The organism is Caballeronia sp. LP006, assembly GCF_031450995.1.
Taxonomy (GTDB): domain Bacteria; phylum Pseudomonadota; class Gammaproteobacteria; order Burkholderiales; family Burkholderiaceae; genus Caballeronia.
In genome coordinates this window covers 229668-345010 of sequence record NZ_JARTVW010000002.1, presented here as the reverse complement: position 1 = coordinate 345010, position 115343 = coordinate 229668, and the positions used below count along the sequence as shown (strand labels likewise).

Sequence of the window (115343 nt, the reverse complement as noted above, 5' to 3'; positions counted from 1 at the left end):
AGCCGCGCGACGGTGGCCTTGCTGTGACTGGTGCCAGCGAGCACGATGCCATCCGGGCGGCGTCCGAGAATGGCTTCGACGAGCGCTTCCTCGCGCGAGATTGAATAAGCGGTCACGCCCAGCAACGTTTGATATCCCGATGCCGTCAGACGGTCCACCAGCGCCTGCACGGTGTCGGCGAAGATGGAGTTGGCAATGGTCGGCAACAGAATGGCCACGAGACGGCTTTTGCTGCTCGCCAGTCCTCCAGCGAGCAGGTTGGGCACGTAACCCGTCGCGCGAACGGCGTCGAGCACCTTCTTCTGCGTGTCGCTGCGCACGAGTTCCGGCCGGTTCAGTGCGCGCGACACGGTCATCGGCGCGACGCCCGCCACACGCGCGACATCGATAAGCGTCACGCTTTCCGCCGTCGCCTGAATGCCTTCGTCTTTCTTCGCCATATTTCCCCGACTTCGTTTTTTTCAAAGCGCCACGCATTGGATTAGACCATGAAGGCCCACCGATCAAAGACGTTCGCACTCGTGCATTAAGCGTAAACCATGATGATTGCGCAATCAATTAAGCTTGAATGATTGCGCAATCATTGTATGATCGACTCATCGCTAAAGGCTTCGAACTCGTCATTCAAGGAATCGGCACATGAACGCAACGTCTTCGCTCCTCGCAGAAACATCGAACGATTCAATAAGGTGGATTCGCGTCGCCTCCACGTTCTTGCCGCTCGCCAATCCCATCAGCGACGCCAAGGTGCTGACCGGCCGGCAGAAGCCGATGACCGAGATCGCCATTCTTTTCGTGGAGATCGAAACGGCCGATGGTCATCGCGGACTCGGCTTCAGCTATTCAAAACGCGCGGGCGGTCCGGGCCAGTTCGCGCATGCGAAGGAGATCGCGCCCGTGCTGATCGGCGAGGACCCGAGCGACATCGCGCGGCTGTGGGACAAGCTCGCGTGGGCGGGGGCCTCGGTGGGGCGCAGCGGCATGGCGGCGCAAGCCATCGGCGCGGTCGATGTCGCGCTGTGGGACTTGAAGGCAAAGCGCGCGAACCTCTCGCTTGCCAAGCTGCTGGGCGCGCAACGCGAGTCGGTACGCTGCTACAACACGTCCGGCGGTTTCCTGCATACGCCGCTCGATCAGTTGATGACCAACACCGACATATCGCGCGAAAAAGGCATAGGTGGCATCAAGCTCAAGGTGGGCCAGCCGGACTCGGCGCTCGACATTCATCGCGTGCAAACCGTGCGCAAGCATCTGGGCGATGCCTTCCCGCTCATGGTCGACGCCAACCAGCAATGGGACCGTCCGACCGCACAACGCATGTGCCGAACGTTCGAACAGTTCAATCTCGTCTGGATCGAGGAGCCGCTCGATTGCTACGACGCCGAAGGCCATGCAGCGCTCGCCACGCAATTCGATACACCGATCGCCACCGGCGAGATGCTGACGAGCGTGTCGGAACACTGGGAGTTCATCCGGTTGCGCGGGGCGGATTATCTGATGCCGGATGCACCGCGCGTCGGTGGCATCACGCCGTTTCTTAAAGTCGCGACGCTCGCGGATCACGCGGGTCTCATGCTCGCGCCGCATTTCGCCATGGAACTGCATGTGCATCTCGCGGCAAGTTATGCACGCGAGCCGTGGGTCGAACATTTCGAATGGCTCGAACCGCTCTTCAACGAACGGCTCGAAACGCGCGATGGCCGCATGCTCGTGCCGACGCGTCCCGGTCTCGGTCTCACGCTCAGCGACCGCGTTGCGGGCTGGACTGCGCAGGAAGTGGAGATCGGCGCACGCGCCTGACGTTTCAATCGGCCAGAAAGAACGCTTTTCGACAGGAGTAGCGATGAAGGATTCCGCGGTTGCAAGCCCAGGCCTCGCGTCAGCGAGTGCGCCGGAGGTCGACAGATCGAGAGTCGCGATCAAGCCGATCATTCAGGTCGTCGCCGGCAATGCGCTGGAAATCTACGACTTCATGATTTACGGCTATTACGCGAGATACATCGCGCAGACGTACTTTCCGAGCGACAACGAATACATCTCGCTGATGATGTCGCTCATGACCTTCGCGTTCGGGTTTCTCGCGCGGCCCGTGGGCGCTATCGTGCTCGGCGCTTATACGGACCGTCATGGGCGCCGCAAGGGTCTCATTCTCGCGTTGTCGTTGATGTCGCTCGGCATCATCTCCGTGGCATGCACGCCTTCCTACGCGAGTATCGGTATCGCGGCGCCGATCATCGTCTTGCTTGGACGGCTGATGCAAGGGTTCTCCGCAGGCGCCGAACTCGGCGGCGTAGTGGTCTATCTCGCGGAGATCGCGCCGGCCAGACGCCGCGCGTTTTATACGTGCTGGCAAGCCGGCAGCCAGCAAATCTCCGTGATGGTGGCGTCGCTCGTCGGACTCGTTCTGCTTTACTGGCTGACGCAAGACGAACTGCACGCATGGGGATGGCGCGTGCCGCTTCTGCTCGGCTGCATGGTCATTCCCGTCATGTTCTGGCTGCGGTCGAGTCTTCAGGAAACGTCGGTGTTCGCGGCCAGAAAGCGCGCGCCGAAGATGTCCGAGATCTGCACGAGCCTGGTCTCGGACTGGCGCACCATCGTGCTGTGCATGGGCATAGTGTCGATGGCGACTGTGACTTCGCAGACCATCACCACTTACGCGCCGACCTTCATCAAGAGCCTGAATCTGGGCGCATCCGCGGGCTTCATCATTCTCTTCTTCGGCGGTTTGTCGGTGCTCGTCTGGCTGCCGATCATGGCGCTCGTGGCCGATCGCTTCAACCGTCGCACGGTGCTGATCGTCGTAACGTTGCTGGCCGCCGTCACCGCGTATCCGCTGATGTCATGGCTCGCCACGCATGCAACCGTGCTGAGGTTCGCGGTGGTCGAACTGTGGTTCTCGTTCATCTATGCAGCCTACAGCGCCGTTCAGGTCGCGGCCATGGTCGAACTCGTGCCGCCCAATGCGCGCACATCCGGCTATGCGTTCGCGCAGGCTATCGCAGCGGCCGTGCTGGGCGGCTTCACGCCCGCCATCCTCACATGGCTCACGCACACGTTTCATAGCAGCGCGATGGTCGGCGTGTGGCTCGCGATCAACGCGGCGATCAGCCTCGCGGCGGCGCTTTGCCTGAATCACGAGAAGACGGGAGCGCGGCAAAAGGTCGAGTTACACTGAACCTCCGACCTTGCTGGAGTAGCGACCCGCCATGCACATCGAGCCATTCAAGATTGCCGTTCCCGACGAAGCGATCGACGACCTGCGCCGCCGGCTACGCGATACCCGCTGGCCACCCATGACGCCATCCGAGTCTTGGAAACAAGGTATCGATATCGCGTGGCTGCGCGAACTCGTGCAGTACTGGACCGATACGTTCGACTGGCGCGCTGCCGAACGCGAGCTCAACCGGCAACCGCAATTCATCGCGGATGTGAACGGCCAGCGCGTGCACTTCGTGCATCGGCGGGGCGTAGGTCCAAAGCCGTATCCGGTCATCATCACGCACGGCTGGCCGGGATCGTTCTTCGAGTTTCATGCGCTGACGGAGATGCTGTGCGATCCCGCATCGTTCGGAGCGGACCCGGTCGATTCCTTCGATGTCATCCTGCCGTCGCTGCCGGGCTTCGCGTTTTCCGCCGCGCCCGCGCAGCCCGGCACGTCCGCGTTTCAAGTCGCCGATATCTGGGCCGCGCTGATGCAAGGTCTAGGCTACGAGCGCTTCGGTGCGCAAGGCGGCGACCTGGGTTCGGCGGTGTCGGTTGCGCTGGCGTTACGGCATCGACGGCATGTCGATGGTATTCATCTCAACTTTCTGCCGGGCTCTTACGAACCATCCGTGGATCCGGCAAACGCGCCGATGAATGCTGCCGAACAAGACTTCGTGCGCGCGCGAAGCGAGTGGGTCGCACTAGAAGGCGCCTACGCGCACATGCACAGCACGAAGCCGCAGACGCTTGCTGCATCGCTCAACGATTCCCCCGTGGGACTCGCCGCATGGATCTGCGAGAAATTCCGCGCATGGAGCGATTGCGACGGCGATGTGGAGCGCAGTTTCTCGAAGGACGAGTTGCTGACGAATCTCTCGCTCTACTGGCACACGCAGAGCATTGGCACGGCGGTGCAGATGTACTACGAAAACCGCCTGCAACCCATGCGTTTCGCTGCGGGTCAGCGCGTGTTGCCGCCAGTGGGTTACGCGCGCTTTCCCAAAGAATTGAGCCGGCCGCCGCGCGAATGGCTCGAACGTGTCTTCGATGTCGCGCAATGGACCGAGATGCCGCGCGGCGGCCACTTCGCCGCGATGGAAGAGCCCGAACTTCTTGCGGCCGAAATGCGCACGTTCTTCAGGCGTTTTCGTTAGTCATGCCGCGGCGGGCGCCGCTTCGCACAAGGTCAGCGTGAACGCCGCGATCTTGCAGACCGACGCGGTCAAGCCAAGATCGGTCACGACGCAACATTCAGCGTGATCGACCCGAGCGCGGCGCCGAGTGAGAAGCCGATACATATGAACCATGCATTGAGGGATAACGCGAGAGGCGTACCGCGCAACCCCGCAACATGCCGAGCGCGAGCCAGCAGAGTGGCGTCAGAGACACCGGCGGGGAAGTAGCGTTCATGGCGGCGTCCGGCTTACGCGGCCCGTGCTTCGGCGCGATGGAACGGATAGTCGGTATAGCCAGCTTCGGTCCCGCCAAAGAACGTGGGACGGTCATAGGCATTGAGCGGCCACCGATTGCGAAGGCGTTCGGGCAAATCCGGATTGGCGATGAAGTCGCGTCCGAACGCCACTAGATCGGCATCGCCTGCTTGCAGGATGGCTTCGGCCGTCGGCCCCTTGAAGCCGCCCGCCGCGATGATGACGCCGTCGTAATGCTTGCGGATCAGTTGCGCGGCCACGGGTGCGGGGTCTTTGCTGTCGTCATCGACATTGCCGAGCACGCGCGGTTCGATCAAGTGCAGATACGCCAGATCGAGCTTCGACAATTCACGCGCCACGTAGGAGAAGAGCGCTTCGGGATTGCTGTCCGACATATCGCCCCACGTGCCGCTCGGCCCGAGGCGCACCGCGACGCGCTGGCTGCCCCACACGGAGATGACGGCGCGCGTGACCGCCAGCAGAAAGCGCGCGCGGTTTTCGAACGAGCCGCCGTAGATGTCGGTGCGCATGTTGCTTCCGTCTTGAAGGAACTGATCGAAGAGATAGCCGTTCGCGGCGTGCAGTTCGACACCATCGAAACCGGCTTTCTTGCCACGCTCCGCTGCCGTGCGGAAGCGCTCGACGAGTTGCGCGATTTCCGGAATGGTGAGCGCGCGGGCCGGGGTGTTGGGAATCCAGCCAGCTTCCGTATAAGCGACGCCGCCATGCAATACCGCCGACGGAGCCACCGGCGCGCCGCCATCCGGCTGCAACTGGCTATTGGACTGGCGGCCCGCGTGATAAAGCTGAAGGAAGATGCGGCCGCCTCTTTCATGCACGGCTTCCGTGACTTGCTTCCAGCCTTCGATCTGGCTGTCGTCGTAAAGGCCGGGCGCGCCGAGGTAGCCGTTGCCGTTCGGCGCGGCAATGGTCGCTTCGCTGATCAGAAAGCCGCCTTTCGACGTGCGTTGCGCATAGTACTCGGCCATCAACGGGCCGGGGATGGCGCCTTTCTCGGCACGCATGCGTGTGAGCGGCGCCAGCACGACGCGATGCGAAAACTCGTAGGGACCGACTCTCACGGCTGAATGAAGTTTGGACATGTTCTCTCTCCGGAATGCGAATGACCGTCGAATTCTTCGACGGCAGGTGTTAAGGCTTGAAGAGAGTGTATGAACCGGACGACAGAAGAAAAATGGGCTAAGGTTCCGAATATATCGGACAAGAACTTCCTTAATCGGCGGATCGCGTCGCGCGAGTCGGCCAGTTCTTCGGGTTACTCATGGACAGCCTAGGCGGCATTTTGATGTTCGTGCAGGTCGCTGAAACGCGCAGCTTCACGGAGACCGGACGGCAATTGGGCGTGTCGTCGTCGGCGGTGGGCAAGGGCATTGCACGCATGGAAGAGCGTCTCGGCGTGCGGCTTTTTCATCGCAGCACGCGCAGCATTACGCTGACCGCCGAGGGCGCGCTCTTTCTCGAACGTTGCAGGCGCATCCTCGGCGAAGTCGAAGCCGCCGAAGCCGAACTGTCCAATGCAGCGGGCAGCCCGCGCGGGCGTTTGCGAATCAGCACGCCGCAGTTGTCCGCGCTCATCATGCCCGCGCTGGACGGGTTCATGGCGCAGTATCCGGATATCGAAATCGATGTCGATCTGTCAGACCGTATGGTCGATATCATCGAGGAAGGCTTCGACACCGTGATTCGCACGGGCGCGCAGCACGATTCGCGGCTCGTTTCGCGGCGTCTCGGTTCATGCGGGCAAGTGGTCGTCGCGTCACCCGGATATCTGAAGCAGCATGGCGTGCCGCGTCATCCGGCGGAACTCGTGAATCACGCATGCCTGCTGCATAAGTTTCCCGCCACCGGCAAGCTCGAACGCTGGCCGTTTCAGCTCGGCACGGCGGAAGCGGAGCCCGAGTTGCCGCAGACGTTCGTGAGCAACACTATCGAAGTGCTGGCGTTCCTGGCGCTGCAAGATAAAGGACTTATCTTCGTGCCGACCTTTCTCGTGCGCGATGCGCTTGCGAGCGGCGCGCTGCAAATCGTGCTGGACGATTACATCGATCAGACGGTGACATTCTGGATTCTCTGGCCGGCGACGCGTTATGCATCGCCGAAGCTGCGCGTGTTCATCGACTACATCAGCGAGCATTTGCGGATTGCTTAGTCTCTATCGCGAATGACCTCCGCTTTCGAGCGTGTTCGATATCTAGTAAGCGCCACGTGAATCATGCGGATCGTATACGCTAGCTGTCATCGAACGTCTACGTCGAGGATAAGCGCATGATCAACCGCATCGAGACCGACTTGCTTGATATCGCTTATGAAGAGTCCGGGCCGACAGACGGCTGGCCCGTTGTGTTGCTGCATGGCTTTCCCTACGACATTCATTCATTCGATAAAGTCGCGCCGCTCCTCGTGGCACAAGGCGCACGCGTCATCGTTCCTTATCTGCGTGGTTACGGTCCAACGCGCTTCCTTTCCGCCGATACCCCGCGTTCCGGTCAGCAAGCGGCGTTGGGCGCTGACCTGCTCGCATTGCTCGATGCGCTCGACATCGGGCGCGCAATGCTCGGCGGCTACGACTGGGGCGGACGCGCCGCGTGCATCGTCGCGGCGCTGCATCCCGAACGCGTCAGGGCGCTCGTCACGCTCAACGGCTACAACATTCAGGACATCGCGGCATCGGGCAAGCCGTCGTCGCCGGAAAACGAGCTTCGCTACTGGTATCAGTATTACTTTCATGGCGAGCGCGGCCGTGCCGGCCTGACCGCGAACCGCCGAGAACTCTGCCGCTTGCTGTGGACGCTATGGTCACCGAGCTGGCGCTTCGAAGACGACACTTACGCCGCGACGGCCGCATCGTTCGACAACGAAGACTTCATCGATGTCGTGATCCATTCGTATCGGCATCGCTATGGGCTCGTGAATGGCGATCCGCATTACGACGCGCTCGAACAGCAACTCGCGAAGGCGCCGCCCATCTCCGTTCCCACGATCTCGTTCGACGGCGCGGACGACGGTGTCATGTCCACCGGCGGCACCGCGCATCACTCCGTGCATTTCAGCGGACCTTTTGAATATCGCGTCGTCGAAGGCGCGGGATACAACCTGCCGCAAGAAAAACCCAAGGCATTCGCCGATGCCTTACTAACGCTGCACGCGCAAACCTAACCCCTCGCCGTCGCCTCCGTTCAATCCGGTCCGCGCTCAATACACGGACCGCGCCTCCGCACGCCCGTCCCTTTTCATCTTCGAGATCGTTACTAAGGGTAATCCCTCATTTGCCGATTATTTTTGAACCCGGCATCGTAAACGTATGTTGTCAACGATGTACATTTAAGTGCCCGGTGAAAGCGAAGCAATGCTTCGAACCGACAACGCAGCGCTCAAAGGAGAAAAGCAGATGGCCAAGGAAATACTCGTAGCATTCGGCATCGACGTCGATGCGGTCGCCGGATGGCTCGGCTCATACGGCGGCGAAGACTCGCCCGACGACATCTCGCGCGGCCTCTTTGCGGGCGAAGTCGGCTCCATGCGCCTTCTCAAGCTCTTCGAGCGCGAGAAGATCAAGACCACATGGTTCATTCCCGGCCATTCGATCGAGACTTTTCCCACGCAGATGCAGGCGGTTGCGGACGCGGGCCACGAGATCGGCATCCACGGCTATAGCCACGAAAACCCCATCGCGATGACGCCGGAGCAGGAAGAAGCCGTGCTGGATCGCAGCATCGACCTGGTGACGAAACTCGCGGGCAAGCGGCCGACGGGCTACGTCGCGCCGTGGTGGGAGTTCAGTAACGTGACGAACGAGTTACTGGTGAAGAAGGGCATCAAGTACGACCACAGCCTGATGCACAACGACTACCACCCGTACTACGTGCGCGTCGGCGACAGCTGGACGAAGATCGACTACAGCAAGCATCCGGATACGTGGATGAAGCCGCTTTCGCGCGGACAGGAAACGGATCTCGTGGAGATTCCCGCGAACTGGTATCTCGACGATCTCCCGCCGATGATGTTCATCAAGAAGGCGCCCAACAGTCACGGCTTCGTCAATCCGCGCGATATCGAGGAGATGTGGCGCGATCAGTTCGACTGGGTGTACCGCGAGCACGACTATGCGGTGTTTCCCATCACCATCCATCCCGATGTATCCGGCCGCGCGCAAGTGCTGCTCATGCTCGAACGTCTGATCGCGCATTTCCGCAAGCACGAAGGCGTGCGCTTTTGCACCTGCGATGAAATCGCCGACGACTTCCTGCGCCGCCAGCCACGCAAGTCCTGACCCTACCGATACGAGCCCATCCCATGACTCCTTCCGAGCTCAGCAAGAGCGCGCCGGCGAAAGCGAACCCGCTGTCGGCATCAAGTTTCAAACTCGAACAGATAACGCCCGGCGACGTAAAACGCGCAACCGTGGTCGCTTTTTTCGCGTGGGTGTTTGCCGTGTACGACTTCATCCTGTTCGGCACGCTCTTGCCCGAGATCGGCAAGCACTACAACTGGGACGCCGCCTCGCAAGCCGAAATCGCCACGCTGGTGGCAATCGGCACGGCGGTGATCGCCTTCGCCATCGGACCATTACTGGATCGTCTCGGCCGCAAGGCAGGGCTCTTGTGGACGGTGGCTGGCGCGGCGTTGTGCTCGGGACTGACGGTCGTGGGCGGCGCAATGGGTCAGTGGCCGCTCGTGTTCATCCGCGCACTCTCGGGTCTCGGTTATGCCGAGGAAACCGTCAACGCGACTTACCTCAACGAACTGTACTCGGCCGCCAACGATCCGAAGCTCAATCGCAACAAGGGCTTCATTTATAGCCTCGTGCAAGGCGGCTGGCCTATTGGCGCGCTGATCGCATCCGGTCTCACGGCGCTCTTGTTGCCGCGTATCGGTTGGCAAGGGTGCTTCATCTTCGCGACGTTCCCGGCCATCGTCATCTTCTTCATGACGCGGCGTCTGAAGGAAAGCCCGCAATTCCTGCTACACAAGCGCATCAAACAGTTGCGCGAAGCCGGTCACGACGGCGAAGCGCGCAGTCTCGCGGGCACGCATTCGGTGGACTACGAGGAGCACAGCCGCGCAGGTCTTTCCGAAGCGTTTCGCGGCAGCGCATTGCGTGCGACGCTCGTGCTCGGCGGCGGCATTCTGCTGAACTGGTCCGCGATTCAGGTGTTCAGCGTGCTCGGCACGACGGTGCTCACTCGCGTGCATAACGTGTCGTTCGAAAGCTCGCTGCTGATTCTCGTGTTGTCGAACGTGATCGGCTATTGCGGTTATCTGAGTCACGGATGGATCGGCGACAAGATCGGCCGGCGCAACACGCTCGCCATCGGCTGGATGCTCGGCGGTCTGTCGTTCGCGGGCATGCTTTATGGTCCGAGCAGCCAGGGCGTGGTCGTCGCGCTCTATAGCCTCGGTCTCTTCTTCCTGATCGGACCGTATTCGGCGGCGCTGTTCTTCATCGGCGAAAGTTATCCGACGGCCATTCGCGGCACGGGCAGCTCGATCGTCCATGCAATGGGTCCCATCGGCGCGATCCTCGCGGGCGTCGGCGTCACCTCGATGCTCAATCACGGTAGCGACTGGCTGCACGCGGCGCTCTGGTTCGGCGCATTGCCGTGTTTCCTTTCCGGCGTGCTGATTCTGTTCGCGCGTCATGTCGATCCCACCGAAATCAAGTAACTCCACTGGAGGTCTTTCGTGAAAGCAGCATTGGTAACGGGCGCGGCGAGCGGCATTGGGCAAGCGCTGGCCGTGGCATACGCGCAGATCGGCGTGGCCGTGGTCGGCGGATACTTCCCTGGCGATCCGCATGACCCGCAAGTCACGGCAGCCGAAGTCGAGAAGGCGGGCGGTCAGTGCGTGATGCACGCGGTGGACGTGACTTCCGCCGAGGAAGTCGAAGCCTTCGCGAACGAAGCGATCACGCGCTTCGGACGCATCGACTATGCGGTGGCGAATGCGGGCTTGCTGCGCGCATCGCCGCTCACGGAGATGAGCGACGAACAATGGCATCAGATGCTCGATGTCGATCTGTCCGGTGTCATGCGCATCTTCCGTGCGGCAGCGCGGCATATGACCGATGGCGGCGCGATGGTCGCGATATCGTCCATAGCGGGTGGTGTCTATGGATGGGAGAACCACACGCATTATTCCGCCGCGAAGTCGGGCGTGCCGGGACTGTGCCGCGCAGTGGCGATGGAACTCGCGCCGCGCAACATCCGTTGTAATGCGGTCATTCCGGGCCTGATCGAAACGCCCCAATCGCTCGATGCAGTCAATTCGCTCGGCCCCGATGGCTTGCGCGAAGCCGCGAAGGGCATTCCGCTCGGACGCGTCGGCAGGCCGCAAGAAATCGCCGCGCTGATTCGCTATCTGACGAGCGACGACGCCTCCTACATCACCGGCCAGTCGATCATCGCGGATGGCGGACTCACCGTGCGCTGGCCCGGCTGATTCTCACGCACAGGAACAACAGCACATGGCATCCTTTTCACTCGAAGGTCGTCGCGCGGTCGTGACCGGTGCGGCAAGCGGTATCGGCGCGGCAATTGCGCTCGCTTATGCGGAAGCGGGCGCGCGTCTCGTGCTCGCGGACCTCAACGAAACGCGTCTGGCCACACAAGCGGACGCATGCCGCGCGCTCGGCGTCACAGTGCAAACCGTGATCGCCGATGTCGGCGAAGAGGCGGGCGCGCACGGTATCGTGGATCGTTGTATCGAGGCTTATGGCGGCATCGACATTCTCGTGAACAATGCGGGCATGCTCACGCAGGCACGCTGCACGGACCTCACCACGTCGATGTGGGACGACATGATGCGCGTGGACTTACGCAGCGTGTTTCTCTGCTCGCGTCGCGCATTGCCTTCGATGACCGCGCAGCGCTGGGGACGCATCATCAACGTGGCGTCGCAGCTCGGCATCAAGGGCGGCGCGGAACTCACACATTATGCGGCGGCCAAGGCGGGCGTGATCGGCTTCACCAAATCGCTCGCGCTGGAAGCCGCGCCCGACAACGTGCTCGTCAACGCCATTGCGCCGGGGCCGATAGAGACACCGCTCGTCGATGGAATCAGCGCATCATGGAAGGAGATGAAGGCGAAAGAACTGCCGCTGCGCCGCTTCGGCCGCGCGGAAGAAGTCTCGCCCACGGCGGTCTTGCTCGCCTCCGATCCGGGCGGCAACCTGTTCGTCGGGCAGACGCTCGGACCGAATTCCGGCGACGTCATGCCTTAAGAGGGAGGTTTCATGTGCGGCATGTGCGGATTACTTGGCGGCGGACGGCACTGGTCGAACACGGTTTCGGCGGGCGCGGGCGTGAATGCGCGCGCGCAGCGCTATGCGCAGGTCGCGCATGCGAACCGCGTGCTCGAAACGTTTCGTCTGCGTCTTGCCGACTTTCACGGCCAATCGTTCGTACTCTCTTCGCCGACCGGCGCGCAATTGATGATCGAAGACTTCATGCAGATATGGAAGGCCGCGGAAAGCATGCTCGGGCGTCCGCTCGATCCGCTGACACTTTTCGCCGATGACGAGACCGCGCCATGAGCCTTGCCTACGATGTGATTCCGGTGATCGTCGTGACGGGCTTTCTCGGCAGCGGTAAATCGACCTTGCTTGCAGATGTCCTCAAGGGCGATGCCGCGCGCGATACGGCCGTGCTCGTCAACGAATTCGGCGAAGTCGGGCTGGACCATTTGTTGATCGGCAAGGTGGAAACCCAGACCGTGCTGCTCGACAACGGTTGCGTCTGCTGCGCCATTCGCGGCGAGTTGAAGGACGCGCTTGCGCACCTGTTCTCACGACGCGCACGCGGTGAAGTGCCGCCGTTCTCGCGTGTGGTGCTGGAAACGACGGGGCTTGCCACACCCGCGCCGATCATGGCGACCTTGCTCGGCGATCGCGTGGTATCGAGTCATTATTCGATCGCGTCGGTCGTCACCGTGGTCGATGCCGTCAACGCGCGTCAGCAACGCGAGCGGCATTCCGAATGGCTCGCGCAAGTGGCGGCTGCGGACCGTCTACTCATCAGCAAGACGGACCTCGTGGATGAAGCTCACGTCGCGGCACTCGAAGCCGAACTCGAACGCGTGAATCCGGCCGCGAGCATGGCGCGCCGTACCGTTCACGACGATGCATCCGCGGTGCTCGGCCTTGCAGCGCATGTGCCGGATTTCGCGGACTTCGTGCGTCGCACGGGCATGACATCGAACGCACGACGTGACGATGGCGAGCGTCCATTGGCGCGTCTTTCGCAACACCGGGAGAACCTCTCGACGCTGACTTCCTTCTCTATCGATTTCGACCAGGCACCCGACTGGCCCGTGTTCACGTTATGGTTCACCATGCTGCTCAACCGTCACGGTGATAACATCCTGCGCGTCAAGGGACTGCTCGCCATTCGCGGCGAGTCCCAACCGGTCGTGCTGCATGCCGTGCATCATCTCGTGCATCCCGTATTGCATCTCGACGCTTGGCCCGGCGGCGCGCCGCTTTCGCGACTCGTGTTCATTACGGAAGGACTGGATCGCGACGCAGTGGCTGATTCCTACCGGCGCTTTTGCCGGCACCTCGAGACAGAAGCCATAGATTGAATCCCGTCCGCTCGAATCTCTCCGGTCCACAAGCACCTGCCGTGCATCCGTCGAAAGTCGAGTTGCGCGTGCTCGGCACATCCGTCACGCTACAGGAACATCTGCGCAAGCGCGCGGAGCAGGACCTGGGTATCAAACTGCGCTTCATCGTCGATGACGGTTCGAGTGTGCAGCGCGAAGGCGTGATGCACCCGGACCGCTACGAACTCTACGATCAATGGTTTCATAGCATCGAATGCCTGTGGCCCGCGCATGCGTTGCAGCCTATCGATGTCGCGCGCATTCGTCGTTGGGACGAGGTCAACACACTTGCGCGCACCGGACATACCGGACGCAATTCGAGCAATGGCGTGGGCTGCGTGCCCGCCGACCGCCTCTTCGTGCAGACGGACGGATCGCTTGCGCGCAAGCCGAGCAAGCGCATCAGCATGCTGCCGCTCACGCACAATGCAGACAGCTTCGTCTACCTCGAAGATGCCATGCCGCCTTCGCTTCTTGCAGGCGAGGAAAGCTGGGCATGGCTGCTTGCGCCCGAACTTGCGGGACGCGTGGCGCTGCAGGCGGATGCGGCCATCGGCGCGATCGATGCCGCGCTGGCGGTGCAAGCCTGCGGGCTGATGCGCTTCGAGGATATCGGCAACCTGAGTATCGAAGAGATCGATGCGTTGATCGCCACGCTCATCGACTTCAAACGGCGCGGTCATTTCGCGGGCTTCTGGTCGAGCTTCGCCGAAGCCGCGCAATTGATGATCGCGGGCAAGGTCGTGATTCAAAGCATCTGGTCGCCGGCGACGGTCGAACTGGAACGCGCCGGTTTGCGCTTTCGGCTCGCGCGGCCGCGTGAGGGGTATCGTGCTTGGTTCGGCGGTATCGGTATATCGCGGCTCGCGCATGGACGCATGCTCGATGCCTCCTACGAATATCTCAACTGGTGGCTCGAAGGATGGGCAGGCGCGACCATGGCGCGTCAGGGCTTTTATATCTCGAACCCGGAGCGTTCGCGCGAGCACATGAGCGACGCGGAATGGGCGTACTGGTACGATGGCAGAGAAGCGCCCAAGGACCTTCCCGGTCCGACGCGCAAGCATCTCGTGCCTGCCGGACAGATGCGCGACGGCGGCAACTACGTCTCGCGCATGAGCCGGGTCGCCGTGTGGGACTCGGTGATGGACGAGCATAACTATCTCGTACGCCGCTGGACCGAATTCATGCGGTCCTGACAGCGAAGTTCGTTCAACGATGACAAGACGCGCAAGCGCTTCCCGAACCACCGCTCCTCTCGCAGACGCAGAGGACACGGCAGACGCATCGATGGCATCGGTCGACTCTATCGAACCGGACAGCCGTCTGCGCTACCGGTTGATTCACGATCATCTCAAGACCGCGATTGCACTCGGCAATATCGCGCCGGGTCTCGTGCTGCTCGAAGGTCCCGTCGCGCGTATCTTCGGCACGAGCCGCGTGCCGGTGAGAAAGGCCTTTGAGATGCTACATGCGGGCGGCCTATTGCATACCTTCGACGGACGCGGTTATCTCGTGGCGCATCCCGATGGCGGCGTGCCGGAGCCGCTACGTGCGCCGCTTTCCGAAGATGCGCTCGGCTTCGACCGCCCGCCCGAGCCGCTCGACATTCCCTCGAATAGCGAGCGCATTTACGACGCGCTCGAAGGCGTGATTTCGCTTGGCATCATGTTCGGACATTTTCGGATCGACGAAAGCGACGCGGCCGAAGCGTTCGGCGTGAGTCGCGGCACGGTGCGTGAGGCGCTCAACCGTTTGCGCGATCGCGGGTTGGTGGAGAAGTCGGCGTATTCGCATTGGCTATGTGGGCCGCTTACCGCGCGTGCCGTGGCGGAAGACTACGAGTTGCGCGTGTTGCTCGAACCTGCTGCGCTGCTGGCAAGCGCGCCTTCGTTGTCACGCGCGCAACTGGAAGCGGCGCTGGTTGAGATCGAGCGTGCGATTGCGCTGCCCGATTCCGTCGATGCCGCAGCGCTATATCGCATCGAAACCACGCTGCACGACAGCTTGCTGAGTTTTTCGCGCAACCGCAAATTACGCGCGGCCATCGGTCATGCGCATATGCCGCTCATCGTGAATCATGCCTTCTACGATGCCTTCAATCTGCATCCGGAAGCGGGTATGTTGAGCGAGCATCGCGAGGTCGTTCGTCTTCTTCTGAAGGGCAATGCGCAGGCTGCCGCCGATGCGCTCACGCAACATCTTCGCGCCGGACAGAAGCGCACGCTGCAGCGCTTGAAAGTGCTGGCGGTCTTGCCCGATCCCGACTTGCCGGCGTATATGCAACGCATCGCCTGATAGTCACGTGACAAGCGCGCCGCTGTGCGATGATGCGACGTATAGCCCGAAGGAGCCCGAGCGTGCGTCGAATGCCTCTTGGCGGTTGCATCGTTGCTGGCGTTCTTGCGAGCGTGGCCATGCCTCGGGTCGCGTTTGCGCAGTCGGTCGCGGATCAGGTCGCGGGCGTCCGGCTCGGCTCGGGCTATGCGCAACTGCTGAATCTCGCCGCCACGCCGGATATCAATTCCGCTCACTTCGACCTCTCCAATGCGGGCATCAAGCCCACCATCGACATCTTTCGCGTGCCGTATGAGTCGAAGCTCGCGACGATCACACCCGGAAGTGATATCTTCTGGCGTGTTTCCGCGGGCTATCTTTCCAATCGCGCGACCTTGCCAGTGGATTCGCCATCGCCCGGAGCGGGCAGTATCGGAAGCAAATGGTCCGCTTTCAGCCTGGGCGGCGGCGTAGTGTTGCGCCAGAAGCTCGGCTATGGCTTCACACTCACGCCCGCCATCGATGCCGGACTCGCGCGCCTCATCAACGGCGCCAGCTACGAAGGCTCCGCGAAGCCGCTGAGTTCACTCACCGATGGCGTGCTCTTCAACTGGCATACGAATGCATGGCTCGTCACGCCGAACGCCGGCATCGAATGGATGCGTGAGCAGGACGAGCAAAGCCTCAGCGTCAAGGCACATATTGCATGGTCGTGGATCTCGACCTTCGATGAATCGCCAGGACTCGAGGGCTTTCGGGAAACCGCCGGCGTGTACTCGCTGCGTGTGGAATATGCGCGGCCGACATCGCTCAGCGTGTTCGAGCGCAAGCTCGACTGGTTCGTGCGCAGCGGCTACGGCGGCTTCTTCGGCGCGAACCGAAGTGCGCTCGGCTTTTCCACTGTTGCCGAAGTCGGCCTCGGCTTGCTGACTCCGTTGAGCGCCAAAACTCAGGGTGGAACCAGCGTGAAACTAGGCGTGAGCTATTTGTTCGGACCAAACATCCGGGGTTGGTCGGCAAGCCTGGGCCTGCAGTACTGAACAAAAAAAAGCGCACGGCGCAATGCCGTGCGCTCCGGCAGCAAAGGGCGGGGGTTGGAGGAGTCCACCCATCGATGCCTGCAAAGCGGACGAGAAACAACCTCTATCCGCAACCGTTGACGGCTCCATGACGAGAGCCATCACTCGCCACACTACAGCACGGCATTCGCCGCATAAATCGCTCTGTCTGAACACACATGACACGGCGCGCGAACAATCGCGCAGAGCCTTGTCCGGCCGAAGCTTGCGCACGTTCCGTTTTTCATATTCCGGTTGCGACTATTGAAAACGCTTGACCAATAAGATTGTATACGTAATCTAAACGCCTTTAGACGATGGTCGACATCCAAACGAGCCGGACGGGACACGTCTTCCCGAGCGGCGCTCGGCGGACGATCCCAATTCTCTTGAGGTGAACGCAGGTGGATACGAAAGCAAAACTCGATGACGAGGCAGAGGCGCGGCAAGGCCATCGTCCGCCAGCCCGGCGCCGCACCGCCACGTGGATAGCCATTGCAGCCATGCTGGCCATAGGCGGCGGATGGTTCTACATCAACCATCGCAATGCCGGAAGCACCGCAAGTGTGCAAGCCGCACCGCCTCGTCATGACGTGACCGTGAGCAAGCCAGTGGTGCGCGACCTCGATACGCGCTTAGGGTTTCTCGGTCAGTTCTCGGCTGTGGATCAGGTCGAGCTTCGCGCGCAAGTGGGCGGAACGCTCACGGGCATCCACTTCAAGGATGGCGATGTCGTCCGCAAAGGCGATCTGCTCTTTACTATCGATTCCGTGCCGTACGAGATTCGGCTCTCTCAGGCAAAGGCGCAGCAGCAGACCGCGCAAGCGCGTCTCGTGCTTGCGAAGCAGGAACTGGAGCGCGCGCAGGAGTTGCAGCGAGGCGATGCCGGCACGCGGCAAAGCGTCGAACAACGCACTTCCGAACTGCACGGCGCAGAGGCCGCGTTGGACGATGCCGCCGCGCAGATTCGCGACGCGCGCTTCGATCTCGATCACTGCAAGGTCTTCGCGCCGTTCACGGGACGCATTGGCAGGCACCTGGTGTCGGCGGGCAATCTGATCGCGGGCAGCCGCGCGGCGACGAGTCCCACCACGCTGCTCGCCACGCTCGTTTCGCTCGATCCCATCTATCTCGACTTCGACATGAGCGAGTCTGACTTCCAGTCGTTCTCACGCTATCGCGCGGATACGAAAGGGCCGCTTGCGAACAGGGTCGAGCTGGCCTCCGGCGAGGGCACGGACGCGGACTATTCGCGTCAGGGCACGCTCGACTTCCTCGATAACGTGATCGACCGCGCGAGCGGCACCATTCATGCACGCGCCACCGTGCCGAACGCCGACTTGCGGCTCACGCCCGGCGAGTTCTCGCGCGTGCGGCTTGCCGTGGCGCATCCCGCGGCGACCTTGCTGGTGCCGGATGCATCCGTGTTGCCGGATCAATCCGAGCATGTCGTGATGACCGTTGCAAACGACGGCACCGTCACGCCCAAGCGCGTGGAGATCGGCGAGATGCGCGGCGGCTTGCGCGTGATCCGTGCGGGACTGACACGCGATGATCGCGTGATCGTGGATGGTCTGCCATTCGCCGCGCCCGGCTCGAAGGTGACTACGCGCGACGGTACCGTCCGCTATGAAGCGAACGACGCGCAGACGACGCGGACCACGCAGACAGCGCAATCGAAATAGCGGAACGACACACTCATGCGTATTGCTCACTTCTTTATCGACCGTCCACGATTCGCGACGGTCGTCAGTGCCTTCCTGACGTTGATCGGACTCGGCGCCATGTACGTACTGCCGGTTGCGCAGTATCCCGAGATCGTGCCGCCGACCGTGCAGGTGACGACATCGTATCCGGGTGCGTCGGCGGAGACGATCGCGCGTACGGTAGCGACGCCGCTCGAACAGCAGATCAACGGCGTCGAAAACATGCTCTACATGGGCAGCCAGTCGACCGGCGACGGCAGGCTCACCGTAACAGTGACATTTCGCATCGGCACCGATCTGAACGTTGCGCAGATGCTCACGCAGAACCGCGTGCAGGATGCCTTGCCGCGCTTGCCTGAAGACGTGCAAAGACTCGGCGTGCAAGTGCGCAAGTCCACGCCGAGCATTCTGCTCGCGGTGCATCTCTATTCGCCCGACAAGCTGCGCGACACGTTGTATCTCTCGAATTACGCGACGCTGCATGTGAAGGACGCGCTTGCACGTATTCAGGGCGTGGGCGATGTGCAGTTCCAGGGCGCACGCGAATACGCGATGCGCATCTGGATCGACCCCGATCGTGTCGCGGCGAGCAACCTCACCGCAAGCGAAGTGCTGACGGCACTGCGTGCGCAGAACCTGCAGGTCTCCGCGGGCGTGCTGAACCAGCCGCCATCGGGCAACAGCGAGGCGTATCAAATCAACGTCGAGGCACTGGGGCGTCTCGCCACGCCGGAGCAGTTCGGCGATATCGTCGTGAAGTCGGACGGACAGGGGCGCATCACGCGTATTCGCGATATCGGCCGCGTGGAAGTGGGCGCGGCGGACTACGGTTCGACCGCCTTCATGGATCGCAGCGATGCGTCGACCTTGCTCATCTATGCCGAACCCGGCGCGAACTCGCTCGCGGTCGAGAAGGCCGTGCTCGGCGAGATGCGTGAACTCAAGCGTGACTTTCCGGCGGGTCTCGACTACAAGATCATCTATGACCCGACGATCTTCATCGGCAAGTCCGTCGATGAAGTCGTGACGACCATCTTCGTTGCGATCCTGCTCGTGGTGGCCGTGGTCTTCGTGTTCCTGCAGAACTGGCGTGCGACGATCATTCCCGTGGTGGCCATTCCCGTGTCGTTGCTCGGCTCTTTCATCGTGCTCGCTGCGTTCGGGATATCGCTCAATAACCTCTCGCTGTTCGGGCTCGTGCTTGCGGTGGGGATCGTGGTGGACGATGCCATCGTTGTCGTCGAGAACGTCGAGCGGAACATGCGCGCGGGCATGTTGCCTGTGGAAGCCGCGCATCGCACGATGGACGAAGTGGGCGGCGCGCTGCTCTCGATTGCGCTCACGTTGTGCGCGGTGTTCGTGCCATCGGCGTTTTTGAGCGGCATCTCGGGACTTTTCTTCCGGCAGTTTGCAGTGACCATCGCGGCGTCGACGGTGATCTCGTGTTTCGTTTCACTCACGCTGAGTCCGGCACTGTGCGCCGTGCTTTTCAAGCCGCATAGCGAACACGATGCCGAGCGTTCGAACTGGGCTTCGCGCATCATGCACGGCGGCTTTGCGCGCTTCAATCGCGGCTTCGAGCGCCTTTCGTTCGGGTACGGTAACGTCACGCGAAGGCTCGTGCGCGGGTTGACCGTGGTGCTTGCAGTGTATGTCGCGCTCATCGGATTGACCGCGCTGCAATTCGCGCGCACGCCGACGGGCTTCATCCCCGAGCAGGATCAAGGTTACCTGATTACCGTCGTGCAGTTGCCGCCGGGTTCGTCGCTGCAACGCACTGAGAAGGTCGTGCGTCAGGCCATCGATATCATCTTGTCGACACATGGTATCGAGCACGTAGCGCCCTTCGTCGGGCTCGATGCAACCACGCTCACGGTGGCATCGAATTCTGGCACGGTGTTTTCAGGCTTGCCTTCGCTCTATAGCCACTCGCTGCCGGGCGTGACGGCCAACACCGTACTCACCGATATGCGCAAGCGCCTCTCGGTCATCAAGGACGCTTACGTGTTGACCATTCCGCCGCCGCCGGTGCAAGGAATCGGCAATGCAGGCGGCTTCAAGATGATGCTCGAAGATCGTGCGGGCCTTGGACCGGAAGCGCTCGTGAAGGCCGCGAACGCACTCGTCGCGGCGGCCAATCGAGATCCGAATCTCGCGGGCGTGTTCACGCTCTTCAATGCGGGCTCGCCATCGGTGTTCGCGAACATCGACCGGGTCAAGGCGCAAAAGGTCGGCTTGACGCCCACGGATGTGTTCTCCACTTTGCAGGTCTACCTCGGCTCGCAATACGTGAACGACTTCAACTATCTGGGCCGCACGTATGAAGTGATCGTGCAGGCGGACGGGCGTTTCCGGCGGACAGGTGAGGACATTACGCGGTTGAAGGCGCGCAATCAGGCCGGCGATATGGTGCCGATAGGAACCGTCGCGCATCTGGAAGACCGCACGATTCCGTATCGCGTGCCGCGCTATAACCTCTATCCGGCAGCGGAAGTGCAGGGCGTTGCAGCGCCGGGCGTGGCGACGGGCACCGCGCTGCATCGCATGGAAGAGCTTGCGCATCAGGTGCTGCCGCAGGGCATCGGCTTCGAATGGACCGAGCTTGCATATCAACAGCAACAACGCGGCACGCCCACGCTCGTCGTGTTCGGCGCGGCGGCGCTCTTCGTGTTCCTCGTGCTCGTGGCGCAATACGAGAGCTGGAAGTTGCCGCTTGCCATCGTGCTGATCGTGCCGATGTGTATTCTCGCGTCAGTCACCGGGCTTTCGTTGCGTGGCATGCCGATAGATATCCTCGCGCAGATCGGCTTCGTCGTGCTCGTCGGGTTGGCAGCGAAAAACGCGATTCTGATCGTCGAGTTCGCGAAGCAGAAGGAAGACGAGGGCGTGTCCGCCGTCACCGCTGCGGTGCATGCGGCGCGTACCCGTTTGCGGCCCATTCTCATGACCTCTTTCGCGTTCATTCTCGGCGTCGCGCCGTTGGCCGTGGCAACCGGCGCGGGCGCGGAGATGCGGCAGTCGCTCGGCACCGCCGTGTTGTTCGGCATGCTGGGCGTGACAGGCTTCGGTCTGCTCTTCACGCCAGCCTTCTATGTATTCATTCGCCGGTTCGGCAAGGGGCGTGCATGATGAAGCCATCGCTCACATGGATTGCGTCATCGACGTTAATCGCGGCGCTTGCCGGTTGCGCAGTCGGCCCCGACTACGTCACGCCTGAAACGGCCCTGCAACCGCTGCAGCACGTGCCCGCACAAACCGGCAAGACCGCTCCACCGCTCGATACCTGGTGGACCGGCTTCGACGATCCCATGCTCGTCACCGTGGTCGAGCGCGCGTTGTCGCAGAACCTCGATCTCGCGGCGTCGTTCGCGCGAGTACAGCAGGCGCGGGCGGCAGCGGCATCGGCGGGCGCGCAGTTATTGCCGACGGTGGACCTCGATGCATCGGCGAGCGCGCAGCATCAAAGCCTCGTCAGCCCGCTCGGCTCGCTTGCGCGCACTTTCCCCGGCTATAGCCGCGATCAGCGCGAATACACGGTAGGCGCGGCGGCAAGCTGGGAAATCGATCTGGCAGGCGGTCTGCGTCGCGATGCGGCCGCCGCCACGCGCGAGGAAGAAGCCGCGCAGGCCGAGCAGGCCGGCACACGCGTGACAGTCGCCGCCGATGCCGCCGATGCCTATCTGCAAGTGCGCGGCTTTCAGGCGCGTCTTGCGGTGGCGCAGGACCAGATATCGACGGATGCGAGACTGCTCGACATCGTGCGTCTGCGTGTGGCCGCGGGCGCCGCCGATGAACGCGAAGTCGCGCAAGCCGATGCACTGCTCAAACAAGCGCGCACCGTGGTTCCTACGCTGCGTGTGCAACTCAACGCGCAGTTGAATCGACTGGACGTGCTGATGGGCGTGCAGCCCGGCACGTATGCGAGCGAATTGGCGACAGCGGCGGATATCCCCGGCATTCCATCCATCGATGCGTCGCCCGATGCCACCGCGCTGTTGCGTCAACGTCCCGATGTGATCGCGGCGGAGCGGCGTCTCGCGGCATCGAATGAACGTATTGGCGCTGCGATTGCCGACTATTATCCGAAGCTTTCGCTAACTGGTCTGCTCGGCTTCGATAGCGGCGGCTCGCATGAGCTGTTCACGGCGCGCGCGTTTCAACCGGCGATTACGGCGGGGCTGCGCTGGCGTCTCTTCGACTTCGGCAAGGTGGATGCGGAAGTCGCGGCGGCGCGTGGCGCGAATGCGGAGGCGCTGGCGGTTTATCGGCAGAGCGTGTTGCGTGCGGCGGAAGATGTCGAGAACGCGTTCGTCGCGTTGAGCGAAACGCAGAACCGGGGTATTGAACTCGATGCCGAGGTGGCCGCGCTCACGCGCGCACGCGACTTGTCGCAGCGCGCTTATAAGGCCGGTGCGATCACGCTCACGGACGTGCTGGATGCAGACCGTCAGTTGCTCGTGGCACGCGACGATCTCGATGCCACGCGCGCCGATGCAGCGCGTGCGGCGGTCGGCGCATTCCGCGCGCTTGGCGGCGGCTGGCGCACGCAACCCGCCGCTACCGCAGACGATGCCTCACTGAGCGAGCGCCTTTCTGGCCTCGCGAAGGATGGTGTCAGATAGCGCTGGCTCGTTGACCATGCGCGCCAGCGTCAGCGCGCCGATCATGGTGGAGAGCATGACGAGCGCCTGCTTCCTCGCGGCGGCGGGCGGCTCGTCGAGACTACCGGCGAACAGTTCGACCAGGCGCTCGATGCCCGCGGTCGCGGCAGTGCGCACTTCGTCGCTGGAACGCGCGAGTTCGCTCGACAGCGCGACGAACGGACAACCCGCGCCCGCGTTGTCGCGATGCTCCGGCGAAAGGTAATCCGCAACGGCGGCGTTGATGCCGCTCTTGCGCGTAAGCGCCGACGACATGGTCTCGCGCAACGTGTCGCTCGCCAGTTCGAGCGACTCCAGCACCACTTGTTCTTTCGATCCGAAATGCTTATAGAAGCCGCCGTGCGAGAGGCCGGCTTGCGCCATGAGATCGGCGAGCGCGGTGCCATCTATACCGTTCTCACGAAAGCGCGTGGACGCCGACTCCACTATGCGTTCGCGCGTTTCGGCTGCTTCCTGTCGGGACTTGCGCATGACGTGTCTATCTCTCTTCCAAATGGATGTAATTTAACATCCAAAAGCGTGCGTGACCAATCGCATCTTCAACGCTTTTTCAAAGGCGCGCCCACGCTGCCGATGTCGTTCAACGCTTCGAGAAAGGCCGCGACCTTCGGCAATTTTTCGCGGCCATGCGCGTAAGCTGCGAAGACTTCGAGCGGCACGAAGGAAAGTTCAGGCGCGGCATCGACGACACTGCCATCGGCCAACGCAGACCCTATCGCATACATGGGCAGGACCGCGACGCCCAGCCCCGCGCGGCAAAAGTCCGCAAGCGCGAACAAATCGCTCACGACCATCTTCGGCGTGAAGCTGATCTCGGTTCGTTTGCCCCGCCAGATGACATTCCAGCTCGTACGCGGCGCGTAGGTCTGCAGCGCGAGGCATTCGTGCGCGACGATTTGCGCAGGCTCGGTGATCGGCCCATGCATGGCCACGTACGCCGACGACGCGCACAAGCAAAGATCCGCGGAGGCAATGTGCCGCTCGCTGATTCCCGATTGCGATGTCGATGCAAGGCGCACGGCGACATCGAAATTGCCTTCGAGCAGGTCGGCATAGCGATCCGAGAGATCGACCTCGAAACGCAGCCGCGTATGACGGTTTGCAAGCCGCGTAAGACATGGAATGACGCAGGCGCGGCCGAATGCGGTCGGCATCGTGATGCGCAACAGGCCTTCGGGTTCGGCCGCGCCGCGTTGCGCTTGCGCTTCGGCGTGTCGAAGACGCAAAAGGATGTCGCGTAATTCGCTCGCGTAGGACTTGCCGGCATCGGTCAACGCGACATGTCGCGTCGTGCGTTCGATGAGGCGCACGCCAACTCTGCTCTCCAGAAGCGAAATGCGCCGGCTGATGGTGGATTGCGTGACACCCAGTTCGCGCGCCGCAGCGCCGAACCCGCCGTATTCGGCGACGAAGAGAAACGTTTCGGCTTCCAGCAAGCCTGTGCCATTCATGCGTTTCCTCGATTTCTCATATCCACGCTGGCGATGTTAATCGAGTTGGCGGATGGATGTACTCTGGCTTCGTTCGCTGCATCGTCGTCGCAACGCTCAAGCGCACGCACCGAAAAACCATCAAAGGAGTATCAGATGAATTCCAACGATCGAACCCGCATTCACTACGCAAGCGCAACCGAACTCGCGCGCCTTATTCGCACTCGCGAATTGTCGAGTGTCGAAGTGATCGAGGCACATTTGCATCGTATCGAGGCCGTGAATCCCAAAGTGAATGCCGTGGTGACGCTAATGGGCGAACAGGCCCTCGAAGCCGCCAGGCAGGCGCAACGAGCCGTGATGAGCGGCGCCACGCTCGGGCCGCTGCATGGCGTGCCTTTCTCCATCAAGGATGCACTCGATACCGCCGGCGTGCTCACGCAGCGCGGCTCACGGCTCTTTGCCGGCAACGTACCCGCGCAGGACGCTACGTCGGTTGCGCGCTTCAAGGCTGCAGGCGGCATCCCGCTCATGAAAACCAACTTGCCCGAGTTCTCGGCGTGGACCGAGACCGATAACCTCGTTACCGGCCGAACCAACAATCCGTGGAATCTCGAACGCACGCCGGGTGGTTCGTCGGGCGGCGAGTCGGCGGCGATCGCGGCTGGCATGTCGCCAATCGGTATCGGCAGCGATGTTGCCATTTCGGTGCGCGGGCCGGCGGCGTTCACTGGCATCGCCGCGCTCAAGGCCACGCATGGCCGCGTGCCTTATACGGGCCACTATCCGGGCGTGATCGCGCGCTGGTGGCATGTCGGGCCGATGGCTCGCACGGTCGGCGATGTCGCGCTCGGTTACTCGATTCTGAAAGGCCCCGATGGCTTCGATGGTTACGCCGTGCATGCCCGCAACGCCGACGCGGACCGTGCCGGGATCGCAGGTCAGCCCGTGCGGGTAGGATGGGTATCGGATGCCGCGTTCGGCCCGGTCGATCCCGAGATCACCGCCGCGGTCAAGGCTGCCGCCGCGCGTCTTGCCGATCTCGGCTGCGATGTCGAAGAGGTACGCCTGCCGTTTCTCGGCGAGCCGCTCAGTGCGCTGATGACGCTTGTCTTCGGCGAACTCGTGCCGTCCGTCAAGGCCATAGTAAAAGGCCGCGAGCGCGACTTGCACGCGATAGGCAAGGGCATCGTCGAGACGCCGGACCCTGCGTTCGCCGACTTCATCGGCGCCGAAGCGAACGCGGAAGCGCTCAGGTCTGCGTTCGCCGGATTCTTCGAGCAATACGATGTGCTGCTTTGCCCCGTGAATCCGATGACCGCAACGCCGCACGGCGCGCAGGAACTCGTGGTCAATGGCGTGACGGTGCCGTGGACGCATGTGATGAGCGCAACGTCACCGTTTAACCTGACCGGCTTGCCGGCGCTTTCGGTGCCCTTCGGCTTCAGCTCGGAGAACTTGCCGATCGGCGTTCAGTTGGTCGCGAAGTGGCTCGATGAAGCCACGATCTTGCGGCTCGGCGCGCTCATCGAGCGCAAGGGCGGCCTCGGCGAGCGGCGGCCTGCTATCTGAGCGGTGCGCGGCATCGGCGAATGTGTGCGCTTGCGTACGCAGACGAATGCAAATCGCGAGGGTTCGTCGCCTATCGCCTAAGCTTTCAGAGCGCCGGGTTCGTCCCGGCTGCCTTGAGCTTGCATGACGAAAAGGGCGGGGGAGACGATGCCGGACAAACTGACAGTGATTCAGTCGCAGCAGATGAACGCGCACGGCGAGCCGGACGTGGGCACGTTCAACTGGCAGTTCCTGGCGCAAGGGGACTCGTGGTTCACGACCAATACGGTCGAGCATTGGAGTTCGTCGAATCTGCTAAAAAACCTGGAGTTCGCGCAGGCGGCGGTCGCCGTGAATTGCGCCGACCCCGGCGATACGCTCACTCACATGGTCGACCTTCGTCGAGACCCTTTGTTTTACTCGCTGCTGGCCGGTCCAAAGGAACAACCGTGGAGCGCGATTTTGCTTTCGGGCGGCGGCAACGACCTCATCGATGCCGTGCAGGTCGCGGCGATCGGCGACAACGGTGTGCCTGTCGCGCCGCACGAAAGACTGCTTCTCACGAGCGACGAATGGGGTGGGCCGCTCGCCGCCGCCGATAATCGCTACATCTCGGCGCAAGGTTGGGAGACCTTCAGGCTGCATCTGGAGCAGCAATTCAAGGCGCTGGACTTCATGCGATCGAAGAGCAAACACAACACGAATACGCCGATCTTCACGCACACCTATGACTACGCGACGCCTCGCGCGAGCGGCGCGGGTTTGGGAATTGGACCGTGGCTCTTGCCTGCGCTGACAGACTATAAAATCCCTGCGAACGACTGGAACGCCATTGCGGACGCGTTCATCGACAAACTCGCTTCGATCAGCATGAGCCTCACGTTGCAAAATTTTCATGTGATCGATACGCGAGGCATCCTCACGCGCGCCGATGCGCAAGCGTCGGGCATCAGCAATGATTGGGAAAACGAAATTCACGCGACCGAAGCCGGATACGGCAAGCTCGCGGTGCCTTTCGTCAGTCGCGTGAGCACGGTTCTGGGGTTGGCTGCGCCAGCGTCGCCGCTCGGTGTGATCGAGACGGCGCCAGCGCCCGTGGTGACACCGGCCGTTGCAGCGAAGCGTCGCGGGCGAGGCACCGGCGTCAGACCGGCGTAAAGGTACTGCGGTCTATTTTCGATGCGCGCGCTCGACGCGCGTCATCGAAGCGCGTTCGTCCGTCCGTTTGGGCGGGAGCGTGTGCGGTTCGCAAACGGTCGATATCGCGTTCTTGTAGATGGTCTGTATGCCGTTCGGCGATTGCACCGCGAGCACGTATTTATCGAACGATTCGATCAGTCCTGTCAGCTTGATCCCGCTCACGAGAAAGACCCATACGGTTTTTCGCTCGGCGATCAAGGTCTCGAGGAAAGTCGACTGAATGTCAGTATCGGCTTGAGTCATGGCGGCCGTCCCTTTCCGTGAGTACATCGCTCCCAGAATACGCGCCGCGCAAGCCCCGACGTGTGGGGTGGGCCACAGGCAAAACCGGTCTCTCTCGGAATCTCCGTGGAAATACTGTTTTTTATGTTGGTTATTTCTTAGTATGTTTAGGTGGACTGGGTTTTAAGTATTGATATAAAACGGGTGAACGCCGGAACACGTCGCCCTCGGCTGCTACTCCTTCTTGTCATCCACCTGCATGATCCAGTGGCCGCCCGCATTGAGAAACCGCGCCTCGGAAGTCTCACCGCCACCGCTGCCAAGCGTCGTGAACATGCCACGCATGGCATCGGCGGGTCCGCCCGATATGTTCATCGAATAGTCGCAGACATAACCCGGCTTGCCCGATGCCGGCGCGCAACCGAGCTTCTGAAACGAGTCGATCCGCATGGGTTCGTTACCGCGCACCGACTTGCTGCCCATGAACATGGTGGTCAGGCAGAGCATGGCATCGCCGCTCGTGAGCCTTGAACGGTCGGCCTGCTGGCAACGCTCGTTTTGCGACGAGATACCTCGCGCGATGGCCTGCGCCCGATTGTTGACCGCATCGTACATTTCCGCCGCCGTGGGTTCGCCGCCCGAATGCGATGCCCGCTCGGATGACTTCGATGTGGCGCGCGGCTGTGCATCGGCGACAGCGACCGGACGCGCCGAGTCGTTGCCGGACGATGCCTCGTAAGCATCGCCGAGCGCGCTGCGTTTGCGCAAGTCTTCTTGCTGCGCGACCATCGCTGTGGCAATCGCCACGCCGGCCGGCGCGTTGGCATCGCTATCCATCAGATAACGCGACTTGATCTGCGCGATCTCCTCGCCCGAACGAGCGTGCCTGATCTGCTGCTCGATTTCTCCTCGCGAGCTTTCGAGCGCCTGGGCGCGCCGGCTCAGAAAATATTGGTAGGTTTCCTGAACGCTCGGCACACGCTCCATGCCGTCGTAGCGCCGGCGGAAGTCCACGCTCCACGTACGCCCCTGCTGCAGGCCGGCCAAGCCAGTGCCGAGCGCATCGATGCTCTGCCGCTCGACGGATTCCTGCGCCGTGCCCAACTGATTGAGCGCGACGCCGATCTTCGCCATCTCGGCGTTGCGCGATGTCGTGAGCGCCGTGGAGAACGCTGGCCGGTTTTGCATGCGATACAACTTCGCCAGTTCCACCATGCCGGGATAACCGCGCGCGTTGTCGATGGCCTGCGCCGTCTGCGCGTCCTCGACAGGTATCGCCACGCGTTGCTCGACAACCGTCATGCGTTTCGCGAACTCATCGCGCTCGGCGCGGGGTGCTTGCGGCAGAATCTTTTGCGCCGATGCTTCGATCTCGATCAAACGCGCGTGGCCCGTTTCATCGGCTTTGAGCGACTCCGCTTCCGTCGCGAGTTCCGTGAGTCCGCCAGTCGCGGCGCGCGACTGCGCGAGCAGGCGCAGATTGCTGTTATAGCGGAAAGAAGTCATCGCGCGAGTGGCGGCGGCCTTCTGATCGGGCGGAATCGATGCGAGCGGTCCGGTCGTGCTGAAACAGTGCGGCAAGATCTTGCTGGTGTACTCCGTCAGCATCTTCGGGTCTATCTGATCGTAGGTCTTGCCGAACACGGGAGCAAAGCGCGCGTCCTGAATCAGCGCTGTCACGGCCGGGTCCGATTGCGGCGATTGCGCCGCACTCATGCCACCGCCGCCAGCGGGAAGCGGTCCGGATGTGAGCCACGCTTTTACGTCGTCGCACTGCGCCTTTGCTTCGTATTTCTCGTATTGTCCCTTCGCTGCGTTGACGAGCGGTTGCACATGAAGGTTCGCTCCGCCGCCACGCAGACTGTTCATGATCTGGCCGAAATTGAGGCCGTCGGCGAAGGCATCGGGCGCGAGCGTCGCACAACAGAAACCGGCGAGCACGACGCCGGTGCGGCGCAACGACAACGAACTTGCTACGACGCCAGCGCGCGCCGCATTCCGGGCGGTAATCATGTTCGCTCTCCCAAATGACTGATGAATTGCCCTGGTATCCGCATCTTATGAAGGATGTACAGCACGAAGACCACGCGACGATCAACCGACGCGGGCCGCTCGTAATGCATGGTCTCCTCGCGATACGATTCGTCGCGCCAGCATGAAAACGCAGGGCGGCTCACCCAGAACAGGGCGGCCATGTCGTGATCGCGCTCGGTCGTGAATGACGCGGTCGGAACGCGAGACGCTATGAATCTACGGCGGACGGGGCGGGCAGTCGTCTCCCAAATAGGATATGCGTGAGGGCTTACGGATGAGGCGAAATGCTCGCGACGCTACGGGCCACCAGTGCGGCAAGCGCGCCTTGTCTGCTGGTGCCGGTCTTGGCAAGCACTTTCTTCAGATGCGAGCGCACGGTGCCGAGTCCGACGCCGAGCGTGGCGGCAATCTGATCGAGCGATTGTCCTTCGCCGATAGCGACCGCTATCGCCGCTTCCGCGCGCGTCAGTCCGAACAGGTCCCGAAGCGTGCGCGTGGCGGAATCCCCGGAAACCTCAGGATCGCGAATGAAAATGCTTGCCGCTGGGCGTGACACATCCGCCGACGCCCAATTGGCACGCCACGGCGCCACGAGCAAGGTGAGCGGCAATCTGCCTTGCCGTGGCACGGCGAGCGCCGCGCCAGCCGCGTGAGCCGCGCCGTTCGAGGTTTGCACGGCGTCGCGTATCAGCTTTGCAAGCCGGCTGTTCAATGCGGGACTGTTCATGCACACGCGCCGTGCATGCGTGCGAATCTCGGATGACGAAGCCAGTAGATTCTCGGCAGCGCGGTTCGCATACAAGACCATGCACGATGCATCGACCACGAGCACGCTGGTCTCGATGCAATCGAGCGCATCCACTGCCGCGCGTTGTGCGAGCGCGGTGTCGCGCAACCGTTCGCGCAAGCCGAGCGCGCGGCGCACATGCGGAAACAACACGCCCAGTTCCTGACGATCGTTCTCTACGAAACGCCCTGCGGAAAGCGGCCGATGCACGCCAAGCACACCTGTCTCACCATTGCCAACGGGAAACAGCACCCCAACCATATGATAAATATCGAGCCGCCGCGTCCAGTCCTGATAGAAGCCAGTGCGCTCGAATTGCGTATCGGGCATGAGGCTTTGGCTCGTGAATACTTCGCCCGGATGAAGCCGCGCGGAGTGTTCGACCCATAGATCGTTCCGATGCCAGTAATCCGCCCAGGCCTGTTCGTTCGGCGCGACACGCAGATTGTCGGTCACGCTTGCGAGCTTTGGACCGCGAGGACCGCCGCATGTCTTGAGCACGCCGCTCGTGGCGTCGAACGCTCGTGCAATGGCCGAAGCCACGCCGGCCCATTGAGCGTCGTCGAGCGCGGCATCGTAGAGAAGACTGATTACCGGACCGAGCCGGTCTTGATGTCCGACCGGTTTATTGTCTGCGTCCATGATCTTTGCCTCGCGGTTGCTCACGAGTTCAGGACCGAAGCGTGGTCCGTAGACGAAGGCCTTCGGGTTGCAAGGCCTCGAATGGAATTGCAGATTACACCTTAGGTAACCGAACTAAAAGGGAAAGCTTTGAGTGAAGTGCACCGGCAGAGTGCGAATGTGTCCGCAATTATTTATCGTCGCAGCTCGCCAGGCCCTTTGCCCGTCCACCGCTTGAGCGCGCGGCGGAAGTTCGCCGCATCGCTGAAGCCGAGAAGCATCGCGACGTCGTCGGTGCTCATCTTCGTCGTCTTCAGATATTCGAGTGCGAGCGAACGTTTTACATCGTCCACGATAGCCACGAACGACGTCCCTTCCTCATCCAGACGACGCCGCAACGTGCGCGTGGTGAGATGCATCGATTCGGCGACCGCTTCCATGCCCGGAAAAACGCCGGGTGTGCTCATCAGGACCTGATACACCTCACCCGATACACCGCTCGATGTCTTCGCCTGACCAATCAACCGGTCGCACGTCTCCTGTAGCAGCGCTGCCGTGAGCTTGTGCGCGAGTTGCGGCTTGCGGTCGAGAATGGCGCTGTCGTAGACGAGCTCGCATTGCGGCTGATCGAAATAGCACGGGCAGCCGAGATATTTCGGATAGATATCCGCGTGCGCGGGCGCAGGATACGAAAAGCACGCCTTGACCGGCGGACAGACGCTGCCCGCAACATCCTGAAGATGCGTCACATGCTGCGTGTATTGCTGTTCGATGATGAACTCGCGCAGTTCACGCGATGGGCTCGAGATAAATGCATCCGGGAAAGTCCAGACCATTCTGTCGGGATATTCGGTCCATTCGATAGCGACTGTCGGTGTCGCGAGCCGGTGATACCGCACGCCCAGCTTGAAGTAGTCGCGCAACGAGAGACATGACATCAGCGCGTATCCATACATGCCGTAAGCCGACAGATGCAGCTTGCCGCCGACCTTGAACGGCGTGGCCGGTTCGCACGACAGCGCCACTGCATTCCGGCAAACGGTAGCGTATTGCCCGATGGAGGTCAGCACGGAAGCGTCTTGCAACTCCTCCGCGCTCACGCCTACGCCGCGCAGACTGTCCGCCGCAGCAATGCCTTGCTCCGCCAGCACCTCGACCAGCGCGGCGATCTTGTAGGGCGCGTAGATGCGCTCGTTGAGCGGCGGGCGGGTCGTCGCCATGACTCTCCTCGCAATGTCCTCGCGGGACTTCCGTGTGTCCGAAAATGACCTTTTCGACGAGATGCTATCTCACTACTATCAGTGTCACAAGAGTTCGTCCGTCGATACGGGCGGCATCGAGACCCGATGAAAACTCAATGGAGACAAGGATAGTCAGATGAGCAATCCGGCCCGCAAGGTCATCATTTCGTGCGCCGTCACGGGCGCGACCCACGTTCCGTCGATGTCGGAATATCTTCCGCTCACGCCCGCGGACATTCGCGATCAGGCAATCGAAGCAGCCGAGGCGGGTGCCGCGATCATCCATCTGCATGCGCGCGATCCCGTAGACGGAAGGCCCACGCCAAGCCTCGATATCTTCAGGCAGTTCGCGCCGGCCATCGCGGAGGCGACCGACGCTGTCATCAACATCACGACAGGCGGCAGCACGCGCATGACGCTCGAAGAACGGCTTGCTTATCCGCTGCATGCCGCGCCGGAGATGTGCTCGCTCAACATGGGCTCGATGAACTTCTCGATTCATCCACTCGCCGCGAAGATGTCGACGTGGCGTTACGACTGGGAGAAGGACTACGTCGAAGGCATGGAGGACATGATCTTTCGCAATACCTTCAGGGATATCAAGCGAATCCTCCAGCAACTCGGCGACAAGGGCACGCGCTTCGAGTTCGAATGCTACGACCTTGGGCATCTCTACAATCTCGCGCATTTCGTCGATCAGGGGCTCGTCAAGCCGCCGTTCTTCATTCAATCCGTGTTCGGCATTCTCGGCGGCATGGGCGCGGATCCGGAGAATATGACGGTCATGCGCGCAACCGCGGATCGTCTCTTCGGACGCGACAACTATCACTTCTCGGTGCTCGGCGCCGGACGTCATCAGATGCCGCTCGTCACCATGAGCGCCATTCTTGGCGGCAATGTGCGCGTGGGTCTGGAGGACAGCGTGTATATCGCGAAGGGCGTAAAGGCCGAATCGAACGCGCAGCAGGTCAGAAAGATTCGCCGCATTCTGGAAGAGCTTTCGTTCGAGATCGCAACGCCTGCCGATGCACGGCGAATGCTCGGTCTCAAGGGACGCGACGAAGTCACGCTCTGAATCCCATGCTCAACGCTGCCACATAAAAGAACAGCAGCGGACTTATCAGGAGACAACATGAACCACGGCTTGGTCAAAGACAGTATCGATGCGCTGCATCGCGTGGCGACGAAGAAGGCGATGCTGAAGCTGATCCCGCTCATGTGCGCGATCTACTTCATGTCCTTTCTCGATCGCACGAACGTCGCGCTTGCAAAGGCGCAGCTTGCCGCCGATGTCGGCATCAGCGCGGCGGCATATGGGCTCGGCTCCGGCATCTTCTTCATCGGCTATGCGTTGCTGGAAGTGCCCAGCAATCTCGCGGCGCATCGCGTGGGTCCACGGCGATGGATCGCGCGTATCGCGGTGAGCTGGGGCATTCTTTCCACCGCGATGATGTTCGTGCAAGGCGAATGGTCGTTCTATGCGCTGCGCGTGCTCTTGGGCATCGCCGAGGCCGGGCTCTTTCCGGCGCTCATGTACATGGTGACGTTGTGGTTCGCGCCCGCCGACCGGCCTATCGCGGTCGGCTGGATCTACACGGCGCCCGCGCTTGCACTCGTTCTTGGCAATCCGCTCGGCGGCGCGTTGATGCAACTGGGCGGCATGGGCGGTCTGCACGGCTGGCAATGGATGTTCATGATCGAAGGCATCCCGAGCGTGCTGGCGGGCGTGCTGCTCTACTTCAAGCTGCCGGAGCGTCCGCGCGATGCCCGCTGGCTTTCGACCGATGAAGCGCAAGTGCTGGAAGCACGCGCCGTCATCGATACGCACGGTCATTCCGAACTCACTTCGGAAGACTGGCTCGCCGCGATCAAGCGGCCGACGACCGTGCTCATCGGCCTCATCTATTTCTTGAATCAGGTGGCGTTCGTCGGGCTTTACTTCTTCACGCCTGCAATGATTCAGCAGATGCATGTGAAGACGCCGTTTATCGTCGGCTTGTTGTCGAGCAGCGTGGGTATCGGCTTTCTGCTGGGCGTGTTGATCTTGCCGCGCATTCATCGGCGCTACGGCAACGACTGCGTGTATCTCGGCATTCTGACGGCGGGACTCGTCGCGGCCGGATGCGTGTTCGTCGCGACATCTGTTCCCGCGGCGCGCATGGTGTTGCTCGCGGTCACGGCGTTCTTCGCGGGCGGCGTGTTGCCTTCGTACTGGGCTATCGCAATGAAGCGACTGCAAGGCATTCAGGCGGCGGCGGCTCTTGCTTTCATCAACACCGTCGGGTTGATCGGCGGTTTCGTCGGGCCGTATTTGTTCGGTATGACCGAGACCATCACGGGCCGCAGCGATTCGGGTTTCATGGTGATTCTCGGGGCGTCCGTGCTTGGACTGGCGCTCATTCCGGTGTTCGCAAGAGCGATTCGACGCGAAGATGTGAGTGCATCGCGTGTGACCGAAGGCGGTGCGGCGAGCGCGCATTCGTAAGCGGTCGAGCAGTTGCGGCGTGATTCTTCGCGAACGCGTGGAATGCACGATTGCCGCGTCTGCGGGAAGCGCTGGCGTCGCCAGCGGCGGCAACATCACAGGGCAGGCCATCGGTCTCGATGGCCTGCCCGATGTACGAACCTTAGCCAGGAATAACCTTCGCCGCCTTCAGCTTCTCGAACAACTCAAAGAATGAATCAGGCGTGCTTTGATAGTCGAGAAATCCGGCTTTGCGGCTCTTAGTCATATCGGTGAGCACTTCCATTGGCCGGCCAAGGTCAGCGTCGGTATGCCACCACGAAGCCAGCTTCTCCACGTTCGCTTCAATAAGACCGAAGCGCGCCGCGATCTCGGCCCACAAACGCGGCGCGTCCTGCATGCGCGATTCGAGCGGACGCGTTTCGCCATCGAACGGCGCGGCCTCGATGCCGAAGTATTCTGCGAGCTGCGACCACATCCAGTTCCAGCGGAAGACATCGCCATTGACCACGTTGAAGTCTTCGTTACGCGCATTGGGCGAAGTCGATGCCCATTCGAGATGACGCGCCAGAAGGCGTGCATCGGTCATGTCCGTGAGACTGTTCCATTGCGCGGATGAGCCGGGGAACACGAACGGTGCGCCGGTTTCCTTGCAAAGCGTCGCGTACACGGCAAGCGTGACGCCCATGTTCATGGCGTTGCCGAGCGCAAAGCCGATGATCGTATGCGGCCGATGCACGCTCCAGCCGAGGCCATATTTCTTCGCGGCTTCAAAGACCTTGTCTTCTTGCTCGTAATAGAAGTTGTCGACGTCCTGCCGCCCTTGTTCCTCGCGAAACGGCGTGAGCGGCACCTTGCCTTTACCATATGCTTCGAACGGGCCGAGATAGTGCTTGAGGCCGGTCACGAGCGCGGCATGTTCGAGCTTGCCGGTGGGTCCAAGCGCATCGAGTACATGTCGCACCATGGCGCCATTCACGCGGATGTTTTCTTTCTCGGTGGCTTGCCGCGCCCATGCCGTGAAAAACACGTGGCTGAAGTGCTGCCCGTTGAGTGCTTCGCTGACCGACTCCGCTGAAGTCAGGTCGGCGGTCACGGATTCAACGCCTTCGCGTAGGGCCGAGCGGCCGCGCGAAAGACCGGTTACGTGCCAGTCGTCGAGCGTTAGAAGATGTTCCGCGAGATTGCCGCCGACAATACCCGTCGCGCCGATGATAAGTGCTCGTTTTTGCATGGAGATGTGCCTGTGATGAGGATCGATGCGAATCTTGGTGTCGCTCGATTGTAGGCGGGATCGTGCAAACGCGTACTTTGCATACGGCGGTGCTTCATCGGACGAGCCTCACGCAAAAAGAGCGAAGCCCGCAAAGGCTTCGCTCTCGCAGTACCGCGCTGACTATCGGTCAGGAGATCAACCGCAAGCGGGCGCCGCCTTCTTGCAGGCATCGGCCAATTGCGGCGGCGGGTCTTTCTTGAACACGGTCTTGTAAGACTCGAGCACATTCGACTGCACGACCGGCAGCGACTGCACGCCGATCCACGCGGGCGGTGTCTGGCCGATCAGCGCCTTCATCATCGCCATGGCTTCGGCTGCGCCCTGATCGTACGGACGTTGCGAGCCCGTCGCCTTGAGCGGACCGCCCTTGGCGATCTCGATTGCCGATTCGAGCCCCAGGTCCACCGTCGTCACAGGCGTGTTGATACCCTGCGCGCGCATCGACGTAAGCGTGTCCAGCGCGGGCTGATCCCACACGGCGAACACGCCCTTGACGTCCGGATTCGCCGTCAGAAAGTCGCCCGCAATCTGCCCGACTTTCGACGGATCGGTGAACGCGACCTGCTTGATCTTGATGTCCGCGCGATTCTTCTTCAGCCAGTCGTTGACGGCTTTGGTCCGCTCCGTCGTGCTGAAGTAATCGACGCCGAAGTTCACGAGACCGACCGTGCCGCCTTTCGGCACGCACGACGCAAGCACCTTCGCCGCGATCTGGCCGTTGCCTTCGCTATCGGCCGAGACCATGGCCGCGTACTGCTCGGGATGCTTGAGGCCGGTTGGCACGTTGTCCATGAACACGAGCTTGATGCCCGCCTGCGAGACCTTTTTGTAGGTCGCGGCCGTTGCCGTGCCATCCACGGGAATGGAGATGATGCCGTCCGGATGGCGCTGTATCGTGTTCTCGATATCGGCGATCTGCTTGTCGACCTGATACTCGGCCGATGCCGTGCCGATCACTTCCACGCCGTACTTCTTGAGCGTATCCGTAATGCCTTGCACTTGAAGTTGCGACCAGTCGAGGTTCATCGTCTGCATCGAAATGCCGACCTTGAACTTGCCGGCCTTGACCTTGGCGGCTTCGGCATCGGTCAGCTTGACGGCATCGACGGCTGCCGCCTTCTCGCCATTCGGTCCCTGGCCGACGATGCCCGTTGGCCCGATCGACGCCACATTCAGCTTTTCGCACGATTGCGCGAACGCCTGCGCACAGCACAGAGCCATGGCAGTCGCCGCCGCGACACTCGCCAGCTTTACACCTGATCCACGACGATAGTTCATGTCTTTCCTCCATTGGTCGCGTTGTACTTCGTCTCCTGCTTTTTTGACTTGCCTTTCGTGGTCTCTCACGCGATGTCGATCTGCGCGGGAAACCAAACCTACTTGCGCGTGAACGCGACTGCCGCGACGATGATCGCGCCCTTGATGACGAGTTGCAGCGACGAACTCACGCCGAGCAGCACGAGCCCGTTATTCAGCGTGCCGATGATGAGACTGCCTAGCAGCGTGCCTAGAATGAAGCCGCGTCCGCCGAAGAGACTGCACCCGCCGAGCGTGACGGAGGCAATCACGTCGAGTTCCATGCCCTGCACGACGTCCGGGCGCGCCGCATGCGAACGCGCGGACAAGACGAGCGCGGCGAGGCCGGCAAGCGCGCCCGTCAGCACGAATGCGAGCGTCGTCACGCGGCGAATGTTGATGCCCGAGTAGAGCGCGGCCGTGGGATTGCCGCCGGCTGCATAGATTTGCCGGCCGAACACGCTGTAATGCAGAAGCAGAATGCCGCCGATCACGGCAAGCAAGGTCCAGATGATCGGCACCGGCACGCCTGCAATGTCGCCTTCGCCGAAGATCGCAATGAAATGATCGTTCGTGATGATCTCGGGCCGCGTCGTCGTAACCATCAATGCAAGTCCGCGCGCCGCGCTCAAGCTGCCGAGCGTCACGAGAAACGAGGGAATGTTCAAACGCGTCGTGACGAGACCGTTGATCGCGCCGACGATCGCGCCCGTGCCAATGCCCGCGATCGCGCCGATGACCCAGCTATCGCCGATATGCGACATCGCGAGCGCGGCGGCCATGCCGGACAGCGCGAGCGACGATCCCACCGACAAGTCGATCTGCCGCGCGATGATCACGAATGTCATGCCGATAGCGATGATCGACACGAGCGCCGTCTGGCGGCCGATGTTGAGGAAGTTGTCGATGGAGAGAAACCACGGCGACGCGAAGCTGAACACCACCAGCAGAATCGCGAACGCAAAGTACAGCATGTAGGGGCGGTCGCCCTGCAGCAGTAGCTGCGCAATGCGCCGTGCGCGCGAATGACGCTGGGCGCTTTGTTGTTCGGCGGGCATCGGCGAAACAGACTCGTTCATGTTGCGGGCTCTTCGGTAGGGCGGGCCAGTTGTATGAGATGGTGCAGTTCTTCCGCGTGACGAATCTCGGCGCGCTCGACAGTGCGTGTAATCGCGCCATTGGCGACGATGGAAATGCGGTCGCAGAGCCGCAGCAGTTCGTCCAGATCCGACGACACCACCACGACGCCCGTGCCTGCGCGCGCCGCGTCCTGTACCACGCCGTAGATTTCCTCGCGCGCGCCGACATCGACGCCGACCGTGGGTTCATCGAGCAACAACAACTTCGGGCGCGGATGATTCCACTTCGCGAATACGACCTTCTGCTGGTTGCCGCCCGAGAGAAACTTCACGTGTGTCGATGCATCGGGCGCTTTCACGGAAAGCTGCTTCATCGCGACGCGTGCTTGTTGCGCGGCGGCTTTCGCGCGCAGCCATCCGCAGCTCGAAAACCGCGGCAGGCGCGGCAAGGTCAGATTGCGTTCGATCGAATGATCGAGCACGAGCCCTTGCACATGACGGTCTTCAGGCACGAGCGCGACGCCGCGCCGGATTGCATCGGAGGGATTGCGCGCGCCGAGCGGTTCGCCGTCGAGATCGATGCTGCCGGATTCCACGGGCAGCAGACCGAAGATGGTTTGCAGAATTTCCGTGCGGCCGCTGCCGATCAGTCCGGCAATGCCATGCACTTCGCCCTTGCTCACGGACAAGTCGACGGCGCAAAGATGCGCGTTGCTTACCTTCGACAGCTTCAGCACGGGCGCATCGGCAGCGCGGTCGGCCATCGCGACTTTGGTTTGCGCCGCCGCACCCGCCGAGGTTTGCTGACGCGCCTGCATGGCCGCATGACGCGGGCCGACGATAGCCGCGACGAGCTGCTTCATGTCGGTCTCGGCGGTGGCGAAACTTCCGGCGTTTGCACCATCGCGGAACACGGTCACGCGCTGCGAGATGCGAAAGACCTCGTTCAGCCGATGCGTCACGTAGATCACGCCGACGCCGCGCGCCGTCACGGTGCGAATGGCGTCGAAGAGAATCCGTTCTTCGCCGCCTGTCAACGCGGACGTGGGTTCGTCGAGAATCAGCACGCGCACGTCGCCCATCAGCGCCTTGCAAATCTCCGTCATCTGGCGATAGGCGAACGGCAAGGAATCCACGGGCACGCGCGGATCGAGCGGAATATCGTGCTCGCGCAAAAAGGTGCTGACCTGGGCCATGAGTTCGCGTTGCCGGACGAAGCCGAGGCGCGTGCGCGGTTCGCGCCCGAGCATGAGGTTGGCGCCGACGGACAACGATTCGACCAGACTCAAGTCCTGATACACGACGGCAACGCCTGCCTCGCGCGACTTTGCGGGCGATTCGAATGCGACCCGGCTGCCCGCGATTTCGATCGATCCTTCGTCGTAGGCATGGACGCCGCTCAATATCTTGATGAGCGTGGACTTGCCCGCGCCGTTTTCGCCGAGCAGCGCGTGCACTTCGCCCGGCAGAACTTCGAGATCGACGCCGCGCAGCGCCTGGACGCCACCGAACCTTTTGGTGACGCCGGTTACACGGATCAACGGATTTGGCGGCGATGAAGCGGCCGCGACCGGCTGACTCATCCTGATGTCTCCTTCGTCAAATAGACGAATTCTTATGTTTTCGCGGTCGGGCCGCGTGTTGTGTTGTGATCTTCGCATCATGTAAATGGTGCGTCAATAACAGATAGCCCTAGTTTTCGTGTTCTGAACGAGAGAATCGCAACAATATCGACCGGTTTTGTGATGATCCTATCGTTCCGGGGACGGCGTTCTGTGACGGAGCGCTACGAGTAATTGTCCGTCAGGCGCGCAGACGCTCGACTACGTTGCCGATGCGAAGGAGCCGCCGAGTAGGGAGCGGTGCGCGGGAGTATCGTGTGCGACAAGCACGCCTTCTTTGGGAGCGCATGATGAACGACGCCCGACGACTCGCCGCCTTGCGCATCGCGCTGATTGCCGTGGGTTTAATCGCCATCTTCGCGTTATGGCCGCTCATGATCCTGTGGCCTTCCGGATGGAGTTGGCAAAGCAGCCATTCGGACTACCCGCTGATGATCGTCGGCATCTACGCGACGCTCGGCGTGTTTCTACTGATGGCATCGCGCAACCCGATGAAGCATCTGAGCCTGATCTGGTTCACGGTATGGTCGAGCGTCGTGCACGGCGCAATCATGGCTGTGCAGTCGTTCGGCGCCGAGATGGACGGCACGCGCCACGTCGGTCATTTGCTCGGCGATGTGCCTGCGTTATTTATCGTCGCGGCCGTGCTGGCTTTCCTTATGCCGCGCGAAAACAAGGCACGAGCGCTTTAATCCGCCGATGCAGTGTTCGCGGTGCGTCCCGAGTCTGTAGGACGTACCGCGACCAATACCTTATATGCGCTCAGGCTTGCGCTTGAGTTTCCTTCAACGCTTCATGCTTGTGCGAATGCGTCGCTCCGTATTTCAGCTCGAAGTGCGCGCCTTTTCCGTTTCGCGTGGGCGGAAAATGTTCGCCCTCGACGCAGGTGACTTCGAAGGTATCTTTCCCGTCCTCATAGACCACTGAGTAAATGCCCGATACTTTGACGATTTCACCGGGCTTGTACGAACTGTCGCCTGCCATTTAGCTTCTCCTTTTGGAACCACATACGGACCGACGAAAGAGCAATCGGCGTTCCGAGCGGCGTCATGCCGGTCGGTAAACGGCGCAGGGAGCCGAGTTGGTGTGAACGCGAGCGGGCGTTATTCGCTCGCTTCTCGTCGTGCGTCAGCCGAAATCGCCGATTATCAGTCGTTGCCTGCGGGAGGTCGCCAAACTGTTATTTATGGGCACGGGAGCACGGCACGGGAATAGCGATTGCGCTAGTCCAGCGGTGAAACCGTCGCCCACAACAAGAGAAAGACGATACGGTTCGAACGACAACGCGACATTAGTTTGACCAACGAAGTTTCAAGGCGGGCGGTCAAGGTCTGATCGATCCTTGTCGATGCAGGCGAGATCGTCTCCCTGAAGGACGCTTCCTGGCTTTGGACTTCATCAGGAGCAGGGCCATGATGCACGAGTTTCTCAAGAATAATCGAAGCATCTTGCTTGAACGTTGCCGCATCATGACTTTCAAGCGGAACGCTGAATCTCCGGCGATGGCGGATATAAAGATCGTCCTTCCCGAACTGCTTACGCAAATTACCGAACTTCTGCGCCAGCACCGCACCGCCGAAACTCAGAATTCGACAACGGGGCTTCCCGAACGGGGTAGATCGAACGATACCCCGATAGGCAGAACCGCACGCGAGGCAGGCAGGGTGCTATTCGGAACGGGACTCAAGATCGAAGACATCGTAGTAGGTTACGGCGATCTATGCCAGGCGATTACCGAACTGGCCGTAGAACGGGATGCGCCTTTCACGGTACAGGAGTTTCGAATACTCAATCTGTGCATCGATACGGCGGTTGCCAATGCCGTGATGGCTTATTCAGCCGCGCGAGACAACGCGCGCACGAATAGCGGCGCTCAGACGCAGACCGATGAGAACAGAATGCTCGCGCACGAGATGCGCAATCTGATCCACACTACGCTGCTTGCATTCACCGCTTTACAAAGAGGAAATCTCAGCGCGAAAGGAGCCACCGGACTACTTGCTGAGCGTAGTCTTTTGCGACTCGGCAAGCTGACTGATCGAATGCTTCGCGACTCCGCAGACCCGGCGACCGTACGTTATGACGACGTTATCTTCAGTCTTGCTCCATTAATCCTCGAAATCGAGGGAGCGGCGCGAGTGGACGCGACAGCCCGTGGAAAAAGCTTTTCCGTTACTCCGGTCGACGCGCTCATCAAGGTTCGTGGAGATCGCGACCTGTTGTATGAGGCGATAATCAACCTCTTACAGAATGCGTTCAAGTTCACCAAGGAGAAAAGCGCGGTCGCGTTGAGAATCTATGTGAATCACGACGTCTTTATTGAAATCCACGATCAGTGCGGAGGACTTCCTTGTAAGAACGGCGAGTCGATGTTCGATCCTTTCGTGCAATTCAATGCGGATCGCAGCGGACTGGGCTTAGGACTGACTATTGTGAGGCGCAACGTAGAAACTTTGAGGGGAACCGTGGAAGTGAAGGACATTCCTGGCCACGGTTGCGTCTTCATTATTCGCTTGCCGCTCGTTTCACACGCATGAAGTCGAGGTTGGTCGCATTCATGGCGCGATCCAATGACCGTGCCACTCGTTGCGTTCGAGCCAGAAGTTTGCGCGCCGGTGCATTTCGCCCGAGACGTCGAGGAAATCGATCTTACTGACGATGACGTCGATGAGGCAGAAGTGTTCGAAGCCATCCGTCTGAGTGTGCGCTGTTGTGTCGTCGGGCTTCGGGCGCGCATCGGGCGGACTGTCCACTAGTGTTCCCGGAGGCAACGGCGCGCGATAAAGCGCGAGCGATCCGGGGCGGCTCGCATTCCACACGGCGAGTCTTTCGTCGTCGTCGATGACTTGTTGCGCGCGCCCTTCGAGTCGAATCTGGATGCCGGCACTCCAGTCGCCGACAAGCGCGGAGACGTTCGGCTCCTGTTCGATCTCAGCGACCTTTTCCGATCTCACGTCCGTGTGAAAGCTCACAAGCGCGCGGTCCTGGATGGCACGCCGCATTACGACCGTGCGCAGTTTCGGCGCGCCATCGAGCCCGACGGTCGCGAACTGCATCAACGTGTAGGCGGAACGCTCGCGGCCGGGATTGGCGCCTGAAAGCAGATGGCTCCACGTCTGCGCCAGAATCGCATCCAAAGCGTTGCTCAACTGACGCCTCCGTTGCTTGATGCAGTTGAAGTAGCAGCGGCGATTAGTCAGCCTTGAAGACGATGGCGGCTGTGTCGTCGATCTGCGTGAAGCTGCGCACGAAGCGATACGACTGCTCGTCGATTTCGATTCGATTTGCACCTGACGAGGTCAGTTCCAGCATTTCATCGGCGAGCGATTTTGGAATCGAGCCTACTTGTTTCAACTCTTCCTTGGGCCCGGATGGGTCGCCGAGATAGACCGTGCAAACGTCGGCGGTATGCCGAATAAGGACGACGCTTGTCGCCTTGTCGAGCGCGCGTTCCAGATAATCGGCGAGTGGGCGTAACGATTCGAGTTTGTGATCGGAACGGTCGTCAGCGAATCCATTGATGTCTGGCACTGCGGCCTCCCTGATTTGATCGTCTGCACCGTGGTTCGATACGTCGAAGCGCACGATGGTGCAAGCGACGGAGTTTCGATTAGCGAACCGGCTCTTCGGCTTTCTTTCCCGACAGCAACGATTCGATGGCGGCGACGGATAGCGGTTTGGACAAGTGTCCATCGAAGCACGACATATCGAAATGTTCGTGGATGTCGTCGTGTGCGGTCAGCGAGAAGATGCGCCGGGAGGCATATTTCTCGGATGCGCGGAGTCGCATGCACAGAGCGTGGCCATTGATATCGGGAAGCCCGATATCCAGAAGAATGAGTTCGAACGCGCCTTCACCTGCGGCCGCTTTCAGCGCCTCGGTGCCGGTGTAGGCGCGAGTGACCGCATGACCCATGGACCCCGCGATTTCGGCGAGCATGTCGGTGGTATCGGTGTAATCGTCCACTACGAGAACTTTCATTTGAAGTGCTCCCAACAGTGAGGACCGAGGTGCGGGGGTTTTTGATGTTGAGGTTGCAGTCTACTCTAGGTTGCTGGGTTGGATGACGGCGGCTGCTGAGCACCAACTTGCGTTGCTTGGTGTCACTGAGAATCTTTGACCGAGACTTACCAACTTCCGTTATATGTCGTTTGCGGTGACTTCGTCTCACGAAATTCTTGCTGATTCTTTATGTTACTCAGAAGCAGACAGCCGATGGCGATCATCGCCTGTCTGCGGACAACCCGACGGTGGAAGGTCAGTGCTTCCGTCCCGACAGTCACCCAAGCGTCATCGTAAATTTAGAAGTCGGTCCGCACACTCAACATGACGTTACGCCTGTCGCCGAATACACTGTAGAACTGGCCGGGTGGGCGAATGTAATAGCCGCGATCGAAGATATTGTTCAACTGCAGTGTCGCTTCGAGATGCTTGTTGAAGCGATATCCGACCTGCGCATCGAAGATGGCATACGCGCCCTGTTCGACGCCGCGCGATATGCGTGTCTGCGCGAGCATGCCGCCGCCGACCGATACCCCGCGCATGACGCCCTGCGTAAACTGATACCGCGTCCACAGTTTGAAGAGATGCTTGGGGTCCGTGCCATCGGTGAGGCCGGGCGCATCGTTCTCGAAATGCTCGTTCAGGTACGTGTAGCCCGCATAGACGTTCCAGTCCGGCATCGGCTGTCCGGTGACTTCGAGTTCGACGCCCTGACTGCGTGCCTTGCCGGCGGCAAGGTAATAGAACTGATGATCGGGATCGTCGACCGCGCGGTTGTTGTCGTTGATACGGAACAGCGCCATGTTCGTATTCAGGCGTCCGCCGAGCACGCTGCTCTTCACGCCGACTTCGTATTGCTCGCCGGAACGCGGTGGAATGCCCGCGCCGGAGAATGTCGTCTGCGTCTGGGCGTCGAGGAAGCGCGCGTAATTCGCGTACGCGGTGACCGCCGGCACGATATCCCAGACGAGTCCCGCCGACGGCAGAAAACGATGGTTGATCTGCGAGTTCGTCGCCCAGTCCGAGAGGTCGGGCAGTGTCGATTGCGTGCGATCCTGTACGAACGCCTCGCGCGCGCCGAGCACGAGCGTCAGCGGATTCGCGAGCTTGATGCGCGCCTGCGCGTAGATGCCGTACTGGACGGTGCGCTCGTTCGTGCCGAAGCTGAAGGGCGTATCGACCTGCGGCACGGCGTTGGGATCGAACAGGCTGAAGGTGCCGCCGTCGAACGGGCCATCGACGGACTGGAAGCCCGAGAGCGCCGTCGACGACATCACCGAATAATTTGCGCCGACCGTCAACGTGTGCGTCTGCCCGAAGAGCCGGATGGGACCGGACACGTTGCTGTCCGCGCCGAACCAGTCGTACGTGTTGCGCTGATTCTGATCGCCGTAGAAGCTGAGGCCATCGGTGGTCGCGCCCGGTCCCGAGTACGCGTAGTACGCCCGCGTCAGCATGTGCCGGTAGAACAACGTCGTGGAGGACTTCCAGCCGCTTTCGAAGCGATGCACGAGGTTCGCGTTGGCTTCCTGAATCGACGTGTACGACGTGTTCCAGCTCGGGCTGAAGTTCTGTGCATACGAACTCGGCACGCGGCCGACGAGTGCGGTCTGATCCGCATTGAGCACGCCGCTCGCGCCGTAGTCGAGGCCGTACATCGGCAGGACTTCGTAGCCGCCCGAGAGCGAGAGCGTCGTACGCGGCGTGAAGTCGTAGTCGATCGCGCCATAGGCCATGAACTCCTTGCTGCGCGCCCGGTCGATCGATTGATGCCCGGCCTCGCCGACGATCACCGCACGCCCGCGCAGGCTGCCGTCCTTGTTGAGCGGTCCGGTGACGTCGATCATCTGCCGCACGCTGCCGAAGGAATCGACTTGTGTGTCGGTCGTCAGATGGAATTGATTTTGCGGCCGTTTGCGCACGAGATTGACGACGCCGCCGGGCTCGCCTGCGCCGTCGATCACGCCGGCCGGTCCGCGCAACACTTCCGCGCGGTCGTACATCGCGAGGTCGAATTGCGTGAGATATTGCAGGCCGCTGACGATGGGCGTGCCATCGAATTCGATGCCAAGTTGTGAGCCCCGCGCGCGGAAATAAGCCGTGCCGTCGCCGTAGCTGACCGAACTGACGCCCGTCACGTAGCGCAAGGCTTCTTCGATGGTCGTGTCGTTGCGGTCGTCCATTTGCTGGCGCGTGACGACGGAAACCGAATACGGGGTCTCCTTGATCGATTGCGCACTCTTGCCCGCGATGGTCGCGCGTTTCGCGGCGTACGAGCCGCTGTCTTCGGTCGTCGCATCGGCGCCGGTGCTGTCGGTCACCACGACGGCGGGCAACGTCACATCGCTGCCCGCCGGGTTTTGCGCGCGTGCGGGCGGCGACGTCGCGCCGAGCATCGTCAAAAGCGCGAGCGCAAGCGGCGTCATGCGCGGCGCGCGCACGTGCCATCCCGTCGTCGGCGCGGGCATCGCGCCGCGCGGGTCATTCCCTCTTTTCATGTTTTCTCATCCCATCGTTGAATAGACAAACGGCGTCGTCCCGCTGCATGCGGGCTTGAATCGGATGGGGGACATTGGTTGTATGGTGCGAGGCACGCGCGGCCCCGTTCTATCGACTTCGATGCAACCGTCATGTTTGCCGCGCACCGCGCAGCAGGATCAGCATGACGAGCCACGGACCGCCGAGCAGTGTCGCGACGAGACCGGCCGGAAGTTGCTCCGGATAAGGAATCTGCCGTCCCAGCCAGTCCGCAACGACCATCAGCAGCGCGCCGAGCATCGCTGCGAGGTAGACCTGCGGCAGCGGACGCCGCCCGCCCGAGAGCCGCGCGATATGCGGCGCGATCAGCCCGACGAAGGACAGCGGTCCGACCACGACCGTCGCCGCCGCCGTCGATACCGCCGCGAGCAGCAACAGGCCGAAGCGCGCGCGCCCGACCGGCACGCCGATGCTCGCCGCCACCTGCGGACCGGCGCCGAGCGCCGCCAGCCAGCGCGCGAACAGCGGCGCCACGGCGAGTACCGACATCGCCAGCACGGCCATGAGCAATGCCATCGCCGGCTCGATGTAGTAGGTCGACCCGACCAGCAAATCGAGCAGCACGCCCGCGCGTGGATCGCCGCTCGCCATGACCGCGCCGACGACCGCCTGGAACAGCGCGCTGATCGACAATCCGACGAGCAGCAACCGCTCTGGCGCGAACCGCGCGCGCCGCCCGAGCCAGAGCAGCAGGCCGAGCGTGGTGCACGCGCCGGCCACGCTTCCCGCGAACAGCGCGGCCGGTTCGAAGCTGCCCGCGATCAGCAGCACCGCGACGACGCCGAACATGCCGCCCGAGCCGACGCCGAGCAGGTCTGGGCTTGCCATCGGATTCGCGGTCATGCGCTGCAACAGCGCGCCCGCCGCGCCCAGCAGACTGCCCGCTGCGAGTGCGGCCAGCAGGTGCGGCACGCGCCAGAAGAGGAGCGCGTCGATGTCGGCCGGATGCGCGAACCGCCAACCGTCCGGTCCGCGCGTGACGACGAACGACAACGCGCACGTGATCGCGAAGAGCGCTGCCCATACGAGCGGCATCGTGCGCACGGCGTGCGGCGAGGTGCCGCGGTCATGCGTTTCGCGGATGTCCGGCGTGGTGCGAAGGCGCGGCAGCAGGACGACCAGGAGCGGCACGCCGATCATCGACGTGACCGTGCCGGTGGGAATCAGATGCGCCGAGAACAGCTCGCCCTGCGAGACGATGCGCACGAGTTCGTCGGTGAGAAAGAGCAGGGCGGCGCCCAAAAGCGGCGCCCACACGAGCCGGTCGCGCAGGCGGCGCGCGCCCGTGAGCCGCGCGAGGAGCGGCGCCGCCAATCCGACGAACCCGATCACGCCGACCTGCGCCACCACGCTCGCCGTGAGCACGACCGCGACCAGCAGCGCCGCGCCGCGCATCCAGCCGACGGCGGCGCCGAGATTGCGAGCGGTGGCATCGCCGGCATCGAAGAGTTGCAGCGGTCGATGCAGCAGCGCCGACGCCAGCGCGCAACCGCCCACGCTCGCCGCAACGCGCGCGGCGCTTCGCCAGCCGGTCTGATCGAGTGCGCCGCCGCCCCAGATTTGCAAGCCTTGCAGCAGATCGAAATGCATGACGCCGATCGCGAGGCTGATCGCGCCGCAGTACAAATTCACCACCATGCCCGCGAGAATCACGGCAAGCGACGACATGCGTTGCAACCATGCCAGGCCGAGCACGAGGATCATTGCCAGCGCGCCACCCGCGAGCGCGATGGTTTCGCGACCCGCTGCGAGCCAGCCCGGCAGCCACACGCTCACGACGGCGAGCCCGAGATACGCGCCGGGGAAGATGCCGAGCGTCATCGGTTCGGCAAGCGGATTGCGCAACACCTGCTGCACCAGCACGCCCGCAAGCCCGAGCGCCGTGCCGCACAGCAGCGTCATGGCGATGCGCGGCAGCACGCTCTCGTGCACCAGCACGTCGCGCATGTCGGTGAGATCGGGCGAAACGAGCGCCTTCCAGAACGATGCGCCGTCGAGCGCGCCATGCAAATGCAACGCGGCGAGGCACGCGGCGGGCAGCATCAGGCCGGCGAAAAGTGCAAGCCGCCAGTCGCGTGGCGGCGCCGACGGGCGAGTGAGCGCGACGCGGCTGCTACGCAAGCCCACCTCCGCCGTTATCGATGATGGCGCGTGCATTCGCCATCGCGGTCGCGAAGCGTTGCATCGAAATCAGGCCGCCGTACGGGGCGATCACCGGCAACACGGCCACGCGCTTCTCGCGGACCGCTGGCAGCGCGCGCCAGAGCGGGCTCGCCGTCAGCGCCGCGCGGATGTCGGGCGCGAGCGGCCGAGTCAACGCGATATCGGCGTCGGCGGCTTCGAGGAGACGGGGCAACGGCACGACGGTGGAACCCATCGCGTTCGTCGTCCAGCGCACGCGCGCAGTCGCGGCGTTCGACAGCCCGATCTTTGCGAGCACATCGTTGAAGAGACTGCCCGCGCCGTACACGCGCAGATGCCGCTCGTCGATCACGTCCGCGACGATCACCGGCCGGCCGCGCGGCACGCGCGCCGCGATGTCGCTCATGACGCGCTCGGTCGACGCGAAGAGCGCGTCGGCCCGGGCGCGGGCGTCGAAGGCATCGGCCATCACGCGGGTTTCGGCGCACAGGCTCGCGTAGGGATGCCCGTCGGTCATATACGCGCCGAGCGTAAGCGTCGGGGCGATACGCCGCAGCGGCGCGAGCAGTCCCGCATGCGCGGGCGTGACGATCAGCAGGTCTGGCGCGAGCGCGAGCAGCGCATCGAAATTGGGTTGATAGAGAAGGCCGATATCCGCGACATCGGACGGCAGCGGCGGCACCGCGATCGTGTTCGCATACCACGCGGGCAGCGGAATGCCGACCGGCGCGCGCCCGAGCGCGAGCAGCGTCTCGGTCAGCTCCCAGTTCAATACGACGATACGTCGCGGCGCCGGTCCGGCCACGACGCGCGCGGCGCGCGAGAACGCGAGCAGCGCGGCGGCGCCTCGCAGCAGCGCGCGTCTCGGTGGCGACTTCATGACGGAAAACACATGCGGCGGCCGGTGGACGCATCGGTCGTAACCGACATCGGCACGCCGTAGATGGCTTCGAGCCGCGCCGGATCGACGATGACCGCCGCGTCCTCGCGCATCAGCAGACGCCCCTCGCGCAACGCGACGATCCGGTCGCAGAAGCGCGTCGCCATGTTGATGTCGTGCATGACGATGACAGCGGTCATCGCGCGCTCGGCGCACAGCGTCCTGACGAGTTCGAGCACGGTCAGCTGATGGCCGACATCGAGCGCCGACGTCGGTTCGTCGAGCAGCATGCAGCGCCCGTTCTGCGCGACCAGCATCGCGATCCACGCGCGCTGGCGCTCGCCGCCCGACAGGCTGTCCACGGTGCGGTCGGCATAACAATGAACATCGGCGGCTTGCATCGCCCGGTCGACGTGCGCGGCGTCGCCGGCCGTGAAGCGCCCGAGCGCGCCGTGCCACGGATAGCGGCCGAGCGCGACGAGCTCGCGCACCGTCATGCCATCGGTCGATGGCGTCTGCTGCGGACGCCAGGCGACTTCACGCGCGAACTCGCGCGTGCTCCAGTCGGCGAGCGGCCGGCCCGCGCATCGGACGACGCCCGTATCCGGCGCAATCTGTCCTGCGAGCAGCTTGACGAGCGTGGATTTGCCGGAGCCGTTGTGCCCGACAAGCCCCGTCACGCGGCCCGGTTCGATATGCAGATCCAGCGGATGCAAGAGCGTGCGCCCGCCCGCCGAGCGCGACACGCCTTCGAGCGAGAAGGCGGGCGGCGTCGCGGTCGCGTACGCCGTCTGGTAGACGTGGCCGTTCATGCGAGCGCCGCCTTTTTCGTGGAACTCACCTGACCGCTGTCGAGCTTGACGATACGATCGGCGAGATCGAAATAACGGTCGTCGTGGGTGATGACGAGCACCGTCTTGGCGCGCGCCTTCAGTTGCGGCAGCAGCACGCGATAGAAGACGTCCTTGAACGCGGGGTCCTGGTCGGCGGCCCATTCGTCGAAGAGATAGAACGGGCGGTCTTCCAGAAACGCCACCAGCAAGGCAAGACGCTTCCTCTGGCCTTGCGACAGATCGAGCGTCGAAAAACGGCCGTTGTCGATGCGCACCTTGTGCTCTAGTTGCAATGCCACGAGCAGCGCGCGCGCCGTGGCCTCGCTGTGCGCGGGCAGGCCGAGCAGCGAATCGAACAAATGGAAATCGCTGAAGACGACGGAGAAAAGCTGGCGGTAAGCGGCGCGATTGCCGTCGTCTACCACCGTTTCGTCGATGACGATGCGTCCCGACTCCGGCGCATACAGCCCGACCAGCACCTTCGCGAGCGTGGTTTTGCCGCTACCGTTGCCGCCCACGAGATAGACGAGTTCGCCCGCCCGGAACGTCAGATCGATAGGTCCGAGCGTGAAAAAACCGTCCTCGGCTTCGCGCACGTAGCGATGTTCGACGCCTTCGAGCGTAATGCTCGCGAACGCGTCGGCGTCGAGCGAGGCGCTTGCGGGCTCGGGCGGCAGGGCTTGTTCGAGCTGATCGATGCGCTCGAACGCGATCCGCGCGCTGCCAATGGCGGGCAGGGCCGCCAGCAATCCTTCGACCGGCATGATGAGGTAAAGGAAGACGAGCGCGTAACCGGACATCACGTGCGCGTCGGCATCGAAGAGACGCGCGAGCACGAAGAGGGTCAGGCCGACGAAGCCGAACAGCAGCAGATTGCCCCAGCTCGCGGCCAACGCGTGCAGCATGTAGCCGCGCGTGCGCTGCGCGCGCACCGCTTCGACATGCGGGGCGAGATCACGCGCGACGAACGCTTCGGCACGCGCGCGATGCAGCTTCAGTTCCTTCGCGCCGTCGAAGAGCGAGCGAAAGCGTTGCAACAGGCCGTCTTCACGCTGCCGCGAATCGCGCAGATGGAGAAGCGCCCGCGAGCCGATCAGATGCGTGCCGAGCGATCCCGCGCCGATCGCGACGAGCGCGAACAGCAGAATCGGCAGGGACAGCATGCCGAGATAGACGAGACAACCCGCGATCACCGCGCCCTGCATGACGATCGACGGCAGACTGATGAAGAACACGACGATGGTGTCGAGGTCCTGCGTGAGCGCGTTGATGGCGCGCGACGCGCCGCATCGTTCGAGATCGCGGTACGACGCGCCCGCGATGCGGCCGATCGTCTGCAAGCGCAACCTCGCCTTGGCGTGCTGTCCAAGATACATGAACAGCATCTGCGAAACGACCCGCGTGAGAATGACCACGACGCCCAGCGCCGCGAAGCGCACGCCGAGCGTGAGTAGTTCGTCGCCGGTTGCGCGCAGCGCCTGATTGATCAGCGCGACGAGCGCCGCGTTCGCCGCGCCGCTGACGAGACTGACGACCAGCGCGACAGGCAACAACCCGCGCGCGCTGCGGATCGACGAGGCTATCAGAGACACGTGCGCACACCCTCGTTGAAAGCAGCCAAGGCAGGCGGCTGCCCGCAAAGCGCATTGGGCGGCGACAAAAATGCGAGAATGCGAACCATTAACATTTCAACCGATGGGTCGGCGCTAAGTGTTGAGTGACGACGAGTTTAGCGTTTCGTCGAAAAATCAGGCCGACACCGAATATCGAATTTCTGACAACTATTGGTGTTTTGTCGATATTTTTTTGCGACCACTTTTTCGCGACCATGAAAGAGTTCCTGCTCAAACGCTATCCGATCGAACGCGTCCCGCTGTCGCGAGACGTGATGGCGACCCTCGTCGACTATCGTCATGGCGAGCGTATAACCTGGCATCAACACAAGCACGGACAACTGGTGTTCGCCGTGCGCGGCGTCGTGCGCGTGCTCACGCCCTCGCGCACCTGGACGCTGCCGCAGTCGCGCGCAGTTTGGCTGCCATCCGATGTCGATCACGAACTGCACGCGGTCGGCGACACGCAACTATGCAGTGTGTATTTCGAGCCGCGTGTGTTTCCGTGGTCGTGGCATCAACCGGCCGTGATTGCAGTGTCGCCGTTGATGAGAGAGCTGGCCATCGTGCTGGGCGCCGCGGGCGAGCGATACGCCGAGGGAAGCCATGCCTCGCTCAGCGCGCCGCTGTTGCTGAAGGTGTTGAGAGAGACGCCCGCGCTCGCCGAGCCCGGCGTGCCATTGCCGCGCGATGCACGGCTGCTGCAGATCTGCGAGCACATGATGAACGACCCGGCGAGCGAACTGACGCTCGATTTCTGGGGCGAGCAGTTTCACACCAGCGGGCGAACATTGGCGCGCTATCTGAATGCCGAGACTGGATTGACCTTTGGCGCATGGCGTCAGCAGATACGAGTCGCGGAGGCAATCACGCTCCTTACGCTGGGACAGCCTGTGACGCAAGTTTCGAAGAAGCTTGGCTATCGCAGTGCCAGTGCTTTCATCGTCATGTTTCGTCAGGTCACGGGAGAGGCGCCACAACGTTACCTGGCTTCGCGCTCGTCGAGCAGATAAACGGAGAGCGGGGCGTCTTATGCAGACTTCGAGTTGGAAACTTAGATGTGGATCGCATCGTTGCTCGAATGACGTTCGTATAGCTGCGGTCTTCGTTCGGGCCTCGATAGCTGAATGTCGAATGGCCGTTGTAGCGTTGAAAGCCGTCGTCGTCGGTACGTGGGGGAGAAGGGCGGTTGAGGGTCGTGAAGACTCATGCGCGCCTGCGGACGTTCGATTCAGCGGTGCAAGCCGGCGAATAACCGCAGACGGACGGACTGCAGCCACACGGTTCGTAACCGGGCCGGCAGCTCGGAGCAAGTCGCGCAGATCATCTCGGTCATCGAAGGCATCGCGTTCCAGACCAACATCCTCGCATTGAATGCGGCAGTGGAAGCCGCGCGCGCAGGCGAACAAGGTCGCGGTTTCGCGGTGGTGGCGGGCGAAGTGCGCACGCTTGCACAGCGCAGCGCGACGGCCGCAAAGGAGATCAAGGATCTGATCACCGAGTCCGTGGAGCGCGTGAACAATGGTTCGGCGCTCGTGGACAACGCGGGCCGCACGATGACGGAGATCGTGCAGGCCGTGAAGCGCGTGGCCGATCTGATGGGCGAGATCAGCTCGGCATCGGGCGAGCAGCATCATGGCATCGAACAGGTCAACACCGCAGTCATGCAGATGGATGAAATGACGCAGCAGAACGCGGCGCTCGTCGAGGAAGCATCGGCGGCCGCGCAGTCCATGGCGTCGCAGTCGGCTTCGTTGCGTGATCTCGTCGCTGTATTCAAGGTGGATGCAGCGGCTGCGCGCGCGGTTCCGGTATCCACGGCGGCGAAGCCAACGAGCGCGTCTCGCGTCGCTCTCAAACCTCGCGCTCCAGCGCCGACCAAGCCTCGCGCCTCAGCGAAGACAGCGCCGAAACCTGCGCCGACGCATGCAGCGACCGCGAGCGCGGAAGGGGACTGGCAGACGTTCTGAGAGCGCGAGCGCGTACAGAGGTTGTCCGTCATATAAAAGGCGGCACAACCTCAAGTTCGCATCGTTCAAGCCGTAAACATCGCCAACGCCTGCACGGTAAACATCTAAAACTACAACTGGAACTTCCATGATGAGAAGAGCCGGACTCGCCACGCTGCTTTGCGCCGCATCGATACTGTCGGGCTGCGCAAGCGGCCCCGAAGTGCTTTCGACCGTGAATGCGCGACAGCAGCCCACAAAAGTACGCAGCTTGCTGATCGTGGTGGACAGTTCGCTGTTCGGCGATTCATGGAACGCAGGGGCCGGTAGACATTTTGCGCACACGCTCGGCGACACGTTAAGAGAAACGGCCGGTTCGATTCCTGTGACGCTGCTGCGCCTGGACTCCGAAGCCGATTCACGCGCTCTGCCGAAGATCATCATGTCGTCGCATGCGACGCAGTTGATGCAGGTCAAAGCCGTACGCGTCACGTCGCGCTCGCGTGGCGACACCGAGGCCGTATGGCAAGTCACGCTTTCTGACGTGAAAGCGTCGCTGGTTCCCACCGAGCAGGACCCTTCGCGCTTCAATACGCGTGTCGAGATGAACACGTTCTATCAGCAAAAGATCAGCGCCAGTGTCTCGGAGCACATGGACTTTCTTCTTGGTGGCATCGACAAAAGTGCAGTGGAAACGGGAAACGCTATTGGCGCTCGCTTGCGCGCAGCACATGTGATGACACCTGACCCTGCGGTCGGCGCTGCGCCGTTGGTGTCGTCGAATCCCTCTTAGTCAAAGCGTTTGGCCGCTTCAAGTGCACACCCAAGCAGCACGTCCCGCACCATTCCCGCTCCACCATGCGCCGCCATCGCGCAACGCGGCGCTAACTCGAGCACGCCACCAAACGGCCACTTGTGTCCGTCTCAGCCGCTAGCAACCGAAACGGCCACAAACCCTTCCCAACCCCGCCAACAATCGACAGCACACAGCCACCTCGCCAAACACGGCGTGGAAGTCGCTAAAGAGTCATCCGTTCACAAACCGCGCATCGCTGCGAAGCACGCGCCAAGGATGACTCCGCCATGCAAATCCGCAGAATTCCCACTACCGTCGTCACCGGCTTTCTTGGCGCGGGCAAGACCACGCTCGTCAATCACATTCTCGATGCAACGCGGCCGATGCAGATCGGCATCGTGGTCAACGAGTTCGGCGAAGTCGGCATAGACGGTCAGTTGATCGTCGCCGACGAAGAAGCCGTCATCGAGATCAATAACGGTTGCGTGTGCTGCACGGTCCGCACGGATCTCGTCGCAAGCGTGCGCGATCTGCTTACACGCTTCGGCGACCGGCTGGAACGGCTGATCATCGAAACGTCCGGGCTCGCCGATCCCGCGCCCGTGCTACAGACCTTTCTCGCAGACCCCGACGTGCGCGAACGTCTCGAACTCGAAGCCGTCGTAGCCGTTGTTGATGCAATGCACGCATCCGCCCAGCTTCACGATGACATCGCGCGCGAACAAATCGTGTTTGCGGACCGCATCATCATCAACAAGACGGATGTGGCCGTGCCCGCGAAAGTGGCCGCGCTCGTCGAAGAACTCCGGCAAATCAATCCCACCGCGCAGATCGACTTCGCGAACCATTCAGCCGTCGACGTCGATGCGTTGCTCGGCGTGCGGAGTTTCTCGCTCGATAACCTGCTCGCCGTCGAACCCGGTTTGCTCGATGAAGAAGGCCACGATCACGAACACGACGACAGCATCGCTTCTTGCGCGATCGTCGTTCCAGGCGCCATTGACGCAAACCGCTTCAATCAGTGGATCAACCAGCTTGTGCAGACGCAGGGGCAACAACTGCTGCGCATGAAAGGCGTGCTCAACGTGCACGAGGAAGCAAGGCGTCTGCATTTTCATAGCGTCCACATGCTGCTCGATGCGAGCTTCGGCCGCGCATGGAAGCGCGACGAAGCGCGTGAGAACCGCTTCGTGATGATCGGCAGAAACATCGACGCACGGCACATGCGCGATGGACTTCTTTCCTGCATGCATTGACCCATTTATTCATGTCTTATCGAGGAGCACGCGCATGAAAAAGCCCGAAGCATACACATTGAGCATTGGCGTACTGGCCGTCGCGGATACATGGCTCACCGGGACCGTATTTCCCGTACCCGTCTGGGTGACGTTCATTGCATGGGCGTCGTTCTTCGTGCTTGGCGGCGGTCGCGCGGGCTTCGTGAAGAGCGTCGCGTCGAATCTCACGGGGCTGGTCATCGCATCGCTCACGTTGCTCTGCATTGCGACGACGAGCGGTGGCGCGTTTGCGGCGGCGGTGTTCGTCGGCATCGGCAGCGCGGCGATGGTGCAGGCAGCAAAGATCAGATTACTCGATGTCTTGCCGGCCATCGTGTGGGGCTTTGCATCGACGGTCGGCACGACGGTGGCAACAGGCAAGGCGATCACGACCGCTGGCATCGGCAATCCTGCACTCGTGGCCGCAGCGGCGCTCGTGACGGGCGCGGTCTTCGGCTTCGTGTCGGAAGTGGTCGGCGAAGCGCTGTTGTTCAAACGCGAGCATCGGCTGAGCTGAACTCGTTTCTTTACGCACGGAGCACATCGTGAAACTACAGCATCATCTTGGCGGCATCGAAAATCTCGGCCCCGTCAGCACCGAACGGCGCGTGTTCGTGGAACCGTGGGAGACGCGCATCTTCGGTATTCATACCGTGATGATGGCGGAAAGCGCGCATCTCTCCAATGCGCTGCATCGCTATCCTGTCGACACGCTGCCGACGACATTCAAGAACGACTGGACGTGGGCCTCGCTGCGCACGGGCGCGGAAGACATGCAGCCGTTCGAGTATTTCAAGTATCGGTACTACGAGAAATGGCTCGGCGGCATCTCGCAGTTCTTCGTCGATCAAGGCTACATCTCGGCCGACGAACTCGCGCAAAAGACCGCGCACTACCGCGCGAACCCCGATGCCGCGCTGCCTGGGAAACCCGACGCCGCGCTCACCGCGCAGATCGACGCGTATCTGACGAACGGCGACTCCGGTTATCACGCGCTCGAAAGCGCCGCGCGTTTTGCGAAGGGCGACGCGGTACGCATAGCCGACCCCGAAGCGGTCGATCACACGCGTCTGCCCGGCTATCTGCGCAACAAGACCGGCGTCGTCGATCTCGTGTATCCGGGCGCGTTCTCGTATTTCGTATCGACGGGACCGGACGGTATAGGCGCGCCCATGCCCGTGTATCGCATTGCGTTCGATACCGCCGACATCTGGGGCGCCGACAAGAGCGAAGCGAACACCACCCTTTATGCCGACTTGTACGAAGCCTACGTACAAGCGGCCAACTGATCCGGAGCCACCGCAGCATGAGCCAACTCTTTGAATTTCCCGACGACCGCGAAGCGTCGAGCGCGGCAAAGGTGCGCGCGCTGGAAGCATTGTTGATCGAGAAGGGCGTGATCGCGAGCGATTCCGTCGATGCCGTGCTCAAGCACTTCGAAACCATGGCCGGGCCGTTCAATGGCGCGAAGATCGTGGCGCGCGCATGGACCGATCCGGAGTACAAGAAGCGCCTCGTCGACGACACACCGAAGGCCATCGCGGAGCTTGCACTGCCGCTCGGCATGACGGGTGCGGAAGGCGAGCACATGGCCGCCGTCGCCAACGACGAGAACGTGCATAACCTCATCATCTGCACGTTGTGTTCGTGCTATCCGTGGCCGGTTCTCGGCTTGCCGCCGTACTGGTACAAGGACCCCGTGTTTCGTGCACGCGGCGTGCGCGAGCCCCGTGCCGTGCTGGCGGAATTCGGCGTGAACGTGCTTGCAGACAAGGAAGTGAAAGTGTGGGACAGCAGCGCGCAAATCCGCTGGTTCGTCGTGCCCGAGCGTCCCGCCAACACGGAGCACATGAGCGAAGCGGAACTCGCCGCGCTCGTGACGCCGGAATCGATGATGGGTGTCGCCCTCATCGAAGCGCCCACGACCTGAGGCCCGTCATGTTCACTCGATTCGAGGAATACGCGGCGACGTCGATGCTCGGCGCGCCCGATTCGCCGCCGCGTCTCGACGGCAAGCTGTTCTTCACCAACCGCTGGGAGCGCGATGTGTTCGGGCTTGCGCTGTCGTTATCGAAAGCGGGCTGCTTCGAGTGGGAGGACTTCCGGCAGAGCTTGATTGCATCGATTGCACAGTGGGAAGCTATCGGTTGCGTCGACCAGCCGCGCTGGGACTACTACGAACGCTTTCTCGAAGCGCTTCTGAACGTAGTCGAAACGAGCGGCGTGTTGTCGCGCGATGAACTCCTGAAGGTCGTGACGGCGCGGCGCGTCAACGTTGACGCCTGAGTCTTGCGCATCCATCCAATCATCATCATCGATTCAAACGAGGTCTTCAATGAACGACGCTATTGCTTTTCCTACCGAACCGGTCACGCCAATCCCGTTGCGCGAGCTACTACCCTGGATCGTGTTCGGCGGTCTCTTGATGTTGCTCGCGCTGTATTTCGTCGGCGCGGAAGAGGGAGCGACCTCGATCGTGTCCGGCATGTACGTTCACGAGTTCGTGCACGATGGACGCCATCTGCTCGGCTTTCCCTGTCACTGACGCGGAGACGATCATGGTCGGCAAACTGTTGATGCGCGGCATGCTCGCGGGCGTGGTCGCGGGACTGCTTGCGTTCGGTTTCGCGAGAGTGGTGGGCGAACCGCAAGTCGAACGCGCGATTGCAATTGAAGAGCACGCGCACGCCGCTCACGGCGATGCGCCCGAGCCCGAACTCGTCAGTCGCGAGACGCAGGCGGGCATGGGCTTGCTGACGGGTGTCGTGGCCTATGGCGCGGCTTTCGGCGGGCTCTTCGCGCTTGCCTTCGCATATGCGTGGGGCAGGGTGGGCAAGCTCGGCGCACGGCCGCTTGCCGCGTGGATGGCGCTTGCGGCGTTCGTATCGCTCGTCGTGGTGCCGAGCCTCGTCTATCCGGCGAATCCGCCATCGGTCGGGGACCCGGAAACCATCGGTTATCGCACGGCGCTGTTCTTTCTGACCATCGCCATCTCGCTTGCGATCATGCTGTTGTCGCTCAACGTGCGCAGTGTCGCGGCGAGGAAGTTCGGGCAGTGGAACGGAACGCTCGTCGGTATTCTCGCGTTCGGCGTCATGCTTGCCGTGATGATCGTCGTGCTGCCCGGGATCGACGAAGTGCCGGCCGGCTTTCCCGCCACGCTGCTGTGGAAGTTCAGGATGGCGTCCATCGGCATGCAGGCGATCGTCTGGACGACCATTGGCGCGCTGTTCGGTGTGCTCGCCGAGCGTAGCGAACTCGCCGGCGCTCGCCAGCCTCGCAAGGCACCGGCTTTCGCGCCGGCGGTGCGCAATCGATGACATGCGCGACCGCGTGTTTTTGGGCGGTTAGACTAATCGTTCAGGGCGACGGTGTTCCGCCGCCGCCCGCTTTCAGACGGACACCAAAACTCCGATGAAACGCATCAAGGTCGGCATGCTCGTCTTTCCCGGGTTCCAGTTGCTCGATATCGCCGGGCCGAAGGACGCCTTTGCCGAAGTCCGCGTGTTGAGCAAGGGCGAATGCGAGTACGAAATGATGACGGTCGGCACCACGCGCGGCAGCGTGCAGTCGTCGAGCGGCCTCACGACCGTACCGGACCGCACCATCTTCGACCGCTGCCCGGAGTTCGACACCATCATCGTTCCGGGCGGGCTCGGTATCTTCGACGCCTTCGACGATCCCGCGCTCAGCGAATGGCTGCGCGCGCAGCACAAGCAGTGCCGCCGCGTATCGGCGATCTGCAATGGTCTCTTCGCGCTCGGTTCGGCGGGACTGCTCGACAACAAAGTCGTGACTACGCACTGGATGGACGTGCCGCGGCTCGCCGCGACGTTTCCGCGCGCGCGGATCGAGCCGGACCACATCTTCGTTCGTGACGGCAACATCTTCACGACGGCGGGCGTCACGGCGGGTATCGACTTGTCGCTCGCAATGATCGAAGACGACTTCGGCCGTCAGATGGCGCTGGATGTCGCCAAGTATCTGGTCGTTTATCTGCGGCGCGCGGGCGGTCAGTCGCAGTTCAGCCCGCTCCTTGAAACGCAGGCCGCGCCCGGCTCGCAGACCATGGCGCTGCAGGAGTTCATGCTCGACAACCTGCATGTCGCGCATACAGTGGCATCGCTTGCGGACCGCGCGCATATGAGCGCGCGCAATCTCTCGCGCATCTTCGCCAAGGACTGCGGCACGACGCCGATGACCTTCCTTGCCAATGCGCGCATCGACGCGGCGCGGCACTATCTCGAAGCCACGGAATTGCCGATGCGGGAAATCGCGCGCCGCTGCGGCTTCGAGGATACCGACGGCTTTCGCAGAACCTTCTTTCGGCGGCTCAGTATCAATCCGGTGGATTATCGCGACCGGTTCAGATCAAAAGCCGACACGGTTCAGGCAGCCAACGGACGCGCCTGAGGATCAGCTTCCGAGCGCGTTCGGATCGCGCCAGGCACGCTCGAACGGCAGCCGCCAGGCACGCGGCGCGACGAGCTGATGAATCGCATTCGGCCCCCACGAACCCGGCGCGTAAAACCGCACGGGCGGCGGCGATTCGAGCAGCGCCGTGGATACTTCCCACAGCCGCTCGATGCCTTCCGCAGTCGTGAACAGCGTGCGATCCCCACGCATGGCGTCGAGAATCAGGCGCTCGTAGGCTTCCAGCACTTCGCCGATCAAGCCCGTGTCGCGCATGGCGAACTGCAGGCTCAGTTTGTCGAGACGCATGCCGGGGCCGGGCCGCTTGCCGTAGAACGAGAGCGACATCTTCGAGGCATCGGCGAGATCGAAGGTCAAATGGTCCGGTCCCTGCGAACCCACGCCCGAACCTGCCGGAAACATGCTCTTCGGCGGCTCGCGAAACGCAATGGAAATGATTCGCTGGCCTTCCGCGAGCCGCTTGCCGGTGCGCAGATAGAAGGGCACACCCGCCCAGCGCCAGTTGTCGATCGAGCATTTCAGCGCAATGAAGGTCTCTGTTTCCGACTCGGCGCTCACGCCTTCCTCGGTCCGATAACCCGTGTACTGACCGCGCACGACATCGTTAGGTTGAATCGGCAACATGCTGCGAAAGACCTTGTTCTTCTCCTCGCTGATAGGCGAAGGTTCCAGCGATGTGGGCGGCTCCATTGCCATGAACGCGAGAATCTGGAACAGGTGCGTGACGACCATGTCGCGAAACGCGCCCGTCTGCTCGTAGAAGCCCGCGCGCTTGCCGAGGCCGAGCGTTTCCGGCACGTCGATCTGCACGTGATCGATGAAATTGCGATTCCATATCGGTTCGAACAAGCCGTTGGCGAAGCGGAATGCGAGGATGTTCTGCGCCGGTTCCTTGCCGAGAAAGTGATCGATGCGAAAAATCTGCGCCTCTTCGAAGACCTCGTGCAAGTGCGCGTTGAGCGACACGGAACTTGCCAGATCGGTGCCGAAAGGCTTTTCCATGATGATGCGCGAGCGTTCCACGAGTCCCGCTTCATGAAGCATGCCGACCGCCGAAAGCGCGGCGTTGGGCGGAACGCTCAGATAATGCAGGCGCCGGCATTCGCCGCCGAAGCTTTTCTCGGCGTTCAGGACCGCCGCCTTCAGCGTTGCGGCGCCGGCTGTCAGGGGCACGTAATCGAGATTGGCGGCGAACGTGTCCCACTCTTGCGGCGTCACCTTACGACTCGAAAACTCGTCGAGCGCGCCTTTCGCCGTGACGCGGAAGTCGTCCACGTGAATGTCGTCGAGCGCGACGGCAATGATCTTGCAGCCGGGGATGAACCCCGCATTCGACAGATGGAAGAGGCCAGGCAACAGCTTGCGTCGTGCGAGATCGCCCGTGGCGCCGAACAGCACGACCACTTGCGGAAACTTCGGACCTACGCCTGCGGAGATCTTGGCCATCGTGCGAATCCTCGGTGGGTTGTCACGGCTCGTCAGCAACAGCGTCGCGTCTCATGCGTTCCGACAGTGTCAGTATCGCTCAGGCGTGCGCGATTCAATAAAGCGCATTCGAAGCGCGTTCGCGCGTGGTCCACATTGCGGGATCGTGCTTCAACGCAGCTCGCGTTCCCTCGGCGGTTTGGGCTGCCATGCATCGACGAGTCGGCCGATAAAGAGCCGCACCTTCGGACTCGGATGCCGTCGCGTGGGAGACACCGCGCTAATGGGCACGCCCTCGGCGCCAAGCCGGAACGCAGCGGCGCGAGCGCGATTGCGCTCGGTTCGCTCGGTGGCGGCGCGGTCGTCGAACATCTCGGCATTGCTTCGACGATGCGCTTCAGCGCGATCCTCGCGGCGCTGAGTCCAATCGTGGTCGCGACGACGTTCGGCACGGGCCGCGCGCCGCCCAGCGAGCCTTCGAGGAACTGAAGGGTGCCGCCGATGCCGCGCATGGAGCCGGCTTTTTTGGCGGCTTGCCAAACGCGCTGATTGACTTTAGCCTGCATCGGCAATCGGCGGAACTCATCAACGCAATACCTTCCGGTATAGGACAAGAATGACGATGAAGCGTATCGGGACAGGCCGTGTTTTGTGCATCTGCGCCACGGCTGGATTGGCCGCGGGCAGCATCGGTCAGGCTGTGGCGGCGCCAACGGATGCGCTCATCGCAGCCGCGAAGCAGGAAGGGCAGTTGACCACCATCGCACTGCCGCATGACTGGTGCGGTTACGGCGCGGTCATCGCCGGGTTCCAGAAGAAGTACGGCATTCGCGTCAACGAACTCAACCCCGACGCAGGCTCGGGCGACGAGATCGAAGCGATCAAGGCCAACAAAGGCAACAAGGGACCGCAGGCACCGGACGTGATCGACGTCGGTCTTTCGTTCGGCCCGACGGCGAAGAAAGAAGGCTTGTTGCAGCCGTACAAGGTGTCGACGTGGAGCGCGATTCCCGCCGAATCCAAGGACGCCGAAGGCTACTGGTACGGCGATTATTACGGCGTGCTTTCATTCGAAGTCAACACCGACATGATCGACAAGCCGCCGGCCGACTGGAGCGACTTGCAGAAGGCCGACTATCGCAACGCGGTTTCGCTCGCGGGCGATCCACGCTCGGCCAATCAGGCCATTCAGGGCGTCTATGCCGCGGGCTTGTCGCAGACCAAGGGCGACGCAAGCAAGGCGGATCAGGCAGGCCTCAAATTTTTCGCCGATCTGAACAAGAGCGGCAACTTCGTGCCGGTGATCGGCAAGGCGGCGTCGCTGGCGCAAGGCACGACGCCGATCATCGTGCGCTGGGACTACAACGCGCTCGCCGACCGCGACACGCTCAAGGGCAACCCGAAGGTGCAGGTGATCGTGCCGAAGACGGGTGTCGTGGCGGGCGTTTATGTTCAGGCGATCAGCGCGTTTGCGCCGCATCCGAACGCCGCGAAGCTGTGGATGGAATACCTCTATTCCGACGAAGGCCAACTCGGCTGGCTTGCGGGCTATTGCCATCCAATGCGCTACAACGAACTCGTGGCGCAGAAGAAGGTGCCACAGGCGCTGCTCGACAAGCTGCCGCCCGCATCGGCGTATAAAGGCGTCGTGTTCCCGACGCTGCCGCAACAGGACGCCACCAAGGACGTCGTCACCAAGGGCTGGGATCAGATCGTCGGCGCGAACGTGAAGTAAGCGTGACGCACGAGATCCTGCAATGAGCGTCTCTCCTCCGCAAGGCGCCGGGCCGGATCTGCTGGCGCCGGCCGCGCCCGTGCCGCCGGCCGGTGCCGCGCGCGCAAGCGGCGGCGCGAGTTGGCTCACGTATATCGGCGTGCTGCCGTTCTTCGTGTTCGCGCTGCTATTCCTACTGCTGCCTACGGGCTTCTTGATGGTGGGCGCGTTCCAGGACCCGCAGGGACACTTCACGCTCGTCAATTTCCGCGAGTTGTTCCAGCCGGGCGTGCTCGATGCCTACTGGATCAGCATGAAAGTCAGCGCGGCGTCGGCCGCGGGCGGCGCGATACTCGGCTCGCTGCTCGCGTGGGCGGCGGTGAAAGGCCAGTTACCCGCATGGATTCGCCCGACGCTCATGACCTTCTCCGGCGTGGCGTCGAACTTCGCGGGCGTGCCGCTCGCGTTCGCTTTCATTTGCACGTTGGGGCGCGTGGGTCTCGTCACCGTGCTGGCGCGCAAGTACCTTGGCTTCAATCTCTATTCCACCGGCTTCAGCATTCTGAGCTTCGCCGGACTGACCATCACATACCTGTATTTCCAGATTCCGTTGATGGTGCTCATCATCACGCCCGCGCTCGACGGTCTGAAGCGCGAATGGCGCGAAGCCTGCGATTGCCTCGGCGGGACATCGGCGCAGTACTGGCGTTATGTCGGCTTGCCGGTGCTGTGGCCGAGCTTGCTGGGCGCGGCGCTGCTCTTGTTCGCCAACGCGTTCGGCGCGGTCGCCACGGCTTATGCGTTGACCGGCAGCTCGCTCAATATCGTGACCATTCTGCTGTACGCGCAGATTCGTGGCGACGTGCTGCATAACCAGAACCTGGGTTACGCGCTCGCGCTCGGCATGATCGTGGTGACGGGGCTTTCGAACGGCGGCTATATCTGGTTGCGTGCGCGCGCCGAAAGGGGACGCCGATGAAATCGCAGTCGCGCGCGGGCGCCGCCATCGCGATGATCGTCGGCTCGCTGTACTTCCTGATTCCGCTCATCGCCACGTTCGAGTTCAGTCTGCGCATGCGTCGTGGCGAATACAGCTTCGACGCATATCGCGTCGTACTCGGCGATCCGCATTTTCAGGCGTCGTTCGGCTATTCGGTGCTGATGGGCTTTCTCACCATCGTGATCGGCGTGCTGCTCGTGGTGCCGACCGCTTATTGGGTGCAACTGCGCTTGCCGAAGCTGCGCCCCGTGGTCGAGTTCATCACGTTGCTGCCGCTCGTGATTCCGGCCATCGTCATCGTGTTCGGCTATCTGCGCATCTACAACAGCAGTTCGATCCTGCCGCTCACCGGCAACGAACGCGCGACCGACCTTTTGCTCGTGTTCGGCTATGTCACGCTGTCGCTGCCGTATATGTATCGCGCGGTCGACGCCGGCATGCGCGCCGTCGATATCCGCTCGCTCACCGAAGCCGCCGAATGTCTGGGCGCGGGCCGCGCGACCATACTTTTCAAAGTGATCTTCCCGAATGTGCGCTCGGGCATTCTGTCGGGCGCGTTCCTTACTTTTGCGGTCGTCATCGGCGAGTTCACGCTCGCGAGCCTGCTGGATCGTCCGGCGTTCGGCCCGTATCTGCAGTTGATCGGTGCGAACCGTGCCTACGAGCCGTCGGCGCTCGCGATCATCGCGTTCGTCGTCACCTGGGCCTCGATGGGGCTGATCCAGGTATTCGGTTCGGCGCGCGCGCTGGCCGGCCAGAAAACTTGAGCCTGAGGTACGCGACGCATGGCATTTCTCGAAATCGACAATCTTCACAAGGCGTTCGGGCCGAACATCGCGCTGCATCAGTTCGACATGAAGATCGAGCGCGGCGAGTTCATCACGTTCCTCGGTCCTTCTGGATGCGGCAAGACGACCGTGCTGCGCATGATCGCGGGCTTCGAGACGCCCACGCGCGGCACCATTCGTCTCGATGGCCGCGACGTCACGCATCTGCGTACGCGCGAACGAGCCGTCGGCATGGTGTTTCAATCGTATGCGCTCTTTCCGAACATGACGGTGGCGCAGAACATAGGCTTCGCGCTGCGAGTGGCGAAGCGTCCGCAGAAGGAGATGGACGAGCGCGTGGCGCAAATGCTCGAACTGATCAAGCTGCCGCATCTTGCCGAGCGTTATCCGTGGCAACTGTCGGGTGGCCAGCAACAGCGCGTGGCGCTGGCGCGCGCGCTTGCGAGCAAGCCGCAAGTGTTGCTGCTCGACGAACCGCTGTCCGCGCTCGATGCGAAGATCCGCGTCTCGTTGCGCGAAGACATTCGCGCGTTACAGCGCGAACTTGGAATCACGTCGATCTTCGTCACGCACGATCAGGAAGAGGCGCTATCCATTTCGGATCGCATCGTCGTGATGAACGAGGGGCGCGTCGAACAGGTCGGGCCGCCGCTCAACATCTATAACTTTCCGCGCACGCGCTTTGTCGCCTCCTTCGTTGGCACGCTCAACATTCTTGCGGGCCGCGTGATCGATCCCGCGACCGGACGCATGGCCGTGGACGGTCAGGAACTCGTGACGTCGCGCCAGTTGCCATCGGACGATGCCGGCCGGGAGCGGCTTCTCGCCTTGCGTCCCGAAGCGATCGTGCTCGAACCGCCCGCGAGCGGCCGCAATTCGCTGGCGGCAACCGTCGAGGAAATCAGCTTCCTCGGCGCGGTGGTGCGTATCCGCGCGCGCGTGAAAGACGCGGTAGTCTCGCTCGATGTCTTCAACGACCCAAACCGGTTGCTGCCCGAACGCGGCCAGCCGGTCGCGCTCGGCTTTTCGCACGAGAATCTCCTCGTGCTCGACGAGGACGCGCGTTAGGCAACGCGCCAAACGTGCCGTTGCGCAGCGCACCAGCGTCGCGGCGCCGTTCGGCGGGCGCGAGACTCGATCCTGTCGCTGCATTGCGGCACGCGTAGCGGATATATATGCGATGCATCGATGCCATCGCCGCGCATTTCGATTCCGGCAATTCAAACACCTTGCATGGCGGATTACGCCAATGCAATTCCCTTTTTGTTAAGGCACACTAAGCGGCAGCATCCGGTTTCGAGCTTTGCATCCCGCAAACCATCAAAGCAGTGAATGGAGGCTTCGAGATGAACCGAAAAAATAATGCGGCCATCTGGATCCTGGTCGCCATGCTGTTGGGCATCGGGATCGGCTACATGATCTACTCGAGCTTTCCGGACAAGAAGACTGCTACTGAAATCGCGGGCTACATCTCGCTCATATCGGACGTGTTTCTGCGACTGATCAAAATGGTGATCGGCCCGCTCGTGTTCTCCACGCTCGTCGTGGGCATTGCGCATATGGGCGATGCAGCCTCGGTCGGGCGCGTGTTTGCCAAGGCGCTCGGCTGGTTCGTCACCGCGTCGCTCGTGTCGTTGCTGCTCGGTCTCATGATGTCGAACCTGCTCAGGCCGGGCGAGAATCTCGGGCTGCCGTTGCCGGATATCGGCGCATCGGCGAATTTGGCGACTTCCAAGTTCACGCTCAAGGACTTCGTGAGTCACATGGTGCCGAGGTCGTTTGCCGAAGCGATGACCAACAACGAAGTGCTGCAGATCGTCGTGTTCTCCATGTTCTTCGGTGTGGCGCTCGCCGCGCTGGGCGACAAGGGCAAGATTCTCGTCGCCGCCATCGACCAGCTCTCGCACGTCATGCTGAAGATCACCGGCTACGTAATGAAGCTCGCACCGCTCGCCGTGCTGGCCGCGATGGCGTCCACTGTCGCCGTCAATGGCCTGACCATTCTGCTCAAGTTCGCGGTCTTCATGGGCGACTTCTACTTGAGCCTGTTCATATTGTGGGCGTTGTTGGCGCTCGCGGGTTTCCTGTTTCTCGGACCACGCGTGCTCAAGCTGCTGGGACTGATAAGAGAAGCGTTCATGCTCTCGTTCGCGACCGCGAGTTCGGAAGCCGCGTATCCGAAGATTCTCGATGCGCTCGACCGCTTCGGCGTGAAGCGCAAGATCTCCGCGTTCGTGATGCCGATGGGCTATTCGTTCAACCTCGACGGCTCGATGATGTACTGCACCTTCGCGACGTTGTTTATCGCGCAGGCCTACAACATTCCGCTTTCCATCGGCACGCAACTGACCATGTTGCTGGTGCTCATGCTGACATCCAAGGGAATGGCCGGCGTGCCGCGCGCGTCGCTCGTCGTGATCGCGGCAACGCTCAACCAGTTCGGCATTCCCGAAGCGGGTTTGTTGTTGATTCTCGGCGTGGACACGTTCCTCGACATGGGCCGTTCCGCCACGAACGCGGTGGGCAATTCGATTGCGAGCGCGGTGGTCGCCAAGTGGGAGGGCGAACTGATGACGGAAGCGGAAGCCGACGCCAACGCGGCGCGCATCGAAACCGAGCTCGAAGCGACCATCGCCCATCCGGCAGAAGGTTAAGCGGAGCCGCGCCATGAAGATGCAGCGATTCTGCTCGATGCTCGCGCTCGCGGGGACGTTGATCGCCTGTGCCGGAGCGCGAGCGCAGGACGATCCGCAAACGTCACGCGCTATTCCCGATAGCTTCGCGCCCGTCGCGCTCACGGGAACGCTCGCGAAGGTGCGAAAGAGCGGTGTCGTCGCGATTGGTTATCGCGAGGCATCGGTGCCGTTTTCGTATCTGAACGCGCGCCATGAACCTATCGGTTATTCCATCGAGTTATGCAAGTCGCTGGTGACGGCCATCGGCGATGCGATCAACCTGACGCCGACCATCCTGTGGGTGCCGGTTACGCCTGATAATCGTATCGACGCCGTGACGAGCGGCCGTGCCGATCTCGAATGCGGCTCGACGACCAGCAATATCGAACGCCAGAAACGCGTGGCGTTTTCGCCGATCATCTTCGTCGCGAGCACGAAGGTGATGGTCAAGAGCGGTTCGCCTATCGGCTCGTTTCGCGATCTCGCGGGCAAGAAGGTCACGTTGACCGCCGGCACCACGAACGAGAAGGCGCTGCGCGATCTGGACAGCAAGTTCCGGCTCGGCATTCAGTTGCAGATCGTGCCAGACCACGCGCAAGGCTTCGCGCAAGTGGCCGACGGCCATGCCGACGCATTCGCCACCGACGACGTCTTGCTCTACGGGCTGATTGCCGAGCACGCGGGCGCGGGCGGCTCGTACCGCGTGGTCGGCGATTACCTTTCGTATGAGCCGTACGGCATCATGTTTCGCAAGGACGATCCGCAGTTGGCGCAAGTGGTGAAGGACACGTTCCAGGAACTCGCGGCGGATGGCGAAATGGACCGGCAATACAAGCGCTGGTTTTTGCGCCGCCTGCCATCGGGCACGAGCATCAATCTGCCGATGAGCGCGCAACTCGAGACTATCATTCAGACGACCGCAGGCACGGACGCGCAATGAAGATGCGCGCTATCCATAGACCTGTATGCCGCGCCAGAATTGCGGCCACGGTTGGCGCGGTGCTTCGCATACGAAGATATCGCGGCCACTTACCGTGCTGTTTGCAATCCCGAAGCGGTTCGTGAGACGCTCGGCCATACGGCACGACGCCAACTCACGCTGCACGATATCGCTCGGAAAACCCACGACGATCAGCGGCTTCGGCGGCGGGTCGCCGTATCCGCGAAACCAGTGTGAGTTGGTGCCGGAGATCGGGCTCGGCAGCTTCAAGCGCGCGCCGAATAGATCGATGGCGCCGGCCTGGCCCGTATCGGCGACGAGAATGCCGACGCTCGCACGTTGCCCCTCCGGAAGTGTGTCGCGAATGCGCGCGACGTTTTCCGCCATGTCGGGCCACCCGAGCTCTTCGTTGAAGTTGCCGCCATTGACGCGATCCGCAAAGCGCCACCATGTCGATCCGACCGGAGCAATCGGCAGTACGGGTGCCGCGCCCAGCACCGCGCCGATTGCGAGCACGACGCACACGGACCAGCGAATCGCCGCTGCGTGGCGCATGTGGAGCGATGCCATCCGTTGCTCCGCCCACACCGCGCCCGCCGCGAGCAACATCGGATAAGCAGGCGCCATATAGTAGTCGCGGCCCTTCGCCACGACGAACAACACGAGCGGCACGACGAACATCCAGCCAAGCACGCGAAACCGCTTTCCTTCCCCGACGGCGAAAAGATAGTAGAGTCCCGCGAGCCACAAGGGAACCGTGAACGGGCTTGTCGTGATCCAGAACTGACCGAGCAGGAATCCGTTGCCGCGTCCCATGCGGACGTCGCGAGCGTGAATGCTCTGCAGGAAATCCAGTGTGATGAAGTCGTGCTGAAACTGCCAGATCAAGTGAGGCAGCGCGATCACGCCGACGAGCGCGACGCCGAGCCATAGCCACGCGCTGCGGAAGTATCGACGGGCGGGTGTGAAGAGCAAGCCCGCGGCGATACCCGCTGCCAGAAACGCGATGGTGTACTTCGTCAACAAGCCGATGCCGATGGCAGCGCCAACGCCGAGACACCATCGTGCATCGTCCGTGGACAGCAGGCGCACCGCGCAGTATGCGGCCGCGACCCACCATAGATAGTCGAAACTGACGTACTGATAAAGCGCGCCCGCGCTCAACGCGACACTGCTAATAGCGGCGGCCAATGCGGCGACGATCTGCGCCCGTCTGCTTCCTCCGAGCTCGCGCGCAATCAGGCCCGTGAGCACGAAGGCGATGCCCATTGCCAGCGACGAGAAAAAGCGCAAGCCGGTCAGCGACGGCCCGAACAGCGCGAACGCGCCTCGCGCAAGAAACGGAATGAACGGCGGGACGCCGACGTAACCCCACGCGAGCGAGCGCGCGTCTTCCAACGTGGACAGTTCATCGCGATGAAAGCCGTATTCGCCATTGGTCGCGATATGCAAAATCACCAGCGCCGCAGCCCATGGAAGCAGTGGCGCGGTGTCGGCGAGTGAATGCGTTTTCAGGCTACCGGCTGGCCGCATGTCTCCTCCGTTTTGCGGGCGACTTCAGCGTGCCGAGTCTCGCATCGTCCGAGGCACGAGGCAAGTCGCGTGGCGCGCGTGATGCGAACGTTCGTGCCTGTACACAAGCGGATCAACGGCGGGCGCCGCGTTTCTTGCGCTCGCGCACGAGCTTGCCGGCATCGACGGGAATGAACGGCGCCTGAAAGCGCTCAACCAGGAAGTCGATGAACGCACGGGCGCGTGCGGTCTGGTTGCGTTGCCGCGGGTAATAGACGAAGAGATCGGCCGATGGCAGCACGGCGTTCGGCAGCACGATTTCGAGCCGTCCGCTCTGTACATACTTCGCCAGGTCCCATTCCGAGCGGATAAGAATGCCGTGTCCGTCGAGCGCCCAGCGCAGGACGATATCGCCATCGTTGCTGGATAACGCGCCGCGCACTTTCAGCGCTTCCGTGTGCTCTTCGTCGATGAATCGCCATACGCCATAGGCATCGTCGTTCTGCCGATGGATGATGCAGCGGTGCTGCAGCAAGTCTTCGATCTTTTCGGGCGTGCCGAAGCGTTCGAGATATTTCGGCGATGCGCAAAGAAAGCGCCGGTTGCTCATGATGCGTCGCGCGCTCAAGCGGCTGTCGGGCAGTTCGCCGAAGCGTATCGCCATATCGAACGCACCTTCGACCAGATCGACGGGCCGATCCGTCACTTCGAACTGAACCTCGACCTGAGGAAAGCGCTTAGCAAACTCGGACACGAGCGGCGCAATGGTCGTGCGTCCGAAGCCGAGCGTCGCGTTGATGCGCAGCAGCCCTTGCGGATCGGTGCGCGCGCCCGTGATCGCTTCTTCCATTTCGCGCACTTGTTCCACAATCTGCGTTGCATAGCGCAGATAGGTTTCGCCTTCCGGCGTGAGGCTGATGCTGCGCGTGGTGCGGTTGACGAGCTGCGCGCCCAGCCGCTTTTCCATGATGCCGAGCCGCTTGGTCGCTGCGGGCGGCGTGAGATCGAGTGCGCGCGCCGCGCCGGACATGCTCTTCAGTTTCGCGAGCAAGATGAAGAACTCGAAGTCCGATGCCGAATCAGTATTCACTTTAAGTAAAAAATGAAATGAATGTGGGTGAATCTTAACCCGGCACTTCGCGGCTAACCTAACGTCTTCAATGAGCGAGTGCCGTCAGGAGACATTCATGAAGATCGTCGAAATCCGCGAAAAGACCGTTCCGATCAGTTCGCCCATCCGTAATGCATATATCGACTTCAGCAAGATGACGCTGAGTCTCGTCGCGGTCGTGACCGACGTGATCCGCGACGGCAAGCCTGTCGTCGGTTACGGCTTCAACTCGAACGGCCGCTACGGTCAGGGCAAACTCATGCGCGAGCGCTTCATTCCGCGCATCCTCGAAGCAGACCCGGGCACGCTCCTCGACGATACCGGCAACAACATCGATCCCCACAAGGTGTGGGCGACCATGTTCATGAACGAGAAGCCGGGCGGTCACGGCGAGCGTTCGGTGGCTATCGGGACCATCGACATGGCGATCTGGGACGCGGTCGCGAAGATAGAAGGCAAGCCGCTTTTTCAGTTGCTCGCGGACCGTCATGGCAATGGCCAGCCGGACCGCAAGGTGTTCGTGTATGCGGCAGGCGGCTACTACTATCCGGGCCAGGACCACGGCAAGCTCAAGGATGAGATGCGCAGCTACATCGATCGGGGCTATACGGTCGTCAAAAAGAAGATTGGCGGCGCTTCCCTCGATGAAGACCTGCGCCGTATCGATTCGATCCTGAGCATTCTGCAAGACGGCCAGAAGCTCGCGGTGGACGCCAACGGCCGCTTCGATCTCGACACGGCCATTCAGTACGCCAAGGCGCTCTCGCAATACGATCTCTTCTGGTACGAAGAGCCGGGCGATCCGCTCGACTTCGAGTTGCAAGCCACGCTGCGCAACTACTACGACAAGCCGATGGCCACCGGCGAAAACCTCTTTTCGATGCAGGACGCGCGCAACCTGATTCGCTACGGCGGCATGCGTGCCGACCGCGACTGGCTGCAGTTCGATTGCGCACTGAGTTACGGCCTCGTCGAATATCTGCGCACGCTCGACATGCTGCATCAGCACGGCTGGTCGCCGAGCCGCTGCGTTCCGCACGGCGGGCACCAGATGTCGTTGAATATCGCGGCAGGGCTGGGGCTTGGCGGCAACGAGTCGTATCCCGATCTGTTCCAGCCCTACGGCGGTTTCCCGGATGGCGTGAAGGTCGAAAACGGCTATATCACCATGCCCGACTTGCCCGGCATCGGTTTCGAGGGCAAGGCCGACCTTTACGCCGAGATGACGAAGCTGTCGGCGTGACGCGTCACCAGATGGTGTAGCCCGCATCGGTGAGCAGGATGGTGCCGGTGATTGCGCTCGCCGCGTCCGACGCCAAAAACGCAATCGCCGATGCCACTTCCTCCGGTTCCACCATGCGGCGCATCGGCGTGTTGTCCATCCACGGTTTGAAGAAGCGCTCGTCCTTTGCCGTCACGTTCGACATGACCGTGTTGACGTAGGTCGGCGCGACGCAATTGACGCGCACGTTGCGCTCCGCCCATTCGCCCGCGAGCGACTTCGTCAGATGATGCACCGCCGCTTTCGACGCGTTGTATTGCACCTGCCGTTGCGGTTTGTTGGAGATGACGCCGGACATGGAACCCACGGTCACGATCGAGCCTTTGCCCTTGGCGAGCATATGACGCCCGAACGCGCGGCACGTCCAGAACGTGCCGTTGAGATTGGTGTCGATCACCTTGAGCCACGCTTCGTTGCTCATCTCCTCGGCGGGCGTGTCGGGCCACGCAATGCCTGCGTTGGCGACGAGTACATCGACCGCTGCGCCGCCATTCAGTTCGAGCGCGACGCGGTCGCATTGATCCGGGTCGGTGACGTCGAGCACCACGCCGTTGGCATCGACGCCGGCCGCGCGCAGCTTGTCGACGGCTTCGCTCACCGCATGATCCGTCAGGTCCGATACGGTCACCGCCGCGCCCGCTTCGCCTAACGCGATGGCGGTCTGAAAGCCAATGCCCCGGCTGCCGCCGGTGATGAACGCGTGCCGCCCTGCGAAGCTTTGCTTGTCCACTTTCATGCGAATCGTTCCACGGGTTGTGTTGGGATAGGGAAACGGGTTCGGCCTCATGCGCGTCGTTTCGATGACGCGCGAACCTCGCTGCACTATATTTCAATTTCTTCAACTCATGGATCGCGACGATGAGCGGTGGCTACCTGATCGGCCTGGACTACGGAACGGATTCGGCAAGAGGCGTGCTGGTGGATATCGAAAGCGGCGAGGTGTGCGCGACGCATGCGCATCGGTATCGGCATGGCACGCTCATAGACGCGCTTCCGGGCGGGTTGCCGCTGAAGGCAGGCTGGGCTTTGCAAAACGCGCCGGATTATCTCGAATGCGCCGAGGTCGTTCTCGCGGCGCTCGGACGTGGGAAGCGTATCGAGGCTATCGGCATCGGGTTCACGGCGAGTTCGCCATTGCCCGCGTCGGCGGACGGAACGCCGCTTTCCACGCGATTCCCCGACGATCCTCACGCTTACGTCAAGCTCTGGAAGCATCATTCGGCGCAGCCTTGGGCCGACGAGATTAGCCGTGAACGCGGCGTGCGTCTGACTAAGTCGGGAGGCAAGACTTCCGGCGAATGGTTGCCCGCGAAGGCGGCGCAGCTTGCCGCGGAAGCGCCCACACTTTGGGCGCAGACGGAGCGATTCATCGAGGCGGGCGACTGGCTCGCGTGGCAGCTCACCGGAACGGAGGCGCGAAGCTCCGATATGGCGCGCTACAAGGCCCACTATTCGGATGCGGGTTATCCACCCCTCGGCGTCGATGGACTCGCCACGCGATCGAGCGCGCCGAAGCGTATCGGATCGTCGGCGGGAACGGTGCGGCGCGAGTGGATCGAGCGCACGGGCATGCTAGGCGAACCGGCCGTGGCGGTCGCGGCTATCGATTCGCACGTGATTCTTCCCGCGCTCGGCGCGACGCAAGCGGGCACGCTCGTCGGCGCGCTGGGGACATCGGCGGTGTACATGTTGCTCGATGACACCGAGCGTCCCTTGCCCGACGGTATCGAAGGCGTGGCGAAGGATGCGGCGCTTCCCGGTCTATGGTGCTACGAAGCAGGGCAGGCCGGTTTCGGCGATGCGCTCGCGTGGTTCGTCAAAACCGCGCCGCTGGCGGAGGACTTGCCAGCGAACTTCTCGGCGTACAACGCGAGCGCGGCGCGTTTGCGGCCGGGTGGGTCGGGGCTCCTCGCGCTCGACTGGTGGAACGGCTGCCGCGTGCCGCTTTCCGACCCGCAGGTGAGCGGCATGCTGCTTGGCTTGCGCACGACCACGACACGCGCGGAGATTTATCGGGCGATGATGGAATCGCTGTGCTTCGGCGCACGCACGATCATCGAGCTGATGCAGAGCGAGGGCGCGCCGGTCACGCGGACCATCCTCGCGAGCGGCTTGAGCGAGAACAATCGCTTCCTGCTCCAGTTGATGGCGGACGTGCTCGGCAAGCCGGTCTCGGTGCCCGACATGCACAACGCAACGGCGGTCGGCGCCGCGATTCATGGCGCCGTGGCGGCGGGCGTGGTGCGGGATTTCACGGACGGTGCGGCTCGCTTCGGCGCGCGGGCGTTTCAGCATTTCGAACCGGACGCCGCGTCGGCGGATGTTTATGAAGCGTTGTTCGAGCAGTATCGGATGCTTGCCTCGCGTGCGGAATTGCGGGAGGCCATGCACGCGGTTTCGCGGCTTGCGTTACCTCGGTGATTCGATTCAATGCGTTCGGGCGCACGCTTTCAAAAGCCAAATAGCCGACGCGGCGTCTCCCACTGAATCTGCCGCCGGACCTGCGCGTCCGGGACGATCTTCTCGAAGAGCGCAAGCAGCGGCCCATAATCCATCCGCTCTGACGCGCGCAAGAACGGCCAGTCGGAGCCCCAAATGCAATGCTCCGGTCCGAATGCGCGCAACAACGCGTGAGCGTAGGGCCACACGTCCTCATACGGATAGGCTTCGTGCGCATACTTTTGCCAGCCCGACAATTTGACCGTCGCGCGCCCGGTCTCTGCGAGCCGAAGCACCGCCTGAAAGCCTTTCTGATCGATGCCATCCGCGCTATCGGGCCGGCCGGCATGATCGATCAAGACATTCACCGGTTGCCGCGCGAGCCAGGGCTCGAGCGTCGCCATCTGATCGCCAACCACCTGAATCTGCGCGAACATCTCGAGGTCCGCGAGCGACGCGAAAAGCTCGCCTGCATTCAGCACGAGTTCGACACCTTCCATCGCCGGGTTGAACGCGACGCCGACCACGCCCGCATTGCGCAGCGCAGTCAGTTCGCTTCGGCCGATGTCGTTATCCACCACCGCAATGCCGCGAAACCGCGCCGGGTAAGTCTGCAACGCGTCGACGAGACAACGGTTGTCGGTCCGGTAGCCGCTCGTCGGGCCAACCAGCAGCGCATGACGCACGCCGTAGGCATCCATTACGCGAATCAGTTGCGCGGCGGTGCCGAGTTCCTGACCTTCAGGGCGATACGGCGTGTCGTCGCGATACGGAAAGCGCGCAGGATCGAAGATATGGCAATGACAGTCGATCCTGTCTTCATCGAAAAGGCTCATGGGTTGATCCGGTTGGAAGATTGACCCGCTCAGAGCGAGCGCTGAATGGCTTGTCCGAGCAAATCGAGACCGAGGTCGATCTCTTCCTCGCGCACGGTCAGCGGCGGCGCAATGCGGAACACGCCGCCCATGCCCGGCAACTGCACGATATTCATGCTGAGGCCGAGATTCATGCACTCGCGCGTGATCTTCGCGCCGAGGCCGTCATCGGGCTCCTTGGTGCGGCGATCCTTGACGATCTCCACGCCGAGCAGAAGACCGCGTCCGCGAACATCGCCGATACAGTCGAAGCGTTCCATCAGATTTTGCAAGCCGCGCCTGAGTCTTTCGCCCATGATGTTCGCACGCGCGACGAGTCCTTCGCGCTCGACGACGTCCAGCACGCGCAGACCGACGGCGGCGGGGAGCGGATCGGACACGTGCGTCGTATAGAAGAGATAGCCGAGTTCGTGCGCGCGCTCCTCGATGGCCGCCGACGTGACGATGGCCGCGAGCGGCAGCCCCGCGCCGAGTGTCTTAGACAAGGTGAGAATGTCGGGCGTGACGCCGTCGCGCTGGCACGCGAACATGTTGCCCGTGCGGCCGATGCCCGTTTGCGCTTCGTCGAGAATCAGCAGCATGCCGCGCTCCTCGCACTTGCGCTTGAGCGCTGCCATGTAACCTTCGGGCAATTCGATGATGCCGCCCGAACTCAGGATCGGCTCCGCGATGAACGCGGCGAGATTGCCGCTCGACTGCCGGTCGATGAGCGCGAACGCGTAGTCCAGTTCCGCGAGGTGATCGTAGGCGCCGTTGCGCTCGAACTGCGGCCGGTAAGTGAACGGAGCCGGAATCGCGAACGAGCCGACCGCAGCCGGGCCCACGCCCTTGCGGCCCGCGCTGTAGGTCGCGGCGGCCGCGTGCCCGGTCATGCCGTGCCACGACTGCGCGAAGCCGACGACCTCATAACCGCCGGTGACGAGCTTCGCCATGCGGATAGCTGCTTCGTTCGACTCGGCGCCCGTGCTGAGCAACAGCGCGCGGTCGAGGCCTTCGGGCGTGATGTCGGCGAGGCGCGTCGCCAGATCGACGACAGGCCGCGAAAGCATCCCGCTGAAGAGATGGTCGAGCTTGCCGGCGTATTCGCTGATGACCGCGACGATCTCGGGATGGCTGTGGCCGAGCACCGCGCTCATCTGTCCCGAGGTGAAGTCGAGAATGGGACGATCATCCGCGTCGTAGACGAAGCTGCCCTTCGCACGTTCGATGATCATGGGTTCGAACGTGCCGCCGTAGCGGATCAGATGCTGCTTCGCGTTGCGCCAAAACGTTGCGTCGTTATTCCGGGACACCGTGCATCTCCTCGCGAATGGGAAGAACCTGCAGTCTAGACGACGCTTCGCGAATCGCCCACACCTTCCCTTCAGACGATGACAGGCGGATGCGTCACGATCGACTTCAGTTGCGGCACCGGCGCGCGCAAGGCGCTCAAGTCGGGCGTCGGGCGCTCGAGCGATTCGTCCCCGGCAAACGCGGTTTCGAGTGCTTCGGCGATATCGAGCACGCGCGCGTCGCCACGCAGCGCGCCGACCAGTTGCAGACCGAAGGGCATGCCCGCGTGATCCATTCCGCAAGGCAACGAGAGCGCGGGATTGGTCATCATCGAGATGACGTATGTGAGTCCGAGCCAGCGATAGTACGTGTCGAGCGGCCGGCCGTTGATCGCTTCCAGATGCCATTGCGACCATGGAAATGGCGTAATGGAAGTGGTCGGCGACACGATCACGTCATACCGTTGCACATGTTCCTGAAAGCGCCGGTACAAACAGGTCTGCGTGACGTGCGCGCCCACGACATCGGCGAGCGTCATCTTCACGCCCATTTCGTAGTTCGCGCGCGTGTTCGGGCCGAGCAGCGACCGATCGCGCTCATAGGCTTCGCGAAACTGCGCGACGAAGTTCTGCGCGCGGATCACGTCGAAGCAGCGGTCGCTGTCACGCATGTCGATATCGACCGGCTCGCACACCGCGACATGCCGCGCGACGGCTGCCATTTTCTTGCGAAAGGTGGCGCGCGTGGCGTCGTCGAGCGCGCAGGTGCCGAAGTCCTCCGTGAAGCCGATGCGCAACGTAGCGGCATCGATTGGACAATGCTTCGTGAAGGTATCGGCATCGACTTCGTAGGAAAGCGGATCGCGCGCATCGAAGCCCGCTTGCGCGGCGAGCAACAGACGCGTGTCGGCGACGGTACGCGCCATTGGTCCACTGACGGTGATGGGCGCCCAGCCCAGGTCCTTGCGATCGCCAGGCACGAGTCCCGGCGATGGCCGAAAGCCCACGACGCCGCAATACGCAGCCGGAATGCGCAACGAGCCGCCGGTGTCCGAGCCCGTGCACAGCGGCAACATGCCGGTGGCAAGCGCAACTGCCGACCCGCCCGACGATCCTCCCGCGTTGAGCAACGGCGCGAAGGGGTTGCCGGTTGCGCCCCACACGACGTTGCGCGTGTTCGCGCCCGCGCCCATTTCCGGCGTATTGGTCTTGGCCGTGACGATGGCGCCTGCCGCGCGAATGCGCGCGACCATGGCGTTGTCGGCCTCGGGCACGTGGTCGCGATACATCGCCGAGCCATATGTCGTGAGCACGCCCGCGGTCTCTTCGAGGTCTTTCACGCCGATGGGCAGACCATGCAGCAAGCCCGGCGCTTCGCCGCGCATGAGCGCGTGTTCCGCGTGCCGTGCCTCGATGCGTGCGCGCTCGAAGCAGATCGCGGCCATCGCATTGACCGAAGGGTTGAGGGCCTCGATACGCGCAATGCTCGCATCGAGTAATTCCACCGGCGAGATTTCGCGAGTGGCGATGAGCCTGCGTGCATCGACAGCGGAAAGAGAAGCGAGCGTGTCATCCATGATCGATCAGGCCGCCGCTTGGGCGAAAGATTGTTCGACGCACGCGGCTATGGCATTGCGCGTGTTTTCGAGGTGCGCGCGTGTCTGCTCGTGCACGGCGCGGCCATCGCGCGCGCGGTAGGCATGCAGCAAGCCCGCATGCTCGTGATTATTGCTGTCCATGATATCGCCCTTGACGTACATCGACAGCGACACATAAGGCCGTGCGACGAGCGACAACCCTTCGACCAGATCGAAGAGGCGCGTGCCTGTTTCGCTCGCCATCAGATGCTGATGGAACTCTTCGTTGAGAATGGCCCAGGTCTCGGAAGAGGTCGTCGCGCACATTGTCTGATGCACGGCTTCGGCGGCGGCAAGACTCGTTTCGCTTGCGTTGGCGCAGGCACGTTCGGCGAGCATCGGTTCGAGCACCATGCGCAGTTCGTAGATCTCGGTGACATCGGCGGCGGTGAGCTCACGCGTGACGACACCCTTGTTCGGATCGATAGCGACGAGCCCTTCGGCGCGCAAGTCGCGAAACGCCTCGCGCACAGGCGTCGTGCTGACGTTGAGCCGCTTGGCAACTTCCTCCTGGCGAAGCCGCGTGTTCGGCGGATAAATACCCTGCAAGATTTCCGCGCGCAGCGTGCCGAGAACATATTGCGCGATGGTGCGAAATGGCTGGCTCAACGTCGTCTCCTTGATTTGTGTGTTCAGTCGGGCAGCGCGCGTCGCTCGAACCCGAGCATGCCTTCGACCCATGCAGCGATGCGGAGCAGCTTCAGATCGTCGCCATATCCGCCGACGAGTTGCAAGCCGAGCGGCAAGCCCGGGTCGGCCCAACCGGACGGCACCGTGACGGCGGGCGCACCCATCAAACTCCACGGCGCGCAGAAGCGTGCGTCGCCCGTATCGCCCAGACCTTCGGGCGCCGCGCCGCTCGATGGCAAGGTCACGAGCGCGTCGTAACCTTCGAGCAATTGCTGCGAACGCACGCGCAGTTCGGCTTGCAACAGCAACGCGTCCTGATAGCGTGTGAGCGGCATGGCGGCACCCTCGGCAAGCAATGCGCGCATGTGCTCGCTGATCAGTTCGGGCTTGCGCGCGGCCGCGTCGCCAATAGCGCGATACGCTTCGATCGCGAGTATCGTCAGCGTGGCTTCGCGCATCTGTTGCAGGTCCGCGCCGTAGTCCAGTTCGACGATACGCGCGCCGCCTTCGCGCAGACGTTGCAGCGATGCCTCGAAGCTCGCGCGTTGATGCGGCGCGATCAGTTGGTCCCAGAATGGCGTGCGTACGACGCCAAGCCGGGGCGCTCCGTTGCCGCCATCGAAATAGGCGCGCCAGGAGGCTTTGTCGGCGATGGTCTCGGGCGCGGCATCGACGAAAAGCGCATGGGCTACCGCGACATCTTCCGCCGAGCGCGCGAAGAAGCCGATGTGATCGAGCGAAGCCGCAAGCGGATGCACGCCTTCGGTCGCGATCTTGCGATACGTGGGCTTGTAGCCGACCACGCCGCAGTAAGCAGCCGGACGAATGACCGAGCCGACCGTCTGCGTGCCGATGGCAAGTGGCACGATGCCCGCTGCCACCGCCGCCGCCGAGCCGCTCGACGAACCGCCCGGCGTATGCGCGCGGTTCCACGGATTGACCGTCGCGGCGGGACCGCGCCAGGCGAACTCCGTCGTCGCGGTCTTGCCGAAGACGATGCCGCCGAGCGCGCGAATGGAAGCGACGATGCGCGCGTCATGAACCGGCCGATGGCCGCTGTAAATCGCCGAACCATAGGACGTGGGCATGTCGTGCGTATCGGCGAGATCCTTCACGCCGATTGGCACGCCCGCAAGCGGGGCCGTTACGGCATCGCGCACGCTGTAGACATCCGGACGATGCACGAAGGCGCGCAGCCACGGATCGAGCAAGTCGGCGCGCGCCTGCGCCTCTTGCAAGGTGGCGCGCACCGCCGCTTCGTCGTGGCGATTGGCGAAGAGAGTCGCGAGCAATGAGCGAGGCTGATCGGTCATCGCTTACTTGGCCTTTACCGAAGCAGCCGCGAACGAGTTGTCGACGCCGCCCGCATAGGTAATCGCGCCGGGCTTGATGTTGCCGATGGATTCCTGCAACGCGAGCGCGTTCTTGAACGCCTGTTCCGATATTTCAGGCGTGGGTGCGTAGATGTTCTGATCGATCAGACGCTGTACCGCCGAATCCACGATCTTCGGGTCGAGCGACGGGAACTCCGTGCGCGCCACGGCCTTGGCCGTATCGTGCGATTGCTGAATCAGCGCTTCGGCTTCGCCTATCGACTTCACGAAGGCCTCCACCATCTTCGGCTTGTTCTTGATCGTGGACGTAAGCGTGTCGAGGGTCGAGAACGCATAGCCGCCCGGATAAGCCTTCGGAAACGCATACACGATGCGATAGCCTTGCGAGATGCCGGTTTCCGCTTGCGGCATGTACAGCGCTGCCGCTTCCGAACGTCCCGCCGTGACAGGCGCGAGTTCGGTGCCGATCTGCACGGTATTCATCTTCACGTCGGCAAGCTTTTCGTCGTTGATGAGCCGTTGCAGCAGGTATGTGCTCGTAGAAGGCGGCAAGGCCGTGGCGACGCTCTTGCCGTTCAAGTCCTTCAGATTCCTGACCGGCGAATCCTGCGGCGCGATCACCCACACCGGCACGCCGGCCACGACGTTGGCCACGTTGATGAGCGACGCGCCCTTTAGGTTTGCAAGCATCGCGGTCATCGGGTCTTGCAACGAGAAGTCCGCGTGACCGCCGATCACCGCCGCCACGCCCGCTGCACCGCTACCCGCCGTGATTTTCTGCACGGTGAGGCCGTTCTTCGTGAAGATGCCCTTGTCGATGGCGACATAGAGCGGCAAGTATTGAATCGACTGGAATGCCTGATAGACGACGACCGGTTCGGACGATTGCGCCTGTGCGCCTTGCAATCCAAAGACGGCCATGCAGGCAGCCGCGACACCCGTGAGCAGAACGTTTTTCTTCATTTTCTCTTCCATGAAATGATCTTTGCTTCAGCAAATTGAACGATCCAGCTAAGAACCGATGCCATCAAGGTCAGCACGATGATGCCGAGCCAGACGGTGTTCAGATCGAAGAGCGAGCCCGCGACGAACACGGCGTGCCCGAGCCCCGCCTGCGACGCGATGTACTCGCCGACCACGGCGCCGATCAGCGCGAAGCCGATGTTCACGCGCAGTGTCGAGAAGATCCACGGCAACGCGCTCGGCACGATGAGCTTCATGAAGATCATCGAGCGCCGCGCCTTGAACGAGCGGAAGAGGTTGAGCAAATCGCGATCGACTTCGCGCGCGGCGGCGCATGAAGAGATCATCGCGACGGCGAAAGTGGAGATCGCCGCGAGCCAGATTTTCGACGACGCGTCCGAGCCGAACCAGATGACGATGAGCGGCCCGAGCGCGATCTTCGGAATGCTGTTGAGGATGACCGAGAGGCCTTCGGCGACGCCCGAGATCGCGGGCAGGAACCACAGCAGCAAACCGAGCCCGATCCCAAGCGCACTGCCTATGGCAAGACCCGCGAGCGTCTCGTAGAGCGTGACCCAGGCATCGGATGCGAGCGTGCCTTGCGACAGCCCGAACACGGCGGCGTCGTAGATGCCGGCGGGTGAGCCGAGCAGCTTGCCGTTGATCCAGCCCGAGGCGACGGCGAATTGCCACAACGCCACCAGCAACACGACGATGCCGATCACGGCGCCAGTCGTGCCGAGCTTGCGCGGCGCGCGGCGCGTGGTCTTTCCGGGCGTGACGGTGGTGGACAGCACGGCTTCACTCATGTGCGGCTCCTTGTGGTGTACGTGAGTCGGATTGCACGGTGGCGCCGCTGCGCAAGCCGTTCCAGACGCGCGCGTGATAGGCGCGGAACTCGGGCGCTTCGCGCGCGGAGACGGCGGTGCGCGGGCCGTGCGTGCTCAGCGTGATGTCGATTTCGTCCTGCACGCGTGCGGGGCGCCCGCCGAGCAGGATCACGCGGTCGCTCATGGCAATGGCTTCCTCGATGTCGTGCGTGACGAGCACCACGCTCGTGCCGGTTTGCTCGCGCAGCGCGATGATGTCGTCTTCGAGCGCGAGGCGCGTCTCGTAGTCGAGCGCGGAGAAGGGCTCGTCGAGCAATACGAGCGTCGGCTCGACGAGCAGCGTGCGAGTGAGCGCCACGCGTTGACGCATGCCGCCCGACAGCGAATGCGGATATGCGTCGGCGACGCTTGCAAGACCGTAGCGCGCGAGCATGTCGCGAGCGCGAGTCATGTCGTCGGGCCGCACCTTGCGATACAGTTCGACGCCGAGCAGCGCGTTTTGCAGCACGGTGCGCCACGGCATCATCAGGTCTTTTTGCAGCATATAAGCGATGCGTCCGGGCGACCCGTCGGCGCGCGCGCCTATCGCTATGTGGCCGGATTGCGGCGTCAGCAGGCCCGAAACCAGGTTGAAGAGCGTGCTCTTGCCCGCGCCGCTGCGCCCGACGATAGACACGATCTCGCCTTCGCGCACGGCGAAGTCCAGGCGGTCGAAGATGGTGGTGCTCACGCCGTCGGCGGTCTGGAATGCGTGACTCAACTGGCGCACGTGCAGCCGATTCGCGTCGGGCGACGCCGCACGCGCGGGTGCTTCGGTGGGGTTCATCTTCAATCCTCGCGAGTCGTCGGTTATTGCGATGCACAACACATAATGCACAATCAAAAATGACGGTAGGGGTTTGTCAAAATTGACGAGCGTGTGAAAAGCAAGCAGGCGAACGCGCGGGAATCGGGTTGCTTCAGAAGTGCCGGGTTGGTGTCAGATGCTCGTGAAGCTCGCGTGTCAAGGTTTCGATGCGCTCGGCCAACTGGCGCGTAAGCTCGGTGAGTTCGGTGTTGCGTCGAAGGAGTTCGGCCATCTGCGACGTCTCGCGCGCAAGCTCGGTTTCACGTTGCTGGCACGCGAGCGCGATATCTTCGCGATGATGCGCGTCGGCTTCAGCGAGCGCCTTGTCGCGATCGGCCTGACGCGTTTGTGCAAGCAAGATGAGCGGCGCGGCATAAGCGGCCTGCAAGCTGAACGCGAGGTTCAGGAGAATGAACGGATACGGATCGAAGCGCGATATGCCGAGCATGTTCGCCACGATCCAGCCGCCCACGATCAGCGTCTGCGCGATGAGAAACGTGGGCGTGCCGAAGAAGCGCGCGAAGGCTTCGGCCTTCAATGCGAACCAGTCGTTGCCGAACACGCTCGACAGATGCGCGTGGGGTGCGTGAAAGCGCATAGGATGCCTTGCTTCCTCGGGCGCGGGTTCGGTTGCGTGAGCCATGTTTCCTTGCCGATGGGTTGGTGCAGGCGCTTGCCGTATCAACTGCCGTTATCCGACCAGCCGATGCTGACGATGGGGAAAATATCCGTCGGCGTACGGACGATCGCGACCGAGCCGAGAATGACAAGCAGCACGGCGAGCACGATGTAAGTGTGCGGTCTTTTCAAGGCGAGTCGGACGATCCACATGACGGTTTCCAATGGTTTCGAGTGACGCACTGGCGCGCCGGCGTGCGGTTGGGTTGAATGGAGCTTAGGGCTTTCGAAGGCGGCGGTTTCCGTAAGGCGCACGGTCGTTGCCGATTCGCACGGTGGTCGCGCGTTGGAGGTTTTTGTGAGCGGCGGTCGGCTGCTTTCCATGCGCTCGTGTTCGATCGGCCCCGATGCGCGGGCGGAAACCGTCGAGATTCGTCCAACTCAAAACATAGGCCCTTGCCGTCCTTCGAGTCTTCCTGAACCTCATGCATGCGCGGCATACATGCTATGCCGCCGCGCCCTCTGTTCATCCATGCCCGCCAACTCCATTCTCTTGCCTCGGCTTGTCGCGAAGCTAGCTTCGCGTCGAGCACCATCCACGTCATGCGGAGAATCATCATGGGTAAGCTTCAAGGCAAGATTGCGGTCATCACGGGCGGAAGTAGCGGGATTGGACTCGCAACCGCAAAGCGGTTCGTCGCGGAAGGCGCGTATGTCTTCATTACGGGGCGTCGTCAAACTGAACTCGACAAGGCGAAGACTGTCATCGGCTCGAACGTAACGGCTGTTCAGGGCGACATCTCGAGTCTTGAAGATCTCGACCGCCTCTACGAGACGGTGCGACGCGCGAAAGGCGGCCTGGACATCGTCGTCGCGAGTGCGGGGTTTGTCGAGGTGTTGCCAACAGAGTCCGTGACACCCGAACACTTCGACAAGACCTTCGGCATCAACGCACGGGGCACGTTCTTCACGGTGCAAAAGGCGCTGCCGCTGCTGCGCGATAACGGCTCCATCGTCATCGTTTCTTCCGGGATGCACATCAAGGGATTCCCGGACTTCGGCGTATATGCCGCAACGAAGGCGGCGATCCGCTCGTTCACGCGGACTTGGGCATCGGAATTTAAAGGCCGCAGCATTCGCGTCAACACGCTGAGTCCGGGAATGATCGAAACGCCGATCGTAGACGGCCTGTTCAGTTCGAAGGAAGAGGCGGACAGCGCACGAGCAATGTTCAAGCAGATCACGCCACTGGGCCGAATCGGCCGCGCTGACGAGATGGCCGCGGCGGCGCTGTTCCTCGCCTCGGACGAAAGCAGCTACAGCACAGGCATCGATCTGATCGCGGACGGAGGAATCACCCAGCTATAAACTGCATGCCATAAGCCGTGCTGATGCCTTGCGTTTCTCGTTCGTCCCGCGGCGTTTATATCGTAGGAGGAAAGTTGCAGTGGATCGAATCGATGTCATGCGGCTCTTCATCCGTGTTGCCGACACTGGCAACTTCTCGAAGGCGGCGCGTGCGGCCGGAATCAGTCAGCCAACGGCAAGCAAGACGATTGCGGGTCTCGAAGCACGGCTCGGCGCGCAACTGTTGCGCCGAAGCTCGCGAGGCCTGGGCCTGACAGAGGCTGGCCAAAGCTTCTACGAAGGTGCGGTTGCGATCGTCGAGAGCGTGGACGATGTCGAGGCTCGCGTCGGCAGTGGCGAAGCGTCGCCGTCCGGCATGGTGCGGGTGGCCCTGTCTCCAGCCTTCGGGCGTATGTGCATTGTTCCGCACCTGCCGCGCTTTTGCGCTCAGTTCCCGGACGTCCGCGTCGAGTTCACGGTTGCGCAGCGCTACATCAATCTGATTGAAGAAGGCATCGACGTCGCCATACGAATTGGTCCGCTGAGCGACTCGACTCAAATTGCGCGTCGAATTGGCAGCACCGAGTACCTTACTGTCGCTTCGCCGGCTTATACCGAACGCATGGGCGTGCCAAAGACGGTAGATGATCTCGTCAACCACGAATGCATTGCTCTGATGTCTCGCGACTCCCCGCGAGTCTGGCCGTTTGCCGGCCCCGACGGCGCGATGGAACACGTGCCGCAAGGTCCAGTAAGAAGCAACGACGCCGAATATGTTCGAGCGGCGGTAATTGCGGGCTTGGGCATTGGGCATAACGCGGGCTAGCTTTATTCGCGGGACGTCGAGGAGGGCAGGCTCGTACCGCTTCTCAAGGCATTTCGGCCCGCGCCTTTTCCGATCAACGCAGTGTGGCCCGGAAGCAGGCAGTTGCCTGGCAGGACCCGCGTTTTCATCGAATTTTTAGCGGACCTGTTCGCCGCCGATCCCCGGTTGAAGGTTCGATAACTCTCGTGTGGATAGCGCAAGCGACGCTATTCGGAGACTGAATACGTCCTATGCCAACACGCCCTCTACCGAAAGCGTCCGCGCGAGGCTATCTTTGATTTCAAGCCGCCGCGAAAGAATATACGGCGACAGGCAGATGTCGGAGTCGAGGCGTCATTCGCCGAACTCCTCCCCTTCAGGCACTTTCCGATGACTTGCTCCGGCAACGCATCACGTCTTAGTGACAAGTGCTCTTTCGAATAGCCTTCCCAGGAGTAGAAAATGGTCGATGAAAATGGTCCTCATTATTTCGTGGCGTTTCAAACGCCGGGTCCGAAGTGGATTCAAAGCGTGAAGTACAACGAGCAACCGGACTTCATGAAACACGTGGCTTATATGGCCGAGATGCAGGACAAAGGGCTGACCGTGATGAGCGGTCCGTTCATGGAGAAAGCCGGCGGTCTCTCCGGTGTTCTGGCGGACGGCGGCATGACGATCTTCAAGGCTGCTGATCTTGCGGATGCCCGAAAAATAGCAACCGATGATCCGACAGTACAGTCGGGCATGCTCAACGTCGATGTAAAAATGCTCTGGGTTCCGTTCCACAATTAGCCAACGCATTTAGCGATGCTGCCGGGCGAGCGTTGATTCGGCGTGCTTGGTGAGCAGTAACACGGTATGAGGCGGTGAATGACTGATTCGCAGCCTTTGCGAGAAGCCGGCGTTTTCGTGCAGTGTTCAGCGAACGGCTGTCAAGCAACATGCAGCCAGCTTGCCGCCACCACTCGCGGCAAGCCGTTCAATGCTGGAGAATGCTTCTCCCCCGATCAAGCGACGAATGGATCAGGCAGGAACGCCATGCCGTGCCGTCAAACGATCGAGATACGCGGCTATCGTATCTGCTTCACTAGCCGAGCAGGCGAGATATCCATCGGGCCGCACGAGCGAGATCGTGTCGGCTTGCAATGGTGGTCGGACGTTGTCGTCGAGCAGGCCCGGATAGGCGTTGATCAACTGCTTCACTGCCGCAGTCGGCGCCGCGAACAGCGCGAACACCGGCCGCACGCCTGATCCTGCTGGTGCGTGGTCGGACGTCGGCGCAACGCGTTCGCCAGGCTTCATCCCATGCACGGATGGGCCGTTGAGCGGGCTATGCGGATAGTGGACCGTCACTTCCGACATGGTTTGAGCAACGCCACGGGTGAAATGCGAGAAGCCCAAGGCAAAGTGCCCGGCAAGGTTACGCAAACGCTGTGCAATCGGGTTGCGAAGCGTGGCGACCGATGTCAGTCGTTCCGCGGCTTTCAGTACCTCGTCGCCAACCGCGCTGCGCTCCGGGCTGTAGGTGTCGAGGAGCGACTCATCCGCTTCGTTGCGCAGCACGAGTGCAAGTTTCCAGGCAAGGTTGATCGCATCCTGCATGCCAGTGTTCATGCCTTGGCCGCCAGCGGGACTGTGAATATGCGCCGCGTCGCCCGCAAGGAACGTGTGGCCGTGTCGATAGCCCGTGACCTTGCGACCGTTGATGCGAAAGCCGGACAACCATACGGGATCGTGGAGTTTGGTACCGGCCGGGCCGCGCCGGTCTACGAGCTGCTGCACTTGTGCGAGCGTTGGCGTCGGTGAAACCTTATCCGCCGTCGCCGGCAAGTCGCCGATGACGCGGTAACGGCCAGCCTGGATGGGAAAAATCAGCAAGACGCCATCCTTATGCCAGTGGACAGAAGCGTCCGTGTCAGGGCGCGGATACCCCGTCATGTGAACGTCAGCAAGGAACCAATCGCTCAGCAGCGTTTCGCCCTCGAAAGGCACGTTCAAGGCGTGTCTTACGATGCTGTGCGCGCCATCGCAACCAAGCAGCCAGTCGGCACGCACGGCCTCTTCGCGACCGTCCGGATGGCGCAACACCGCATCCGCGCCGCAGGCATCGGGCGTGATCATCGTTACTTCGACGCCGCGCTCGATAAATACGCCTTGGCTCGCCAGACGCTCCTCCAGCAAACGCTCGGTCTCGGATTGCGGCAGTGCCAGCGCATAGTTGTGCGTGCTGGGGATCATGTCCATTGCAACCCGACCGACCACCTCGTCCCGCGCCATGAAGACGACGCCGTCGATCTTGAATCCTGCGTTCACGAACGGCGCGGCGCCGCCGTCGCCCCGGTCGAGCAGTTCGAGCGTCCTGCTCCAAAGCACCATGGCTTTGGATTTATCGGTACGGTGCGGCGCCTTGTCTACGATGCGCGCGTGGACACCGTAGCGGGCGAGTTCGGAGGCGAGCGTCATGCCGACTGGACCGGCGCCAACGATCAGAACGGAAGCAGTCATATACGTCCTCTCAAAGCAAAGAATTGAGCGATTCAGTCGGAGTCTTCAGGATAGGCGCCGCGGCGCGAGTCACGAGCATGACGTCCATGTTCGCGCTTTGTCGGTCGTCCGCTATCGGTCGGGGAGCAACGGCAGGCTCCGCGCGCTAAGACCAAGAGTGCGGTGACGAAAGAGCAGTCATTGCAACGCTTACGGCAGCCTCGAGAAAAACTGAAGATGAACGAAAGTTTGACCTATAGGGAAAACGTTTTTTCCGGTCATTGTCTGCGGTAAGGGTCACGGCATTGCGGAGAAATAGCGCCGCGCAGCAGTTCAACTCATGGTGCCAGATAAAAATCCAGGGGAATAAGCTCGACGGCCCATCCGCCTTCTTCGCCCAATGTCGCGGCCGGATGCATGGACGCGATGCGCACCGCCTCGTCAGGACTATCTGCCTCGATGATGAACATGCCGCCCACGACTTCCTTCGCTTCGGTGTAAGGCCCGTCGGTAACGCGTGTCGTGCCACCAAGTGGGCGAAGCGTCTTCCAGTTTTCCAGATCGCCGAGTGAGGCGGAAACCACGACCTTGCCGGTGGCACGCATCTTCTCGTCCAATGCCGGGCATTGACTCACTAGCGCCTTGATTTCGTCCGGTGTCATCGCGGCGAACTTTTCGGGGGTGAAGTAGGCGAGGCCGAGGTATTTCATGGCAAATCCTTTTGATGAGGTTCACTGACGACGAATTTGTTGAGCGGAAATCGACAACGGCGGTGTGCCAATTGCGCTCAATCAAACCCGCTTCACCGATGAGCAAGTTCAGATGCGGTCAACAAAGCCAAGGTTCGCATCGATCGAATGACGGGGCAACCGGCCCTGGCCAGCGGGCCGATACGAATTCGGGACCCAAATTCCAAGCCGCTCTAAATCATTTGGCCGGAAGATGTGCCGCTACGGTAAGCTCAAACGACTATCACGCCCCGCGCAAATACTCCCCCAAAAATTCCACGAACGTCCTGAGCTTGACCGAAAGCTGATTGCGTTCGAGATAAATGGCGTGAATGTTCGCGTCCGGCAAAGCCCATTCATCGAGCAAGGAAACGAGCTCACCGCGCGCGAGATGTTCGTCTATCTCCCATTGCGAGCGCGTCGCGATGCCGCGACCGTCCAGCGCCCACTGCAACACCGCGCTGCCGTCGTTGCTCGATAACGAGCCATCGACCTTGACCGTCTCCGTGCGCTTGCCGCGCGAGAAATGCCACGTGCCGTAAGCCGACTCGTTTTCGCGCAACACGATGCACGCGTGACGCGCGAGATCATGCGGCGCCGATGGTCGGCCATGCCGCGCGACGTAAGCCGGCGATGCACACAAGATGCGCCGATTCGCCAGCAGCAGACGCGCGTTGATGCGCGCGTCCGGCACTTCGCCGAAGCGGATGCCGACATCGAAACCTTCTTCCTGAAGACTCACCGGACGGTCCGTCAGATGCAGGACGATCTTCATCGCCGGATAGCGCGCAATGAACTCCGACACCGCAGGCGCTATACGCGCCCGCCCGAATCCGAACGACGCGTTCACACGCAGAAGACCAGTCGGTTCGCCGCGACTTTGCGTGACGAGCTGTTCGAGTTCCGAGAGCTCATCGAGAATGCGCGAGCCGTTCGACAGGTACAACTCGCCCTCGGGCGTGAGGCTCAGACGCCGCGTCGTGCGATTCATCAGGCGCACGCCCAGACGCCGCTCCAGTTGCGCGAGCCGCTTGCTCACGGCTGGCGGCGTCACACCCAACTCGCGCGCCGCCGCAGCCAGATTGCGATGCCGCGCCACAAGCGCAAACAGGTTGAGGTCAGAAAAGCCATCCATCTCGCGTCGCTCCAAATCTGCCTGATTCGTTCCTGCCGGTTACGACCGAAATGCTTTCGAGGAAACCCAATCTCTTAAGGCATCAATTAGACTCGAATCAACGTTGGGAGACAACCATGTTCGAAGGCTTCAATGAGCTATCGATTTCCATCGATGGCATCAGGATTCACGCGATCAGGGGCGGCCAAGGCCCCGCGTTGCTGCTACTGCACGGGCATCCGCAGACGCACGCGATTTGGCACGAAGTGGCGCCGGCACTCGCCGAGCATTTCACGGTGATCGCCGCCGACTTGCGCGGCTATGGCGACAGCGACAAACCCGCAGGCGCGCCCGATCACTCGAATTATTCGAAGCGCCGCATGGCGCTCGATCAGGTCGGGCTGATGCGCGCATTGGGCCATGCGTCGTTCGCGGTCATCGGACATGACCGTGGCGGGCGTGTCGCGGCTCGCATGGCGCTGGATCATCCGGCTGTCGTGACGCGTCTGGTCACGCTCGACGTGGCGCCGACGCTCGCCATGTACGAGCAGACCTCGTTCGATTTCGCGCGTGCCTACTGGCACTGGTTCATGCTCGTGCGGCCCGCGCCGTTTCCGGAAACACTCATTCGCGCGGACCCGGACCTGTATCTCAGGCAGACCATCGGCGCGCGCAGCGCGGGTCTCGCGCCGTTCACGGCACAGGCTTACGCCGAGTATCTGCGCTGCTTGTCCGATCCCGCCACGGCGCATGGCATTTGCGAGGACTATCGCGCGAGCGTGAGCATCGACCTCGAACATGACCGCGCGACGCTGGCTTCGAACGAGCGAATTGAATGCCCATTCATGGCGCTATGGGGTTATGAGGGTGTCATCGAACAATGCTTCGATCCGCTGCGCGAATGGCGTGCTTACGCGCCGCAAGTCGAGGGCGAAGCGCTGCCTTGCGGTCACTACATTCCCGAGGAAGCGCCGGCGATCTTGCTCGAGCACGTCCTGCCCTTTCTGACGAACTAACGCCATGTCGAACCGAACCCTGTACCAGAAGCTCGTCGAATCTCACCTCGTCTCGCGTATCGACGAACAGAACGTGCTGCTCTATGTCGATCTGCATCTGATGAACGAGTACACCAGTCCGCAAGCGTTCAGCGCGCTCGATGCGCGTGGCCGCGCGGTGCGACGCCCGCATCAGCAGCTTGCGGTCGTGAGCCACATCATTCCGACGCACGCCGAGTCGCCGCGCGTGATTCGCGATGAAGCGTCGTATCTGCAGGCGCAAAACCTCGCGCGCAATTGCGAGCGCGCGGGCATCCGGCTTCTCGCGGCCAATGATCCCTTGCAGGGTATCGAACACATCGTGGCGCCGGAACTCGGGCTCATTCGTCCGGGCATGGTCGTGTTGTGCGGTGACAGTCACACCACGACATACGGCGCGCTTGGCGCGTTGGGCTTTGGAATTGGCACATCGGAAGTGGAGCATGTGCTCGCCACGCAGACGCTCGTCTATCGGCTGGCGAAAACCATGCGCATCGATATCGATGGCGCGCTGCCTTACGGCACGTCGTCCAAGGACGTGGTGATCTGGATCATCAGCCAGATCGGCGCACAAGGCGCGCGTGGCTATGCTGTCGAGTTCGGTGGTTCGACCATTGCGTCGCTGTCGGCCGAGGCGCGCATGACCTTGTGCAACATGACCGTCGAGGCGGGCGCGCGCGCCGCGCTCATCGCGCCGGATCGGACCACGTTCGACTATGTGCACGCCCATGCAAAATCACTCGATGACGCCGCCTGGCAAGCCGCACTCGCGGACTGGCGCGAACTCTACTCCGACGCAGATGCGACCTTCGATGCCGAATATCGCTTCGACGCGCATGCCATCGCACCTTTTGTCACATGGGGCACGAGTCCGGATCAGGCCGTCGCGATAGACGAGCCCATTCCCGACGAAGCCGCGCAGGCCACTCCCGAAGCGGCGGCATCGTTGCGACGTGCGCTCGATTACATGGGGCTCACGGCGAACCGTGCGTTGGCGGGAACGCCGATCGACCGTGTGTTTATCGGCTCGTGCACGAATGGGCGTATCGAAGACCTGCGCGTGGTGGCGGACATCGTGCGCGGCAAGCGCGTGGCGCCCGGCGTGCGCGCGATGATCGTGCCGGGTTCGGGCAGCGTGCGACGCGCGGCGGAGCGTGAAGGTCTGGCGAAGACGCTGATCGATGCGGGTTTCGAATGGCGCGAGCCTGGCTGCTCGATGTGCCTTGCCATGAACGACGATGTGCTGGACGCGGGCGAGCGTTGCGCATCGACCACCAACCGCAACTTCGAAGGTCGACAGGGACGTGGCGGACGCACGCATCTGATGAGCCCGGCAATGGCGGCCGCGGCCGCGATGACCGGCTGTATCACCGACGTTCGAACGCTCATGGGAGAGGCATCATGACGCGACTGACGAAGATTGCAGGCAGCGCGGCGCCGTTGTCCATCGACAACCTGGATACCGACCAGATCATGCCGAAGCAGTTTCTGCGCATTATCGACAAGGCGGGTCTAGCGGATGGTTTGCTGTACGACTTGCGTTTCGATGAAAACGGCGCGCCGCGTGGGGATTGCGTGCTCAATCGGGTGGAGTTTGCAAAGCCGCGCATTCTGATTGGCGGCGCGAATTTCGGATGTGGTTCCAGCCGGGAGCATGCGGTGTGGGGTTTGCAGCAATATGGTTTTGCTGCGGTGATTGCGCCGAGTTTCGCGGAGATTTTCTATTCGAACGCGATGAATAACCGCTTGCTGCTCGTGCAACTGGAACGCGATGTCGTCGATACGCTTGCGCGTGAAGTTACCGAGACGCCGGGTGCTGTTATTTCCATCGATCTGGAAGGGCAGACGGTGGTGTCGGCATCGGGTAAGCAATATGCGTATTCCATCGGCGCGCGTCATAAACGCATGGTGATGGAAGGAATGGATACGGTCGATTTGACGCTTCAGTCGCTGGCGCAGATCGAAGCGTTCGAGACGGCGCATTTTGAACGACGGGGATGGGCGCGGGTGATGTGAATTCATGAAGCGCGCTTTAGCAACCTCTTTCCTGAACTTTCCCCCAACTACGTATAGCATCCCCATTGCAGTGCCGAACAGCATGCACGCGGCTCGCCCAACGCCGCGAAGTTCCTCTCACACCAAGGAGCAAACGATGCCAACGATGCACGCAGTGCAAGTAGCGAAAGCCGGCGGTCCGCTCGAACTCGTGGAGCGCGGCATACCCGATCCGCCCGAAGGACACGTGCTGATCAAAGTGCAAGCCTGTGGCATCTGCCACAGCGATTCCCTCACGAAAGAAGGCCAATGGCCGGGTCTCGAGTTTCCGCGCGTACCCGGTCACGAAATTGCAGGCGTCATCGAGAAACTCGGTGCGAACGTCGAGGGATGGCAGGCCGGGCAGCGGGTCGGCGTCGGTTGGCATGGCGGGCATTGCGGGCATTGCGAAAATTGCCGTCACGGCGACTTCGTGCTTTGCAAGAACGCGCTCGTTCCCGGTATCAGCTACGACGGCGGTTACGCGGAATACATGGTGGCGCCGCAAGAAGCACTCGCGCGCATGCCCGACGATCTCTCCGATATCGACGCCGCGCCGCTTCTCTGCGCCGGCATCACGACGTTCAACGCGCTGCGCAATAGCGGCACCCGCGCGGGCGATGTCGCGGCGATCCTCGGCATCGGCGGACTCGGGCATCTCGGCGTGCAGTTCGCGCGCAAGATGGGCTTCGTCACGGTCGCCATCGCGCGCGGCAAGGACAAGGAACCGCTCGCGAAGCAACTCGGCGCGCATCACTATATCGACAGCGAATCGCAAAACGTCGGCGAAACGCTGCAAGCACTCGGCGGCGCACGCGTAATTCTCGCCACCGCCACGAGCGGCAAGGCGATGAGCGCGGCTATCGGCGGGCTCGGCATCAACGGCAAGCTGATCATGGTCGGCATCTCGCAAGAGCCCGTGGAAGTGCCCGTCGCGCAGTTCATCATGGGTCGCAACTCGGTGCAAGGCTGGCCGTCCGGCACGGCGGCGGACTCGCAGGAAACGCTCGCGTTCAGCGCTTTGTCGGGCGTGAAGCCGATGACCGAAGAGTACCCGCTCTCGCGCGCGGCCGAAGCCTACGACCGCATGATGAGCGGCAAGGCGCGTTTCAGAGTAGTGCTCATTCCTGGCAAGTGACCTCCGCCGAAGCATCGTTTCATTGACCAACGAACATAGAGTCAATGTCGCCCGAACCATTGGGCGACATGTAGCACGTCGCTATCGTAGTGTTCATGCGGTCGAATCCATCCCGGCCGCTTCAACACGATCCAGTTCCTTGGAGACACGAAAATGGCGACCCCCACCGTCGCGCCGCTGACGTTTCAGCGCGCGCCCAATCTTCCACGCAATTGCACTTTCGATCCGCACGACTGGCAAATCCTCAGCCAGTACTGGCATCCGGTCGCGTTTGCTTCGCAGGTTGCGGACAAACCGTTGAGCGTCACGCTGCTCGATGAGCCGCTCGTCGTGTTTCGTGCGAACGATGCACTCGTCGCCGCGCGCGATGTGTGTCCGCATCGCGGCGCGCCGCTGAGTCAAGGCTGGGTCGAGAACGGCCATCTCGTGTGTCCTTATCACGGCCTCGAATACGGTGCGGACGGCAAGTGCAAGCATATTCCGTCGCAGGAAGGCGGCACCATTCCCGACCGTCTGCGCCTGACCACTTACGCGGTGCAGGAAGCCTATGGCCTGATCTGGGTGTCGCTCGGCGGTGGAGAGCAAGCGCTGCCCGATTTCCCCGCATGGAACAGCGAAGGGTTCCAGCAGATCTTGCCACCTTCGATCGACATCAAGGCATCCGCGGGACGTCAGACGGAAGGCTTCATCGATGTCGCGCATTTCGCGTGGATTCATCATCGCAGCTTCGCGGACCGGCGCAATCCCGTGGTGCCGAGCTACACGGTCGAGCGGCGCGGCAACGGCATGCGCGCGGAGTATGTCAGCACCGTCAGCAACTTTCCGAAGTCGATGCAGCATCGTGCGCCCGAAGGCTTCTTGTGGCGCCGTATCTTCGAAGTGGATGTGCCGTTCTTTGCACGTCTCACTGTGCTCTTTCCCGAAGGCGGCCGGCTCTCGATTCTCAACGCCGCGAGCCCGGTATCCGCGCGTCTGACGCGTCTGTTCGTGCCGATTGCGCGCAACTTCGACAAGGATCTGCCGCTCGATGACGTCTACGAGTTCAATCGCCAGGTGTTCGAGGAAGATCGCGCGATCGTCGAATTGCAATGTCCCGAAGATCTGCCGATAGACCGCGCCGCCGAAGCGCCGATTCTCGCGGATCGTTCCTCGGGGGCATATCGCCGCGCGCTAGCCGAGATCGGTCTCGGTCAGGCTTACGTCCGCTGATCGCCATGGCGGAAACGGAGAGCATCATGAGAATCTGGGAATGCGTTATCTGCGGCTTTCGCTATGACGAAACGCTGGGCTTGCCGGAAGCGGGTCTTGCCGCGGGCACGCGCTGGGAAGACGTGCCGGACGACTGGCTCTGTCCCGATTGCGGCACGGGCAAGCAGGACTTCGAGATGCAGGAGGTGTCGGCATGAGTCACGATATGGGTCTACCGGTCGTTATCGTGGGAACGGGGCTCGCCGGTTATACGGTGGCGCGGGAGTTGCGCAAGCTCGACGCGCAAGTGCCCATCACGCTCATCAGCGAGGACGACGGCAGCTTCTATTCGAAGCCGACGCTTTCCAACGCGCTTGCCATGAACAAGGCGCCGCACGCGCTCGTCACTTTCGATGCGCGCGCCATGGGCACGCAGCTGAACGCGAGCATTTTGTCGCACAGCAAGGTGGAGCGCGTTCTCGCGGATACGCACGAACTCATCGTCGATGGACAATCTTTTCGTTACGGCAAGCTCGTGCTCGCATTGGGCGCGGATGCGCGGCGCATTCCGCTCGCGGGCGATAGCGCAGGCGACGTGCTGTCGGTGAACTCGCTCGACGACTACGTGCGCTTCAGAAAGCGGCTCGAAGGCGCGCAGTCGGTCGCGCTGCTCGGCGCGGGCCTGATCGGCTGCGAGTTCGCCAACGATCTCGCGCTCGCGAATTACAAGGTCACGCTGATCGATCCCGCGGCCACGCCGCTGTCACGGATACTGCCCGAACGCGCGGGTCATGCGTTTGCACAAGCGCTCGAACGACATGGCGTGCGGCTGCGTCTCGGGCGTTCGGTGGCAACGGTGAATCGCGCGGAACGCGGCTACGCGCTCACGCTTTCCGATGGCGAGGCAATCGATGCCGACGTCGTGTTATCGGCGATAGGTCTCGCGCCGCGCACGCAGCTCGCGGAACAAGCGGGCATCGCGATAGAAGGCGGCATACGTACGGACGCCTATTGCCGCACGAGTGCGGCCGATATTTACGCACTCGGCGATTGCGCGGCTATCGAAGGAAAAGTGCAGCCGTATGTGTTGCCGATCATGCACGCAGCACGCGCGCTTGCCCGCACGCTCGCGGGCGAGGCAACGCGCGTCGCGTTTCCGATCATGCCGGTGACGGTTAAAGCGCCCGCATCTCCAACGGTGGTCGTGCTGCCCGACGAAACCGGAACATGGCGCTATGCAAGCAACGTATCCGACGAATCGCTCGACGGTCTGCACGCGCTTTGCGAACATGCCGCCGATGGCCGGCCACTCGGATTCGCCTTGCTGGGTTCGGCCACGCAAGCCAAGGCCGCGCTTCTCAAGACGATGACATCGGGAAGTTTCGAGTCCGCTCTACAACGATAACGACGCAGCTTGCCTCTGACCGACCAGCGTCGCGCTTGCCGGTGGCTTGAAGAACCTGTCGCTTCGATGCCGCACGGTAGACGTTTCGACGCCGCAGCCAAAAAGCTTGCGGCGTCGTTTTTCATGGTGCTTATGCGCCGGGTGTGACCGCGAGCTTGCGCGCAACGTTCGTGACGAGGCGGCGAAGCCATCGCGTGGCCGCGCTGCGATGCGTTCTCTCATGCCATAACTGGTAATACGTGAGTGCGGGCGTTGCGCCGGGAATCGGCTCCATCTTCAAAGGCAAGAGGCGCGCGTAGTGGGAAGCGAGCGCGCACGTCGTCGTGAAGATAAGGTCCGAGCGCACGAGCACATAGGGCGCCATGCCGAAGTAAGGCAGCGTGGTCGTGACCGTGCGCGTAAGACCGTTGCGCGCGAGTTCCGTATCGATGGTGCCCCACGCGGTCGTGTTGTAGGTCGTGACAGCGAGATGCTCGGCTTTCTCGAATGCGTCCTTCGTGAGTTCGCCCGGCTTGACCGGATGATTCGCGCGCATCAGGCAAACCAGTTCGTCCTGACACAGCGGTTGCAGATGCAGATGCGCGGGCGGCGTGCGCCAGTTGCCGATCACGAGATCGAGCAAGCCTGTTTCGAGGCCGTTTTCGTAGCCGCCATCGACCATCATGAGATGCTTGAATTCGAGCTTCGCGGATGGCGCCGCTTGATGGAACGCGTCGATCACGGCGGGCACGAAGAACACATCGAGATAATCCGGCGAACCGATTCGAAATGTGCAGTTGCTCGACGCCGGATCGAATTCGGTGTTGGGATGAAGGATCGCGTCGATATGACTGAGCGCCTGCGCGGCAGGCTCGATCAGCGTGAGCGCATGACTCGTCGGCACCATGCGGCTACCGCTGCGCACCAGAAGCGGATCACCCGTCATTTCACGCAGCCTGCGCAACGCAATGCTCACAGTCGGCTGCGATTGCCCGAGCAGCTTGGCGGCGCCCGAGACGCTCGACTCCGTGAGGAGCGTATGCAGAACGCGGATCATATGGGAGTCGATGCTTTCCCTGGACATCATGCGGCGTCACCTTTGACATGGGGGATGCGCGGGCGATCTTGTGATTCGTTATGGCGCCCGGCTGCGCAAAATATACGGACGGATATAGCGCAGGTCAACGCTGGGGCAAACGCGTATGTCGCCGCGAAAGCCTTGTGCCGTCTGACTCATGGCACCGCGTTTATGGTGAGAATGGTCGCAGGGTTATGCAAGGCGCGCCGCTGTGTGCACAACGCGCCATCGCCATGACGTAAAGGATCAGAACGGCTTGTACGGCAGGAACTTGCCGTCGAGCGTGATCACGGCGCGTGATCCGCCTTCGGGATCTTCCACCTTCTTGATGTCGATACGAAAGTTGATCGCACTGATAATGCCGTCGCCGAATTGCTCGTGGACGAGCGCCTTCAACGTCGTGCCATACACCTGCACCATTTCATAAAAGCGGTAGATGGTCGGGTCCGTCGGCACGTTGCCCGGAATGCTGCCGCGCAGGGGAATGGTCTGGAGCAGCGCGGCGGCGGCGTCGCCGAGTTCGAGTTTGTCCGCCACGCTCTTTGCGGCTTGCTCCGGCAACGGGTGCTGGCCGAGAAGCGCGGCTGTCACGTAGGGCACGCTGAGACTCGTTCCTTCCGCGAGTTCGGCGTAGGTGAGTCCCTTGCGCGCCTTGGCATCGACGATATGTTCGGTCAGCGTGGAACGCGACAACTGCGAAATCTGCGATTGCATGACGACTCCTTTGCCCGGATGGCCGGTCGGTTGAACAAGCCGACAGTTGACCACGGCAAAAAAACTCAATCCAGCGGCGGCACGACGCCTTCGTTCAAGGTTTTGAGCAGACGCGCGCGGCGCCGTTCCAGATCGGCGATCTGACGCTCTATCGACACCAGGCGTTCGCGTTGCAATGCGGTGGTCTCCGGACACGTCACCGCGCCTTCGATCAGGCGCATGCAGTCGGGAAACGCGAGGATATCGGCGAGGCTGAAGCCGGTCGCGATCATGCGCTGTATCTGCCTCACCTGAGAGATGGCCGCGTGCGGGAACACGCGATAGCCGTTGCTCGCGCGAACCGAAGTAAGCAGGCCATGCTCGTCGTAGTGGCGAATCGAACGAACGCTCGCGCCGGTTTCGCGAGATAGCTCGCCTATAGTCAGTAGCGTGTGTTCAGCGGATCGTGTCATGCAAAAAGACTAGCACTTTTTCGCTTGACCCTGACACTAGTGTGAGGCGCGAGACTCAAGACTTTCGAATGAATGAGGAGTGTCATCGTGTCTTTTCGCATGGTTCGTTACCTTGTTTCCACGTTGATCGCGACGGGCGCGTTGAGCGCCGTATCGCCCGCTGCGTTCGCGGAAGAGAAAAGTTATACCGTCAATGCACCGGATGGCGTCGCGCTCGCCGTGCAGGAATCCGGCAACCCGGACGGCCCCGCCGTCGTGCTCATTCATGGACTGCTGGGCAGCCGCCTGAACTGGGATGCGCAGGTGAAAAGCGCGCGACTGAAGGGCTACCGTCTCATCACTTACGACATGCGCGGCCACGGTCGCTCAGGGAAGCCCACGAATGCCGATGCCTATACCGACGGCCGCCGCTGGGCCGACGATCTTGCAACAGTCATCGAAACGTCGCATGCAAGGAAGCCGGTGCTCGTTGGCTGGTCGCTCGGCGGCGCGGTCATCTCGAACTATCTCGCGGCCTATGGTGACGGCAAGATCGCGGGCGCCGTGTATGTGGATGGTGTGATCGAGCTTACGCCCGAGCAGATCGTGGCGCATCCCGATGTCTATCGAGACATGACATCGGCCGATCTCAAGACGCATCTCGACGGCGAGCGCACCTTCCTGAGCCTTTGCTTCGACACGCAGCCGGACAAGGTCACGTTCGAGCGCCTGCTCGCCAATGCCGCGATGGCTTCGTGGGACATGCAGGCTGCCGTTCAGTCGATGAGCGTAGCCGCCGCCGATGGTCTCGGTCAGGCGCATGTTCCGGTGCTGCTGATCTACGGCGCGCGCGATGCGCTCGTCAAGGCGCAACCGGCTATCGCGCGGGCGCGTCAGATCAACCCGAACCTGCGGAGCGTGCTGTATGCGAAGTCGGGCCATGCGCCTTTCATCGAGGAGCCGAAGCGATTCGATAACGATCTTGGTGCGTTCGTCGATTCCGTATCGAATAAATGAAAAGTTCCCACTCGTGAATAAAAATCTGCACTTTACGGTGCGGATTCTTGACACGAAGCACGGCGCAGTTAAACTGTTCCTCTATATGAACGAGGAGCAGCGCATGCGTCGTGAGGAAATCGAAGCCAGCAGCACGGTCAAGTCGGCGGACCGCACACTCGATCTCTTCGAGTTGCTCGCGCGCTGGGGCCGCGAGATGTCGCATGCGGAGATTGCCGAGGCGCTCGACATTCCCAAGAGCAGTCTCACCAAGCTCATCCGCAATCTGACGGATCGCGGCTATCTGCGTTTCGTGCCTGAAACGAAGGGGTATCGGCTGGGCGATGCCATTTTGAAACTCGCGCAGCAGTCAAATCAGTTGCGCAGTTTGATTGCATGCGCCGAGCCGGTCCTCGGCGATATCACGCAGCAAACGGCGGAATCGTGCGCGCTCAATCAGCTCAAGGGCGAGCAGGTCGAAGTCGTTGCAACGGTCGTGAGTCAGCAGCGCCTGCAATCGCATATGCGGCTCGGCGATCTCGCGCCCTTGTATGCGGTATCGGGCGGCAAGGCAATACTCGCCTTCCTGCCCGATGTCATGCGCGCCGAATACATGCGCTCGGTGTCGTTCGAGCGCTTCACGAAGAACACCATCGGCACCAAGAAAGCCTTGCTGAACGAGTTGGAATCCGTGCGTGCAAACGGCTTCGCTCATTCGCTCGAAGAATTCACGCCGGGCATCGTGGGTCTTGGCGTGCCCATTTTGTCGTCCACCGGGTTCCCGCTCGGTTCGCTCAATCTCGCGATACCAGCCGTGCGTTACTCGCCGGAAATAGGCGAGCGGTCGATTGCAATACTCAAGGCATCCGCAGTGCGCATCCAGCGTCAATATCTCGCGGAATAGAGTTACTGCGCTTTTGCAAGGAAGCGCTTCATTCTCGACATGATCGTGCGTGCTTGCTCATCGAATGGTTGTCCGCGCAATGCGAGCGTGGGCGCTTCGACGGCGAGCGTCAGGTCGGCGGGCAGCTTAACCAGCACATCGTGCAACGGAAGTTCGCCATCGCCGGGAAGCAAACGAGCGGTGCGTGCTTCGGTTCGCCGGTCGGCCACTGCAACCGGCGAGGCACGCGGTCCATCGCAAATTTGCATGTATTCGATAAGCGCGGGGTCGATACTATCGATGTCCTCAACCTTCGCGCCCGAGCGGAAGTACTGCAAGGCATCGATCAAAAGCCGCGCGTTCGGCTGACCGCTTGCCTGGATGGTGGCGAGCGCATCGTCCAGCGTGCCGATGGCGCAATACGTGATCAACTCCAGGCCAACCGTCATTTCGAAGCGTGCAGCCGCTTCGCACAGCGCCCGAAAATTGCGCATGAGACGCTCGCGGTCCTGATCGAAGCCAACGGTAAGCACATGCTTCGCGCCAAGCCGATGCCCCGCTTCGAGCGCGGGTAAGAGAAGGTCTATGTTCGTGCTCTCTTGCAGCCAGATGGCTTCGATATCGAGCAGGCGAACACCCGTCGCTTCCATGCGCGCGGCGAGCTCGCGGATGAGCGCCGGATTGCCCGCGACATCGACGATGCTATCCGCAGCCGTGGGCGCCACGACGCGCAAGCCGTAATAGTCGAAGCCACCGGCGTGCGCGGCATCGACGAGTTGCAGCGGATGCGCATCCAGCATGGTGAGGTGATGCAAGGACAGTTTATGCATTGTCGTATTCGTGAGTCTTTAGCGCTTTGCGGGCAGAACAAAGGGGTAAGCAAGGAGGGCCGTGCCCGGCGTGACTTCATGTCCGGCCGGGCTCATGCTGCCTTCTATCGTGTCGAGTCGCGCGATCAGGCCATCCTTCACGCCGAACACGACATCCGAATCCAGATAGCGGTCGCCTTCAAGAAACACGTGCGTGACGATGGTTTCGAAGCCCGGCGCGCTGACCTTGAAATGCACATGTGCCGGCCGGTAAGGATGCCGCCCTTGCGCATCGAGCATCTTGCCTACAGGGCCATCGTTCGGAATCGGATAGAAGGCGGGCACGATCGAACGGAACCAGAAACGTCCATTTTCATCGGCGTGAAAACGGGCGCGCATGTCGAGCGCGGTCAGGCCCGCCTCGCGTTGTACGTCGTAGAAGCCGTGATCGTCCGCGTGCCATGTCTCGATGAGCGCGCCCGCAATCGGCTCGCCATGTTGATCCGACACACTGCCTTCCACGATCATTGCCGGCCCGTCCGATGCATGCGAAATGCTCGCGCCCAACGGAAGATCGCGCGCCTCTTCGACATAGAACGGCCCGAGCACGGTGGTCTCGGTGGCGTTGCCCGTGAAGCGATGATTGAGCGCATCGACGAGCATGGACACGCCAAGCGTATCGGAGAGGAGGATGAATTCCTGGCGCGTCTCCGAACACATTTGGCCCGTGCGCGTGAGAAAGTCGATAGCGCCGGCCCATTCCGCTTCGGTCGGTTCGATCTCTTTCACGAACGCATGCAGATGCCGGACGAGTGCCTCGCTGATTTGCCGTGTCCGTTCGTTCTCGCAACCGCTCAAGCGTTCGAGCACGGCTTGCGTGATGTTGTCTTCGTTGAAATTTCGCATCGAGTGTCCTTATTCGACCAGCGCGGGCGGTAGGCCTTTCCATGCGCGTTCGAGCATGGCGCGAAGCGGTCGGCTTTCGGGCGCGCGCGGATTTGCATAGGCGTTGCGCGTGACGAGGTCGATTGCGTGATCGATGCCCGCTTCAGGCATGCCGATCGCTTCGAGCGAACGCGGCACGCCAAGCGATGCCGCGAGATCGTGGAGACCGGTCCACGCATGCTCCGCGTTCAATGCGCGGGCAATGCGCTTCATTGCGGGCGCGGCGGCATCGGCGTTGAAAGCGGCGACATGCGCGATCATGATGGCATGGGTCTGCGCGTGCGGCAGATCGAATGCGCCGCCAAGCACATGGCAGATCTTGTGATGCAGACCCATGCCGACCGAAGCCAGACACGTGCCGCACAACCACGCGCCATATTGCGCGGCGCGTCTTGCGTCGATCGATTCGGGCGCGCGCGCCACGTCGGGTAACGCCGCCGCCAGCGACGCGATACCTTCCTCCGCCATCAGCGATGTGATCGGATTGCCGTCCATGGCATAGAGCGCCTCGACCGCATGCGCGACGGCATTGAGCCCGCTTGCCGCGCTCATAGCAACGGGAAGACTCAAGGTCAGCTCGACATCGTAGATGACGATTTCGGGCAGCACCTTGAGCGTGCGCTGTGTGCGTTTCTCGCCGTCACGCGTCTCGCCGATGATCGGCGTGACTTCGGAGCCCGCATACGTGGTAGGCAGCACGATCTGCGGCAGGTCCGTCTGCAATGCAATGGCCTTGGACAGACCGACCGCCGAGCCGCCGCCTATCGCGATCACACAGTCGGCGTGTGCGCGGTCTACGGCTTGCAAGGCGCGCGCCGTGACGTCCCAGGGCGTGTGCATGGTGGCATCGGCGAAACGGTGTGTCGATGCCGGATCGAACTGCTGCGCGATGGCATCGCCCAATGCGGCCTGTTCGCGCGTCGTCACGATGAGTGGACGCGTACAGTCGAGCCGTGCGGCTTCGGCGGCCGTCTCCGAGCGCCGGCCCGCACCGAAGATCACGCGGGCGGGCAACGCGTTATAAACGAACTCTGTTGCCACGGCGTTCATCACAGCGTGCCTGTATCGAGCCACGCACGGCCACGCGCATAAAGCGCTTCGACCACGGGACCGGTTAGTCCCGGCATGTCGCGCTTGACCTTGTAGCCGATCTTCGTCTGAATGTACGCGAGATGCCGGTAACCCTCGGGAAAGAGCCCGAGTATCTCGGGATCGAGTTCGAGCCGCACACCCGTTTCGACGGGGTCCAGACGGTCTTTCTCGTAGATAGGCTGACGCAGGCGCAAGAGCCACTTGCCGTCCACTTTCTCGTAGAAGTCATAGAAGCGCCCGGTGCAGACGACATCGCAACGATGACCTTCGACCTCGCCGCGCTGCGAGATGGTCATCTTCGTCTGCGCAATGGCACGTGTGCCTTCGAGATCGATAGCCGTGCCGCCGAGGAAGTGAAGAATACTGACGCCGCGCGCCCAGCCTTCTTGTGTCACGCGGATGAATTCCGGCCCCGTGCCTTGAAACCACGTGGCCATCATCACGCCCTCGGGATGCCAGAGCGTGGCGAAGCGTTCCCAGTCGCCCGCGTCGCGCCACACGGCCCAATTTTCGATTGCCTCGCGTATTGCCAGCCGTTCCAGCAGTGTCTCGTTCATTGTGTGACCTCGTGTTCTCATATGGAAAGTGGTTTCCATGGTGAGTGAGCGCAGGCCGTGCCGTCAAGCGTTATCTGGGCTTTGTAGGGACTATCCCTAGTTTGTTCTCATACGGGAATTGTGCGTGAAAACGCGTTGACAGTTTTCGATGTGAGTTTCTAAGATGGAACGAAAATACGGATGAGAACGCACCTACATCACCAATGGAGACATCGATGTCCAACGCAGCAGACCATGAGCCGCACGGACGGCATCAGTCGAAACTGGCGGCCGCGAGCGGCTGGATCGGTTCGGCGCTCGAGTACTACGACTTCTTCATTTACGCGCAGGCCGCGGCGCTGATCTTTCCGCAGATCTTCTTTCCGAAGGGCGATCCCAAGGTGGCGATTGCCGCGTCGCTCGCGACTTACGGCATCGGCTACGTTGCGCGTCCTATCGGCGCGGTCGTGCTCGGGCATTGGGGCGATACGCACGGTCGTAAGTCGGTCCTGCTCGTCTGCATGTTTCTGATGGGCTTCTCGACGATGGCCGTCGCGTTCCTGCCCACTTACGATCAGGTCGGCTTGTGGGCGCCCGCGTTGCTCGTCGTGCTGCGGCTCGTTCAAGGCTTTGCGGTGGCGGGCGAAATCTCGGGCGCGAGTTCCATGATTCTCGAACACGCACCGTTCGGGCGGCGCGGTTATTACGGCAGCTTCGGCATGCAAGGCGTCACCGCCGGGCAATTGCTCGCGGCCGCCGTGTTCCTGCCGCTGAGTCACTTCATGCGCGAGGACGCCTTCAATTCATGGGGCTGGCGCGTGCCGTTCCTGATGAGCGCGCTCGTGTTGGTCGCCGGTTACTTCATTCGACGCAAGGTGCGCGAGACGCCCGCGTTCGCGCAGGAAGGCGAGCGTGGCGCGGTGCCGCATGCGCCCGTCAAGCTCGCGTTCAGGCATTGCTGGGACGACATGCTGCGCGTGATGTGCATGTCGATCATGAACGTCATTCCCGTGGTCACGACCATCTTCGGCGGCGCGTATGCGGTGCAGCAGGCCTATGGCATCGGCTTCAGCAAGAGCCTTTATCTGTGGATTCCGGTGCTCGGCAATGTCGCTGCCATGATCGTCATTCCTTACTGGGGACGTCTGTCGGACAGAGTGGGCAGAAGGCTGCCGATCATCGTCGGGTCGGTCGGTTCCGGGCTGCTTTCGTTTGCGTATCTCTATGCCATCAGCATTCATAGCGTGACGCTCGCCATCGTTTTGTCGATACTGATGTGGGGCCTCGTGTATCAGGGGCAAAACGCGGTGTATCCGAGCTTCTATCCCGAGCTCTTTCCAACGCGCATGCGCGTGACGTCGATGGCCATTTCGCAGAACGTAGGCGTCGCCATTTCGGCGCTGCTGCCGGCGCTGTTCACGACGGTCGCGCCGCCCGGCTCGCAAAACATTTGGCTGATCGTTGGCGGTATCACGTTCGGCATCACGGTGTTGTCCGCGTTGGCGACATACTCGGCGCGCGAGACGTATCGCATCCATATGAACGATCTTGGCCGGCGCGATGCGGTGCCGGTCCCCAAACACGAATACGAACGCCTGCGCGAAGAAGCGACACAAGAGCGCGCCAATACGGCGAAGCCGCTAAGCGGACAGGAGCGCGGCGCATGACGGCGTTCGACACACAAGAGAAGGCCATGACGACGACATCATCCGGTTTGACCGAGGAAAGGCTGAGGCTCGATGCACCCGCCGACGCGCTCACGCGCCTCTTCCATATCTTCGGCTCGCCGATTGCGCATGTGCGCGCCCCTGTCGTGTGGAGCACGTTGATGAAGCGCTACGGCATCAACGCGCTGATGCTGCCCGCCGATGTCGATAGCGCGCACTTCGATGCCGCGCTCGCCGGCACCAAGGCCATTGCGAACGTGGACGGCGTCATCTTCACCATGCCGCATAAAGTGGCCGCCATGCGTCATGCCGATACGCTCACGGAGCGCGCCGAGCGCATCGGCTCGATCAATCTGCTGCGGCGCTGCGCGGATGGCGGATGGGAAGGCGACAACGTGGATGGCGCGGGCTTCGTCGCGGGCCTGCAGGCGGATGGCGTGCGTCTGGAAGGCGCGCACGTCTATATGCATGGCTGCGGTGGAGTGGGGCGTAGTATCGGCTGGTCGGTCGGGCTGGAGAAAATCGCGAGCCTGACTATCTTCGATATCGACACCGAGCGTGCGCGCGAATTGGCTGATGCCATCGCCTCGGTCAGCGATGCGCGCATCGAAGCCGGCACGCCGGATATGCGCGGTATCGATCTTGCCATTAATGCAACGCCCGTTGGCTTGCATGCGCATGACCCATTGCCCTTCGCGCTGGATGAACTTGCACCGCACGCAGTCGTCGCCGATGTAATCATGGAACCGCGAATGACGGCTCTGTTGAAGGCGGCTCAGGCGCGCGGTCTGAAGGTTCATCACGGACGCAACATGATGAACTACGCGATGCCCATTTCCGCGTCCTTCTTTGGCTTGCCTGCATCGTTCGACTGGAACGGCAAGTCACTACAAGGATGAGCCATGAATCAAGCTGCGAATGAATGGTTCGAAGGATTTTCGAAGCTGGATGTCACGGCGGGCGATGTGCACTTCAACGGCATGATTGGCGGCTCTGGCCCACCTGTGTTGTTGTTGCACGGCTATCCGCAGACGCATTTCGTCTGGCGTTATATCGCGCCTGTGCTTGCGCGCTTCTACACGGTGATTGCGCCCGACCTGCCCGGCTATGGCGCAAGTGTCACGCTCGCGCACGAACAACGCTGGACCAAGCGGCGCGTGGCGCACGCTCTCGTCGAACTCATGAGCGCACTCGGTCATGAGCGCTTCGCTGTCGTCGGACACGATCGCGGCGCGCGCGCGGGTTATCGGCTGGCGCTGGATCATCCCGAGCGTGTGGCGGCGTATGCCTCGTTGACGGTGGTGCCGACCATCGACGCGTTCGCATCCGTGAATAAAGCCTTCGCCGTCAACGCTTGGCACTGGTTCTTTCTCGCGCAGCCGGCTGACTTGCCTGAACGCATGCTCGCCGCCGATCCCGACGCCTTCATTGAACGCGCGCTCGGCAAGATGGCAGGCGGCCTCGAACGCATGGATAGCGACGCACTCGATGCCTATCGCCGCGCCTTTCGCAACCCGGACGTGCGCCATGCAATGTGCGAGGACTATCGCGCGGCAGCCGATGAAGACTCGGCGCACGACAGCGCGGATCGTGCGGCGGGCCGCAAGCTCGTGTGTCCCGTCATGGTTCTCTGGAGCCTGGAAGAACGCAAAGGGCAGGCTCATACGCCAATCGAAATCTGGCGCGCATGGGCCGATGAAGTCAGCGGACGCGGCATCGGCGGCGGCCATTTGCAACCGGAAGAATCGCACGAGGAAGTCTTGCATGACCTCGTGCCGTTCCTGCGGCAACACACCTCATCGTGATAGATCAAAAGGTTGGATACATGGAGAAGATCGGAATAGCCGTTATCGGCGCGGGCGTGATTGGCCGGCGTCACGTTCAGGAGATCGCGCGTAACGAGTCGTGCAGGCTCGTGGCTATCGCCGATCCATCGCCCGGGTCGGCGAGTTATGCGGCGTCGTTGTCCGTGCCGCTTTATGCCGATTACCGCGAGTTGCTGAAGCACGAACGTATCGACGCGGCTATCGTGTGCACGCCCAATCACACCCATCTCGAAGTGGGACTCGCGTTTATCGAACGAAAAATTCCCGTGCTGATGGAAAAGCCCGTTGCAGACGATCTCGAATCTGCAAACGCGCTTGCGGATGCATCCAAGGAAGCGGGCGTTGCCATGCTCGTCGGGCATCATCGGCGGCACAATCCGGTGGTGCGTGCAGCGAAGGAAGCCGTGGCAAGCGGAAAGATCGGCACGCTCGTCATGGCGAACATCATGTGCCTGTTGTACAAGCCCGATGACTACTTCAACGTGCCGTGGCGCAGACAGCCAGGCGGCGGTCCTATTCTCATCAACCTGATTCACGAGATCGACTTGCTGCGGTTCATCTGCGGCGAGATCGTGTCGGTGCAGGCGGTATCGTCGAACAAGGTGCGCGGTTTCGACGTGGAAGACTCGGCGGCCTGCACGCTGCGACTCGCGAATGGCGCGCTTGCCAACATCAGTCTCTCCGACACGACCGCGACGCCTTGGGGCTGGGACACGGCAGCGGGCGAGGACCGTGAACTCTTCGCTTATCGTCCCGTGCCCACGCATTTTTTCGCGGGCACGAACGGCGCGGTCACCATGCCGGACCTGACGATGTGGTCGTATCAAGGCGCGAAGGGACGCGACCAGCCTATTCACGATCTGCGCCTTGCCGTGCCCGAGGAGAACACGTATGCAAACCAGCTCGAACATTTCGTCGATGTCGTGAGAGGTTCGGTGCGTCCCGTCATAGACGGACACGACGCCGCACGCACGCTTGCGGCAACGCTCGCCGTGGAGGAATCGGCGCGGCTGGGGCGCCTGATCGAACTGAACGTGACCTGATGCGGCACGCTCCTTGCGCCAGACCTCTATATGTCACCACGCCAAGAGGATTGCGCCATGAACGATAAAACCATCGACGATATCAATGCACAAGCCGGCCCGTCCGACGACCCGAAATCGCACCCGACATCGAATGCCGAAAAAGACCCGAGCGATTGGGTTACGGGGGACGAAAAGATGACGGGCGCGCAGGCTTCTTATCTGAAGACGCTTTCAGAGGAAGCGAAAGAAGAGTTCGACCCGTCGCTGACTAAAGCGGACGCCTCGCTCAGAATCGAAGAGTTGCAAGCGAAGACGGGGCGCGGCCAAAAGTCTTGAAGTATTCGAACGCTGCCATCTAAACAAAGCATGTTTTGTTGGTTTGCGCGTCGTGACTGCTGAGTGAGAATCGCGGAGTACGGTGCTGGTTTGAATCCAGCACCGCCTCTAACCGTGCTCTCCCAGCGGAAATCATGATGGCGTCCCTTTTGCACCGCCGGCCCCGTCGCGCCGGAAAGATTCTCGTCGCGGCTTGCGCGGCTGCCGTACTCGCTCTGCAAAGCGGCTGCAAGCCGGAAACCGAAAAAGTACAGAGCTCGTCGGCATTGGTAGACAAGTCGGCGAAGCAGGAAATCACCTACTTCAAATATCCCGACAACCCCGCGTTCGACCTCGTCTATCTCGCCGACAAGCTCGGCTACTTCGAGAACAGGAGCACGCGGCCCAAGTACGTCGGCAAAATCTCCGCACCGCAGATCATTCCGCTCGTCGGCACGGGCGAGATCGACTTCGGCACGCGCATGGTGCCGCTCGTCATCTCGGCCATTGCGAGCGGCGCGGACATCAAGGTGGTCTCGGCTGGCGGCGAGACGCTGCCCGATGCACCGCACATGAAGTATTTTTCGCGCGCCGATTCGGGTATTCGCGGACCAAAGGACTTCGAAGGCAAGACGGTGGCGTTCAACAGCTTCGGCGCATGCGCGGAGTTCGTGACGAAGAAGTATTTGTCGCAGCATGGCGTGGATGTCTCGAAGGTGAACTGGCTCGTCGTGCCCGACAATCAGTCGCAGCAGGCGCTCGTAACGAAGAACGTGGATATCGCCATCATTCACCCGCCGTTTTCTGGCGCGGCGGAAGCCGATCCGCAATTGCACAAGTTATGGAGCGATTGGGACGAAGACGGTGGCCTCGGCGGAATGGCGCCGTATAGCGTGAATGGCGCGTTTGCGCGGGCGCATCCGCAAGCGGTGAAGGACTTCGTCACGGCTATCGCGAAGGCGGGGAACTGGGTCAACGCGCACCCTGACGAAGCGCGTCAGCTTACGGCGGAGCGGTTGGGTATCGACGTGAAGCTGGTCGAGCGTTATGCCTATGTGAAGGACCTCGTCGTAACCGAGCCGCCGATCCAGTACTACATCGACATTCTCGAACAGGCTGGCAAGATTCCGAAGGGCAAGGTTGCAGTCAAGGATGTCTACACGAACGACTACAACCCGTACGCGGGCAAGTCGTCGCAAGCGAGCGCCAGCACGCACGCGCAGGGCAATCCGTCATGAGCGAGAAGATCGTCGCGCGTGGCCTCGGCCTCACATATGAAAACGAGGCGACAGGTTCGAGCCTCACGGTGCTCGATAACTTCGATCTGAGCGTGCGCGAGGGAGAGTTTCTCGCCGTGCTCGGACCGAGCGGTTGCGGCAAGTCGACGTTCCTGAGCATTCTTGCCGGCCTCGTTCCGCAAACAGCGGGCGAGATTACCGTGGATGGCGAACCTGTCAGCGCCGCGCGGCAAAAGCTTGGCGTCGTGTTTCAGGGCTACGCGCTCTTTCCGTGGCGCACGGTGCGCAAGAACGTTGAGACAGGGCTCGAGATTCGCGGCGTGAAAGCCGTGCAACGACGCAGCGAAGCCGAACGTTTTTTGCGTCTCGTCGGGCTGCTCGACTTCGCCGATCACTATCCGCATCAGCTATCGGGCGGCATGCGCCAGCGCGTGGCCATTGCGCGCGTGTTGGCTTATGGTCCCGAGATATTGTTGATGGACGAACCCTTCGGCGCGCTCGATGCGCAAACCCGCGAGTCGTTGCAGCAGGAGTTGCTTGCCATCTGGGAGCAAAGTGCAAAGACGGTCGTGTTCGTCACGCACAGCATCGACGAGGCGATTTTTCTCGCGGATCGCGTGGCCATCATGGGACGCGGGCCGGGCCGCGTGAAGGAAATTATCGATATCGACTTGCCGCGTCCGCGCGATGCCTCTTTGCGCCATTCCGCCGCTTTCATGGCGTTGCGGCAGCGTGCATGGGCAAGCCTGAGTCTGGAACTCGGCGAAGCGCTTGTTCCGTCGCGCGAGCAGCACGATGAACTGACCACGGGGGCATTCCGTGCCTGAGCAAAACACCATCCGCAAGCTGCCGGGTCTGATCGCACCGCAGACGCCGCAAACGGCACAACCGCCAAGGGTTCGCACGGCCGCGCCGCGGCGGAGCATTCGGCTTTCCATGGCCTTCGAACGATCCATCGCGCTTATCGTCTTCGTGCTGCTGTGGGAGTTGTTGCCGCGGCTCGGTGTCGTGAGCACGGCGTATCTGAGTCCGCCTTCGCAAGTGGCGGTTGCCATCGCGCATCTCGTCGATAGCGGCGAAGTGTGGAAGCACCTCGGCGCAAGCGCGCTGCGCTCGCTTAGCGGGCTCTTGCTGGCCGTTGTCGGCGGCGTGGTGTGTGGATTCGCGCTCGGGTGGTTCCGGCGCGCAGAGCGCATTGTCGATCCGCTTTATCAACTGCTGCGGCAAGTGTCCGCGTTCGCGCTCTTTCCGGTGTTCATGCTCTTTCTCGGGATCGGTGAATCGTCGAAGATCGCGATCATCGTATGGGCGGCGTTCTGGCCCGTGCTGCTCAACACCATCTCTGGTGTGAAGCAAGTCGAACGCGTGTTCATCGATTGCGCGCGTTCCATGGGTGCGGGGCAAGGCTTCATCTTTACCAAGGTCGTGTTGCCCGCCGCGTTGCCCGAGATACTGACCGGTATCCGGCTCGCGGGCGCCTACAGCATCACGGCGCTCGTCGCGGCAGAGATGATCGGCGCGCGCTCGGGTCTCGGTTTCTACACGCTCAACTCTCAGGAGACGTTCCAGATTCCCGACATGTATGCGGGCATCGTGCTGCTCGCGCTGTTCGGCCTTCTGATCAACAAGAGCCTTTCGCTGCTCGAACGGCGTTTGCTGCGCTGGCGTGTGGGCCTGGCACAGAATGGCTAGAGCCGGACAAGCGGCGTCGCATGAAAGCGGCTGGCGGCTGTGGATGCCGCTTGCGGCAGTCGCATTATTTGCCGCGTTCCTGTTGTCGCCCTTGAGCGCAAGCTGGCGCAATTCACTCGCCGATGACCGGCCGTTCGTCGCCGCCTATGCACGCGGCAAGCTGATCGTCGCCGTGCCGTCCCAACCCGCGCCTATCCTGACCGTCGGCCACGTCGACCGTTCCGTGCGCGCACCCGAGGCATACTCCGCCGCGCTCGCCGAGGCACTCGGGCGCCGCGCCGGACTGCCCGTCGAACTCGTGTTAGCCGAACAAGCCGATGCGCGCCACGCCGTGCAAGACGGTCGCGCGGATGTCGCCATCGCCGGGCTGGCGTTTTCGCCGGATGCGTCCGTCGCCTTTGCGCCCGGCAACTACGCTTCCGGGCGAGGCGTTGCGCTCGTTCTTCGGCACGGCAACATTCAGGACTGGCGCGATCTCGAGGGCCGCTCGATCTGCGCGTCGCGCGAAAGTCCGTTTGCGGCGCGCGCCGCGCATCGGTATCGGGCGGCATTGCAGGGCTTCGACAGGCCGCTTGACGCATTGCTCGCGTTTCAGGCGGGAGAGTGCGCCGCGCTCGTGGACGATGAACTCGTCGTGCGCGCGCTCCTCAAGCAAGCCGACTGGTCGTACTACCGGACGCTGCCGGGCGCGGTTGCGCCCGCGCCGGCGTTCATCGCATCGCGTGGCGGCGATATCGCGAGCGCGGCGTTCATCGAACGGACGGTGAACGGGTGGCGGCGCGAGCGCTGGTTCACCACCGTGCGGCAGGATCAGGCCACTCGCCTCGCGTTCGAAATGTTCAACGCACAGAACGATTTGTATTGCCATTGAAGAGTCGACAAACAGGCGACGGTCGCCTCGTCGCGCCCGCCCAGCCTTGTAAGGAGCGGTTTTTGCTGAATGCTCGATGCCTGGATCTACCTGTCATCGATTATGAAAGCCACGATTGTTTCGCACGAGGAGCCGCATGGCTCCGCCGCCGAGATCCACCGCTTCCGCTTTCTGCTGGAAGACGGCAACGAAAAGCCACTTGAGGAAGCCATTTCACTACGTACGGCACGTGTCATCGTCGAAAATCTCGCCGATGGCAACGCGTTCATCAAGATGCTCCATGCCATTGTTTCCTCGGACCCCGCCGACTACGACGCGCTGATCGGCAAGGCGTTTCCGGATCATTTCCGCGATCAGCCCGCAGCCAACCGCCCGATGCCGGGAAAGGAGAGCGAAGGCCCGTGCCCCTGACCAGGCAAAAAATGCCGCTGCCGTGCCGATTCCGGGAATTACGGGGAAATTCGTCCGTTTATCGGGACTTCGAATTTCCTGGACGTAGCTAGAATTCATTCTGTTGCCACGCTCTTCCACCCCCGGGACGAGCGATTTCCGCGCCGTGCGCTTCTCCTCGCGCACGGCGCTTTTTGTTTTTTTAGCGCCGTCAGGCCGGGTACGAAGTTGCGCGCTCGGCAGGCCCGATGCGTCTGCGTTGCCCTAGTTCGACATCAACGAACGCGCCTGCTCCAGAAGCGCGGCGGCCGCGAGAAATTCCTTGCGGCCTGCCATCGTCAGCGCGGCCATCGCGGAGTCTTTGAAAAGCTCGTCGTTCGAGATCGGCGGTGTAGTCGTTTCTATCAGTCGATGCTGCCGCAAACGAAAGAACGCAAGCGACTGGAACGCGCTCATCTTCTGGTCTTCAGGCATTCCAGAGGCGACGAGTTCGGCGGCGCCAACCAGTTGGGCGAGGGTTTGTTCGTAGTCGGTGCGGTTCATCGTCATTCCCTTCGCGGATGAGTTGCATGGGGCAAGGTTAGCATCGTGCGGATGCACTCATGCCAAGCGAACGCAGTGGTGCAGGCAAACCGTTGAACCGCTCGTCCAGCAAGCCTTACCGACTAACCTGCGGGAGATGCTGAACGAAAATTCGACATCCGCCGAATCCCTGAAAATCCCCCATTCCCAAGCGAAATCGACGCTCGAAAACGATAAAGCCGCACCCATCCGTGCCGTTAAAGGAGGCTTAACTGAGTCCATCCATCAGAAGCCTTCGTCGCTCGTCACATGATCTTTTTCGAACACCGGCTGGCTCGCATCGCACGCGTCGCGGTTCTTCTCGGAGGCGTTTTCGCCTCGATGACCGCGCGCGCCGACGATGCTCCCAAAATGTTCACGCTCAGCGGCTTCGGCACGCTCGGCATGACGCACTCGTCTCTCGATACCGCCGACTATGTGAGCAGTCCGCTCGAACCGAACGGCGCGGGTGCATCACGCAAGTACGACTTCGAGAACGATTCGAAGATCGGCCTGCAACTGAGCGCGCGCCTCACGGACAAGCTCTCGGCCGTCGTGCAGGTGATCTCGCAGCACGAATACGACAACACCTTCAAGCCGCGCCTCGAATGGGCGAACGTCAAGTACGCGTTCACGCCCGACTTCAGCGTGCGCGTGGGCCGTATCGAGTTGCCCACCTTTCTGAACTCGGAATATCGCAACGTCGGTTACGCGTTTCCGTGGGTGCGTTTGCCGGTCGAGATGTACAACACGCAACCGCTCACCAATAGCGACGGCGCCGACGTTGCCTATCGCATCGCGGCGCGCGGCATCTCCAACACGGTGCGCTTCGTCTACGGCTACTCGGTCTTTCACGTGAACCCCGGCGCATTCCGCACCGA

Annotated in this window: 111 protein-coding genes and 1 pseudogene (2 of these 112 cut by a window edge); 66 read left to right on the top strand and 46 right to left on the bottom strand. The window is 62.0% G+C overall.

Features of this window, described 5'->3' with window-relative positions; genetic code table 11:
* Positions 1–440: the 5' end (the start) of a LacI family DNA-binding transcriptional regulator gene (locus tag P9250_RS02325; RefSeq protein ID WP_310390868.1), read on the bottom strand. It extends 592 nt beyond the left edge of the window; only the first 440 of its 1032 coding nucleotides appear in the window; the start codon lies at positions 438–440; its stop codon lies beyond the left edge, outside the window.
* A 199-nt stretch (positions 441–639) separates the two neighbouring features.
* Here P9250_RS02325 and P9250_RS02320 point away from each other — a divergent pair, with 199 nt between their 5' ends.
* Genes P9250_RS02320 through P9250_RS02310 form a run of 3 tightly spaced genes read left to right on the top strand, consistent with a single transcriptional unit; the run spans position 640 to position 4361 of the window.
* Positions 640–1800, top strand: a complete 1161-nt coding sequence (locus P9250_RS02320) for an L-talarate/galactarate dehydratase (protein ID WP_310390867.1) — start codon at positions 640–642, stop codon at positions 1798–1800.
* Between the two features lie 43 nt (positions 1801–1843).
* Positions 1844–3178 carry a tricarballylate/proton symporter TcuC gene (gene tcuC / locus P9250_RS02315; RefSeq protein WP_310390866.1) on the top strand — a complete coding sequence of 445 codons (1335 nt, stop codon included), beginning with the start codon at positions 1844–1846 and terminating at the stop codon, positions 3176–3178.
* 31 nt (positions 3179–3209) lie between these two features.
* A complete protein-coding gene (locus tag P9250_RS02310) occupies positions 3210–4361 on the top strand; it encodes an epoxide hydrolase (RefSeq protein WP_310390865.1) in 1152 nt (383 codons plus the stop codon).
* A gap of 269 nt (positions 4362–4630) precedes the next feature.
* Here the strand turns inward: P9250_RS02310 and P9250_RS02305 are convergent, their stop codons facing one another.
* Positions 4631–5740: an alkene reductase gene (locus tag P9250_RS02305; RefSeq protein ID WP_310390864.1), complete on the bottom strand. Its 1110-nt coding sequence runs from the start codon at positions 5738–5740 to the stop codon at positions 4631–4633.
* A 179-nt stretch (positions 5741–5919) separates the two neighbouring features.
* On the opposite strand from P9250_RS02305, the gene P9250_RS02300 reads away from it, so the two are divergent.
* The 14 genes from P9250_RS02300 to P9250_RS02235 all read left to right on the top strand — a co-directional run bounded on the left by P9250_RS02300 (position 5920) and on the right by P9250_RS02235 (position 22919).
* Positions 5920–6807 carry a LysR substrate-binding domain-containing protein gene (locus P9250_RS02300; protein ID WP_310390863.1) on the top strand — a complete coding sequence of 296 codons (888 nt, stop codon included), beginning with the start codon at positions 5920–5922 and terminating at the stop codon, positions 6805–6807.
* Between the two features lie 116 nt (positions 6808–6923).
* Positions 6924–7814, top strand: a complete 891-nt coding sequence (locus tag P9250_RS02295) for an alpha/beta hydrolase (protein WP_310390862.1) — start codon at positions 6924–6926, stop codon at positions 7812–7814.
* A gap of 232 nt (positions 7815–8046) precedes the next feature.
* Positions 8047–8928, top strand: a complete 882-nt coding sequence (locus P9250_RS02290; protein WP_244831741.1) for a polysaccharide deacetylase — start codon at positions 8047–8049, stop codon at positions 8926–8928.
* Positions 8929–8951: 23 nt separating this feature from the next.
* Complete coding sequence (locus P9250_RS02285) at positions 8952–10322, top strand: MFS transporter (protein ID WP_244831740.1); 1371 nt, start codon at positions 8952–8954, stop codon at positions 10320–10322.
* Between the two features lie 18 nt (positions 10323–10340).
* Entirely contained in the window at positions 10341–11096 is a 756-nt protein-coding gene (locus tag P9250_RS02280; protein ID WP_310390861.1) for an SDR family NAD(P)-dependent oxidoreductase, read from the top strand.
* A 25-nt stretch (positions 11097–11121) separates the two neighbouring features.
* A complete protein-coding gene (locus P9250_RS02275) occupies positions 11122–11877 on the top strand; it encodes an SDR family oxidoreductase (RefSeq protein ID WP_310390860.1) in 756 nt (251 codons plus the stop codon).
* Between the two features lie 12 nt (positions 11878–11889).
* A complete protein-coding gene (locus tag P9250_RS02270) occupies positions 11890–12189 on the top strand; it encodes a hypothetical protein (RefSeq protein WP_244831737.1) in 300 nt (99 codons plus the stop codon).
* A complete protein-coding gene (locus P9250_RS02265; protein WP_310390859.1) occupies positions 12186–13235 on the top strand; it encodes a GTP-binding protein in 1050 nt (349 codons plus the stop codon). The genes P9250_RS02270 and P9250_RS02265 overlap by 4 nt, the downstream gene beginning before the upstream one ends.
* A gap of 41 nt (positions 13236–13276) precedes the next feature.
* A complete protein-coding gene (locus tag P9250_RS02260; protein WP_409014800.1) occupies positions 13277–14455 on the top strand; it encodes a PotD/PotF family extracellular solute-binding protein in 1179 nt (392 codons plus the stop codon).
* A 91-nt stretch (positions 14456–14546) separates the two neighbouring features.
* Positions 14547–15554, top strand: coding sequence for a GntR family transcriptional regulator (locus P9250_RS02255; RefSeq protein WP_310390858.1), 1008 nt, complete (start codon positions 14547–14549; stop codon positions 15552–15554).
* Positions 15555–15616: 62 nt separating this feature from the next.
* Positions 15617–16573, top strand: coding sequence for a hypothetical protein (locus P9250_RS02250; protein ID WP_310390857.1), 957 nt, complete (start codon positions 15617–15619; stop codon positions 16571–16573).
* A gap of 422 nt (positions 16574–16995) precedes the next feature.
* Complete coding sequence (locus tag P9250_RS02245; protein WP_310390856.1) at positions 16996–18276, top strand: efflux RND transporter periplasmic adaptor subunit; 1281 nt, start codon at positions 16996–16998, stop codon at positions 18274–18276.
* A 15-nt stretch (positions 18277–18291) separates the two neighbouring features.
* The gene (locus P9250_RS02240; RefSeq protein WP_310390855.1) at positions 18292–21426 is read left to right on the top strand and encodes a multidrug efflux RND transporter permease subunit; all 3135 of its coding nucleotides are present in this window, start codon (positions 18292–18294) and stop codon (positions 21424–21426) included.
* Positions 21423–22919 (top strand): efflux transporter outer membrane subunit, encoded by a 1497-nt coding sequence (locus tag P9250_RS02235; protein WP_309846109.1) that lies wholly within the window; start codon positions 21423–21425, stop codon positions 22917–22919. Before P9250_RS02240 ends, P9250_RS02235 begins: the two co-directional genes overlap by 4 nt.
* On the opposite strand, the gene P9250_RS02230 is transcribed toward P9250_RS02235, so the two are convergent.
* Together P9250_RS02230 and P9250_RS02225 are read right to left on the bottom strand one after the other, a co-directional pair.
* Positions 22872–23429, bottom strand: a complete 558-nt coding sequence (locus tag P9250_RS02230; protein WP_244831730.1) for a TetR/AcrR family transcriptional regulator — start codon at positions 23427–23429, stop codon at positions 22872–22874. The two genes, P9250_RS02235 and P9250_RS02230, sit on opposite strands and share 48 nt — an antisense overlap.
* A 68-nt stretch (positions 23430–23497) precedes the next feature.
* Complete coding sequence (locus P9250_RS02225; RefSeq protein WP_310390854.1) at positions 23498–24409, bottom strand: LysR family transcriptional regulator; 912 nt, start codon at positions 24407–24409, stop codon at positions 23498–23500.
* Between the two features lie 135 nt (positions 24410–24544).
* Here P9250_RS02225 and P9250_RS02220 point away from each other — a divergent pair, with 135 nt between their 5' ends.
* Together P9250_RS02220 and P9250_RS02215 are read left to right on the top strand one after the other, a co-directional pair.
* On the top strand, positions 24545–25960 hold the full coding sequence (locus P9250_RS02220; protein ID WP_310390853.1) for an amidase: 1416 nt from the start codon (positions 24545–24547) through the stop codon (positions 25958–25960).
* A gap of 147 nt (positions 25961–26107) precedes the next feature.
* The gene (locus tag P9250_RS02215) at positions 26108–27097 is read left to right on the top strand and encodes a hypothetical protein (RefSeq protein ID WP_310390852.1); all 990 of its coding nucleotides are present in this window, start codon (positions 26108–26110) and stop codon (positions 27095–27097) included.
* Between the two features lie 12 nt (positions 27098–27109).
* Here P9250_RS02215 and hfq read toward each other — a convergent pair whose 3' ends face one another.
* The 4 genes from hfq to P9250_RS02195 all read right to left on the bottom strand — a co-directional run bounded on the left by hfq (position 27110) and on the right by P9250_RS02195 (position 32023).
* Positions 27110–27382 (bottom strand): RNA chaperone Hfq, encoded by a 273-nt coding sequence (hfq, locus tag P9250_RS02210; RefSeq protein WP_250469659.1) that lies wholly within the window; start codon positions 27380–27382, stop codon positions 27110–27112.
* A 213-nt stretch (positions 27383–27595) separates the two neighbouring features.
* Positions 27596–29374 carry a hypothetical protein gene (locus P9250_RS02205; RefSeq protein WP_310390851.1) on the bottom strand — a complete coding sequence of 593 codons (1779 nt, stop codon included), beginning with the start codon at positions 29372–29374 and terminating at the stop codon, positions 27596–27598.
* Between the two features lie 289 nt (positions 29375–29663).
* Complete coding sequence (locus tag P9250_RS02200; RefSeq protein WP_250469656.1) at positions 29664–30824, bottom strand: helix-turn-helix transcriptional regulator; 1161 nt, start codon at positions 30822–30824, stop codon at positions 29664–29666.
* A gap of 173 nt (positions 30825–30997) precedes the next feature.
* Entirely contained in the window at positions 30998–32023 is a 1026-nt protein-coding gene (locus tag P9250_RS02195) for an AraC family transcriptional regulator ligand-binding domain-containing protein (RefSeq protein WP_250469655.1), read from the bottom strand.
* Positions 32024–32180: 157 nt separating this feature from the next.
* Between P9250_RS02195 and P9250_RS02190 the strand changes: the two genes are divergently transcribed.
* Complete coding sequence (locus P9250_RS02190; RefSeq protein WP_250509155.1) at positions 32181–33119, top strand: 3-keto-5-aminohexanoate cleavage protein; 939 nt, start codon at positions 32181–32183, stop codon at positions 33117–33119.
* A gap of 57 nt (positions 33120–33176) precedes the next feature.
* Positions 33177–34529, top strand: a complete 1353-nt coding sequence (locus P9250_RS02185) for an MFS transporter (protein WP_310390850.1) — start codon at positions 33177–33179, stop codon at positions 34527–34529.
* A gap of 142 nt (positions 34530–34671) precedes the next feature.
* On the opposite strand, the gene P9250_RS02180 is transcribed toward P9250_RS02185, so the two are convergent.
* From P9250_RS02180 to P9250_RS02165, 4 genes are all read right to left on the bottom strand, one after another.
* Positions 34672–35742 (bottom strand): SDR family oxidoreductase, encoded by a 1071-nt coding sequence (locus P9250_RS02180; protein ID WP_310390849.1) that lies wholly within the window; start codon positions 35740–35742, stop codon positions 34672–34674.
* 177 nt (positions 35743–35919) lie between these two features.
* Entirely contained in the window at positions 35920–37062 is a 1143-nt protein-coding gene (locus tag P9250_RS02175; RefSeq protein WP_244831718.1) for a substrate-binding domain-containing protein, read from the bottom strand.
* Between the two features lie 98 nt (positions 37063–37160).
* Positions 37161–38159, bottom strand: coding sequence for an ABC transporter permease (locus P9250_RS02170; protein ID WP_310390848.1), 999 nt, complete (start codon positions 38157–38159; stop codon positions 37161–37163).
* Entirely contained in the window at positions 38156–39742 is a 1587-nt protein-coding gene (locus P9250_RS02165; RefSeq protein ID WP_310390847.1) for a sugar ABC transporter ATP-binding protein, read from the bottom strand. Before P9250_RS02165 ends, P9250_RS02170 begins: the two co-directional genes overlap by 4 nt.
* Positions 39743–40068: 326 nt before the next feature.
* Here P9250_RS02165 and P9250_RS02160 point away from each other — a divergent pair, with 326 nt between their 5' ends.
* A complete protein-coding gene (locus P9250_RS02160) occupies positions 40069–40473 on the top strand; it encodes a DUF6632 domain-containing protein (protein ID WP_310390846.1) in 405 nt (134 codons plus the stop codon).
* A gap of 70 nt (positions 40474–40543) precedes the next feature.
* On the opposite strand, the gene P9250_RS02155 is transcribed toward P9250_RS02160, so the two are convergent.
* Positions 40544–40765 (bottom strand): YjzC family protein, encoded by a 222-nt coding sequence (locus P9250_RS02155; protein ID WP_244831714.1) that lies wholly within the window; start codon positions 40763–40765, stop codon positions 40544–40546.
* 428 nt (positions 40766–41193) lie between these two features.
* Here P9250_RS02155 and P9250_RS02150 point away from each other — a divergent pair, with 428 nt between their 5' ends.
* Positions 41194–42318 (top strand): sensor histidine kinase KdpD, encoded by a 1125-nt coding sequence (locus P9250_RS02150; protein ID WP_250509151.1) that lies wholly within the window; start codon positions 41194–41196, stop codon positions 42316–42318.
* Positions 42319–42336: 18 nt separating this feature from the next.
* Here P9250_RS02150 and P9250_RS02145 read toward each other — a convergent pair whose 3' ends face one another.
* The 8 genes from P9250_RS02145 to P9250_RS02110 form a co-directional block, all read right to left on the bottom strand.
* Positions 42337–42930: a pyridoxamine 5'-phosphate oxidase family protein gene (locus tag P9250_RS02145; protein ID WP_310390845.1), complete on the bottom strand. Its 594-nt coding sequence runs from the start codon at positions 42928–42930 to the stop codon at positions 42337–42339.
* Between the two features lie 43 nt (positions 42931–42973).
* On the bottom strand, positions 42974–43312 hold the full coding sequence (locus P9250_RS02140; protein ID WP_244831711.1) for a hypothetical protein: 339 nt from the start codon (positions 43310–43312) through the stop codon (positions 42974–42976).
* Between the two features lie 79 nt (positions 43313–43391).
* Positions 43392–43763, bottom strand: a complete 372-nt coding sequence (locus P9250_RS02135) for a response regulator (RefSeq protein WP_244831710.1) — start codon at positions 43761–43763, stop codon at positions 43392–43394.
* Between the two features lie 320 nt (positions 43764–44083).
* Positions 44084–46282 carry a TonB-dependent siderophore receptor gene (locus P9250_RS02130; RefSeq protein WP_310390844.1) on the bottom strand — a complete coding sequence of 733 codons (2199 nt, stop codon included), beginning with the start codon at positions 46280–46282 and terminating at the stop codon, positions 44084–44086.
* A gap of 130 nt (positions 46283–46412) precedes the next feature.
* Entirely contained in the window at positions 46413–48449 is a 2037-nt protein-coding gene (gene fhuB / locus P9250_RS02125) for a Fe(3+)-hydroxamate ABC transporter permease FhuB (RefSeq protein ID WP_409014799.1), read from the bottom strand.
* Positions 48436–49344: an ABC transporter substrate-binding protein gene (locus P9250_RS02120; protein ID WP_250469645.1), complete on the bottom strand. Its 909-nt coding sequence runs from the start codon at positions 49342–49344 to the stop codon at positions 48436–48438. Before P9250_RS02120 ends, fhuB begins: the two co-directional genes overlap by 14 nt.
* Positions 49341–50156 carry an ATP-binding cassette domain-containing protein gene (locus P9250_RS02115; protein ID WP_310390842.1) on the bottom strand — a complete coding sequence of 272 codons (816 nt, stop codon included), beginning with the start codon at positions 50154–50156 and terminating at the stop codon, positions 49341–49343. Before P9250_RS02115 ends, P9250_RS02120 begins: the two co-directional genes overlap by 4 nt.
* A complete protein-coding gene (locus P9250_RS02110; RefSeq protein ID WP_310390841.1) occupies positions 50153–51769 on the bottom strand; it encodes a cyclic peptide export ABC transporter in 1617 nt (538 codons plus the stop codon). The genes P9250_RS02115 and P9250_RS02110 overlap by 4 nt, the downstream gene beginning before the upstream one ends.
* 236 nt (positions 51770–52005) lie before the next feature.
* Between P9250_RS02110 and P9250_RS02105 the strand changes: the two genes are divergently transcribed.
* From P9250_RS02105 to P9250_RS02055, 11 genes and pseudogenes are all read left to right on the top strand, one after another.
* Positions 52006–52803, top strand: a complete 798-nt coding sequence (locus tag P9250_RS02105; protein ID WP_244831704.1) for a helix-turn-helix domain-containing protein — start codon at positions 52006–52008, stop codon at positions 52801–52803.
* 288 nt (positions 52804–53091) lie between these two features.
* A pseudogene (locus tag P9250_RS02100) lies at positions 53092–53760 on the top strand (methyl-accepting chemotaxis protein); the annotation flags it as partial.
* Positions 53761–54010: 250 nt separating this feature from the next.
* Positions 54011–54532, top strand: coding sequence for a hypothetical protein (locus P9250_RS02095; protein ID WP_310390840.1), 522 nt, complete (start codon positions 54011–54013; stop codon positions 54530–54532).
* Between the two features lie 290 nt (positions 54533–54822).
* Entirely contained in the window at positions 54823–55791 is a 969-nt protein-coding gene (locus tag P9250_RS02090; protein WP_310390839.1) for a GTP-binding protein, read from the top strand.
* Positions 55792–55825: 34 nt separating this feature from the next.
* Entirely contained in the window at positions 55826–56329 is a 504-nt protein-coding gene (locus tag P9250_RS02085) for a DUF1097 domain-containing protein (protein ID WP_244831698.1), read from the top strand.
* A gap of 28 nt (positions 56330–56357) precedes the next feature.
* The gene (gene nthB, locus P9250_RS02080; protein ID WP_244831697.1) at positions 56358–57101 is read left to right on the top strand and encodes a nitrile hydratase subunit beta; all 744 of its coding nucleotides are present in this window, start codon (positions 56358–56360) and stop codon (positions 57099–57101) included.
* A gap of 17 nt (positions 57102–57118) precedes the next feature.
* A complete protein-coding gene (gene nthA / locus P9250_RS02075; protein ID WP_244831696.1) occupies positions 57119–57742 on the top strand; it encodes a nitrile hydratase subunit alpha in 624 nt (207 codons plus the stop codon).
* Positions 57743–57750: 8 nt separating this feature from the next.
* A complete protein-coding gene (locus P9250_RS02070; RefSeq protein WP_250528165.1) occupies positions 57751–58098 on the top strand; it encodes a nitrile hydratase accessory protein in 348 nt (115 codons plus the stop codon).
* A gap of 49 nt (positions 58099–58147) precedes the next feature.
* Positions 58148–58357, top strand: coding sequence for a CbtB domain-containing protein (locus P9250_RS02065; protein WP_244831694.1), 210 nt, complete (start codon positions 58148–58150; stop codon positions 58355–58357).
* Between the two features lie 13 nt (positions 58358–58370).
* Positions 58371–59132: a CbtA family protein gene (locus tag P9250_RS02060; protein WP_309846055.1), complete on the top strand. Its 762-nt coding sequence runs from the start codon at positions 58371–58373 to the stop codon at positions 59130–59132.
* Between the two features lie 94 nt (positions 59133–59226).
* Positions 59227–60225 carry a GlxA family transcriptional regulator gene (locus tag P9250_RS02055; protein WP_244831692.1) on the top strand — a complete coding sequence of 333 codons (999 nt, stop codon included), beginning with the start codon at positions 59227–59229 and terminating at the stop codon, positions 60223–60225.
* A 3-nt stretch (positions 60226–60228) separates the two neighbouring features.
* On the opposite strand, the gene zwf is transcribed toward P9250_RS02055, so the two are convergent.
* Positions 60229–61692 (bottom strand): glucose-6-phosphate dehydrogenase, encoded by a 1464-nt coding sequence (gene zwf, locus P9250_RS02050; RefSeq protein ID WP_244831691.1) that lies wholly within the window; start codon positions 61690–61692, stop codon positions 60229–60231.
* A gap of 234 nt (positions 61693–61926) precedes the next feature.
* Between zwf and P9250_RS02045 the strand changes: the two genes are divergently transcribed.
* The 7 genes from P9250_RS02045 (at position 61927) to P9250_RS02015 (ending at position 68788) form a co-directional block, all read left to right on the top strand.
* Positions 61927–62160, top strand: coding sequence for a hypothetical protein (locus P9250_RS02045; RefSeq protein WP_250528167.1), 234 nt, complete (start codon positions 61927–61929; stop codon positions 62158–62160).
* 127 nt (positions 62161–62287) lie between these two features.
* Positions 62288–63406: an ABC transporter substrate-binding protein gene (locus P9250_RS02040; protein ID WP_244831689.1), complete on the top strand. Its 1119-nt coding sequence runs from the start codon at positions 62288–62290 to the stop codon at positions 63404–63406.
* A 22-nt stretch (positions 63407–63428) separates the two neighbouring features.
* Positions 63429–64364, top strand: a complete 936-nt coding sequence (locus P9250_RS02035; protein ID WP_244831688.1) for an ABC transporter permease subunit — start codon at positions 63429–63431, stop codon at positions 64362–64364.
* On the top strand, positions 64361–65152 hold the full coding sequence (locus P9250_RS02030) for an ABC transporter permease (RefSeq protein ID WP_244831687.1): 792 nt from the start codon (positions 64361–64363) through the stop codon (positions 65150–65152). Before P9250_RS02035 ends, P9250_RS02030 begins: the two co-directional genes overlap by 4 nt.
* 18 nt (positions 65153–65170) lie before the next feature.
* Positions 65171–66241: an ABC transporter ATP-binding protein gene (locus P9250_RS02025; RefSeq protein WP_250494874.1), complete on the top strand. Its 1071-nt coding sequence runs from the start codon at positions 65171–65173 to the stop codon at positions 66239–66241.
* A 278-nt stretch (positions 66242–66519) separates the two neighbouring features.
* The gene (locus P9250_RS02020) at positions 66520–67827 is read left to right on the top strand and encodes a dicarboxylate/amino acid:cation symporter (RefSeq protein WP_244831685.1); all 1308 of its coding nucleotides are present in this window, start codon (positions 66520–66522) and stop codon (positions 67825–67827) included.
* Positions 67828–67840: 13 nt separating this feature from the next.
* A complete protein-coding gene (locus tag P9250_RS02015) occupies positions 67841–68788 on the top strand; it encodes an amino acid ABC transporter substrate-binding protein (protein ID WP_310390838.1) in 948 nt (315 codons plus the stop codon).
* Between the two features lie 9 nt (positions 68789–68797).
* Here P9250_RS02015 and P9250_RS02010 read toward each other — a convergent pair whose 3' ends face one another.
* Positions 68798–70321 (bottom strand): glycosyltransferase family 39 protein, encoded by a 1524-nt coding sequence (locus P9250_RS02010; RefSeq protein ID WP_310390837.1) that lies wholly within the window; start codon positions 70319–70321, stop codon positions 68798–68800.
* 112 nt (positions 70322–70433) lie between these two features.
* Positions 70434–71390, bottom strand: coding sequence for a LysR substrate-binding domain-containing protein (locus P9250_RS02005; protein ID WP_310390836.1), 957 nt, complete (start codon positions 71388–71390; stop codon positions 70434–70436).
* A 97-nt stretch (positions 71391–71487) separates the two neighbouring features.
* Here P9250_RS02005 and P9250_RS02000 point away from each other — a divergent pair, with 97 nt between their 5' ends.
* Complete coding sequence (locus P9250_RS02000) at positions 71488–72654, top strand: mandelate racemase/muconate lactonizing enzyme family protein (RefSeq protein ID WP_310390835.1); 1167 nt, start codon at positions 71488–71490, stop codon at positions 72652–72654.
* Between the two features lie 4 nt (positions 72655–72658).
* Here the strand turns inward: P9250_RS02000 and P9250_RS01995 are convergent, their stop codons facing one another.
* Positions 72659–73429: an SDR family NAD(P)-dependent oxidoreductase gene (locus tag P9250_RS01995; RefSeq protein ID WP_250469629.1), complete on the bottom strand. Its 771-nt coding sequence runs from the start codon at positions 73427–73429 to the stop codon at positions 72659–72661.
* A gap of 122 nt (positions 73430–73551) precedes the next feature.
* Here P9250_RS01995 and P9250_RS01990 point away from each other — a divergent pair, with 122 nt between their 5' ends.
* Positions 73552–75114, top strand: coding sequence for an FGGY-family carbohydrate kinase (locus P9250_RS01990; protein WP_310390834.1), 1563 nt, complete (start codon positions 73552–73554; stop codon positions 75112–75114).
* 29 nt (positions 75115–75143) lie between these two features.
* On the opposite strand, the gene P9250_RS01985 is transcribed toward P9250_RS01990, so the two are convergent.
* The 10 genes from P9250_RS01985 to P9250_RS01940 all read right to left on the bottom strand — a co-directional run bounded on the left by P9250_RS01985 (position 75144) and on the right by P9250_RS01940 (position 84521).
* Entirely contained in the window at positions 75144–75968 is an 825-nt protein-coding gene (locus P9250_RS01985) for an amidohydrolase (RefSeq protein ID WP_250494868.1), read from the bottom strand.
* A gap of 29 nt (positions 75969–75997) precedes the next feature.
* Positions 75998–77299, bottom strand: a complete 1302-nt coding sequence (locus P9250_RS01980; protein WP_309846028.1) for an aspartate aminotransferase family protein — start codon at positions 77297–77299, stop codon at positions 75998–76000.
* Between the two features lie 71 nt (positions 77300–77370).
* Positions 77371–78855 (bottom strand): amidase family protein, encoded by a 1485-nt coding sequence (locus P9250_RS01975; protein WP_310390833.1) that lies wholly within the window; start codon positions 78853–78855, stop codon positions 77371–77373.
* Between the two features lie 6 nt (positions 78856–78861).
* Positions 78862–79524 carry a GntR family transcriptional regulator gene (locus tag P9250_RS01970; protein WP_250469624.1) on the bottom strand — a complete coding sequence of 221 codons (663 nt, stop codon included), beginning with the start codon at positions 79522–79524 and terminating at the stop codon, positions 78862–78864.
* 23 nt (positions 79525–79547) lie between these two features.
* Positions 79548–80858: an amidase gene (locus P9250_RS01965; protein WP_310390832.1), complete on the bottom strand. Its 1311-nt coding sequence runs from the start codon at positions 80856–80858 to the stop codon at positions 79548–79550.
* 3 nt (positions 80859–80861) lie between these two features.
* Complete coding sequence (locus P9250_RS01960) at positions 80862–81842, bottom strand: ABC transporter substrate-binding protein (RefSeq protein ID WP_250494863.1); 981 nt, start codon at positions 81840–81842, stop codon at positions 80862–80864.
* The gene (locus P9250_RS01955; RefSeq protein WP_310390831.1) at positions 81839–82651 is read right to left on the bottom strand and encodes an ABC transporter permease; all 813 of its coding nucleotides are present in this window, start codon (positions 82649–82651) and stop codon (positions 81839–81841) included. The genes P9250_RS01960 and P9250_RS01955 overlap by 4 nt, the downstream gene beginning before the upstream one ends.
* On the bottom strand, positions 82644–83498 hold the full coding sequence (locus P9250_RS01950) for an ABC transporter ATP-binding protein (protein WP_310390830.1): 855 nt from the start codon (positions 83496–83498) through the stop codon (positions 82644–82646). Before P9250_RS01950 ends, P9250_RS01955 begins: the two co-directional genes overlap by 8 nt.
* Before the next feature lie 133 nt (positions 83499–83631).
* Entirely contained in the window at positions 83632–84162 is a 531-nt protein-coding gene (locus P9250_RS01945) for a DUF1003 domain-containing protein (protein WP_310390829.1), read from the bottom strand.
* A 38-nt stretch (positions 84163–84200) separates the two neighbouring features.
* The gene (locus P9250_RS01940; protein ID WP_310390828.1) at positions 84201–84521 is read right to left on the bottom strand and encodes a hypothetical protein; all 321 of its coding nucleotides are present in this window, start codon (positions 84519–84521) and stop codon (positions 84201–84203) included.
* Between the two features lie 234 nt (positions 84522–84755).
* On the opposite strand from P9250_RS01940, the gene P9250_RS01935 reads away from it, so the two are divergent.
* The 3 genes from P9250_RS01935 (at position 84756) to P9250_RS01925 (ending at position 87081) form a co-directional block, all read left to right on the top strand.
* Entirely contained in the window at positions 84756–85505 is a 750-nt protein-coding gene (locus P9250_RS01935; RefSeq protein WP_310390827.1) for an SDR family oxidoreductase, read from the top strand.
* A gap of 97 nt (positions 85506–85602) precedes the next feature.
* A complete protein-coding gene (locus P9250_RS01930; protein WP_310390826.1) occupies positions 85603–86310 on the top strand; it encodes a LysR family transcriptional regulator in 708 nt (235 codons plus the stop codon).
* A 441-nt stretch (positions 86311–86751) separates the two neighbouring features.
* A complete protein-coding gene (locus P9250_RS01925) occupies positions 86752–87081 on the top strand; it encodes a YciI family protein (RefSeq protein WP_310390825.1) in 330 nt (109 codons plus the stop codon).
* A gap of 231 nt (positions 87082–87312) precedes the next feature.
* On the opposite strand, the gene P9250_RS01920 is transcribed toward P9250_RS01925, so the two are convergent.
* The 3 genes from P9250_RS01920 to P9250_RS01910 all read right to left on the bottom strand — a co-directional run bounded on the left by P9250_RS01920 (position 87313) and on the right by P9250_RS01910 (position 90636).
* The gene (locus P9250_RS01920) at positions 87313–88794 is read right to left on the bottom strand and encodes an FAD-dependent monooxygenase (RefSeq protein ID WP_310390824.1); all 1482 of its coding nucleotides are present in this window, start codon (positions 88792–88794) and stop codon (positions 87313–87315) included.
* A gap of 317 nt (positions 88795–89111) precedes the next feature.
* Positions 89112–89483 (bottom strand): YciI family protein, encoded by a 372-nt coding sequence (locus P9250_RS01915; RefSeq protein WP_244831651.1) that lies wholly within the window; start codon positions 89481–89483, stop codon positions 89112–89114.
* Between the two features lie 262 nt (positions 89484–89745).
* Entirely contained in the window at positions 89746–90636 is an 891-nt protein-coding gene (locus tag P9250_RS01910; RefSeq protein ID WP_244831649.1) for a LysR family transcriptional regulator, read from the bottom strand.
* A gap of 116 nt (positions 90637–90752) precedes the next feature.
* On the opposite strand from P9250_RS01910, the gene P9250_RS01905 reads away from it, so the two are divergent.
* The 7 genes from P9250_RS01905 to P9250_RS01875 all read left to right on the top strand — a co-directional run bounded on the left by P9250_RS01905 (position 90753) and on the right by P9250_RS01875 (position 97414).
* Positions 90753–91631, top strand: a complete 879-nt coding sequence (locus P9250_RS01905; RefSeq protein ID WP_310390823.1) for an alpha/beta hydrolase — start codon at positions 90753–90755, stop codon at positions 91629–91631.
* 4 nt (positions 91632–91635) lie between these two features.
* Positions 91636–93054, top strand: coding sequence for a 3-isopropylmalate dehydratase large subunit (leuC, locus tag P9250_RS01900; RefSeq protein ID WP_310390822.1), 1419 nt, complete (start codon positions 91636–91638; stop codon positions 93052–93054).
* Positions 93051–93665, top strand: a complete 615-nt coding sequence (gene leuD, locus P9250_RS01895; protein WP_310390821.1) for a 3-isopropylmalate dehydratase small subunit — start codon at positions 93051–93053, stop codon at positions 93663–93665. Before leuC ends, leuD begins: the two co-directional genes overlap by 4 nt.
* 136 nt (positions 93666–93801) lie before the next feature.
* Complete coding sequence (locus P9250_RS01890) at positions 93802–94821, top strand: alcohol dehydrogenase (protein ID WP_310390820.1); 1020 nt, start codon at positions 93802–93804, stop codon at positions 94819–94821.
* Positions 94822–94974: 153 nt separating this feature from the next.
* Positions 94975–96030: an aromatic ring-hydroxylating dioxygenase subunit alpha gene (locus P9250_RS01885; RefSeq protein WP_250528186.1), complete on the top strand. Its 1056-nt coding sequence runs from the start codon at positions 94975–94977 to the stop codon at positions 96028–96030.
* Positions 96031–96056: 26 nt separating this feature from the next.
* Positions 96057–96227, top strand: a complete 171-nt coding sequence (locus P9250_RS01880; RefSeq protein WP_244831637.1) for a rubredoxin — start codon at positions 96057–96059, stop codon at positions 96225–96227.
* Complete coding sequence (locus P9250_RS01875) at positions 96224–97414, top strand: FAD-dependent oxidoreductase (RefSeq protein WP_310390819.1); 1191 nt, start codon at positions 96224–96226, stop codon at positions 97412–97414. The genes P9250_RS01880 and P9250_RS01875 overlap by 4 nt, the downstream gene beginning before the upstream one ends.
* A 130-nt stretch (positions 97415–97544) precedes the next feature.
* On the opposite strand, the gene P9250_RS01870 is transcribed toward P9250_RS01875, so the two are convergent.
* The 3 genes from P9250_RS01870 to P9250_RS01860 all read right to left on the bottom strand — a co-directional run bounded on the left by P9250_RS01870 (position 97545) and on the right by P9250_RS01860 (position 99637).
* On the bottom strand, positions 97545–98480 hold the full coding sequence (locus P9250_RS01870; protein ID WP_310390818.1) for a LysR family transcriptional regulator: 936 nt from the start codon (positions 98478–98480) through the stop codon (positions 97545–97547).
* 237 nt (positions 98481–98717) lie between these two features.
* Complete coding sequence (gene cynS / locus P9250_RS01865) at positions 98718–99185, bottom strand: cyanase (protein WP_250494849.1); 468 nt, start codon at positions 99183–99185, stop codon at positions 98718–98720.
* A 65-nt stretch (positions 99186–99250) separates the two neighbouring features.
* Complete coding sequence (locus P9250_RS01860; protein WP_250494848.1) at positions 99251–99637, bottom strand: MerR family transcriptional regulator; 387 nt, start codon at positions 99635–99637, stop codon at positions 99251–99253.
* Positions 99638–99724: 87 nt separating this feature from the next.
* Here P9250_RS01860 and P9250_RS01855 point away from each other — a divergent pair, with 87 nt between their 5' ends.
* Complete coding sequence (locus tag P9250_RS01855) at positions 99725–100633, top strand: alpha/beta fold hydrolase (RefSeq protein WP_409014783.1); 909 nt, start codon at positions 99725–99727, stop codon at positions 100631–100633.
* A gap of 103 nt (positions 100634–100736) precedes the next feature.
* A complete protein-coding gene (locus P9250_RS01850) occupies positions 100737–101516 on the top strand; it encodes an IclR family transcriptional regulator (RefSeq protein ID WP_250511321.1) in 780 nt (259 codons plus the stop codon).
* Between the two features lie 2 nt (positions 101517–101518).
* Here the strand turns inward: P9250_RS01850 and P9250_RS01845 are convergent, their stop codons facing one another.
* From P9250_RS01845 to P9250_RS01830, 4 genes are read right to left on the bottom strand one after another with little or no spacing between them, the layout of a single operon-like run.
* On the bottom strand, positions 101519–102325 hold the full coding sequence (locus P9250_RS01845) for a TIM barrel protein (RefSeq protein WP_310390817.1): 807 nt from the start codon (positions 102323–102325) through the stop codon (positions 101519–101521).
* An 18-nt stretch (positions 102326–102343) separates the two neighbouring features.
* Positions 102344–103210 carry an intradiol ring-cleavage dioxygenase gene (locus tag P9250_RS01840; RefSeq protein ID WP_310390816.1) on the bottom strand — a complete coding sequence of 289 codons (867 nt, stop codon included), beginning with the start codon at positions 103208–103210 and terminating at the stop codon, positions 102344–102346.
* 9 nt (positions 103211–103219) lie between these two features.
* A complete protein-coding gene (locus P9250_RS01835; RefSeq protein ID WP_310390815.1) occupies positions 103220–104299 on the bottom strand; it encodes a maleylacetate reductase in 1080 nt (359 codons plus the stop codon).
* Positions 104299–104898, bottom strand: coding sequence for a nuclear transport factor 2 family protein (locus tag P9250_RS01830; RefSeq protein ID WP_250494843.1), 600 nt, complete (start codon positions 104896–104898; stop codon positions 104299–104301). Before P9250_RS01830 ends, P9250_RS01835 begins: the two co-directional genes overlap by 1 nt.
* Before the next feature lie 215 nt (positions 104899–105113).
* Between P9250_RS01830 and P9250_RS01825 the strand changes: the two genes are divergently transcribed.
* The 10 genes from P9250_RS01825 (at position 105114) to P9250_RS01780 (ending at position 113922) form a co-directional block, all read left to right on the top strand.
* Positions 105114–106544, top strand: coding sequence for an MFS transporter (locus P9250_RS01825; protein WP_244831618.1), 1431 nt, complete (start codon positions 105114–105116; stop codon positions 106542–106544).
* Positions 106541–107443 (top strand): shikimate dehydrogenase, encoded by a 903-nt coding sequence (locus tag P9250_RS01820; protein WP_250494842.1) that lies wholly within the window; start codon positions 106541–106543, stop codon positions 107441–107443. The genes P9250_RS01825 and P9250_RS01820 overlap by 4 nt, the downstream gene beginning before the upstream one ends.
* 3 nt (positions 107444–107446) lie before the next feature.
* The gene (locus P9250_RS01815) at positions 107447–108349 is read left to right on the top strand and encodes an alpha/beta fold hydrolase (protein ID WP_250469599.1); all 903 of its coding nucleotides are present in this window, start codon (positions 107447–107449) and stop codon (positions 108347–108349) included.
* A gap of 20 nt (positions 108350–108369) precedes the next feature.
* On the top strand, positions 108370–109413 hold the full coding sequence (locus P9250_RS01810; protein WP_250494840.1) for a Gfo/Idh/MocA family protein: 1044 nt from the start codon (positions 108370–108372) through the stop codon (positions 109411–109413).
* A gap of 57 nt (positions 109414–109470) precedes the next feature.
* The gene (locus tag P9250_RS01805; protein ID WP_310390814.1) at positions 109471–109731 is read left to right on the top strand and encodes a DUF3072 domain-containing protein; all 261 of its coding nucleotides are present in this window, start codon (positions 109471–109473) and stop codon (positions 109729–109731) included.
* Between the two features lie 134 nt (positions 109732–109865).
* A complete protein-coding gene (locus P9250_RS01800; protein ID WP_310390813.1) occupies positions 109866–110948 on the top strand; it encodes an ABC transporter substrate-binding protein in 1083 nt (360 codons plus the stop codon).
* Positions 110945–111775, top strand: a complete 831-nt coding sequence (locus P9250_RS01795) for an ABC transporter ATP-binding protein (RefSeq protein WP_310390812.1) — start codon at positions 110945–110947, stop codon at positions 111773–111775. Before P9250_RS01800 ends, P9250_RS01795 begins: the two co-directional genes overlap by 4 nt.
* A 109-nt stretch (positions 111776–111884) precedes the next feature.
* A complete protein-coding gene (locus P9250_RS01790) occupies positions 111885–112640 on the top strand; it encodes an ABC transporter permease (protein ID WP_244831955.1) in 756 nt (251 codons plus the stop codon).
* The gene (locus P9250_RS01785; protein WP_310390811.1) at positions 112633–113511 is read left to right on the top strand and encodes a transporter substrate-binding domain-containing protein; all 879 of its coding nucleotides are present in this window, start codon (positions 112633–112635) and stop codon (positions 113509–113511) included. The genes P9250_RS01790 and P9250_RS01785 overlap by 8 nt, the downstream gene beginning before the upstream one ends.
* 69 nt (positions 113512–113580) lie before the next feature.
* Complete coding sequence (locus P9250_RS01780) at positions 113581–113922, top strand: hypothetical protein (RefSeq protein WP_244831589.1); 342 nt, start codon at positions 113581–113583, stop codon at positions 113920–113922.
* A gap of 243 nt (positions 113923–114165) precedes the next feature.
* On the opposite strand, the gene P9250_RS01775 is transcribed toward P9250_RS01780, so the two are convergent.
* On the bottom strand, positions 114166–114444 hold the full coding sequence (locus tag P9250_RS01775; RefSeq protein ID WP_310390810.1) for a hypothetical protein: 279 nt from the start codon (positions 114442–114444) through the stop codon (positions 114166–114168).
* 390 nt (positions 114445–114834) lie between these two features.
* Here P9250_RS01775 and P9250_RS01770 point away from each other — a divergent pair, with 390 nt between their 5' ends.
* Positions 114835–115343, top strand: partial view of a hypothetical protein gene (locus P9250_RS01770; protein ID WP_244831576.1) — the 5' portion only. Its footprint extends 502 nt past the window's final position; 509 of the gene's 1011 nt are visible here — the first part of the coding sequence; the start codon lies at positions 114835–114837; the stop codon falls past the right edge of the window.

Bases quoted from the DNA above. Each gene is read 5' to 3' on its own strand.
- P9250_RS02115 (WP_310390842.1), bottom strand. From the start codon at position 50,156: ATGAACGGCCACGTCTACCAGACGGCGTACGCGACCGCGACGCCGCCC.
- P9250_RS02105 (WP_244831704.1), top strand. From the start codon at position 52,006: ATGAAAGAGTTCCTGCTCAAACGCTATCCGATCGAACGCGTCCCGCTG.
- P9250_RS02300 (WP_310390863.1), top strand. From the start codon at position 5,920: ATGGACAGCCTAGGCGGCATTTTGATGTTCGTGCAGGTCGCTGAAACG.
- P9250_RS01925 (WP_310390825.1), top strand. From the start codon at position 86,752: ATGGTCGATGAAAATGGTCCTCATTATTTCGTGGCGTTTCAAACGCCG.
- P9250_RS02040 (WP_244831689.1), top strand. From the start codon at position 62,288: ATGACGATGAAGCGTATCGGGACAGGCCGTGTTTTGTGCATCTGCGCC.
- P9250_RS01890 (WP_310390820.1), top strand. From the start codon at position 93,802: ATGCCAACGATGCACGCAGTGCAAGTAGCGAAAGCCGGCGGTCCGCTC.
- P9250_RS01875 (WP_310390819.1), top strand. From the start codon at position 96,224: ATGAGTCACGATATGGGTCTACCGGTCGTTATCGTGGGAACGGGGCTC.
- P9250_RS02255 (WP_310390858.1), top strand. From the start codon at position 14,547: ATGGCATCGGTCGACTCTATCGAACCGGACAGCCGTCTGCGCTACCGG.
- P9250_RS02230 (WP_244831730.1), bottom strand. From the start codon at position 23,429: ATGCGCAAGTCCCGACAGGAAGCAGCCGAAACGCGCGAACGCATAGTG.
- P9250_RS01965 (WP_310390832.1), bottom strand. From the start codon at position 80,858: ATGACCGATCAGCCTCGCTCATTGCTCGCGACTCTCTTCGCCAATCGC.
- P9250_RS02090 (WP_310390839.1), top strand. From the start codon at position 54,823: ATGCAAATCCGCAGAATTCCCACTACCGTCGTCACCGGCTTTCTTGGC.
- P9250_RS01910 (WP_244831649.1), bottom strand. From the start codon at position 90,636: ATGGATGGCTTTTCTGACCTCAACCTGTTTGCGCTTGTGGCGCGGCAT.
- P9250_RS01995 (WP_250469629.1), bottom strand. From the start codon at position 73,429: ATGAAAGTGGACAAGCAAAGCTTCGCAGGGCGGCACGCGTTCATCACC.
- P9250_RS01930 (WP_310390826.1), top strand. From the start codon at position 85,603: ATGCGGCTCTTCATCCGTGTTGCCGACACTGGCAACTTCTCGAAGGCG.
- P9250_RS02215 (WP_310390852.1), top strand. From the start codon at position 26,108: ATGCCGGACAAACTGACAGTGATTCAGTCGCAGCAGATGAACGCGCAC.
- P9250_RS01935 (WP_310390827.1), top strand. From the start codon at position 84,756: ATGGGTAAGCTTCAAGGCAAGATTGCGGTCATCACGGGCGGAAGTAGC.
- P9250_RS02235 (WP_309846109.1), top strand. From the start codon at position 21,423: ATGATGAAGCCATCGCTCACATGGATTGCGTCATCGACGTTAATCGCG.
- P9250_RS02190 (WP_250509155.1), top strand. From the start codon at position 32,181: ATGAGCAATCCGGCCCGCAAGGTCATCATTTCGTGCGCCGTCACGGGC.
- P9250_RS01860 (WP_250494848.1), bottom strand. From the start codon at position 99,637: ATGACACGATCCGCTGAACACACGCTACTGACTATAGGCGAGCTATCT.
- P9250_RS02010 (WP_310390837.1), bottom strand. From the start codon at position 70,321: ATGCGGCCAGCCGGTAGCCTGAAAACGCATTCACTCGCCGACACCGCG.
- P9250_RS02225 (WP_310390854.1), bottom strand. From the start codon at position 24,409: ATGAATGGCACAGGCTTGCTGGAAGCCGAAACGTTTCTCTTCGTCGCC.
- P9250_RS02320 (WP_310390867.1), top strand. From the start codon at position 640: ATGAACGCAACGTCTTCGCTCCTCGCAGAAACATCGAACGATTCAATA.
- P9250_RS01830 (WP_250494843.1), bottom strand. From the start codon at position 104,898: ATGAACGAGACACTGCTGGAACGGCTGGCAATACGCGAGGCAATCGAA.
- tcuC (WP_310390866.1), top strand. From the start codon at position 1,844: ATGAAGGATTCCGCGGTTGCAAGCCCAGGCCTCGCGTCAGCGAGTGCG.
- P9250_RS02195 (WP_250469655.1), bottom strand. From the start codon at position 32,023: ATGGCGACGACCCGCCCGCCGCTCAACGAGCGCATCTACGCGCCCTAC.
- leuC (WP_310390822.1), top strand. From the start codon at position 91,636: ATGTCGAACCGAACCCTGTACCAGAAGCTCGTCGAATCTCACCTCGTC.
- P9250_RS02175 (WP_244831718.1), bottom strand. From the start codon at position 37,062: ATGAACTATCGTCGTGGATCAGGTGTAAAGCTGGCGAGTGTCGCGGCG.
- P9250_RS02085 (WP_244831698.1), top strand. From the start codon at position 55,826: ATGAAAAAGCCCGAAGCATACACATTGAGCATTGGCGTACTGGCCGTC.
- P9250_RS02180 (WP_310390849.1), bottom strand. From the start codon at position 35,742: ATGCAAAAACGAGCACTTATCATCGGCGCGACGGGTATTGTCGGCGGC.
- P9250_RS02030 (WP_244831687.1), top strand. From the start codon at position 64,361: ATGAAATCGCAGTCGCGCGCGGGCGCCGCCATCGCGATGATCGTCGGC.
- P9250_RS02240 (WP_310390855.1), top strand. From the start codon at position 18,292: ATGCGTATTGCTCACTTCTTTATCGACCGTCCACGATTCGCGACGGTC.
- P9250_RS01960 (WP_250494863.1), bottom strand. From the start codon at position 81,842: ATGAAGAAAAACGTTCTGCTCACGGGTGTCGCGGCTGCCTGCATGGCC.
- P9250_RS02035 (WP_244831688.1), top strand. From the start codon at position 63,429: ATGAGCGTCTCTCCTCCGCAAGGCGCCGGGCCGGATCTGCTGGCGCCG.
- P9250_RS02130 (WP_310390844.1), bottom strand. From the start codon at position 46,282: ATGAAAAGAGGGAATGACCCGCGCGGCGCGATGCCCGCGCCGACGACG.
- hfq (WP_250469659.1), bottom strand. From the start codon at position 27,382: ATGACTCAAGCCGATACTGACATTCAGTCGACTTTCCTCGAGACCTTG.
- P9250_RS01870 (WP_310390818.1), bottom strand. From the start codon at position 98,480: ATGATGTCCAGGGAAAGCATCGACTCCCATATGATCCGCGTTCTGCAT.
- P9250_RS01940 (WP_310390828.1), bottom strand. From the start codon at position 84,521: ATGGAAAGCAGCCGACCGCCGCTCACAAAAACCTCCAACGCGCGACCA.
- P9250_RS01950 (WP_310390830.1), bottom strand. From the start codon at position 83,498: ATGAACCCCACCGAAGCACCCGCGCGTGCGGCGTCGCCCGACGCGAAT.
- P9250_RS02155 (WP_244831714.1), bottom strand. From the start codon at position 40,765: ATGGCAGGCGACAGTTCGTACAAGCCCGGTGAAATCGTCAAAGTATCG.
- P9250_RS01885 (WP_250528186.1), top strand. From the start codon at position 94,975: ATGGCGACCCCCACCGTCGCGCCGCTGACGTTTCAGCGCGCGCCCAAT.
- P9250_RS02120 (WP_250469645.1), bottom strand. From the start codon at position 49,344: ATGAAGTCGCCACCGAGACGCGCGCTGCTGCGAGGCGCCGCCGCGCTG.
- P9250_RS02060 (WP_309846055.1), top strand. From the start codon at position 58,371: ATGGTCGGCAAACTGTTGATGCGCGGCATGCTCGCGGGCGTGGTCGCG.
- P9250_RS02170 (WP_310390848.1), bottom strand. From the start codon at position 38,159: ATGAACGAGTCTGTTTCGCCGATGCCCGCCGAACAACAAAGCGCCCAG.
- P9250_RS01880 (WP_244831637.1), top strand. From the start codon at position 96,057: ATGAGAATCTGGGAATGCGTTATCTGCGGCTTTCGCTATGACGAAACG.
- P9250_RS02305 (WP_310390864.1), bottom strand. From the start codon at position 5,740: ATGTCCAAACTTCATTCAGCCGTGAGAGTCGGTCCCTACGAGTTTTCG.
- P9250_RS01790 (WP_244831955.1), top strand. From the start codon at position 111,885: ATGGCCTTCGAACGATCCATCGCGCTTATCGTCTTCGTGCTGCTGTGG.
- P9250_RS02045 (WP_250528167.1), top strand. From the start codon at position 61,927: ATGCCGTCGCGTGGGAGACACCGCGCTAATGGGCACGCCCTCGGCGCC.
- zwf (WP_244831691.1), bottom strand. From the start codon at position 61,692: ATGGCCAAGATCTCCGCAGGCGTAGGTCCGAAGTTTCCGCAAGTGGTC.
- P9250_RS02020 (WP_244831685.1), top strand. From the start codon at position 66,520: ATGAACCGAAAAAATAATGCGGCCATCTGGATCCTGGTCGCCATGCTG.
- nthA (WP_244831696.1), top strand. From the start codon at position 57,119: ATGAGCCAACTCTTTGAATTTCCCGACGACCGCGAAGCGTCGAGCGCG.
- P9250_RS01920 (WP_310390824.1), bottom strand. From the start codon at position 88,794: ATGACTGCTTCCGTTCTGATCGTTGGCGCCGGTCCAGTCGGCATGACG.
- P9250_RS01775 (WP_310390810.1), bottom strand. From the start codon at position 114,444: ATGAACCGCACCGACTACGAACAAACCCTCGCCCAACTGGTTGGCGCC.
- P9250_RS01985 (WP_250494868.1), bottom strand. From the start codon at position 75,968: ATGAGCCTTTTCGATGAAGACAGGATCGACTGTCATTGCCATATCTTC.
- P9250_RS01805 (WP_310390814.1), top strand. From the start codon at position 109,471: ATGAACGATAAAACCATCGACGATATCAATGCACAAGCCGGCCCGTCC.
- P9250_RS02015 (WP_310390838.1), top strand. From the start codon at position 67,841: ATGAAGATGCAGCGATTCTGCTCGATGCTCGCGCTCGCGGGGACGTTG.
- P9250_RS02025 (WP_250494874.1), top strand. From the start codon at position 65,171: ATGGCATTTCTCGAAATCGACAATCTTCACAAGGCGTTCGGGCCGAAC.
- P9250_RS02310 (WP_310390865.1), top strand. From the start codon at position 3,210: ATGCACATCGAGCCATTCAAGATTGCCGTTCCCGACGAAGCGATCGAC.
- P9250_RS02220 (WP_310390853.1), top strand. From the start codon at position 24,545: ATGAATTCCAACGATCGAACCCGCATTCACTACGCAAGCGCAACCGAA.
- P9250_RS01815 (WP_250469599.1), top strand. From the start codon at position 107,447: ATGAATCAAGCTGCGAATGAATGGTTCGAAGGATTTTCGAAGCTGGAT.
- P9250_RS02065 (WP_244831694.1), top strand. From the start codon at position 58,148: ATGAACGACGCTATTGCTTTTCCTACCGAACCGGTCACGCCAATCCCG.
- P9250_RS01780 (WP_244831589.1), top strand. From the start codon at position 113,581: ATGCTCGATGCCTGGATCTACCTGTCATCGATTATGAAAGCCACGATT.
- P9250_RS01915 (WP_244831651.1), bottom strand. From the start codon at position 89,483: ATGAAATACCTCGGCCTCGCCTACTTCACCCCCGAAAAGTTCGCCGCG.
- P9250_RS01840 (WP_310390816.1), bottom strand. From the start codon at position 103,210: ATGCGAAATTTCAACGAAGACAACATCACGCAAGCCGTGCTCGAACGC.
- P9250_RS02290 (WP_244831741.1), top strand. From the start codon at position 8,047: ATGGCCAAGGAAATACTCGTAGCATTCGGCATCGACGTCGATGCGGTC.
- leuD (WP_310390821.1), top strand. From the start codon at position 93,051: ATGACGCGACTGACGAAGATTGCAGGCAGCGCGGCGCCGTTGTCCATC.
- P9250_RS02275 (WP_310390860.1), top strand. From the start codon at position 11,122: ATGGCATCCTTTTCACTCGAAGGTCGTCGCGCGGTCGTGACCGGTGCG.
- P9250_RS02295 (WP_310390862.1), top strand. From the start codon at position 6,924: ATGATCAACCGCATCGAGACCGACTTGCTTGATATCGCTTATGAAGAG.
- P9250_RS01845 (WP_310390817.1), bottom strand. From the start codon at position 102,325: ATGCATAAACTGTCCTTGCATCACCTCACCATGCTGGATGCGCATCCG.
- P9250_RS01905 (WP_310390823.1), top strand. From the start codon at position 90,753: ATGTTCGAAGGCTTCAATGAGCTATCGATTTCCATCGATGGCATCAGG.
- P9250_RS01945 (WP_310390829.1), bottom strand. From the start codon at position 84,162: ATGGCTCACGCAACCGAACCCGCGCCCGAGGAAGCAAGGCATCCTATG.
- P9250_RS02200 (WP_250469656.1), bottom strand. From the start codon at position 30,824: ATGGACGCAGACAATAAACCGGTCGGACATCAAGACCGGCTCGGTCCG.
- P9250_RS01835 (WP_310390815.1), bottom strand. From the start codon at position 104,299: ATGAACGCCGTGGCAACAGAGTTCGTTTATAACGCGTTGCCCGCCCGC.
- P9250_RS02270 (WP_244831737.1), top strand. From the start codon at position 11,890: ATGTGCGGCATGTGCGGATTACTTGGCGGCGGACGGCACTGGTCGAAC.
- P9250_RS02135 (WP_244831710.1), bottom strand. From the start codon at position 43,763: ATGAAAGTTCTCGTAGTGGACGATTACACCGATACCACCGACATGCTC.
- P9250_RS02205 (WP_310390851.1), bottom strand. From the start codon at position 29,374: ATGATTACCGCCCGGAATGCGGCGCGCGCTGGCGTCGTAGCAAGTTCG.
- P9250_RS01975 (WP_310390833.1), bottom strand. From the start codon at position 78,855: ATGGATGACACGCTCGCTTCTCTTTCCGCTGTCGATGCACGCAGGCTC.
- P9250_RS02055 (WP_244831692.1), top strand. From the start codon at position 59,227: ATGAAACGCATCAAGGTCGGCATGCTCGTCTTTCCCGGGTTCCAGTTG.
- P9250_RS02070 (WP_250528165.1), top strand. From the start codon at position 57,751: ATGTTCACTCGATTCGAGGAATACGCGGCGACGTCGATGCTCGGCGCG.
- P9250_RS01810 (WP_250494840.1), top strand. From the start codon at position 108,370: ATGGAGAAGATCGGAATAGCCGTTATCGGCGCGGGCGTGATTGGCCGG.
- P9250_RS01990 (WP_310390834.1), top strand. From the start codon at position 73,552: ATGAGCGGTGGCTACCTGATCGGCCTGGACTACGGAACGGATTCGGCA.
- P9250_RS01955 (WP_310390831.1), bottom strand. From the start codon at position 82,651: ATGAGTGAAGCCGTGCTGTCCACCACCGTCACGCCCGGAAAGACCACG.
- P9250_RS02150 (WP_250509151.1), top strand. From the start codon at position 41,194: ATGATGCACGAGTTTCTCAAGAATAATCGAAGCATCTTGCTTGAACGT.
- P9250_RS02160 (WP_310390846.1), top strand. From the start codon at position 40,069: ATGATGAACGACGCCCGACGACTCGCCGCCTTGCGCATCGCGCTGATT.
- P9250_RS01795 (WP_310390812.1), top strand. From the start codon at position 110,945: ATGAGCGAGAAGATCGTCGCGCGTGGCCTCGGCCTCACATATGAAAAC.
- cynS (WP_250494849.1), bottom strand. From the start codon at position 99,185: ATGCAATCGCAGATTTCGCAGTTGTCGCGTTCCACGCTGACCGAACAT.
- P9250_RS02265 (WP_310390859.1), top strand. From the start codon at position 12,186: ATGAGCCTTGCCTACGATGTGATTCCGGTGATCGTCGTGACGGGCTTT.
- P9250_RS02000 (WP_310390835.1), top strand. From the start codon at position 71,488: ATGAAGATCGTCGAAATCCGCGAAAAGACCGTTCCGATCAGTTCGCCC.
- P9250_RS01820 (WP_250494842.1), top strand. From the start codon at position 106,541: ATGACGGCGTTCGACACACAAGAGAAGGCCATGACGACGACATCATCC.
- P9250_RS02185 (WP_310390850.1), top strand. From the start codon at position 33,177: ATGAACCACGGCTTGGTCAAAGACAGTATCGATGCGCTGCATCGCGTG.
- P9250_RS02165 (WP_310390847.1), bottom strand. From the start codon at position 39,742: ATGAGTCAGCCGGTCGCGGCCGCTTCATCGCCGCCAAATCCGTTGATC.
- P9250_RS01800 (WP_310390813.1), top strand. From the start codon at position 109,866: ATGATGGCGTCCCTTTTGCACCGCCGGCCCCGTCGCGCCGGAAAGATT.
- P9250_RS01850 (WP_250511321.1), top strand. From the start codon at position 100,737: ATGCGTCGTGAGGAAATCGAAGCCAGCAGCACGGTCAAGTCGGCGGAC.
- P9250_RS01825 (WP_244831618.1), top strand. From the start codon at position 105,114: ATGTCCAACGCAGCAGACCATGAGCCGCACGGACGGCATCAGTCGAAA.
- P9250_RS02285 (WP_244831740.1), top strand. From the start codon at position 8,952: ATGACTCCTTCCGAGCTCAGCAAGAGCGCGCCGGCGAAAGCGAACCCG.
- P9250_RS01785 (WP_310390811.1), top strand. From the start codon at position 112,633: ATGGCTAGAGCCGGACAAGCGGCGTCGCATGAAAGCGGCTGGCGGCTG.